The sequence below is a fragment of the Corynebacterium sp. LK26 genome, assembly GCF_014335085.1.
Lineage (GTDB): Bacteria > Actinomycetota > Actinomycetes > Mycobacteriales > Mycobacteriaceae > Corynebacterium > Corynebacterium jeikeium_D.
This window is the reverse complement of sequence record NZ_PDHB01000002.1, coordinates 1-115,343: the sequence shown is the minus strand read 5'-3', so window position 1 is coordinate 115,343 and position 115,343 is coordinate 1. Positions and strand designations below refer to the sequence as shown.

Sequence of the window (115,343 nt, the reverse complement as noted above, 5' to 3'; positions counted from 1 at the left end):
TCAGGGGAGTCGAGGAAACGCTTCTCCTGCTCAGTTAACTCAACCAGTTGGGCAGCAGTGTCAACAGTGGGGGCCATTACCGCCAACGGTTTGTCGGGTCGACGTTTGCGCATCCGTAGTTTCTCGCAGGCAGCGTCATTGGTGGCATCGCAGACCAGGTGAAAACCACCAATACCTTTGACGGCGAGCAGGGCGCCGTCGTCAAGCAGTGCGTGTGCGCGACGAAAGAGCGCGAGAACCTCCTCGCGGGAGGTGGCGGTGGTGGTGCCGCCTGCATCGTGCCAGCTCAGACGCGGGCCACAGTCGAAGCAGCTGATTGGCTGAGCGTGATAGCGGCGGTCGGTGGGGTCGGTGTACTCGCGCTCGCACGGGGTGCACATCGGAAAGGCCGCCATAGTGGTGCGCGGGCGGTCGTAGGGCAGTTCAGTGATGATGGACAGGCGCGGTCCGCAGTTGGTGCAGGAGATGAAAGGGTAGAGGTAGCGCGGGTTGGTAGGGTCGAAAAACTCACGGCGGCAGTCCGGGCACAGTGCAGTGTCGGGCGGAAGCAGTGCGCGGCCGGAGTAGCTGTGGCGAGAGGGCACGATGGTGAACTCGCGCTCATGGCCCAGTGTCGCGATGTGCTCGGCGGAGTGATTGATGATGCGGGCAAGCGCCGGCAGTTCGGTGAAAAGCTGGCTGCGGAAGGCAGCGAGGGCGTCCGACGTGCCTTCTACCTCGATGAATACGCCCTGCTCATCGTTGCCACAGAAGCCGACGAGACCCGCGCGCCGGGCGATGGTGGCGACAAAAGGGCGGAATCCGACCCCCTGGACGATACCTTCGATACGCCAGCGAATGCGTTGAATGCTCGTACCCATCCCCGCCCCGGTCGCGCCTGCCTTTTCCATGCATTCAACTTTACGTAAGCGGCTCGGGTCCGTTCGCACTGCTAGTTTGGAGATTGTGCACGAAGTAGCGTTGAGCATGCAGTTAGCGAAGGTTGTCACGAGAGCAGCCGAAGGTCGAACTGTACGCACTGTGCACCTGCGGATAGGCGCTCTACGGCAGGTTGTGCCAGAAACCCTTTCATACGCGTGGGATTTCGTCAGTCGCGATACCGGTTTGGGGGACGCGAAATTGGATATTGACTGGGTACCTGCGGTTGTCGAATGCGCGCACGGGCATCGCGAACAGGTGGGGCCACTCGACGGCCTGCTGTGCCCCACGTGTGGAAAGCCGGGACGCGTAATCTCGGGGGAAGAGTTCACAATCGTCGACATCGACGTCGACACGCACAAGTAGGAAAGACGGTTTTATCATGGGACGTTTCCACCGGCATGACGGCGATGACGCACACCACCATCACCACCATCATCATGACCACGACCATGACCACCATCACGGCCATGACCACGTTCATCTCGCCGATCCCGATGACACTAGCCACGGCGACCACTCGGGTTATGAAACCGGCGTGGAACGCGTGACCATCCTCGAGGACATCTTCAGCGAGAACGACCACCGCGCGGAGCATAATCGCGAGCTGCTTGCTGAGCATGGCGTGGAAGCCATCAACCTGATGAGCTCCCCGGGTTCAGGCAAGACTGCGCTGTTGGAGAAGACACTGGCGGCTGCGCAGGGAAAGCTGCGCGTCGGCATTATCGAGGGCGATATTGAGACGGCTCTCGATGCCGACCGCCTGGAGGGTTATGGGGCACAGATTTCGCTGCTGAACACGGGCAACGGATTCGGTGGTGAATGCCACTTGGACGCCCCGATGGTCTCCCGCGCGCTCGAGGGGCTGGATCTGTCCACGCTTGACCTGGTCATGATTGAAAATGTGGGAAACCTTGTCTGTCCGGCTGAGTTTGAGGTCGGTGAGACTCGCAAGGCAATGGTCTACTCCATCACCGAGGGGGAGGATAAGCCGGTCAAGTACCCGGTGATGTTCCGCTCTGTACAGGTGGTGGTTATCAACAAGATGGACCTTGCCCCGTACCTTGACTTCGACATGGAGCTCTTCCGCGCCAACCTGGAAAAGGTCAATCCAGGCGTGAAGGTGATTGAGGTCTCCGCTAAGACCGGGGAGGGCATCGACGAATGGCTCCGTTGGGTCAACCCTGCGCTGGTTGATTAAGCGCGCGCCGGGGCCGTCGTGAAGCAATGGGGGCGTCACGGCATGCTTGACGACGGCCCCGTTACCCCCCCTCGCTTCGCTCCACCTTAGTGGGGGATAGGTGATATCCCGCTGTAATCTGCGGCGGTTTTTCACGTTCACTACCTGTACCTGGAGCTATATTTACGCAACATTTATCTTGCATATTATTTTGTTATAACCGCAGCGCAGCACCATTATTCAGGTTGTTCTTAGGTCGCTATACTTGGCCATGTATAGGCAATGGGCCTTGGTAGTTGTAAAACCTCGAAACCAATATTCCTAATAACTAAGCAGAAGGCGCAGCGAAAAAATGATTAGTGGCGCGAATTGGCAGGAAGGGACCCTCGGCGAAAACCTCGCTAGAGCTGGTGTCTCACGGCGCAGTTTCATGAAGTTTTGTGGCACTATGGCGGCAATTTTTGCCGCCGGAACTCCGAATGTCGGTGAGGCTGCGGCGCAGTCACTGACTCCCTCGGCGGAGGAAATCGCAGATAAGCTCTCGGCTGTAAAGAAGCCGAAGGTGGCTTGGCTGCAGTTGCAGGAATGTACCGGATGTATGGAATCCGTATTGCGTTCCGGAGGCACCACTGCTGAAGATGTGGTGCTGAACCTGGTTTCGATGGACTACAACGAGCTGCTCATGGCACCGTCCGGGCATGCGGCTGAAAAGGCTTTGGACGACATGAATGCCGAGGATCACATTCTGGTGGTCAATGGCTCGATTCCGACCGGCGAGAACGGTGCGTACTGCACCATTGGCGGTAAGTCGGCAGAACAGGTGCTGCTCGAGGCCGCTGAGAAGGCCACGGCAATCCTGGCCGTTGGTGCCTGCGCAGTCTGGGGTTCTGTCCAGGCTGCTAAGCCGAATCCGACCGGTGCCAAGGGTGTCGATGAGATTATCAAGGACAAGCCGGTGATTAACGTCTCTGGTTGTCCGCCGATTGGTGAGGTGATTACGGCCACCCTGACGTACGTACTCACTTATGGCAAGACACCGGAGGTCGACGCTGAGGGGCGGCCAAAGTTTGCCTATGACCAGCGTATTCACGACTCCTGCCCGCGTCGTGCGCATTACGATGCCGGTCAGTTCGTGAAAACCTTCGACGACGAAGGCGCACGAAACGGCTGGTGCCTTTACGAGGTCGGCTGTAAGGGGCCATCCACGTTTAGCCCATGCCCAATCGTGCAGTGGAACCTTAAGTCCGGTTGGCCAATTGGTGCTGGTCACCCATGTATTGGCTGTACTGAGAAGGACTTCTTCGACCAGTTCACTCCGTTCTACGACAAGCTGCCGGGAATCCCGGGTATTGGAGTGGAGTCCAGCGTGAACACGGTCGGCGTTGGACTGCTGGCTGCCACTGCCGCAGGTGCCGCGGTCCATGGCGGACTCACACTGGTGAAGGAACTGAAGATAAGGCGCTCCAACGGCGAAGAAAAGGTGTTGGCTGCGTTTGGTGGTGTGGAAGGCCGGAAGCCACCGATGGTCGACCTTCCTTCAAACGCACCAGGCACGCAGAGCGAGACAGCATCCGATTCGAAGGACAACTAAGGGGGCATAGGACATGGCTACGGAAAAAGTTGTAATCGACCCGATTACCCGAATCGAGGGACACCTTCGCATTGAGCTGGAACGCGAGGGAGACCAGATCAAAACCGCGTGGAGTGAGACTACTCAGTTCCGCGGTATCGAAACCATTGTGAAAAACCGCGATCCTCGCGATGTCTGGGCATTCGTTGGTCGTATCTGTGGTGTGTGCACGGGTACTCACTCGGTGGCGTCCATTGCCGCTGTCGAAGATGCCATTGGCTCGACACCGCCCCCGCAGGCACGTCGTATTCGCGACCTGGTGATTGGCTCGCAGGAGATTCACGACCACGTCGTGCACTTCTACCATCTTCACGGTCTGGACTGGATTGATGTCACGAAGGCTCTCGAGGCAGATCCGAAGAAGACCGTTGAGTTCGCGCAGTCGATCGGCTCGACGTGGAAGGGCAACAACGAAGAAACCTTCGCCCGGGTCAAGGAGACCGTGCAGGGCATTGTGGACTCCGGCCAGCTGTCCATCTTCACCGGCGGCTACTGGGGACATGAGGACTACCGCTTGCCGCCTGAGGCCAACCTGATGGCAGTGTCGCACTACCTCGACGCCTTGGCTTTCCAGCGCTCTATCATCCGCATTAACACCGTCTTCGGCGGTAAGAATCCACACCCGAACTTCCTGGTCGGAGGCATGGCGTGCTCCATCGACCCGGAACGCTCTGAGACGGTCAACCAAGTCGGCATTGATCAGATCAAGTCCTGGATCGACGAGATTGTGGAGTTTGTCAATGACTGCTTCTACCCAGATGCAGTCGCCATCATGAGCGTTTACAAGGACTACTTCGACATCGGTCGCTCCTCCGACAGCTTCCTGGCGGTAGGCATGGCCGGCGCCACTTACTCCGGCGACCCGGCTAAGTCCCGTGTCCAGACCGTGCATCCAGACATCAAGCCCGGTGTCATTCTCGACGGTGACTACACCAAGCTCCACCCATTCCAGCCGGAAAAGATCGAGGAATTCATCAACTCCGCCTGGTATACGCAGGAAGCCGGCGATGATGTCGGCCTCAAGCCGTATGACGGCGAAACAACTGTGAACTACACCGGCCCGAAGCCGCCGTACGAGTGGTTGTCGGACAATGAAAAGTACACCTGGTCGAAGGCGCCGCGTTACGACGGTCGCGCTGTTCAAGTTGGCCCGGTTGCTCGTGTGCTGTTGGCATACCTGCAGAAGGAGCCGGAGACAATGCGCCTGGTCGACGAGGTCATGGATAAGCTCGACCTGCGCATTGAGCAGATGAACTCCACTGCGGGACGCACCTACGCACGTGCTGTGGAGTCTGTGACCACCGCCAATTACTTGGCAGATCACATTTTCCCGGAGTTCGTTGAGGCCCTGAAGAACGGCGACATCGATGTCTTCGACAACAGCCGTTGGGAGCCGACCACGTGGCCGGAAAAGTGCCAGGGTGTGGGCTTCCTCGAGGTCGCTCGTGGCATGCTCAGCCACTGGGTCAAAATTGAAAATGGCAAGGTGACCAACTACCAAGCCGTGGTTCCCACCACGTGGCTGGCCGGTGGCCGTGACTCGAAGGGGCAGCTTGGCCCATACGAGCACGCGCTGGCTGGCGATGGCACACATCCGCTGGTTGATCCCGAGCAGCCGCTTGAACCACTTCGCACGATTCATTCCTTCGATCCATGTATGGCCTGCGCAGTCCACATTTTGGATCCGGCTGGTCAGGAAATGTTTAAGGTGACGACGGCATGACACCCCCAGTGAGTGAAAATCCGGAACTGCGACTAAAAGATTCCAAGGGCAACCCCCTGGTTATTGCGGTTATTGACGCACACACCAGCCACTGGTTGTCGCCATCCGAGGTCATTCAGGCCGCAGCAATTGTCCCGGACGACTCCCGCGATCCTGTCGACCTTGCGCTAAAGGTCAGCTTGCGTCGTCGTCGTGACGATCTTTTCCACCTCGACGGCACGCCACTGATGAAACTGACCCCGGATTCCTACGACCCGGCGACGCCTGACCGCCGTTACTCCATTGCCAAGGTGCACGGCCTCAACATTGCGGATCAAACGGTCGATGTCGCCATCATGCGCGGTGAATTGAATGCGGTCGTTGAGGCATCCACGATGTCCCGTGAGGAAGGCGTTCTACTTCGTCGTAACGCGAACATGCATCATGGTCGCGGGCACCGCAGCATGGGCGTCGCGCTTGCGCCCATTGACAAAGACGGAAATATCATCGGAGAGTTCATCTTCGAAGGATTCGTGGCAATGGGGCTGCGGAAACTCGACGAGGCCATTGCGGAGAACAAGAAGGGCTCCGGTTCGTGGGTCGAGGTTCACCTGTGGGGATGGGCGCTGCGCGTTCAACATTGGTTGAACCTGGCGCTGATGTTGGTGATGACCTTTACTGGCTGGTACATCATGCAGCCCTATTTGACTGAGCGCACCTATGACGGCTCGGCCGCGGGATTCGCGATGGGATATGTCCGTTTCGCGCACTTCTTAGCCGGATTCCTATGGATCGCGGTGGGGCTATGGCGTGTCATTCTGCTGTTTGTTACCCACGACCGACAAACACGATGGCGTGCGCTATGGCCGATTTATAACAAGCAGGATGTTAAAGACCTCTGGCACACGATGCAGTACTACCTCTTCCTGCGCAAGGAAGGGCCGTTCTACTTCGCACACAATCCGCTGCAGCAGCTGGCGTACACCGGCATTTACGCGATGTGTTTCATCCAGATGCTCACAGGTTTGTCGCTATACGCGATGATGGACCAGTCCAACTGGTTCTTCCAGCTGTTGGCTATGCCCACGCACTGGATTGGCATCGGCTACTTCCGCCTGATTCACACAATCATCATGTACCTGATTTGGCTCTTCGCCATCATTCACGTCTACCTGGTTATCCGCTCTGATGCGGTACACAACCACGGTGGTCTGTCCTCGATGATTGGTGGCTCTGTCTGGCTACCGCGCGGCACGCAACCGGTTGACTCTCCACGCATTGGATAGGAGATCATTGGGTAACGATAAGGTGTCCGACGCAGTCACCGGTGCTGATGCTGGCACTCCGTTGGTGACGGTTCTTGGCATCGGCAACCCCGTCATGGGCGACGACGGCATTGGTCTCGAGCTGCTGAGGCGCCTTGCCCCAGAACTGGAATCTGCAGGCATGGGGCAGACAACGCAGGCCGGGGATTCTGCGCATCTGGTCTGGTCGCCCTCCAACCTCGATGATCCTGCGAACCTCGCCGGGCGAGGGGACGAATGGACGGGTGCGGTTGCCTACATCGATGGTGGCACCTGCGGTATGGAGTTGCTGCCCATCGTGCAGGAGGCCAAGAACCTATTGTTGCTCGACGCTCTCGCTGGTCCGGGGGATCCCGGTACCGTCGTCAAGCTCGTCGGTGACCAGATCCCTAGACTATTGGCGGCAAAGCTGTCCGCGCATCAGGTCGGCTTGCTGGATTTGCTCACCGCGGCGCGACTGCTGGGGCAGGAGCCTGAGCGCGTCGGTGTGGTGGGAGTGGTCTACGAGTCTGCCGACATGGTGGTGGGGCTCAGCAACACGGCACTTGGCGGCATTGAGGAGGCGACTGAGGTTGCGCGCGAGCTCATCGACAGCTGGCTTGCCGACGAGCGCGCCAGTGACGTCTAACCCTCGCCCTCAGCGCTGACCTCAATACTGGAGATTTCAAACTCGCGGCCGTGCCGCAAATCCGCAGTTGGGGTGCCGCAGACAGGGCAGGTTAGAGCATAGAATTCATCAATTTCATGCTCAGCCTCGCAGGTGGGGCAGTAGACCGTCGAGACAATGAGCTCGGCATCTAACTCGGCGCCCTCACACTGCGTCGCGGCACTGGCCACAGGCCATGCGGCGATGAGGGAATCGTAGACGACCCCGGAGCGGTCGCCCACACGCATTGACACCTTTGTCACGGTACGTCCCGGGCAGACCTCGGCAATCTTTTCCACCACGCTGGTCAACAATCCAAGCTCATGCACAGATACCATTATGGCGAAGTACTCAGCGCGAAGGAGGCGCAGGCGGACCATGTCATCCAAATCCGTTCCGGTTACCCAGCACATCCAGCTCGATGAGCTTGTTGACCCATTCGAGGCACGACTGGATGTCTATCGCGATGACAACGGCGCCATCACACAGGTGTCCTTCGACCTTTCAGGGCTGCCGCGTATCGACGGGATGCTCGTGGGCAAGCAGGCATTAGATGTGCCAGATATCACCAAGCGGCTGTGTGGCCTGTGCCCGGTTGTGCATCATCTTGCAGGTGTACGGGCGGTGGAGGACCTCTACGGGATTTCCGATATTCCCCGCACCGCACAGTTGATTCGAGAGCTGCTGGCGGCCGGGTCGACCTTGGATAATCTAGCGACCAAGTTTGTGGCCGCCGACCGCGAGGGGGCGCGGGCAATGAAGCGTGCGGGAAAAGCTCTGATGTGTGCAGCGGGGGCACCGTCGCATTTCCCAGATGTCGCCGTCCCTGGCGGTGTGCGCGCGGCAGTGGATACGACGTTAGTTACTGAGGCAGAAAGTGCTCTGGAGGCGCTGGCTGAGATGGCGGTAATCAAGGAAGTGGCGCCTCTTGTCGCCCCTGATGCTCCTGATGCTTGGACGGATACTTTTGACGGTCTCGACGTCGCAGTCGTCGATGCTGACGGTGAGCTGGCTCCGCTGGGAAATTACCTGGCAGTCGCGCGGCACGACACCGATACCGCAGCGCAGATTTTCCCGGCTGCTGATTGGCCTACACGTGTTCGGGAATCCCGTCCGGGCGATGCCGCTCCCAGACCGGTGTTTGATGCCTCGAAGGAGCTGGGCAAGGATGGCTGTGAAGGTCAGCGGGCAGATTTCTACCGGGTGGGGCCGGTCTCCAGGCAGGTTGTCGTCGATAAGCGTGGAATCAGCCCACGCGACGCCCAACGCCAGCTTCTCGCCGACACCGTGGCCTGGGCGAAGCGGGTGCTTGCCGACGGGGAGCTGCTCGGCGACCATGTGTGCAATCCGAATGCTGCGACGGCGATTGAGAATGCTGACTTTGAAGAACCTCGCAGCGGTGTCGGGATGATTGACGGGCCACGTGGGCTGTTAGTGCATCGTTATACGGCAGGAGCTGACGGCATCATTACGGATTGTCAGATTATGACACCGACTGCGCAGAATGAACCCTGGCTGACGCGTATGCTAACCGAGCAGCTGTGCGGTGGCGGGGAGACTGCGGGGGTCGAGAAGTCGATTTGGGCCGCTGATCCGTGCCTACCGTGTAGTTCGGCACCTGCGGGAGTGATGACATTCACGATGCAGGAACATGCCGGTGCACCTGCGGACAATATAACAACGGATAGCCCTGGTTCGGCGGACGCCCGACTGTAGTGGAGAGGACGAAGTAACACGATGTGTCTTGGAATTCCTGCCCGGGTTTTGGCAATCGCCGATGGTCCATTGCCGATGGCGACGGTGGATATGGCGGGGCAGAAGCGGCAATGCTCGGCAATGTACGTGCCTGAGCTGGTGGCAGGTGATTGGGTGTTCGTCCAGAACGGGTTCATCATGAACGTGCTGGACGAACAGGAGGCCAAGGAGGCCTTGGCCGCAATTGAGGAATATAACCTCATCGAACATGTCGCTGAGGTCTCCCCGAAGGGACGGGCCTAGTTCACGCAGGTCACGCCGGCGGCGTCGATAGCGGGGCGATCTTCCTGCGGAATTGCCCCGCCTTCCTGGCCGATGACATCGCCATTGGAACCATCTTCGACTTCAGGCGCGGGTTCGGCACCGTCGCCCGAATCAGCGGCCATTCCCTCTGATGTCAATCCCGGGCCTTCGTAGTCACCGGCAATTGTCACTGAGATGTGGTGTGGATCGAGGTATGGATCGTGGACAATCGGTACGCCACCGAGTGCTTCAGAGATGGCCTGCGCTGCCGGATCCTCTGGGTCAGCCGCATTGATCTGGCTGGAGGCAACGCCGGCGAACTCAGCGTTGCCGACCTCTCCCTGGGTGTAGCCCTTTTCCGTTAAGAAGCCTGAGACACCGCTGGCCAAACCTTCAATGCCTGTGGCGTTGTAAACGCTGACTGTAGTTTCAGCCGCGTTGGGGTCAGCCTTCTTTTCGTCTTCTTCCTTCGCCGGAGCTTTTTCTTCCTTGGTGCCCAGCAGGGTCTCGAAGTACTTGTGAACCTGGCCCTTATCGATTGTGACCACCGACTCGCCATAGTCACCGACACCGTCAATCGAGGTCACCGGGATAGTTTCAAACTTCACGTTGCCACCACTGAGGCCCTGCATCTGGGTGGCAAATCCGGTGACATCCCAGTTGTCGTCGAGCACCACCGAGCGCTGGACGGCGTTGCCCAGTTCAGACAGCTTCGCGGGATTAGACAGCGTGCCAGCGCCGAGCAGCTTATTGGTGAACGAGGCCATGAAGACCTGCTGGCGAGTAATTCGGTCGAGGTCACCGCGGGGCAGGCCGTGGCGCTGGCGGACGAATGAGAGCGCGTCGGCACCCTTCAACGTCTGTGAGCCCGCTGGGAAATCTGCACCCGAGAACTCGTCGTAGACAGCCTCATTCAGACATACATCGACACCGCCGATGGCGTCGGTGAGCAGGACGAAGCCGAGCAGGCCAACTTCTGCGTAGTGGTCAACGGTGATACCGCTGAGGTCGCTAATGGTTTCAATCAGAGCTCTGCGCCCGGCCTCAGTCGAGCGACGCTCAATATCTTCCGGCGAGGCCCCGCTTCCTGCGAGTTCCTCTTCCACCATTTGCTTTGTGTTGCCGTAGACACCATTAATCTTTGTGTTGCCTAGACGATTGGTGTGGACATAGGTATCGCGCGGAATGGAAATTGCCGTCGCTGAAGAACCATCGGCAGGAACACGAATCACAATAATCGTGTCTGTATTCGTGGCTTCTTCGTCGCCGGCACGCAGAAGCTCAACTTCTTCCGGAGTCAGCGGGTTGCCCTGGGCATCGGTGCGGGAGTCGGAGCCGACGAGCAGAATATCGGTTGCACCGTCCTTCTCACTGCCTAGACCGAAGTCGCCACCCGAACCCAAGTTGTCGGTGGTCCTACCAAGTGTCCACCAGCCAACTGCGGAAATAACCAGGATAATGGCTGAGAGCAGCACAAGCGCATTGCGCAGCATCGGCGGCCAAGCTTGGGCTGTACTCTCTGCAGAGGACGGTGGCGCTTGAATATCGCGTGCGTGACGCGCGCGTGGCGTGTGGCTGCTCAAACCGGGGCTCCTCTTAAACCGTTTTTCGAAAATATAATTTGTGCTGCATGTCTGCGTGGGCATTCCACACATCGTGGAGGGCAGTAAGCGGCTGCGGAAACTACATAAACCTTAACCGTCCAACCGTGTGCGGTTGCACCTCAACACAGTGTCAATCCGTATCCGGTTACACCTCAACACAGTGTCAATCGTATCTACGATAGTGATAAAGAAGAATATGTCCGAAATTTCAGTCTCGCATTTCGCCACTCCTGGACCAACCCACAGCAACTCGCGGCGTCCCATTGTCGCCATAACTGGTGCGGCGGGACAGCTGGGTACTGCGCTTCAGTGTGATCCTTTTGCCGCCGATGTTGAGGTGCGCGCTCTCACTCGGGCACAGTTGGATATCACTGATTCGGCTGCTGTGGAGGCAACGCCTCTGCTTGACGACGTCGACATCATCATTAACGCGGCAGCGGCGACCGATGTCGATGGCGCAGAATCCGATCCCGGTTCGGCGCACCTTATCAATGCACTTGGACCGAAGTACTTGGCGGCTCGGGCGAAAAAGGAAGACGCGTATCTCATTCACATCTCCACCGACTATGTCTTTGGTGATGTAGCAATCGATGAGATGACGGGGCAGCGTCGAGCGCTGCGAGTTGATGATTTCACCGCGCCTCGGACTATGTACGGACGTACCAAGTTAGTGGGGGAGAGTAATGTGCATGATTCGGGTGCGCGTTTCGCTATTTTGCGCACGGCGTGGGTCTGGTCGGGGCCCACACAGCCGGAGGCCAAGGACTTCGTTTCCACGATGATTCGTCTGGCAGAGACGGCGACTGACGACCAGGGCAACCCGGCAATTATTAAGGTCGTTGACGATCAGCACGGTAACCCCACCTTTGTTGGTGATCTCGCCGGGGCTATCTGGGAGTTGTCCGAACGTGTGTTGTCTGAACCGAGCAGCGCACCGACCGGCACCTTCCATGTCACGGGCAGCGGTGAGGCGACATGGTTCGAGGTGGCTCGCGAAGTGTTTCGGCTCACCGGTCACGATCCGCAGCGTGTGGTGGCGTGTACCAGCAGTGAGTTCCCACGTCCGGCCCCACGTCCGGCCTGGTCCGTGTTGGATGGTTCGGCATGGAGTGAGGTAGGTCTACATGCACTTCCGGAGTGGCAGGACACTTTGCGAGCAGTCCTGACCTAGGGTCTAGGTTTGTGATTGAAACCTCGAATTCCCCGCAACCCTCGCAGCTTCCGCTCGGTGTGGTCACCGTGACCTTTTCGCCCGGTGAGCACCTGAGCAAGCTGGTGGATTCGCTGGGCCCCGCCGCCAGTGCCTCCACGCGTCTGATTATGGCCGACAACGGCTCGACGGATGGTTCCGTGGAGAAGGAAGAAGCTCGGGCCAAGGAGACCGGAGCGGATGTTCAGCTTCTGCGCACCGGCGGCAACATTGGCTATGGCGCGGCCGCCAACCGTGGCATTGCGGAGCTGGGGCGGGCTCGCCGTGCTGGTGAAATCAATCCTGATTACGTCATGCTGGTCAACCCTGACGTGGTGTTTGCCCCTGGCGCAATCGATGTTCTGTTGGAATGCGCGCAGCGCAATCCCAAAGCTGGAGCGATTGGTCCGCTGATTCGCGAGGCGGATGGCAGCGTGTACCCGTCGGCACGCGCGGTTCCTAAACTTGTCAGCGGTATCGGACACGCGCTGCTTGCCGATATCTGGCCTACTAACCCTTTCTCACGTCACTACCGGGATGACACGGATATGGATCGTGAGCGATCGGCGGGATGGTTGTCGGGCGCATGCCTGCTGCTGCGGTGGGATGCGTTCGACCAGATTGATGGCTTTGATACCCGCTACTTCATGTACATGGAGGACGTGGATTTGGGTGACCGACTGGGCAAGGCCGGTTGGAGCAATGTTTTCTGTCCCCGTGCAGAGATACGTCACGCGCAGGGACATTCTGCCAGTAAGCACCCGGAAATTACCGTAAAGGCCCATCACGAGTCGGCATACCGTTTTATGTCAGATCGCCTGCCGGGGCCGGCGCTGGCACCTGTGCGACTGGCATTGCGTTTGGGGCTGTTCCTGCGTGGCAAAGTCATAATCGCGGTCAAAAAGCGTAGGAATTAATTAACTGTTGGAATGATCCATCGAAGAAAGTTACCGATTTCATGACTACCGAAGTTCGTCCGAGTGCTGGGCATGGCTCCGCCTTCCAGCCGGGAGCGGATGCTGCACAGCAGGCGGGAGCCACGTTGGCTGAACAGACTGACGCTGTCATTCTGGTTGGCGGGCAAGGTACGCGTTTGCGTCCCCTTACCGTGAATACGCCGAAGCCGATGCTGCCCACGGCAGGGCATCCATTCCTGGAGCATCTGCTTGGCCGCATTCGTGCAGCAGGTATGAAGCACGTGGTATTGGGCACCTCCTACCGAGCTGAAGTATTTGAAGAACACTTCGGCGACGGTTCGGATTTGGGTCTCGAAATTGAATACGTCTTTGAGGCTGAGCCGCTGGGTACCGGTGGCGGTATCCGAAACGTCCTAGACAAGCTGCGCTATGACACCGCAATGATTTTCAATGGCGATGTCCTCGGCGGTACCGACTTGCGCGCGGTGTTGGGCACCCACGCGGAGAAGGATGCGGACGTCACGATGCACCTCGTCCGTGTGCCGGATCCACGCGCGTTCGGCTGTGTTCCGACCGATGAGGATGGGCGCGTCCTGGAGTTCCTGGAGAAGACCCAGGATCCGCCGACCGATCAGATTAATGCCGGTATCTACGTGTTCCGCCGCGAGATTATCGAGTCGATTCCGGCTGGTCGCCCCATCAGCGTTGAGCGTGAAATCTTCCCAGCGCTGCTTGACCGCGGTATGAACGTCTACGGTCACGTTGATTACGCCTACTGGCGTGACATGGGGACTCCGGGTGACTTCGTCCGCGGCTCCTCCGATTTGGTCCGCGGTATCGCGCCGTCACCACTTCTAGAGGGTAAGCACGGCGAAGCGCTTGTCGACGAATCTGCGTCGGTCGGTGGCGGTGCTCTTCTCTACGGTGGCTCTGTTGTCGGCCGTGGGGCGGAGATTGGTGCGGGAGCTCGGATTGATCAATCGGTGATCTTCGACGGCGCACGCATCGGTGCCGGTGCTGTGATCGAGCGCTCTGTGATTGCCGATGGTGCCGATATTGGCCCGCGAACGGTCATCAGTGATGCCATTATCGGCGAGGGTGCCGTCGTTGGTGCGCGCTGTGAATTGATCAACGGTATCCGTGTGTGGCCGGGCGTCCAGATTCCAGATCACGGAGTACGTTTTTCGACGGATGTCTAGTCTGCAGCCTTCGGCGTGTCAGATTTTTGTCGGCAATATCTGATTAGAGTTGCCGAAGTGTCGCCAAAGGTGCTGGTGAGAGGCATGTGGCGAATGTGATTGAGTTCAGGTGGCAGGTTTAGAGTTCGGGGGCCATCCTTCAACCTGAACTTAATCCCCAACGCGGGGGGAGGGGCTTCAGGGGCAATGAAAAGTATTGGGGCAAATTCTCTATTCGGCTTGACCGATGGTGGGTTACACGTGTGTAATCACAAATGTGTGTTTCGCACACTAAGCCCAATTTAAAGACCCGCAGCAACAATCATCAGGAGGCCCTCGGCATGGAAAAGTCCAGCATGTTTGATGGCGGCTCTGCTGTGGATAGTGAGACGAATGCGGGTGACATCGCTGTGAATGATAGCTCCTCTGAAAACCAGCCTCGGCCGTTGACAGAGTGGGCAGATGACCTTTCGGGGTTGTTTGAAGCCGTCGATCAGGACTGGCAGGAGCAAGCTCTGTGTGCCCAGACCGATCCAGAAGCTTTCTTCCCTGAGAAGGGTGGATCCACTCGCGAAGCAAAGCGTATTTGTCGTGCTTGTGGTGTGCGAGATGAATGCCTGGAGTTTGCTCTCGAGCATGATGAGCGCTTCGGTATTTGGGGTGGCCTCTCTGAGCGTGAGCGCCGCCGTTTGAAGCGGCAGATTGGCTAGGGCAGCCGGGTCTGCATTTTATCCCTCGCTCGACCTCGCAGTTTCCCCTTGGGTAATACCCTGGGGGATTTTTCGGTGAACGAGTTTTTCCTGCTCTCTAGGGTTAATAGACGAAAATATGTCCGCTCAGCATGTCGCTGGGTGGGCCCTTTTGCCGCTTAGCCCTCAATCCGAGTTACTGACTGCGTTTATGACAAAAATCGCCCGAAAAATGGCCTGAAAGTGTCATAAACTCACACAGTTTCACATTTGCAGCCCGTATTCACGCGTGCAGCCGGTAATTTATGGGGCCTGACCAGTTACTATCTTGAGAATCACAGACACTTTTTGTCTATATACCCGGTTTCTAGGGAGCTCCTTAGGAGAAAGCTTTCTACAGGAAGTTCTCGTTGAAACTAGGGTCCACCTCAACCGGATCAATGCCCAGATATACCGCCACGAGGCGGGTCAGTACATATTGCAGCATCTGGTCCAGTTCCACTCGACCCGACACACGGCGCTCAATGGGGCGGCGGAACACTACTACGCAGGGGCGGGTGGGGTTGCCTACGCGGTCAATGCCAGCAGGGATAAGCCGTCCCAGTGGGACAGGTCCGTCAGCGACAACCTCTTCCGGGAAGTACATGTCCGGGCGCAACTGCATGCGAGGAATCGTATCGATGGCGATGTCCAGGTGCGACAGTTGTCGGGACCAGCGCTGATCCAATGGGGCATAGGCGTCAATAACCGCCTGGTCAAAAGCTTCTGAACGGCTCTTCCAACGAGGTACTTCCGGCGGCAACAGAGGTCCCCGAGGTCCGCGACCGCGTCGCAGTGAGCGTCGCAACGAGCGCGGAGTATAAGCCGATGAATTCATATTTGTTGAGCATAATCGGTCGGCCTGTCAACGTGGGTGAGGTCAACTTTCGGCCATGTCGCGGGTTTGCTGGGTAAGGCTGGGGTGCCCCAGGGGAGCGTCGGAAAGCGAAAAACGCCCGGAGTGGGAGAAAAACTATCGAAACTTAAAGTTAGGGTCTAGACTTTGATGCCGTGAGTGTTTTTAGACGTTGTTGCCGGCCCGGCTGTGGCAAACCTGCCGTAGCTACGTTGACGTATGCCTACGCGGAGTCGACGGCTGTGGTGGGTCCGCTCGCCGCCGCGTCCGAACCGCATAGCTGGGATCTCTGTGAGAAGCACGCGCGTTCCATCACCGCACCGCTGGGTTGGGAGCTCGTGCGTTACGACGTGCCGACGCCCGCCCAGGACGATGATGATTTGACCGCATTGGCGGAAGCCGTCCGTGAAGCTGGCCGCAACGCGACTGGCCTGGTGCTGCGGGATGAGGTCGACAACCGTTCTCAGACCTACAAGATTGATTCCAGCCGTCACCCGTCGACGCGGAAATCCGCGCGCGGTCACCTGCATGTAGTTCGCGATCCGGAGGATTCGGACGACTAACGGGTCGGGCGCCGTGCCCCAGCTCATGCCATCTTGCCGCGGCATTTCTTTGTGAGAGCCTCTCTGGGGCTAGTATCATTTTTCACAAAACTGATACTTACCCAGAGAGGTTTTTCGTGGGCACTTACAATCGTTCCGATTTGGATGCCGTCATCAAGGCCTATGACGTGCGCGGTGTTGTCGGTGAGGGCATCGACGCGGACCTCGTCGGAGCCATCGGCGCCGCCTTTGGGCACATCATGCGTTCAGAGGGCGCAACGCGTGTCGTAGTTGGCCACGATATGCGTGAGTCCTCGCCGGAGTTGGCGGCTAGTTTCGCCGATGGCGCGGCAGCGCAGGGGCTCAATGTCACCCTGCTCGGCCTGACCTCTACGGACGAGCTGTATTTCGCCTCCGGAGTAAGGGAATGCCCGGGCGCGATGTTCACTGCCAGCCACAACCCAGCTGAATACAACGGCATCAAGATGTGCCGTTCGCTGGCCCGCCCAATCGGGCAGGAGACAGGGCTTGCTCAGATTAAGGACCTGCTTGTCGACGGAATTCCGGAGTACACCGGCACTCCGGGCGAAATTGATCGTGAAGATGTTCTGCAGGATTACGCGGCGTTCCTCCATGGGCTGGTCGACATTCGCTCCGGCCGTCGCCTGAAGGTTGCAGTCGATGCCGGTAACGGTATGGGGGGACTGACAGTTCCGGCAGTGCTCGGAGAAGACATGGATGTTGCTGATCTCTACTTTGAGCTCGACGGCAACTTCCCGAATCACGAGGCCAATCCATTGGAGCCCGCCAACCTCGTTGACCTACAGAAGTTTACGGTGGAGCAGGGCGCAGACATCGGTATTGCCTTCGATGGCGACGCTGACCGCTGCTTCGTCGTCGACGAGAAGGGCAACCCGGTCAGCCCATCGGCCATCTGTGCGTTGGTGACCACCCGCTACCTGGAGCAGAACCCGGGTGCGGCTATCATCCATAACCTGATCACATCGCACGTCGTGCCGGAGATGATTGTGGAAAACGGCGGAACCCCGGTTCGTACCCGTGTTGGGCACTCCTTTATTAAGGCGCAAATGGCCGAGCACAGTGCTGTTTTTGGTGGCGAGCATTCAGCGCACTACTACTTCAAGGAATTCTTCAACGCAGACTCCGGCATGCTGGCTGCCATGCATGTCCTGGCCGCACTGGCCGAGCAGGATAAGCCGCTGAGTGAATTCATGGCCGAGTACAACCGCTACGAGGCCTCCGGTGAGATTAATTCCCGCCTGGGCAGCGCAGAGGAGCAGCAGGCCAAGCAGAAGGAAATCGAGGCCGCGTTTGCCGATCGCACGGAGTCCTCGGACTGGATGGATGGCCTGACCATTGAGCTGGCGGACTCCAAGGCGTGGTTCAACGTTCGGGCCTCCAATACGGAGCCGCTGCTGCGTCTGAACGTCGAGGCTCCGACGCGTGCTGAGGTCGACGCTCTTGTCGACGAAGTTCTCGGCATCATCCGCGGTTAATCAACCCCACGCGCCCGTTTTCAGGCATGCTTGGGAGTATGACCTCGTCATTCGACTCCTCCCATAACCCGCGCCAAGAGGCCCTGTTCTACCGTATGGCCACTGCCGGTGCAGGTCTCAGAGCTGCTGCCTCCGCGACTCGCGGGGGAGCGTTTGCTCAACTTCCACTGCCACGCAGTGCGGTCATCCTCGTGGGAAATCGTCGGGCGCAGCTCGCCGCCGAATCCGTGCGCGCGCTTGCCGACGACATCCGCTGCCCGGTGGTAATTGCGCATCAGTTGCCTAGTTATGTCGGTGCCCTCGACTTGGTCATAGTCTGTGACGACAACCCCGGCAGCCCACTGGGGGCAGCTCTGGCTGAAGCTGATAGGCGAGGTGCTGCCACGGTCGTGGTGGATCCCGGTGAAGGGCCACTGCGTGCCGCCGGTAGCCCCGATACGGTTGTGGTTCCGCGCCCGGCGATGGCGGAGTCCGCGTCCTTTACCGCCTATGTCGGTGCCATCTCCAGCGCGCTCACCGAATGTGGTGCCACCGCCCTGGCTCCGGCCGGGGTAGTGGAGGAAGTCGCTGATGCGGTGGACGCCGATATTGCTGCCTGTGCTCCGCAGCGAGATGAAATAGTTAACCCCGCGCGGCAGGTAGCGCAGTGGGTGGCAGGCCGCAGAATGCTTGCAGTGTCGACGACCTCGGCGCTGGCACCGGTAGCGGAACTGGCATCGTTACAGATGCTTGAGGCAGGCGTGGTCTCGGCAGCGTCGTCGATAAGCGAATTGTCTCTTAGCGTGGGCGCGTTGCTCGCTGCAGAACCCCAGGAAAGCCGCGATATTTTCTATGACCCGTTTATTGATGGTGGGGATGAAGGGGCGACAGTGCTACCGTTGGGGGCGATTGTTTTAGCTGCGCCGAACAATGTGGGCCACTACCGGGACCACTACGGCGAGGTTGGATGGGCTCGTGTGGAGTGCCCTGCGCTCGATGCGGAGACTCATCATCCATTGGTTGAAGTATGTGTTGCTGCAGCCAGAGTTGGTGCGATTGCGGCGTTTTCTGCGTAATCGCCGGGTGTCACCGAAGGCTTTTGGGCCTTCGGTGAGATTGGCGTGCTCGCGCCAGAAGTGACTATTAGAGGAGTGATACGGGCATGGAGCTGTTGGACCCCGTGCTGCAGTCGTACCCCTGGGGGTCTCGTACACATTTGGCGAGAATCACCGGTGCGGACGCTCCCACATCGAAGCCCTGGGCGGAACTGTGGTTTGGTGCGCATGCACTGGCATCGGCCACGGTGGCCGGCACGCCGCTGGATGAGCTCATTGCGCAGGATCCGGCAGCTGCGCTCGGATATGCAATTGACACCGACAACGGCAGGCTGCCGTTCCTGTTGAAGCTGCTCGCAGCCGATGAGCCGTTATCGCTGCAGGCACACCCCACCTTGGCAGAAGCTCAGGAGGGATTTGCACGCGAAAATGCGGAGGGCATTCCGGCCACTGCACATTTCCGAAATTACCGGGACAACAACCACAAGCCGGAACTTATTGTCGCCCTGACTACCTTCGACGCGTTGGCCGGATTCCGCCCGGTGGAGCGCACGAAGGAGTTGCTCGCGACGCTGGCGGTACCGGAGCTCGACCATTACATGGGACTGCTCGATGCCGCCGATGACGAGAGTGCTCTGCGGGCATTGTTTACAACGTGGTTGACGTTGCCCCAGGATGTCCTCGATGAGCTGGTCGAGGCCGTGGCTGCCAAGTGCGCGGATTACAGTGGCGATGACGAGGAGTTCTCGCGAGTAGCCGAGACCACTTGCGAACTGGCTCGAAAGTATCCGGGGGACCCGGGAGTCCTGGGGTCGATGCTGCTTAATCGCCTTCGCTTACAGCCGGGCGAAGCCATCTACCTTGGTGCTGGACAGCTGCATGCTTACCTCAATGGCATGGGCGTGGAAATCATGGCCAACTCCGACAACGTGCTGCGCGGAGGGCTGACCTCTAAGCACGTCGATGTCGTGGAGCTACTGCGCGTGCTCTCTTTCCGACCGCTGCCAGATCCGGTGCTGCAGTCGCGGCTGACCGATGATGGCTGGAATGACTATGACGCGCCGGTGCGCGAGTTTCGCCTTCGTTCGCGGGATCTGGAGCCGGGCGAACATGTTCTGCTCGACGAAGAATCCGCCACGGTTGTGTTGTCTACAGCGGGCACGGTGGCGTTGCGTCACGACGACTCCGTGGTTGAGGTTCCCAGCGGCCATGCGGCCTGGGTTCCGGCTGTCGACGCAGTCGATATTGAGCTGACTGCGCGCCAAGACGGGGCAACCGTCTTTGTCGCGACCGTCCCGCGGGTGGGTTAGTCCTCGTCGTTATCGAAGAGATTTCCCAGGAATCCGGAGTCCTTCGGCTTTTCCGGGATTGGGGAAATCTTGCTATTGCTAGCCCCATTGCCGCCAGTGGTGTCCTTCTCCGTCGAAGGGGTCTGGTCCTTCGGAGGTGTCGGCTCCTTCGGGGATGTCGGCTCCTTCGAAGGAGTCTTCTGAGGAGTCTCGGACGGAGTTGTGGTTTGCGTACCCGACTGGGACTGCGCCTGCGATGAAGGCGGCTTCGGCTCAGCTGCTGCACCACCATCGCCTTCCGGAAGACTGTCGTTCGGCTTTTCCGAGTTATCTTCCGGTAGCAGTGGCACCGGCTTGCTGGGCGTCGGCGAAGATATGTCGTCCGAGGTGGGCTCTGTGGTCTCCGTGGTCGTCGGAGGTGTCGATGTCGTCGACGTCGGAGTTGTCGCACTTGAGCTTGTGGAAGTCGGGGGGATGTACGCCTGCGGTGGCAGGTACGGATCCTCAACGATCTCGGTGCTCGATGACGTGGTCGGACGAGATACTAGACTGTCGTTCGTCTCAGTCAGCGAGGAATCTGAATTCGGTTCAGTGGTCTGCTGCAGCTCGGCATCACTAGGAACTGGAGGCAGTGGAGCAGAGGTCTCCATTTCCGACTGAGAGCCGGCGTTTTCCGGATTTGCCCCCTTGGCGGCATTGCTATCGGAGCAGCCTACGAGCGAAGCGCTCAGGGGAAGGGCTGCAAGCAGAAGAGCTCCAAAAGCCTTCTTCACCATGGTAGGTACTCCTTTCGTGTCATGCGTGAGGTCGCCCTGTAACGAAAAAGATAACAGTTGCATTACGAGGTCTGGGAACTAACTTAACATGCCCGTTATCTTCTCTCTAGGGTGAAAATTGTGTTGAAGGGATTAAATATGTCTCTCGAACTGTAAAAGTGACGAAAAGTCGGGTAGAACTTCGGTAAGGCCACATGCGGTTTTCCGGCTAGCGGTACGTGCAGGCGACAGCTTTTAGGTCGGCGGCCAGATTACCGTGGGCTCGTCGAAAAGCGCTCTTTGGAAAGCGCTCGTCGATAGACGAAAACTGGCTATTGGTTCGAAGCGCGAAAGGAGCGTGGCCACCTATCATGTCCATCTGGGATACTGAGATTTTTGGTAGCGATTCGGTCATTGAACTCTTCGATGAGGTTCAGGATCTCGACTCACAGGATCGTGTTGGTGCATTGATTGATGCTGGCCGCATTGGGGTGGATTCCGAAAATAGCGATGAGAAAGCATGCGCACTCGCGGCGGCTGTGATCATTGCAATTTGGAATGGTGCGCCATTTAGCAGCGGTGACATTGTGGAGGACTACAGCTTCATCCGGGAGGGAATCTCCGAGGCGCACGGCAGCGAGGAAGATGCGTTGGCTATCGCATCCGAGGTGTTCGATAGTCTTCTGGGGGAACTCAGTGAGTCTGACCAGGCGGCGCTGGAAAACTGCGTCGAAGCGGTAGAGTAACTCTCGCGTCCCCAGTAGTAATTCTTTAAGAAGAATCTCACGTCAAAGAATCTAGAGAAAGCGTTACATGTCCTCGAAGAACATTGATTTCAAGGTTGCAGACCTCTCCCTGGCTGAGGCCGGTCGTCACCAGATTCGTCTGGCTGAGCACGAGATGCCAGGTCTAATGGCGCTGCGCGAAGAGTACGCGGAGCAGCAGCCACTGGCCGGTGCCCGTATTTCCGGCTCCATTCACATGACGGTTCAAACCGCAGTGCTCATCGAGACGTTGACGGCGCTGGGCGCACAGGTCCGCTGGGCCTCGTGCAACATCTTCTCCACCCAGGATGAGGCCGCTGCGGCAGTCGTCGTTGGGCGAAACGGCACTCCGGAGGACCCGCAGGGTGTTCCGGTTTTCGCTTGGAAGGGCGAGACACTGGAAGAGTACTGGTGGTGCCTCGACCGCATCTTCGACTGGGGCGATGAAGATGCCAACATGATTCTGGACGACGGCGGCGACGCCACCATGGCTGTCATTAAGGGCATGGAATTCGAGGATGCTGGCCTGGTGCCGCCTGCAGAAGAGTCGGATTCGGATGAGTTTATTGCCTTCAAGGACATGCTTCGCGCCAGCCTGGAGAAGGATGCCGGCCGTTGGCACCGAATTGCAGAGTCGGTCAAGGGTGTCACAGAGGAGACCACCACTGGTGTCCACCGCCTCTACCACTTCGCAGAGCAGGGAGTGCTGCCATTCCCGGCCATGAACGTCAACGATGCGGTCACCAAGTCCAAGTTCGATAACAAGTACGGCACCCGTCACAGCCTTCTGGACGGCATCAACCGCGGTACCGACATGCTGGTTGGGGGCAAGAACGTACTGGTCTGTGGCTACGGTGACGTGGGTAAGGGGTGCGCAGAGGCACTGGCTGGCCAGGGCGCTCGCGTTCAGGTCACCGAGGCCGACCCGATTAACGCATTGCAGGCTTTGATGGACGGTTTCGACGTTGTCGCTACTGAGAGCGTCATCGCAGATGTCGACATTGTTATCACCGCCACAGGCAACAAGGACGTCATTACTTTCGAGCACATGCAGCAGATGAAGAACCACGCGCTGCTGGGCAACATCGGGCACTTCGACAACGAGATTGACATGCACAGCCTGCACCATCGCGATGATGTCCGTCGTGTGGAGATCAAGCCGCAGGTCACCGAGTATATCTTCCCGCATGCAGACGGCGAAGAGCGCTCTCTGATCGTGCTTTCCGAGGGGCGTTTGCTCAACCTGGGCAATGCCACCGGACACCCGTCCTTCGTAATGTCGACCTCCTTCGCCGACCAGACGATCGCTCAGGTTGAGCTCTACTGCAACGGCGAAAAGTACGACAACTCTGTCCACCGTCTGCCGAAGATCCTGGATGAGAAGGTCGCTCGCATTCACGTCGAGGCACTCGGTGGCGAGCTCACCCGGCTGTCCAAGGAACAGGCCGAATACATCGGCGTTGATGTCGAGGGTCCGTATAAGCCAGAGCACTACCGCTACTAGTTCTAGCCAAGGCTAGGTCGTAGCCATGTGTGCGAGGAGAAAAATTTGATTATCGCAGTCGAAGGAATCGACGGTGCTGGCAAGAACACACTTGTCACAGCCGTTACCAATCAACTCCGAAGTCAAGGGCACTCCGTTTCATCGATGACCTTTCCGGCGTACCGGCAGACAATCTTCGCTGATTTCGCCGATCAAGCTTTGCACGGTCAGCTCGGCGACACTGCGGACTCCGCTTGGGCAATGGCACTCCTGTTCGCTCTGGACCGCAAAGAACGTCGTCAAGCGATTGTTGATGCAGCGCGCGAGAACGATGTTCTGATCATCGACCGCTACGTCGCGTCCAACGCGGCCTACTCCCTGGCTCGCACGCAGGATCCGGCGATTGTCGAGTGGATTGAGAAGACCGAATTCGGAGATTTCCAGCTTCCGCTTCCCGACGTTCAGGTCTGTCTGGCCACGTCGGTGGGAGTGGCAGCCGACCGCGCACGCAATCGGGAAGCCGCTGATGTGCAGCGAACTAGGGATACCTACGAAAAAGACGCGGGTTTGCAGGAGCGCACGCTGGCAGCGTACCAGAAGTTCGCGGGGGGCTCGTGGCAGTCACCATGGTTGATGCTTACGGGGGATGATGGGGCGGACCGTCTTGTGGAATGGATTAGTGCACGCCTGCGCTAGCCACCTCAACCGGAAACTACAGAACTAGATAGCTTTACGTTTAGAATATGACGCATGAGCTCAAAAATCCTGGTTGTTGATGATGATCCGGCCATCGCCGAAATGCTCACGATGGTGATGGAGCGCGAGGGCTTCGACACAGTAGTAGTCGACGATGGCCTCGAAGCTGTCAAGGCAGCAGAGCGGGAGAATCCAGATTTGATTCTGCTGGATCTCATGTTGCCGGGCATGGGTGGTGTCGATGTCTGTCGCACTGTGCGAGAGACATCGGCGGTGCCGATCATCATGTTGACTGCGAAGACCGACACGGTCGATGTGGTCCTCGGCCTGGAATCCGGTGCGGATGACTATGTCACGAAGCCCTTTAAGCCGAAGGAGCTCGTGGCGCGTGTGCGCGCTCGGCTGCGTCGTCAAGAGGACAGCCCGAGTGAGACCCTCGAGGTCGGCGACCTGACTATCGACGTGCCCGGTCACGCCGTGTTCCGCGATGGCAAGGAGATTTCTCTGACCCCGTTGGAGTTTGACCTATTGCACACTCTTGCATCCCGTCCGAAGCAGGTCTTTTCCCGTGATGAGTTGTTGGAAAAGGTCTGGGGATATCAGCACACCTCGGATACTCGGCTCGTCAACGTTCACGTTCAGCGGCTGCGCTCGAAGATTGAACTGGATCCGGAAAACCCCCAGATTGTGCTGACCGTCCGCGGTGTCGGGTACAAGACGGGTGACTAATCAAGGCCAGTCAGCTTTAGTGGGAGCCGATTCTTGCGTCGATTAATAACGAAGCTTCGAGACTTCACCAATAGGGGAGTGACCTGGGCGGTTACGCTCTGGCGCACGTCTATCCAAGCGCGCATTCTGACCTCTGTGGTGGTACTGAGCGCGATGGTGATTGCGGTACTCGGTTTCGCGCTGGCAACTATTGTTACCCAGCGGCTTATCGACGCAAAGGTTACCGCTGCCGACGAGGAAATTGACCGTGCTCGCGCGGTGGTGGAGCAGGCGATTGAGAACTCTTCGTCCAACGAGCTGCAAGCTCTGCTCAACGTGGGGCGCGATGCCCTTGTGAACCGTGCAGCCGGTTCCGGTGCTGCACCATTGACAAGTTATGAACCACTGCTCGTGGCGCCGGTGCCGCGAGGCACGGTGTTGGCTTCATCGCCGATTAAGGCTGATGTCCCAGAACGATTGCATGAAGTAGTCCGACAAGGGCAAATTGCGTATCAGGTACGCCAAGTCACTGATAACCGCGGCGATACGTACTCGGCGTTAATTATCGGTAGCCCCACTTCTACTTCGGTTGATGGGCTCGAGCTCTATCTGGTCACCTCTATGGCCGCAGAGGAATCGACTATTAAGTTGGTTCGTGGTCTGCTCGCCGGTGCGACAGTAATCATCATGGCGCTTCTCGGCGGTATTACTTGGTTCTTCTCCAATCAGGTGACGACACCAGTGCGTTCCGCCGCCCAGATTGCTCAGCGCTTTGCCGACGGTCACTTGCGCGAACGTATGGTCGTGCAGGGTGAAGATGACATGGCGCGACTGGCCATGAGCTTTAACAAGATGGCCGAATCGCTGTCGACGCAGATTAGACAGCTGGAGGAATACGGCAGTCTGCAGCGACAGTTCACCTCCGATGTTTCGCATGAGTTGAGGACACCTCTGACCACGGTGCGTATGGCCGCCGATCTTATTGCGGACGGCGCTGAGGACCTCGATCCGGCGACTCGCCGCGCAGCTGAGCTGATGAATGAGGAGCTTGAGCGTTTTGAGATGCTTCTCAATGACCTGCTTGAGATCTCACGCCACGATGCCGGCGTTGCTGACCTGTCTGCAGAAAAGGTCGATGTCCGTCGCTGTGTGGATGCTGCCTATCAGCAGGTAACAGTCGTGGCTAAGGAGACCGGTACGCCCATCCGCTTCCACCTGCCCGATGAACCGGTAATGGCAACAGTCGACTCGCGTCGTATCGAGCGCGTGCTACGCAATCTTATGGCCAATGCTGTTGACCACAGTGAGGGCAATCCGGTGGATGTCACAGTGCGGGCGAGCGATTCCGCGGTTTCGTTTACGGTCGTTGACCACGGTGTGGGGCTAAAGCCGGAGCAGCAGGAACTGGTGTTTAACCGTTTCTGGCGTGCTGACCCCTCGCGCGTCCGACGCACCGGCGGTACCGGACTTGGCCTGGCAATCGCGCGCGAGGACGCACAATTGCACGGTGGGGAACTGGAGGCATTTGGCGTGCCGACGGTCGGTAGCTGTTTCCGTCTGACTGTGCCGCTGGAGCCCGATGCGAGCTTCGGTGAGCATCCGCTCGGACTGGAAGTTCCCCCGCTGCCTGATCAGATTCCGCATCAGCAGGAAATTGGTGCACGGGAGTTGGAATCGGAATCGAATGCATCGCAAGTCAAGAGCCAGGATCAGGGTAAGGGGCAGCCGACTAGCGATAGCGAATCCCGACAGGCACGTGAGGAGGATAGTTAAATGACGGCGCAGCAACAGTCGAAGGCTCGTCGCGTCCTGCGTAAGACAGTGGCGCTTAGCTCGGTGATCATTTTGGGCACGGCCGCAGGATGTACCACCATTCCGCGGAACACCAGCCCCCAGGTGCTGCGTCCGTTTGAGCCGCCCCAGGTTCGTATTGAAGTTCCGCAGCCACGTCCGAATGTCAATGCAGACATTGTCTTGCGCGACTTTTTCGCCGCGGCCGCGCATCCGGTTGATGATTTTCAAGCTATGCGTGCCTTCATGACCCCGGAACTTGCGGCCAGTTGGAAACCGCAGGATAGTGCCCGCATTCTCGACGGTGTCAACCTCATCGCCCAGAGGGATGAAGGAGGATCGCGACAGTCCTTCGTTGCCCGAGGTCGCAGCGTTGGTCAATTCGGTACTGATGGTGCGTATGAGCCCCAGTCCGGTGACTATGAGGAAACCGTGGAGATGAAGCTTGGTTCGGATGGGCAGTGGCGCATTTCCTCGCTGCCCGACGGTGTTGTCATGGAGCGTCAGGCATTCCTGGAAAACAATGTGCCTCGCAATATCTATTTCCTCGATCCGGCGGGTAATCATTTGGTCACAGATCGTCGTTGGCTCTATCGTGGCGTCACCGATGGCGCGACCAATCTGTTGACGAAGCTGAAGAACGGCCCATCAGCACCACTGCGGCCGGGCGTCACCACCGTGCTCAAGCCCAATGCCTCAATTGCGGTGGAAGCAGGACCTGTGTCCAACGCGGACGGTCGCAGGGTCGAAATCACCGGGTTGGGTGATGTTTCCGAGGAACTGCGTGTCATGCTCGCGGCGCAGATTATCTGGACTCTCGACTCGGCAGATTTCCGTGGTCCGTGGATCCTCATGGCCGACGGCGAACCACTAGTTGCCAGCCACGACGAGCCGTGGACGAAGGACACTGACGCAATCCAGCTCTACGACCCGAATCATCTACCGGCTGATAACGCACCGTTACGGACGGTCGACCGCAGCGGTATCTACGAGATCGCTGACGGCCACGCCACACCTGTGGGACGCGGCTGGACCGCCAGCGGCAGCACCGCGGTGTTCTCCGCGGCAGTGGGCACCAACCCCAATGGCAGCGAGCTTATTGCCGCCGTGTTCCGTTCGGCCGTGGATGGTCGTGCTGGGTCGTATGACCTCGGGGAGTCCACATTGATGCTCGGCGGAATACAAGATCAGCCGGTTCCTGTGCTGACTGGCGAGAGCCTCACCCGTCCGACATGGTCTCCAGACGCCGAGGCGGTCTGGACAGTGAAGGACGGTACAACCGTCGTACGCCTGGTTCGGCAGTCGACGTCATCTCGGATTCAGCAGGAGGAGGTTGATACCTCTGAGCTCAATCACCTTCTTGACGGCGGCGCAGGCACGGGGCGCCCGAGCGCCGGTATTTCTGAATTCCGCGTCGATTCTTCAGGCACGCAGGTAGCGATGATTATCGCTGGTGAAGTCTATATCGCCACCATCGAAAGGCATGACGATAAACCGTGGAAGTTGACGCACCCGCGTGCTCTGCCGCTCCCTGAAAACGTTTCCCCGGTGTCGCTGACGTGGTCGCCGAATCAAACGGTCACGGTGGGTGGTTACAGCGGAGACACCCCGATGTGGAGTGCCTTCCCGGACGGTGCGACTAGCTCCGTTCTGCCGAAGCTCAACCTGACACCGCCAATTCCTGTGGTTACCGCGACCTCGTCGAAGCGTTACGCATTAGATGCCACCGGTGTTATGGAGCTGATCTCCAGCGAGGGGCAGCAGCAGTTCTGGCGCCAGGTTCCGGGTGCGCGTGGTCGAATGGCTCCGGTGTCTGTGGAATAAGCGCAAATCGGGGAGGGGATTAATGGCGCAGGGGAGGTCATCGCAGGAATTTCTGCGCGCGCTTTACGACGTCACTCGCGACGCGATCGGCCTCGTGATACCGGAAACCTGTCCGGTGTGCGGCTGCTCCGGGGCGCTGTGTCGCGGTTGCAAGGACGATCTTCAGCAACCTCCAGTGCGGTTTTCACCGCGGGCTGCGTTACGCGCAGCAGCGTGGACCTGCGGTCCGTACTCGGGTGCGAGGAGACATCTCATTTTGTCGGCCAAAGAACGGGGCAGTGGTGAAGCCAGACGAATCATGGGGGCCGTGTTCGCCGCTGCGGTACGAAGGCTGGCTTCTGACGGCCATATAATGCCCCCGGAAATTACCCCCGTCATTTTGATTCCCGCGCCGACAAGATCGTCATCCCGTCGACAACGGGGTGGGGACCCGGTAACAATTGCCTGCGACTTTGCTTGCAGTCAGCTCCCCTCCAGTTCGGTATTGCCCCTGGTGCGCATTGGCGGGCGCACGCGGGATTCCGCGGAGCTGGGGGCTTCTCAACGCAGACGAAATCTTTCTGGCCACATTGTGCCGCTGACGCAATTCAAGCGCGGAATTAGCGACAAGCTGCGACAACGCTGTGCGCAGGCGACAGTAATTCTGGTTGATGATGTGGCCACTACTGGTGCCACTGCAGCGGAAACCGAGTTGGTGGCAGCGTCATTGGGGATTCGCATCGATATGGTGTTGGTGCTCGCCCGGGCGTAGACGCAGGGGTGTCGTCGGCAAGCGAAAAATAAACGAGGGGAACGTGGCATTGGTTACCCCCGGAACTGTATCCTGGGGGTGCAGAAAGACTCGTCACCGTAGACGCCGTGAGTAATCCCGCTTACGGAAGGGCGGTGGCCATACCGGGAGGTAGGTAGCAAGTGTCCACACCTGCTGACAACAACGAGGTACTCAGCCCGAACGCTCAGGTGACCATCACCGGGCGCAATGTTGAGGTTCCAGAGCACTTCGCAGATCGTGTTAAGGCGAAGCTGGCGAAGATTGAGCGCCTTGACCCGACTTTGACCTTCTTCCACGTGGAGCTCCAGCACGAGCCGAATCCGCGCCGTGCAGACCGCTCTGACCGTATTCAGATCACCGCTACTGGCAAGGGGCACCTGGCTCGTGCGGAAGCGAAGGAAGATAGCTTCTACGCGGCACTGGAGTCTGCTCTGGGCAAGATGGAGCGCTCCCTGCGTAAGGTGAAGGCTCGCCGCAAGATTAGCCGTTCTGGCCACCGTGCACCGATGTCCGTCGGCGAGGCAACTGCTTCGCTGGTTGCAGAGGCTGAGGCAGCGGCTCCGGAAAAGGCTGATCCGTACGAGGATCTGGTTGAGGACGTGACCCCGGGCCAGGTTGTGCGTACCAAGCAGCACTCCGCAACTCCGATGACGGTGGAAGATGCTTTGTCTGAGATGGAGCTCGTCGGTCACGACTTCTACCTCTTCGTTAACGAGGCAACCTCTCGTCCGTCCGTGGTCTACCGTCGTCACGCGTACGACTACGGTCTGATTGAGCTGGCAGACGAAGACGAGAAGTAAGTCTTCACCGAAAAGAGCACGCAATACCGCGCAGAGCTGTGTATTGGTAAGTAATTGCTCACATGAGCCCGTCTTCTCTTAGAAGGGAAGGCGGGTTCGTCGTATAATCAACCGTTGCACATTAAAGTTCGACGTGAATCGGCCGGAAAGGTCCCAATTTAGTGTTTTCGCTCAGCAAGTTGCTCCGCATTGGTGAAGGCCGCGCTGTCAAGAGGCTTGGCAATATTGCAGATCAGGTCATCGCCAAGGAAGACGAGTACGCAGCTCTTTCAGACGATGAACTCCGTGCCAAGACCGAGGAGTTTAAGAAGCAGCTGGCTGACGGTGCCGATGTAGACGATTTGCTGCTGGATGCTTTCGCCACGGCGCGCGAGGCATCCTGGCGCGTGCTGGGGCAGAAGCACTACCGCGTCCAGGTTATGGGCGGTGCGGCACTGCACTTCGGCAACGTTGCCGAGATGGGTACTGGTGAAGGTAAGACCCTGACCTGTGTGCTGCCCGCATACCTCAATGCGTTGGCAGGCAAGGGTGTTCATGTCGTTACGGTTAATGACTACCTGGCTAAGCGTGACGCGGAGTGGATGGGTCGAGTCCACCGCTTCCTGGGGCTTGAGACTTCCGTGATTCTCTCTGAGCTCAGTCCGGACCAGCGCCGCAAGGCCTATGCTGCCGACATCACCTACGGCACGAACAACGAGTTCGGCTTTGACTACCTGCGCGATAACATGGCGCATTCGCTCGACGATTTGGTGCAGCGTGGGCACCACTTTGCCATCGTCGATGAGGTTGACTCGATTCTGATTGACGAGGCCCGTACCCCGTTAATTATTTCCGGTCCGGCAGATGGCGATCCGCACTGGTACCTGGCGTTCTCCAAGATTGTGCCGCGTATGAAGCGCGATATTCACTACGAAGTCGATGAGCGTAAGCGCACCATCGGTATTCGTGAAGAGGGTGTTGAATTCGTTGAGGATCAGCTGGGTATTGCCAACCTGTATGCTCCGGAAAACTCTTCGCTGGTCAGTTACCTGAACAATGCCCTGAAGGCCAAGGAGCTGTTCACCCGCGACAAGGATTACATTATTCGTAATGGTGAGATCCTCATTGTCGATGAGTTCACCGGTCGTGTGCTGGCAGGCCGTCGCTATAACGAGGGCATGCACCAGGCAATTGAGGCCAAGGAAGGGGTGGAGATTAAAAACGAGAACCAGACGCTGGCAACCGTTACGCTCCAGAACTACTTCCGCCTCTACGACAAGCTGTCCGGTATGACCGGTACGGCTGAGACCGAAGCGGCTGAGCTGCACCAGATTTACAAGCTGAATGTCATGTCGATTCCGCCGAATCGCCCGAAGCAGCGTGAGGATCTGCCCGACCTGATTTACAAGACGCAGGAGGCAAAGTTTGCCGCTGTTGTCGAGGACATCCGCGAATGCCACGAAAAGGGCCAGCCAGTTCTCGTTGGTACGACGTCAGTTGAGAAGTCCGAGTACCTTTCCAAGCTCCTGCAGCGCGAAGGTATTCCTCACTCTGTGCTGAACGCTAAGCACCACGAGAAGGAAGCTGAGATTGTCGCAGTGGCGGGTCGTCTCGGAGGCGTTACCGTGGCAACTAACATGGCCGGTCGTGGTACTGACATTGTGCTGGGCGGTAACCCGGACATCATCGCTGACCTGAATCTGCGCTCTCGTGGTCTGGACCCGGTGGAAACTCCGGAAGAGTACGAAGAGGCGTGGGACGCTGAGATTGAGCGTGTTCGTCAGCAGTCGAAGGAAGAAGCTGACAAGGTACGTGAGGCCGGTGGCCTCTACGTCCTGGGTACTGAGCGTCATGAGTCACGCCGCATTGACAACCAGTTGCGTGGTCGTACCGGTCGTCAGGGTGACCCGGGTGTTACCCGCTTCTACCTGTCCATGCGCGATGATCTCATGGTTCGCTTCAACGGTCAGCGCATGGAAGCGCTGATGAACACTCTGAATGTCCCGGATGACGTTCCTATCGACTCCAAGGTTGTCTCCAACTCCATTAAGAGCGTCCAGGCTCAGGTGGAAAGCCAGAACTTCGAAATCCGTAAGAATGTTCTGAAGTATGACGAGGTTATGAACCAGCAGCGTAAGGTCATCTACGCTGAGCGCCGTCGCATCCTCGAAGGTGAGGATTTGAAGACTCAGGTCCGTGACATGCAGGACGACGTAGTCGATGCGTATGTCAACGGTGCCACCGCTGACGGTTACGTGGAGGATTGGGACCTGGACGAGCTGTGGAATGCCCTTGAGCAGCTCTATAGCCCGACGTTTACCGCGCAAGAGCTCATTGATGGCTCTGACTTCGGTACCCCGGGTGACCTCTCGGCCGATGAGCTGTCCAAGGCTCTGCACGCGGACATCTCGGCCAGCTACGACCAGCTTGAGGATGCGGTCTCCGCAATTGGCGGCGACGACCAGATGCGCAACATCGAGCGCTTCACCATCCTGAACGTCATGGACCAGAAGTGGCGCGAGCACCTCTACGAGATGGACTACCTCAAGGAGGGCATTGGCTTGCGCGCCATGGCCCAGGCTGACCCGCTGGTGGAGTACCAGCGTGAGGGCTACGACATGTTCACCGCGATGATGGACGGCATCAAGGAAGAATCGGTTCGTCAGCTGTTCCTAATCCGTAAGCAGGTTATGCCCGCAGTGGAAAACACTGAGGGACAGGAGAATCAGGCTCCAGCTCTGCCGACGGAAGCTGCTGAGCAAAATCAGCAGATGACCTACTCCGGTCCCAGCGAGGACGGCAGTGCAGAGCAGCAGCGCGTGGATCAAGAGTCTGAGGGCAACCGAGCGCAGCGTCGGAAGGCGGCTCGCAAGCGCCGTCGCTAAGCACTAAAGCACCCGAAACGCGGTCATGGTCCATGGCCGCGTTTTTGCTGTTCCGCGGCGGAAAGTGCCCGTGAACGCGCGAACGCGCGGACCGACACGGCAACTACCCAGGAACTCGACCTTCTTGCCGTCCGCGGAAGCGCTGGCGTGAAAGGATTGCAACGCGACACCCTTGAGGCTGGTGTTCTTCGACAGCGTGAGTATCGCAGCGTGAATAATCGGGTCGATATTGATGCGACGTAGATCGTTGACTCGCCTGCGACCCGCGATGATGTCGAAGACGCGGCGAGTAATCGTGCCAAGCTCCTGTCTCAGATTCTGTTCACAGTGCTGGACGACGTGCGGTGTTTGCGGCGTCTTTTTTGCAGCAGGAGCGGCCGCGACGGGCGGTAATGCCGTTATGACAGCGGCTCCGGTGGCAGCCGAGCATCCGCTGTAGGTCGGTGCCACTTTTGCGGTTTGAGAGGCGGCGGCATTAGCTGACTGGCCGAGTTGAATTGTGTGGAGAAGCGAAAAGCCCGTTGCCGGTTCAATGGATTCCCTGCCACTGGAGCGGTGCTCAGCGGCGTGCGACAGCGCGTAAGGCATCGGTGTCTGAGATTTTGGTACGTGAGACGTTGGTGCCATGGATTAATCCCCCTAAAACGCTCCATTGGCAAGTTCCCCCTTGCTGAAGACCATTGTCCTACAAGTGCTTTAAGTGTGCAGCTTGTGAAGGGGAATTCACGGCCGGCGTGGGGGGGGGGATTGGGGAGAAGGCGCAGTCGCGAAATGGGCTGAGTGTTTCGCTGTTAATGGTCCTATCGGTTTCCGTCAAGGCCGTTCTGGTCGCCTACAATTGGGCGTAACGAACAGCCAATTAACACGCTGAACTGGAAAAAAGGCAAACGTGCAGGTCATGCGATAAACTACAGGCCATGCGCGGAATGATTATCGATTACTGTGGTGTCCTCGACGGTACGGATGAAGACCAGGCACGTTGGCGTAATTTGCTGGTAGAGGCGCGTGCAAATGGTGTTGGCCTGGCAGTCCTGTCGAATGACCCAGGTGGCCCATCGGCGGATCCGATTCGCAAGCTCGAAGATGAGGGCCTGGTAGACGCAGTTGTGCTCTCTGGTGAAATTGGCCATGAGAAGCCTTCGGCAGAGGCTTTTAATGCAGCTGCTGCGGCTATTGAACTGCCGGCCCGGGACTGTGTGTTGGTGGATGATTCGATTGAGAACATCCATGCTGCCGTCTCTAACGGCATGGTGGGAGTCTTCTATCAGCAGTTCGACCGCGCAGTGGTCGAGATTGCCGGTCTACTGGGTCTCGAGGGCGAGTTCTAATGCGTGTCTATATCCCAGCGACTTTCTCTATGCTTGAGGCGCTGAAGGAGGATGAGCTCTTCCACGCCCGCGGTGGTTGGGGCTTTGCTGTCACTGAGGCGCTGCGCGATTTTTTTACTGAGGGCGATGATGAGGAGCTGGCAGACGTAGCCTTTGATGAGGCTGCGCGTGCGTCGCTCCGTCTGCTCGATGCCGCAGAAGAGAAGTTCCCGCACCGTCGAGTGGTCATTTCCGTTGATGTGGAGGCGGAGCCGCAGTCGGATATGGGAGATGCCGTGGTTAAGGTCGGCGGCCCAATTTCGCTTGCCGACGTTGCAGCGCTCCACATTGATGTGGAAGAGGCGGAAAGCAAGGTTGAGGCTGCGATTGATGCCGTCGATAAGGCAGATCTCGGTGACGAGGATGCGGAGCTCACTGTCGGCGATGCGCTGGAGATCCCGCTGGCGTGGTATGACGTAGCTGAGCTCGGCATGGTGGTCGACTTCCTGTAGTAGCGCGTGCTTGGCGTTAAAGAAGGGGACTGGGTTTAGGAACCCAGCCCCTTTTTTTGTATGGCACAAGTGTTTTCAGCGGGGGTATAAAAGGCGGGATTGTTTTGTGTGGATAAGCTCCATGTCAAAGGGGGTGTTTCGCACGAGGGTGGGGGTAATGACAATTTCGCTATTTGTGTCAAAATCATTTGTTTCTCTTGACCAATAACTTACCGCTCCGTAGTCTACGTCTAAGTAACCTACGGACACGTAATGATGAATCGGGTGGGGCATGCCTGCTGATGAACAGCGTTATTGCGTGTTCGTCCGTGACAGTCAGGAGGGCCAAAAATGGGGCTTAAGACCAAAGTTTCCCGGGTATTCAAGCATTTATCCACGCCACTTTTGCCCGATGACTACACGCATTTGCTAAATCCGCTGTGGTCAAGTCGCGAGCTGCGCGGTCAGATTGAGGCCATCAATCCCACATCTCCTACTTCAGCAGAGTTGATAATCCGTCCGGGTTGGGGGATGCCAACAGACTTCAAGCCAGGCCAGTTCATCGGACTTGGCGTAGAGGTCAAGGGGAAATACCTGTGGCGTTCCTACTCGCTGACAAATGCGCCGCGGCCTCATGACGGGCTGCTGACTATCAACATCCGTGCGCTCAACGACGGCTACGTGTCCCAACACCTCGTCGCCAATGTCAAGCCGGGTACTGTCGTCCGCCTGGCTGCCCCGGCTGGGGATTTCCATCTTCCGGAGCCGCTCCCAGCCCGCATTGCGTTTGTTACCGCAGGCTCCGGCGTCACTCCGGTGATTTCGATGCTGCGTGATCTTTCAGCTCGCAATGCCTCGGTGGAAGTCGAGCACATTCACTCCTACCGCGGCGAGACAGAAGCTGTGTTTGTCACCGAACTTCGCGAGCTGGAACAGCACAGCGCCACTAGCGCGTTGAAGTATCGCCTGCATGCCCGGAATACCGAGACGCAGCCGCGGATTGACGCTGCGGCGGTTACCGACATCATTGCTGACTTTGGAGCGCTGGCATCGTCGGCAAGCGCCTATGCCTGTGGTCCGGTTGAACTGCTGAAAAACCTTGAGCCGGAGTTTCCCGGGCTGCGGACGGAACGTTTCACCGTTGACCGCTCGGCGGCGGGGGAGGTCGGCGGCACGGTGAGTTTCGGCAGCCGAGGCGATATCGACGTAGACGGTGCAACCACCATCCTGGAGGCGGCCGAGAGCGTCGGGGTCGACCTGCCGTACGGCTGTCGGATGGGAATTTGTGCGACGTGCGTGCAGCAACTCTCCGACGGCGCAGCACGGGACATCCGCACCGGTGCGACGTTTGTGGCGGGCGAGCGGGTCCGAACGTGCGTCTGTGCGCCGGCGGGGCACGCGCGTATCGAACTGTAAGTTCGCCCCACATCTATCTCAACCTGCATTAACCAGGAGAAACTACCTAAAGGAGTTGGGACCCTTCCCATGGCAATTTCCGATATCGCATCGTATGCGCACTTGAGCGAAGAAGACGTCGCAGAGATTGGGCGTCGGTTTGCGGAAATCGAAAAGCAACACCGCGATTCGCTGGGGCAGAAGGATGCTCGCTACATCCGCACGCTCATCCGCATTCAGCGCACCCTTGAGGTGACTGGTCGAGGTCTGCTGATGGTGCCGACCGCAGGCATGGCCCTAAACAAACTAGGGATGCTGCCGAAGTCGTGGAAGAACACCGCGCACTGGGGTTTCAAATGGGCGGGTGCCTCAGCGCTGGGGCTGGCAAAGATTTTGGAAAACCTCGAAATCGGCCACAACACTATGCACGGTCAGTGGGACTGGATGAATGACCCCGAGATTCACTCGGCCACCTGGGAGTGGGACAATTCCTGCCCATCCAGCGGGTGGAAGCACTCCCACAACTTTGTCCACCACAAGTACACGAACGTGCTCGGTATGGACAACGATGTGGGATACGGCATTCTCCGGGTGACTCGTGACCGCCGTTGGAAGCCATCGACGCTGCTGCAGCCGGTGACAAACGTGGTGTTGGCCAGCCTTTTCCAATGGGCAGTGGCCTTCTATGACGTCGAGCTCGGGCGCGTGTTCGCAAACAAGAAATCCTGGGATGAAGCTCGTCCACAGCTCATGGAGGTGCTCAACAAGTCGGGGCGCCAGGTGCTCAAGGACTACGTTCTCTTCCCCGCGATGGCGGGTTCGCGTTACCGCGAAGTGGCGTTTGCGAACATGATGGCCAACCTAGCCCGTAATCTGTGGGCCTACGCTGTCATCTTCTGCGGACACTTCCCGGATGATGCCGAGACTTTCACCAAGGAGCAGTACAACACCGAGGACAAGAGCGAGTGGTATTTGCGCCAAATGCTGGGCTCGGCGAACTTCCACGGTGGGCTGGCGCTGTCGGTGCTCTCGGGAAATCTGAATTACCAGATTGAGCACCACCTCTTCCCGGACATGCCATCCAACAGGCTTGCGCAGATTTCGAAGCAGGTTAAGCAGATCTGCCGGGAATACGACCTGCCATACAACACGGGGTCGTTCCCGAAGCAGTTCTTCCAGGTCCAGCGCACGCTGCTGAAGTTGTCGCTGCCGGATCGCTTCTTAGTCGCTGACCCGGACAACGCCCCAGAGGTACGTTCGGAGGCGGCGTTCAAGAAGTATCCGCAGGTTGAAGCGGAGCTCCAGTCCAGTTCCCCGCAACGCAAGGGCTTAGCGACGGGCCTGCGAATGCTCCGCCGTCTTCGCCCAGGTGTCCGGGAAATTGTCCGGGCCTACACAGGTCGCTCGACGCACACTGCTGCGCGCGGTTAGTCCTCGACCCGCTTGCGGACCGCAGCCGCGACTGCCGGTTCGCGGTTCCATGGCATTGATTGCTTGTGGGGCAGCCGCAGCCAGGCGCGAATCATGGTCACGGTCAGCGTCGCAGTTGCACCAGCGAGGAAGAGCGCTAAGTAAGCCGAGGAATTCTGGCCGGTGAACTCCACGGTCACGATCAGTGCGAAAAGTGGTGCTGCCATGGACGCCGACAGGAAGGCCGCCGCGCCGAGAATCGCAAAGTCGCTCAGCGGAACTGAGGGCATCAATGGCTGTACGAAGCAGCCGACGATGAAACCGCTGAGCGCGCCAAGGGCAAAGCCGGGAGTCAAGAGACCACCGACGGCACCAGAACGGAAAGTAACGAGAACCGCGAAAGCTTTCGCAATCAGCAGGATGACTGCAAAACCCAGCAGCGGGCGGTCCATGAGAACTGTGGTCGCAGCGATACGGCCATTGCCCAACACTTCTGGAACCCACAGTGAAATCACACCAACCAGTGTGAATGCGAGGGGGATGGCCCAGGCAGAATGCCAGCCAGTCGGTGCTTTGTCCGACATCCGCGAGCTGAGAATGCGAAATGCGTAGCCAATGGCACCGCAGATAACACCGATGAGCAGTGCTGCCCCGAGGTTGCCCCAGCCGTCCGAGAGATTAATTGGGCTGTAGAGCGGGCTACTGCCGACCACAATGCCCGACGTCACCGTGGCAATGGCTGAACACGCCAGCACCACCATCACCGCGGTAATACTCAGCGAGCCCAGCAGAATCTCCAACGAGAAAACCGCTCCAGCCAACGGGATGTGATAAATCGCCCCCAGGCCGGCACCGGCCGCTGCTGCGACCAAAATACGGCGGTGTAGTGGATCGATGCGCAGTCGATGCGACATCTGCGAGGCCACCATTGCACCGAGCTCACGCGGGGCATTCTCGCGTCCCATGGATGCACCTGCAGCGACAGTCGCCATCTGCAAAAACACATTGACAAGAGTTGACCACACAGGCATGGGGCGGCCGTGCATGCCCGCTTCAACGCTTTCAACAGGCTTCGCCTTTGTGCGAAGAGCTGCCCAGATTGGTCCTGCAATCAGCCCCGCCAACACAATTCCGACAAAGCGCTGTAAACCAGTGGTGCCATCGGTTACGACCGCTACGTCACCCTCGTGCTGCCCGTAGACCGCGTACTCGATGCCGTGCATGATCAGCGCGAGCCCGGCAGCTCCGAGCCCCGTCGCAAGACCCACGATAAGCGTGTAGATGCACAGCCGAATCCAACTGCCGGGAGCGGGGTAGAGTCCGGAGCCCGCTTTGTCCGACTCAGCACCAGCCGCGGCTTCAGAGGGCGTCTCCACAGAATCGGTATGGCTAGTCTCTTTCAATGTCCAGCTCCCAGTCCTCGTTGTCGCTGATGGCGCTCAACAGGCGACGCACGGCCATCGCTCGACGGTGCTGAACTCCCTCCAGCTTGTCGAGGGCGCACTCTGGATCCGCGGGCGGCCCCAAATGGGTGCAACCACGTGGGCATTCATCTGTCGCTGCCTGGATATCTGGAAACGCCGCCAGCAGCGTCTCCGGTGTCACATGAGCCAGACCAAAGGAACGAATGCCCGGGGTATCAATAATCCACGACGCCGCATCGTCATCGCTTTCCGACGGCAACATCAGCGCCACCGACTGCGTGGAGGTATGGCGGCCCTTACCCACACCACTAACTTCGCCGGTCTCACGGTTGGCTTCGGGAACAATCCGGTTGACGAGGGTCGATTTCCCCACGCCGGAATGCCCAACCAAAGCTGTCACTCGTCCTGGGGCATCGATGAGTTCTGACAGAGGAGCCAAGTCATCATTAATACCGCAGACAACGACATCCACTCCGAGTGCCGAGAACTCCCCGGCAAATTCCTCTGGGTCGGCCAGATCGGATTTAGTCAGACAGAGCACGGGGCGGACACCGCCGGCGTAGGCCGCGACCAGCGCGCGTTCGACAAAACCGGTGCGAGGTTCAGGATCGGCGACTGCGCACACAATGAGCAGCAGGCTGGCATTGGCCACGACGATGCGCTCATACGGGTCATTGTCATCGGCGGTGCGACGCAAAACCGTGCTGCGCTCTGCCAGCTTGACGATGCGGGCCAGTGTGCCCGCACGGCCGCTGACATCGCCTACGACACCGACACGGTCACCGACAACGATATTGGTGCGGCCGAGCTCGCGGGCACGCATGCATGTCACTGCAACATCAGGGTTGTTATCGAGGACTACACCCCAACGACCACGATCCTTGGTCACCACCATGCCCCAGTGGGCATCGGCGTGGCGGGGGCGATCCTTCGTCCGTGGTCGCGACCCTTTACCGGGGCGGATGCGTACATCGGACTCGTCCCATTGCCGTCCACGCCTGCGTGCCGCCACTGTTATTTCCCTGCCTCGGTTCCGTTGTCCACACCATCAATTCGAGCTTCGACTGACTTTTCCAACGAACTAGGGCTGGGGGAGGCCAGTCCGAGCATCTCCAGCCAGCGCAGATCGAATCCAGGCATGGTCTTAGCAGTGGTACCGATATTTTCGACTTCCACGCCCTCCGTGCGCAGGCCAACAATGGCACCAGCGGTGGCCATTCGATGGTCGGCGTAGCTGTGCCAGAGACCACCGTGGAGCGGAACGGGGTCGATCGCAATGCCGTCGTCAAGCTCGGTCGCGCGACCGCCGAGACGGTTGATTTCCGTGGTGAGCGCGGCGAGACGGTTGGTTTCGTGACCGCGCAGGTGTGCGATACCCGTCAGCTCGGTGCGGGTAGTGGCCAAGGCGGCGATGGCCGCGACGGTGGGGGTCAGCTCGCCAACCTCGGACATGTCCATCGTGATTCCGCGCAGCTCCGACGGCTTTGGGCCCACGACGGTGAGGCTGGTGTGGCCACCTTCGTGACGGTTGAACGTCACGGTAGCGCCCATAGCGGTGAGGATCTCGCGGATGCGGTCGCCCGGCTGCGTGGTGTGCTCTGGCCAGTCGGGCACGGTGACGCTGCCACCAGTGACAGCCGCAGCGGCCAGGAAGGCGGCGGCGTTGGACAGATCAGGCTCGACCTGCCAAATACGACCCATCATTTCGGTCGGGTGAATGGTGAACGTTGTGCGTGGTCCCTCAGGTGTGTCGGCCGTGGTCTCCTCGACCTGCACACCGGCCTCGCGAAGCATGTCCAGGGTCATGTCAATGTGCGGGCGGGAAGGAATCTCACCGGTCGGGCGAAGTACCAGGCCACGGCCGTAGCGCGGTGCTGACAGCAACAGACCAGAGACGAACTGGCTCGAAGCCGAAGCGTCAATTTCCACTTCGCCGCCGATGTCCGGCAGATCTTGCTCTTGAACCGAGTCACCGAGGCGGTTGCCCTGATTCGGACCCTGCGGATTGACCGTGAAGGGAAGCCCATTGCCCGCGATGTTCACACCGAGGCTGCGCAGGGCATCCAGCACGGCCGACATCGGGCGAGCCTTGGCTTCTACGTCGCCTTCGAAGAACACCGACCCCTGCGCAAGAGCTGCGATAGGTGGCACGAAGCGCATAACCGTACCTGCGAGACCACATTCCACGACACCACCGCGAAGCATGCGTGGAGTGACGCGGAGCGTGTGGTTCGGGGCACCCGAATATGTCGAGTCGGCACTGATGTCAGTTCCCAGAGCCTGCAGTGCGCGAATCATAAGATCGGTATCGCGAGAGCGCAGAGCACCATGGATAACCGATGGTGTCGAAGATATCGCCGCGATGACAAGGGCACGGTTCGTAATCGACTTCGAGCCGGCAATCTGCACCGTGGCACTAAAAGGCTGTCGACCGGCCTCGGCACCGTCGACACTTACAGTAGGGGCGGACCAATTCTGATTTTGGGAACACACACAACCAATTATGGAACACTTTCACTCCATACCTCGACTAGAGGGGGAGTCAACGGCACAATCAGTTGGTATGTGTGGTCGTTTCGTCAATTTCACAGTCGCCGAAGAACTGCTCAGCACCACGGCTGAGATTCCCGGTTTGGCGCCCGTGCGTGCCGACGGCCCGTTGCCCACCTCCCGCTACAACATCGGACCGACCATGCCAATAGTTGCTCTTGCCCGCGAGCACCCCGGCCGCACAGGAACCATTGCTGCCACCGTGCGCTGGGGTTTAATTCCGCAGTGGGCCCGCGAAGTGCCAACAACACCTTTCTTCAATGCTCGTGCGGAAACCTGGCAGTCCAAACCGACTTTCCGGGACAGCCTGCCCTGCGCAATCCCCATGAACGGTTGGTACGAGTGGAAGAATCGCCAGCCCTACTTCGTCAGCTTCAGCGATGACGCACCGCTTTTCACCGTCGCGGGGCTGTGGGCGCGCTGGGGCGATATCGTCTCCGCCACAATTCTCACCACCGACGCCGTGGGACAGCTCGCGGATCTGCATCATCGTATGCCGCGCGTGCTTGCCGACGACGAAGTCAGTGACTGGTTGGATCTCTCGGCCTGGGCAGCAGACGGAAATGTTGGCATGACCAGCGCAGAAGTGGTGGACAAGCTGACCATCCGACCGGTCAACCGCGCCGTCGGCAATGTTGCGAATGAAGGGCCGCACCTGCTGAATGGGCCCGATGGAGCAGCACCCGGCCACAACGAGGAGCTGTTTTAAGGCCGTATCAGCGGGGAGGTTGCAGGAGTAGCCGCAGGGTTAGCGGGCGATGTCGGCGACCGTGGCGTCGCAAAGCGAAACCAGATCAGCGGGTGACAGTTCGATGTCCCACCCGCGGCGACCACCGGAGACAAACACAGTGTCGGCGAGAGTGGCTGTCTCATCAATGACTGTGGGGAGCTTGCGGCGACCGCCAAGCGGGGAGATGCCGCCGGGAACGTAGCCGGTGGCAAGTGACGCGTCATGGGGGTCGGCCATCGTTGCCTTGGAAGCCCCGACAGCCGCGGCGGCGGCCTTGAGGTTGAGCATTCCGGTGGCGGGGACGACGGCGATGGCCAGCCCAGTGAGTTTGCCGGATAGCTCGATAATGAGAGTTTTGAAGATGCGTTCGGGCTCGACACCGAGATGCTCTAGTAGCCAAGAGGCGGCCTCTTCGCCGAAGTTGTCGCTGCCGTGGGGGAATTGGTGAACGTGGAAGTCGATTCCGGCGTTCTGACAGACGGCGATTGCCGGGGTGGCGGCAGCGGATTTCTTGGCGGACTTCTTCGACATAATTTCCCATCGTTGCACACCAGTGCAGCTAAGCGACGAAATGCCTGGTGACGGGGGTCTGGCCGACTCGTGGGTGCGGATGTTTTAGGATAGGTAGCATGTCAGGTGATCAGACAGGAACATCGGCCATCCGGACTGATGAGTCGGATGAGGAGCTTGCGCAGCGCTTTGAGCGTGACGCCATGCCGCTTTTGGATCAGCTCTATGGAGCGGCGCTGCGGATGACGCGCAACCCCGCCGATGCCGAAGACCTGGTGCAGGAGACCTATATCAAGGCTTTTCAGGGCTTCCGCTCCTACAAACCGGGCACGAATCTGAAAGCGTGGCTCTACCGCATTCTGACGAATGCGTACATCAACAACTACCGCAAGGCGCAGCGTCGTCCTGCCGAGTACGCCACCGATGACATCACGGATTCACAGATCGCGGAAACCGCGTCGCACACTTCGATAGGGCTGCGCTCTGCTGAGGTTGAAGCGCTGGAAAAGCTTCCTGACGAGGAAATTCGTGACGCTTTGATGAGCCTCAAAGAGGACTACCGGATGGTGGTCTACTACGCCGATGTCGAGGGATTGCCCTACAAGGAAATCGCCGAAATCATGGGCACGCCCATCGGAACTGTGATGAGTCGGCTCCACCGTGGAAGAAAACAGCTCCGAGACGCGTTGCACAACGTAGCCGTGGAACGTGGATTCTTGAAAGAAGAGAAGGGAGATTCTCCGCGATGAGCCGAGAGTCGAGCCAAGATATGGAGCAGACGCCAGAGCGCGGGCACGCCTGTGAAGATGCTTTCTGTCAGGATGTCCACTCGCGCCTACACGCATTTTTGGATGGAGAGTGTGATTCGGAGGAACGCCGCTTTCTCGAGGAACACATTCACAAATGCCCTCAGTGCTTGGAAGAGTTCGGTTCCGAGCAAGCTATACGACGGCTGCTACGCCGGTGCTGCCAGCAACCTGCCCCTGAGGACCTCCGTCAGCGCATTACCACTCGGATTCGCGTGTCCTATACGCGGGTGGAGTACCGCAGGTAGCTGCTGGCGGCTAGGTTTTGGTGCGTCATCTTTTGGCGCGTATTCCTTTGATGCTTAATGCGATGTTGCGTAATACGGTAATGCGGTAATGCGTAATGGGAAAATCCCAGGTCACGGTGATGTGGCCTGGGATATTTTTGTGGAGCTATTTGTGGAGCTAAGGGGAATCGAACCCCTGACCTTCGCATTGCGAACGCGACGCTCTACCAACTGAGCTATAGCCCCATTGCTTTCGAGCAACCTAGCTGGAGCTGCTGTAAAAGCTCTGTTTTCAGACGTTACTCCGGTGGGGTTTGGGCTCCAAACTCGCTGGTAAGGTTCTGGCGGATGGTTAATCCGGAAAGCGAGGATGCGGTATCGACGAGGCATCGAAAAGGTGTTGAAAGTGACTAGGTTTATGACAAAAAATCGCGGGTGAATTCAATTCATGTGTCATAAACCTAGTCACTTTCAGACCTGCTACCCGTTGAGGTATCCGCTGGAGGCATAAAAAACTCCACCCCGTCCCTCGGTGCAATACCGAGTTGTGCTGGAGTGGAGTGAGATGTCTTAGCCGGTGATGGCTAAGACTGCTGCAACTAAGGGCAACTTAGCTGTTCGGACGCTTGCCGTGGTTAGCCTTGTTCTTACGGCGGTCCTTGCGCTTACGGCCACGCTTGCTCATAGCTGGGCTCTCTTTCTATCGGGTTAAACAGGTATCAACCGGTATAGATTACACGGTACGAGGGTAAGTCCTTTAATTAGACCGTGGTGCTGGTGCGAGTGCGACGGGTGCGGCCGCGGTTGCGACGGCGCTTCAGTGCGCGACGCTCATCCTCGCTCATGCCGCCCCAGACACCTGCATCCTGGCCGGTCTCAAGTGCCCAGGCCAGGCACTGAGCAGTAACGGGGCAACGGTTGCAAACGACCTTGGCCTTAGCAATCTGGGCGAGAGCCGGGCCGGAGTTACCGACCGGGAAGAACAGCTCCGGATCCTCTTCACGACAAACGGCCTTGTGACGCCAATCCATGACAAACTCCTAAAACATTACGAGCCCGGGTGAGGGCAGGGTTAAATTTCCTTGCGGGAAGGCAGCTCCGGAAATGGATTTCGTCAGACACGACAAATCGCCGTATCTCAACGAAGGTTGGGGTTCATTCCCGGTTGCCCAGGGGTATTAGGCATCTTGGGAGGGGCCACCTGTTCCATCGCCTATACGGCGTGAAAGGTAGTGGGGACTCACCAAAGAGTTTGCGCCTAAAAAGGCGAGACTTGCATGGTTACACAACCAGTGAACTGCGTGCCTGTCTCGCTGACGATTTACATGTTTTCACGACTGGGACGGTTCGTAAAGAGCAAAATGAATAAAAGTGCCAAACCTCACAGAAAAGTGAAGTTTTGGTTAAAACGCCAGGTCAAAACTAGCCCTTTGTGGGGGTAAAATTAGTTTTGGTAATTGCAGTAGTGAGGGTGTATGGCGCATTTTTGTTGGCTTGTCAGTAAACAGTTGCAGTTTAAGCCGGGTTTGCCTCGGTCTTTTGGCTAGTACTGAACAGTCGGCGTGTGCGATCCATGACCTTTTTGGTCACCACAACGAGCAAGCGCTCGTCCACGGGGCGGGTAGCGACTTTCTTGGTGAACTGGTCCTCGGTGTAATCGTCGGCACGCGCCACAAAATTGATAGCGCCTTGCTTAACACGGATGTTGAGGGACTCACACTGATTGATGTACTCGCCGTCCAACTGGAGACGAAGTGGGGCAGTAGCGGTGAGCTCGATGTGCTGGACGTTGTCGGCGCGTCGTTCGCGGGCTTCGACGTGGAAGGGGGAACGCAGTCGGGTGAAGAAACCGGCTAAATTGGCTGCGGCGACAAGTCCCGTCACTCCCCTCAGGGAAGTGAAGCCATAAAAGCCCAGGCCCCTGCGTAGGGACACAGTGGGGTTGGTGACGATGGGGAGGTCGCCGAGGAATGTCCAGGGATTGGAGTTGGACACCACGGCCATTGCGAGATCACGGCCAAACTCCGTGCCGTCGATAGTTGCGGTGATTTGTGGCGGGCTTTTGCGCAACTGATTCCATGCGGTGAAAATTGCCGGCAAATAGCGCACGGCTTTGGCGCGGGTACCGTTTTGTCGGAGCTGTTCCATGGTGGAAATGACTTCCGCATCGATGCCGATACCGGCATTGACGACGAAGCATCGCTCTGCTGCATGTCCAACACTAATAGCGCTGCGGGTTCGGGAGCGCAGCAGGCTTGCGATGTACCACGCGGCATTTACGGGGTCGCGGGGAATGCCCAACGCACCTGCCAAGACGTTGGCGCTGCCGGTGGGAATTGTCGCGATGGCAGGCAGTTCAGTGGCAGGCAGTGCGGAGAATGGGTTGGAGTCCATGAGCCCATTGACAATCTCGTTAATGGTTCCGTCGCCGCCGAGGGAAATAATGACGTCGTAATCGCGAACCGTTATTCCCGCCACCATTTCCTCAGCATGGCCGGGGTAAGCGGTGAACATGGATGTCAAGCGGATCCCCTCGACTGAGCGAAGCGCCCGCACAATGCTGGGCATGCGTCGAGCAGAGTTACTGGTCGAATTCGGATTGGAGATTAGCAACGCACGCACAGGCACCAAGAGTAGTGCATGAATAGACCTGTGATGGGTGCATTGGTCGACTTGCCTCCAGAGTGTATTCATCGGTTCTCGCCGGGCTAACATGGAGGGCGTGAGTAACCAGAAAAACAGCAGCAATGCGTCCAAATCGCGTACTACTGACCAGCTTGCGGTAACTGACGGGCCGATGGCCGCACCTCAGGTTGTCATGGTCGGTGCGTGGATCGGTGTCGCCGAATGTGCCCTCGGTCTGGGCTACGGAGTCTTCCTTCTGATTCGTGATTTGATGGGGTACCGCGACGAGGCCGCGGTCATTTCCGGTTGGGGTACCGCGCTGTGGTTCCTTCTCATTTTTGGCTCTGTTCTCGCTGGTGCGATTATGTTGCTGCGTGGCGCCCGTTGGGGGCGCGGGCCGATTATTATGCTCAACCTCTGCTTGCTCGGTGTGGCCTATTACATGTTCCGCTCGAGCGCTTTTCTGCTGGCTCTGCCGACGGCGGCAGCTTCAATTGCGGCGCTGGTCTGTATGTTTAGTCCGAAGGCAATTGACTGGGCTGCCCGCTCTTTCTAAGCTTCGATGGCGAACGCGTCGACTGACTCACCGCGCTGAACCAGTAGCGTGTCACCGACAACCGCAAGGCGCACGGGCACTTCCGGCTTGTCCGCATTTTTTGCTTGAGTGGACTTCGCAGCTGCAGGCAACGGGAGTGTGCCGATAATCTCCAGAGTCTTGGCATTCAATACCGCGACTCCGTCAGTGACTGGCATGAAAACATGCTCACCCCATGGAGCTGGGGTTCCTGTGGCCTCAGGAAACTCGAAATCCGGCGCCAGGGTGCTCGGGCGGAAGCCCAGTAAACCACGCGGCGACCACCACGTCATGTGATGGGGAAGATCCGTCGTAAAAGGCGCACGCGGGGCATCGCCGTCGGAGTTAGCTTCCGCCGGTGCTGGGCGCAGGGTAGTCTCATCCAGCGCCAATTCAGTCAGCATCGTGCCGTCCATACGAAAAACTCGGATGCGGTTGTCTGACAGTACCGCCGCCGTGTCCTGGCCAATCGATACCAGTGACATATCTGCAGTTGCCGGACCAAGGTCAATATCGCTCTTGACCTCCGGTTTCCGAGACTCCTCCGGATTTGCCGCCTGCATGACCAGGCGCCCGTGACCATCGCAGTTGTTTACGACGGCCAGCAGCTCCACGCGCGTGAGCGCACTGATAATCGAACACTCCGGATGCGGCTGCATCTTCGGTTCCGGAGACGCTGGAATCTTGCCGTACTCGACTACTCGGACCAGGTCAGAGCGCCACAGCTCCAGGAATCCAGAGTCGTAGACACCCGCGTATGAGTTCGAGCGCACGGCGGCAGGGCTGTCAGCCGCAATCGATTTACGGGTCGCGACATACTGCCCCGAGTCGGGCTTGAGTGCAACGGTCTCACCGCAGCCAGCTGCCCCACGAAAAGTCGCGAAAACTTGGCCATCACTGCCCGAGAGCGCACAAAGCGGAATATCTCGTCGATAGTGCCAGCGCTCCGTGCCGTCGTTAAGCGAGATAGCACGCACGCCCCGGTCCTCAGCAACGATGAGGGAGTTGTCCATCACCAGTGGCGCCGGGGAGATGGTGTGCGTGCTTGTGCTTGCCGACGATTCGGTGGACCACACCGGCCGGAGAGTATGTGGCATTGCCTCCGGATCGTTCGCGGCCGGGGCTTGCGCTGTGCTGCTCGTCGGTGCCGTGGATTCAGTGCGATCGACCTTACGAGCCGGAGAAGCGACCCATGTCCAACCGACGACTAGCACTACGGCGATGATGAGAACTACTGATGCGATTCGATTGCGGCGCAGTCGGGTCTCTGCAGTGGTGGGCTCAGCGTTGGCTTGTGGTGACTGCAGCACGGTTGGAATGTCCTGTCGACGAGTGGTCGTGGCGAGAGGTGAGGTGGGGAGTTGGCACGCGCAGCGGCCTAGCTGCGACGATGAGAATTGGAGTGGCCGTCCCGCTTTGAGCTTCGTCCTTGGCCGCGATTGCGATGATGAGACTGTGAGCGGTTGTTTCGCGGGCCTCTTCCGCCACGCCCGCGAGGTGGCCGGGAACCCAATACCGGGCGGGCTGGCCCGACCTTCTCATCGATCCCCTCGGGGATGTCTAGAGCTTCGGCGAGCTCGGGGGAGGTGGAAAACCACGTCGGAATCTCGGCCATGTCCAGGTCGAGAGCATCTGAAATAGCCTTCCACTTTGTGGTTTCATCCCAGCCGACGAGCGTAACGGCGACACCGCTGTGTCCCGCGCGGCCGGTGCGGCCGATGCGGTGGACATAGGTCATTTCGTCATCGGGCACCTGGTGGTTGATGACGTGGGTGACATCGTCGATATCGATACCGCGAGCCGCGACATCGGTTGCGACCAGGACGTCGACGTCGCCATTGCGGAACGCCGTCAGCGAGCGCTCACGTGCAGGCTGGCCCATATCGCCGTGGACGGCGGTGACCAGGAAGCCGCGCTCGCCGAGCTGCTCAGCAACCGAGGCGGCGCCGCGCTTCGTGCGAGCAAAAATGATGGTGCGACCACGATCGTTGGCTTGCAGGATGCGGGCAATGACCGAGACCTTATCCATCTGGTGCGATTGGAAAACAATCTGTTTAGTGGTCTCGTGGACTGTGGCCTCTTCCTCGCCTGATTCGGCGCGGATGTGCACCGGGCGATTCATAAAGGTACGTGCGAGAGTCAGAATTGGGCCCGGCATTGTTGCCGAGAAGAGCATGGTCTGACGTTCATCTGGCACCGCAGCCAGAATCTTCTCGATGTCCGGCAGGAAGCCCAAGTCGAGCATCTCATCGGCCTCGTCGAGAACCAAAATCTTTACGCCTGACAGCTCTAGATTATTGCGCTGGTAAAGATCGATGAGACGGCCGGGAGTACCGACGATGATGTCCACACCGCGGTCTAGCTGTTCAATCTGTTCCTCATAGGGGCGGCCACCGTAAATAGTGCACACACGCAGATTGGTTGAGTGCGCAGCGCGGGCCAAATCCTCGCCGACCTGCACACATAGCTCACGGGTGGGGACGATGATGATTGCGCGGGCAGTGCCATCCGGTTCTGGAATGCGGGCGTCATCAAAGACGCGGTCAATAAGGGGGACACCAAAACCAAGAGTTTTTCCCATGCCAGTACGGGCTTGGCCGATAATGTCCGTGCCGTCGAGTGCCAAGGGCAGCGTCAGTTCCTGGATTGCAAATGTGCGGGTGATTCCTTCGTCGGCGAGTGCGTCGCAGATTTCCGCGGCGACCCCCAATTCGACGAATGTCGGGGACTGGGACTCTGCCACGGCGACTCCTTTGCTGTTTGTAACCTCACGTGACACGACGGCTTAATCGGTCTCTCTAATCCTAGCCGCTTTGGGAATGGTTATGATGTCACCTATGGACATCACTATTGGATTTGCAGACAATACGCGTGAGCTGAACATTGAAAACGTCGCTGGTGGTGAGGAGGTCAAGGCTGCGATCTCCCAGAAGCTGGCTGCTGGCGAAGGTGTGATTGAGCTCAGCGACGGCGCTGGTCAGGAGTACCTGATTAATGCTGACAAGGTCGCCTACGTCCGTACCGGTAATAACGCAGACCGTAAGGTTGGCTTCTTCGCCTAATGACGCAAGAACCCTTTCTCGTACGCATTGCAAGGAGTTGGGGGTGGCGAGCCTATGCCATCCCTGTACTTGTGGTGCTCACAGTCATCATTCTCTTCGACATCTTCACTGCTGAAGATGATTCTTCAGGTTCCGGCACTGGCACTGTCGCCTCGCAGAGTGGCAATGGTCGCCCTGGTCCGGTGCCCGGTGAGGGATACGGTGATGGTTACGAGGGAGGGCAGTTGCCACCCGGTCCGGCCTTTGCCACGGAACCCTCGGGAAATTTTAAAGATGTCACCGTGGCGCATCCCCGTGTTGGGGAGGGGCGCGACAATGCGGTCAGGTATTCCGTGGAAATTGAAGACAACATTGATGTTCCTTCGATTGGTGGCGAGCGCGCCTTTGCAGAGACGGTGAACTCGATTCTGGCCGATCCACGTGGCTGGACAGCTAATCCAGATTTTTCTTTCGAGGCAGTGCCTCGCGACCAGGATCCGACGATTGTCGTGCAGCTTTCCGCGACTGGAACCGCACATCAGCTGTGCGGCAACACCTTGGGAATGGAGACCTCCTGTTACCTGTCTGGGCAGCGGGAAGGTGAGCCTGGGCGCGTGGTCGTCAGTATCGCCCGGTGGGTTCGAGGTGCCCTGCCTTTTGAGGGGGACCTGGGATTGTATCGCCAATACCTTATTAATCACGAGGTTGGTCACGGACTTGGGTACGCGGTTCACGAGCCCTGTCCGAGGGACGGCGGTATCGCGCCAATCATGATGCAGCAGACCCTGAGCGTGTCGAACGATGAACTGCACAAAATCGACAGCAGCGAGGTCTATCAGGTCGATGGTAAGACGTGTTCTGTCAACGGCTGGCCGTACCCATTTGGGGCGGACGACGATACGGCCGCACCGACTCAGAAAGCAAGGTAGTAGCAGATTATGATCGCCACTCCTCCCGACCGTGTTTTAGAGGCCTTTGGTGCCGAGGGCGAGCCGCATCGTGCCGGGCGAGCTTGGGACAATGGCTGGGTCTACGACGATTCCATTGTCCTTTCGCCGGTACATAATTCGGCGCAGGCGCTGTGGTCTGCAAAGGTTCGCAGTGCGCTAGATGTCGATGGCGTCCGAGTGGCGAAATCCGTGCGTACCAGTGACGGCCGCTTGGTCATTGCTGGGTGGCAAGCCCGTCATTTCATTCCGGGGGGATTCGCGCCACGTGCCGATGAAACCATTGTTGCCGCTGGTCGCGTGGAAGAGTCGCTTGCCAGTATTGAACGGCCACAGTTCCTCCTTGATAAAGAGCCCGATTACTTCGTCATGTGTAATCGCGCAGCTTGGGAATCTGACCCAATCGGCATCCTCGAGCAGCTTCTCGACGCGGATAGCGTCCCCCGCGCCGATTGCGCCGAGGCTCTCACAATCTCCGGTGATCTTCTCCAGTTGCGGGCAGAGATGGTTGTGCCAACGGGGCTTCTGCAGGTCTGTCACGCAGACCTCGTCGGCACGCTGCTTTACGACGGCACGGCCGCCCCGGTTCTCACCGATATCGTGCCAGCGTGGCATGTCCGTGGTTGGACAGCTGCCTTGGCGGCAGTGGATTGTCTGTCCATGATGGGGGCTGATGAGGAGCTACTGCGGCGCTTCGATCACCTGCCGGATTTCGGTCAGTTGCTCGTTCGTGCGATGTGTTATCGACTTTTTGTCCACGCTGTTAGTCCAGAATCGCAGCCGAGTGCGTATCGCGGTCTGTTCCGCGCGGCTTCGCTAGTTCGCGCGTTTGTGTCTAAGTAACGCCGGGCAGTATTTACGGGAGTTTTTGGGACGGGGGTACTTTTCTCCTTATTTCGAATGGGTGTTCGAGTATCGGTCCGGAGGTTGTGCCACAATGGTGCACATGAACGTAGATGGAATGCCGAAGGTTCGGTTCGTCCAGGAGGAACCTCCTCGTCGTCGGCAGTGGTTGGGTACTGCGGTAGAGGCGCTTTTCCCTTCCCATAATCAGGCGCTCGTGGTAGAGAACAAGCTTGTAAACCAGCCTGTTGTGCGCGTTTTAGGCGGCCCAGGGACTGGAAAGAGTTCGCTGCTGGCAGATCTCGCGGTGGACTACATGCAGGCGGGCATTCCGGCGGACAGTATTTTGGTGGTGTCACAGTCAAAAGAGGCCGCTGCGGAATTGAGGCGGGATATTGACAGGCGTTTTTCCTCTGAACTGGGGGAAGGCGGTTCGGTCGGGGCAGGCCAAGGTGGCATGGTGCGTGCCGTGCATTCACTTGCCTATGCAGTAGTACGTGATGCCGCCGTGAGTCGGGGAGAGCCTGAACCATCGTTGACCACTGGTGCACGCCAAGATGCTGTCGTGCGGCAACTTTTGGCCGGACATGCGGAAGATGGTGGTGCGTATTGGCCAGAGCGGTTGCGCCCGGCTCTCCCATTAGTCGGTTTTTCCCGTGCAGTTCGTGACTTTCTGCTGCGTGCAGCTGAGCGGGGGATTGACGCCCCGAGGCTTCAGCAGCTCGGCGTGGACTATGGCATTGAGTCGTGGTGTGCGGCTGGCAAGTTTATGGCGGAGTATCAGCAGACTATGCGGTTGGCGTGGGAGCCCAGCCTGAACGCTGCAGAGATTGTCTCTGCGGCATTGATGGAGCTGGATGCAGACGCGCAAGCACTGGCTCGGTGGGGAAAGTCGGTGGTGCTGGTCGATGATGCTGAACACCTATCCCCGGAAGCTGCGCGTCTTGTGGATCGGTTTGTGTCGCAGGCGGCGGTAGCCGTCATTACTGGTGATGAAGATCAATCGGTATTCCACTTCCGCGGTGCTAATAATGACTATCTCCGGAGGACTGGTGAGGCCGAGTGCAAGGCAATCCACTTGCAGCAGTCTTACCGCTGTAACGCTGATATCGCGGATTTAGTCAACGCAGTTTCTCAGCGCTTGCCTAAGGCTCCTGCATACCGTGGCATTGTCGGTTCAGTTGGAGCACAGGAAGCTCGTGAATCCGAAGTTGGAAACAACAGCGATACCGTCGCAGCGGAAAACTCGTACGCAGCTAAAAGTGCAGTAAAAATAGCTATTCATCCTTCTGAACGTGCACAGCGAGCCACAGTCGCGGACTACTTCCGGCGCCTTCATATTGACGAGGGAGTGGCATGGAAGGATATGGCGGTCATCGTCCGGTCCGGTGCAGGGGAGTCCTCTCTGTTCCGTGCGTTGTCGCGTGCGGGTGTGCCTGTGCAGATTGACCCAACGGACATCGTGCTAAGTCATCAGCGATTGGTGCGAGCGCTGATGGTGGCGTTGCGGGCAACTATGAACCAGCTCGATGACGTGGAGTGGGACGAGTTCCTCTCCGGCCCATTGGTCAACATGGATCCGATTGTCAAAGAGCGTCTGCTGCGCGGAATCCGAAAGGCCGACCTGTTCGGCGGGGCCGCGATGACTCAGCTCATCGGAATCTTGAAGGCAGAGGGACTCACAGCTGAACATCTGGAGCTTATTGAGTCTCTGTCGCAGCGTGAACGTCAGGCGCTGCAGGTGCCGCTGGATCTGTTGAGCGCAGCTCGTGAAGCGTTGCGCGATGGTGTGGAAGCAACTTTGTGGGCAATTTGGCAGTCCACTGGTTTGGCAGACCATCTGGTGGCGGCATCGTTGCGCGGCGGTACAGCTGGCGCATCGGCTGACCGCGATTTGGATGCTGTGATGGCACTGTTCGACTTTGCTGGTGACCGTGTGGAGCTGAATCCAAAACTGACGGTTGACGGTTTTATCGCTTCTGTGGAAGAGCAGGAGCTGCCCATCGGCGCACGTGACCGTAGCGGGGTAGAGCGCGATGCCGTGCGCATTCTCTCAGCCCATGCGGCTCTGGGCAGGCAGTGGAAAGCAGTAGCAGTTGTCGGAGTCCAGGAAGGCCAGTGGCCCAGCCTCGGTGTGACTGGCTCGGTGATGAAGCAGAACGAGTTCATCGGTCTCGTTGATCACGGAATTGAGCCGCGGGAGTACATCAATTCCATGGCGGATGCGCTGGCGGAGGAACGTCGTTTGCTGCACGTCGCGGTATCACGGGCGAGCGACAGGGTACTGCTGACCGCAGTCGATTCTCCTGACGATGTTGGAGTTCCCAGTCCGTTTATTATCGAGCTCGTTGAAAAGCTCGGTAATTCGGTGACGGAGCTGGTGAAACAGTCGGAAGCATCGTCGTCTGCGAACGGAGTCGGGGCTACGGCTAATGAAGCAAACGCCGGCAATCCGGATGTTGCAGAGGCAGAAGATGTCGCATGGGCCGGTGAAGGCCTGCCACGGGTGCTCTCTGTGGAGTCACTGCTGGCAGAACTGCGTGCAGCCGTTGTGGACGATGCGGAGACTGAGACGCGGCGTCGACAAGCTGCACGTCAACTCGCGCGATTGGCGCAGGTTGAGGTTGCTGGCGCACATCCAGACACCTGGTGGGGGCTCCGTGCACCGTCGACTTCGAAGCCGGTAAATGACAAGAAGCCGATGAGGATCAATCCCTCCAAGGTGGAAGCAACCCTGAGTTGTCCGTTGAAGGCCATGTTGGATAAATCAGCACCGACATCGGCCATGTATCTGGGCTCTCTACTGCATCAGGCGGTAGAAGCAGTCGCCAAGGGAGTGACTGTGCCTGAGGCTCAGTCTGAGATCCGGCGTGTTTTTGGGGACCTGTCCGATGATCCGGAGTGGCGTAAGCGTACTGAGGAAGAGACCTGGTTGACCGGGCTGGAGGATTGGCAGCGGTGGATTGAGACTAAGAAAGATATCGGAACCGAGGTCCCAGTAAATGTCAACATCAACGATGACATCGTGATTGTCGGACGAATCGACCGGTTGATTGAAGACGCTGATGGTGCAGTTCAAATCGTCGATATTAAAACCGGTAAGACAGCGCCCTCCGGTAAAGAAGTAGAAGGACACGCACAGCTAGCTACATATCAACTAGCGCTGTCGAAGGGGAAGCTCGTTGAAAGCGGAGATGGGCTCGCTGTGGACAACGGCGAAGGCATTGAACAATCTGGGGCATACCTGGTATTTCCGCGAAAGTCACACAATAAGACCATTATCACTAGCCGCGAACAGTCAAAGCTCACGGAAGACAAGTTGGCTGACTGGGAGCGTCGCGTAGAGCAGGTAGCACGTGCGACGTCTGGCCCGCGTGCCTTGGCGCTCGCTGGTGATCATTGCAAGTTCTGCACGCTTTCGAAGGCGTGCCCGGCAGCAGAAGGGAATCGGTAGTCATGTCGGAGGAACGAACCATCATTGATCCCGTCACCCTGTCGGAGATGATGGGGCAGGACTTTCCGCCCACCCCGCAACAAGCGGCGGTAATCGGTGCACCGATGGAACCAATGCTTGTTGTCGCCGGTGCCGGTGCTGGTAAAACAGCGACAATGGCTGCCCGTGTTGTGTGGTTGGTCGCCAACGGCTTTATCCGCCCAGAAGAAGTTCTAGGTTTGACCTTCACCAGGAAGGCAGCGCGCGAGCTCGGCGTCCGTATCCGCCAACAGCTGAATGCGCTTGCTTCCTCCGCTGCATTTCGTGCACAAGCTTCACCAGAGGTATTAGCAAGCCTCGAGGTCATTGCCCCAACCACGCTTACTTACGATGCTTATGCCTCTGAAGTCGTGAGCAATTATGGTCTTTTGCTGCCGACGGAGCCGGGGGTCACCATTATGGATGGCGCGACGCAGTGGCAGTTGGCCTGGGAAACAGCTCGCAATGTGACCGAAATTGATGTCGATATTGCGCCATCAACGCTGGCCAGTCGCATTATTGAGCTGGGGTCGAACATCGACTCAAACTTATCTACCCCGCAGGCGATTCGCGAGGAAACCGAAGCGTTCATCAGCAATATTGAGCAGACCCCGCAGAAGGGTAAACGCGAGGGACTAATTGGCGATCTACAGGGCATCGTCGATAAGCAGCGGGAGAGATTAGAGATTTTGCCGCTGGTAGAGCAGGTTCGAGCTCGGTGCAATGAAGAAAATGTCGCCACCTTCGGTATGCAGATGGCTCGGGCGGCCCGGCTAGCCACCGACTTCGCGGAAGTCGGGGAGGAGGAGCGGCGTCGCTTTAAGATCATCATGCTCGACGAGTACCAGGACACGTCGCACACACAGCGGCTGTTCCTGCGTGCGCTGTTCTCCGGTGGTTGTGTCACCGCTGTCGGCGATCCGATGCAGGCAATTTATGGCTGGCGAGGAGCAACGGCCGAAAACCTTGTGCAGTTTGTCAATGATTTTCCGCGGTCGGATGGGCAGCCAGCGGAGAAAAAGCAACTGACCATTTCTTGGCGAAACCCGCAGTCAGTGCTGCAGCTTGCTAACGCAGTCTCCGACCGTGCTTTTGCGGGGCAGGCTCGTACGGTAGAGGCACTGGATGCAGGGCCAAAAGCAGGCCAGGGCGAGGTGCAGCTTGCTTTCACTGCAACCGGTGAGGAAGAAGTTGCATACATCGCAGATTGCATGGAGACGCAATTACGCGAATGTGAAGCAGCTGGCAACAAGCTCGATGCCGCCATCCTGGTTCGGACAAATGCTGAATCGGCTGTCTATTTAGATGCACTGTCTGAGCGGGGTGTGCCTGCAATCATTGTAGGACTCGCTGGATTACTGCACTTGCCCGAGGTCATGGATATCACCTCGGTGATGAAGATATTGGTCGACCCCAGTTCAGACCAGGATGCTCTGCGTCTGCTACTCAGCCCACAGTTCAATTTGGGTGCCGCAGACGTGGAGGCACTTCGCACTCGTGTAGATCAGCTGGCAATCGCAGGAAAGGACGAGTTGGCCCGCAAGAAGGGCAACGTCGAAGAAACTTCAGACTCCTCACCGCTTTCCCAGCTCGCTCGCCAGTATGACAAGCTCGTGGAAGATGCCGAAGCAGCATCGTCCGCGGTGGGGCTGGGGCACGCCATCGCCGACCCGGATATTCGTTTTTACGACGGCACCCCGCTGGCGCGCGGCAGTGTGGAAAAAAATGGGCGGTTGGTCTGCAGCGAGTCACTGAACTACACAGATGAAGCAATGGTGCGCATCGCACAGTTGGGTGCAAGCCTACGAAAACTACGCCGGTTCTCGCTGAATAAGCCTCTGCCGGAACTGGTCGAGGACATCGCTACTGAGTTTGGAATTCGCGTAGAAGCAGCGGCTGGACAGTACGGTTCCGCTACCGCGATAACCAGGCCGACAACCGCACATCTGGATAGGTTTGTCGATATCGCTGCGACGTATTCTCAAAATATCTCGGACGATGTGACAGGGTTTTTGAACTATCTGGAATTCGCTGTCGAACACGATGATGGCTTGGAACGGGCACCTATGAACATGCCGGAAAACTGTGTCCAAATCATGACTATGCACAAGTCAAAGGGCTTGGAGTGGGAAACGGTTGCTGTTCCGGGCATCACCACTAGCAAGTTCGACAGAGTTGATTTGTCATCGTGGCTGACCAATTCAGTTCAGCTTCCTCCTGGCGCAATTACTCAAGTGGATCCGCTAACGGCTAGTGCAGAAACAACAGAGGATGCAACGCAGCTTGCAGCAGGCGATTGGGCTCCTGTCGCTGATTCTGTCGACAGCAACGCCCCCGAACTGGACATATCAGGCACCGATAACCAGACCGACCTCAACAAGGTGATCAAAGCCTACAAGGAAGAGCTGCGAGAAGTGGAGAGGGAAGAAAAACAGCGCCTCTTCTACGTTGCCATGACTCGCTCCGCGAAAAAGCTCATTGTCACTGCAAGCAGGCGGCCTAATCCGAGCTTGAAGAAACCCACCGACGTGTCGGCGGACTTCGCAGCCATCGCCACTCAATTCAGTGACTATGTGGTGTCGTGGACAGATGGGGAGGACCCTGAGGTAGAGGACGCTGAAGTCGATTTGGACTGCGACACTGCGGTTGATGGGGTGGTCTGGCCCGTCGATACCCTGGGCAACCGCCGAGATAGTGTGCAGCGAGCAGCCGAAAGCGTCATGCGCTACATGGGCGAAGACCAGGATGAGCGCCCCATTGCAGGTGACCTGTCTGAGGTATGGGAAACGGAAACGACCATTCTCGTGGATGAAATCCTTCGAGCTAAGGCCGCGGAGATTCATCTACCAATGCCGACAAGCATGTCCACTAGCGAATACCAAGCGATGATTGCGGATCCGGTCGCGTTTGCTCGTCGGAAAGCACGCCCGGTGCCGTTTAAGCCAAACCGATTCGCGCGCCGAGGTACGGCATTCCACGCTTGGTTGGAGAATCGCTTCGGTGCACACAGTCTGCTGGACGATGAGGATCTCTTCGGGGATCAACTGGATGACTTCCTCGGCACAGAACAAGTCGCGTCCGAACGCGAACTGGAGAAATTGAAGGCGAATTTCGAGGCATCTGTGTGGGCTGACCGCACGCCAACGCATGTAGAGGTGCCGTTTGAAATTGCCATCGGGCAGAGGCGGGTCGTCGGCCGAATCGACGCGGTGTTTAACGACAACGGGAAGTGGAGCGTCATTGACTGGAAGACAGGCCAGATGCCGCGCGGAAAGGAAAGGGAAGTAGCGGCGCTACAGCTGGCGATTTACCGCCTGGCGTGGTCGGATAGGCTGCGCGAGATGGGAATGGAAACTGCCCCCGAAGACATTGAAGCCGGGTTCTTCTACGTTTCGGCAGGACGGACGCTAATACCAGATGAAGCGCTACTGCCAAGCAGGATAGAGTTAGACAGGAAAATGCGCGAGCTGATTGGATAATCATCTACGTATGTAACTGCCGCGTGGCCGTGGCCAGTTATCCAGGTGAAAGCAGCAGTTTGTATGCGCTATTTTTCACCGGGAGGAGTTTTCATGAAAGGCAGGCGAGGAGCGGTTGCGTAATCCAATTCGGAAATCTTCGGGATACGAAACCGGGCTCAATGATCTTCCCGGGCATGCACTGCTGGGAGTCATTGGCCTGCCTGAGTCCGCGCCGAAGAATCCTTGGCGGCTAATCATACGTCGTTTGAACTACGCCGTATTTTTGCTGCTGATTGCATCCGTCGTGGTCTACTACGACCGCAACGGATATACGGAGCCTCTCACCTTCATCGATGCGGTGTATTACTCGGCTGTCAGCCTGTCGACGACGGGTTACGGTGACATCACGCCGGTGACACAGAGGGCTCGATTACTCAATATTTTGATCATTACGCCACTGCGCGTGGCCTTCCTTGCTCTCTTGGTCGGTACTACTCTGACCGTTTTGACCCAAGAATCTCGGAAAACCCTGCAAATTCAGCGCTGGAGGAGACAGTTGCGCAACCACACCGTCGTTATCGGATACGGCACCAAGGGTCGTTCTGCCATTGCAGCTCTTCTCGCGGACGGCGTAGATCCGGCAGAAATCGTTGTTATTGATACGGACAAGGAAGCACTCGATCACGCTTCGAATCAAGGCTTGGCGACGGTGCATGGGTCGGCTACCAAATCCGATGTGCTGAAGTTAGCTGGTATTCAGCGTGCCCGCTCTATAGTCGTTGCACCGAACAAAGATGACACAGCGGTGCTGGTCACGTTGTCGGTCCGTGAGTTGGCGCCGGGTGCCTCAATTGTGGCCTCGGTGCGTGAATCAGAAAACCGCCACTTGTTGACGCAGTCAGGTGCAGACCAAGTGGTTATTTCTTCTGAAACCGCCGGCCGAATGCTGGGGCTGGCCACGGTGACTCCTTCGGTGGTTGAGATGATGGAAGACCTCCTGAGCCCGGATGAAGGATTCTCTGTTGCAGAGAGGCTGGTCACCGAAGAGGAAATCGGTGCCAGCCCACGGCACCTCGCGGATATTGCACTCGGCGTGGTGCGCTCGGGTGAGCTGTACCGAATTGATTCACCGGAGTGTGAGTCGGTGGAGCCAGGCGACCGGCTGCTGTACGTCCGCCGTGTCTACAGCAATGACGAATAGCACTCGACCAGTTTAAAAATGGGGTCTAACAACTTTTGACTTACTCAGAGGCGGATGTGAACAAGCCGGATTATCTAGCTGGGCTGGATCCAGACCAGCGCGAGGCAGCAACGGCTCCGATGGGGCCGGTGTGCATTCTTGCTGGAGCCGGTACAGGTAAGACCCGAACAATTACTCATCGCATCAAGTACCTCATTGACCAGGGGTTTGTGCAGCCGCAGAAGGTATTAGCGGTGACATTTACCTCGCGTGCAGCAGGGGAGATGCGCGACCGCCTGGCAAAGATGGGAACGCCTGGAGTCCAGGCGCGTACTTTCCACTCGGCAGCTCTTCGCCAGCTGCGCTACTTCTGGCCCCAAGTCGCCGGTGATATGCCCTGGCAGCTGTTGGATGACAAGAAATTCCGTGTCGTCGCCCAAGCAGTACGCCGGGTGGGCCTGGACACCTCCAAGGAAACGATCCGCGATGTCATGGGCGAGATTGAGTGGGCGAAGGCCACTCTGGCCGGTGCGGATCAGTACCAGGCCGCGCTGCGGGAGCATGGGCGCACGGCACCTCTGTCTGCGGAAAAAATTGTCGATTGCTATCACGCTTACGAGGACATAAAAACCACTCCTGACGGGCTATTGCTTGACTTCGACGACCTGCTCATCCACACCGCCGGTGCGATGGAGAATTCCCGTGCAGTGGCGGAGGAATTCCGCAACCAGTATCGGTGCTTCGTCGTCGATGAGTACCAGGATGTCACCCCGTTACAGCAGCGAGTTCTCAACGCCTGGCTGGGAGACCGTGACAACCTCACAGTTGTCGGGGACGCCAACCAGACGATCTACTCCTTCACAGGGGCGACTCCGCAGTACCTAATGAACTTCTCTCGGGACTACCCGGAAGCCACAGTTGTCCGCCTGCAGCGGGACTACCGATCGACCCCACAGGTCGTCGAGCTGGCCAACAATGTCATCGGCCGTGCGCAGGGGCGTATCGCCGGCTCGCGGCTGAAGCTGATTGGGCAGCGTGAAGACGGCCCGGAGCCGACTTTTAACCAGTACGACGATGAGCCGATGGAAGCTCGCGCGACCGCGCGCAGCATCAAGCGACTTATCGACGTGGGTACGCCGGCATCGGAGATTGCCGTTTTGTACCGCATCAACGCACAGTCCGCAGTTTTTGAGCAGGCTTTGTCCGAGGTAGGAGTCGCCTACCAGGTTCGTGGCGGGGACGGTTTCTACCAGCGTCCCGAGATCCGCGATGCCATCGCTGCACTTGTGCGAGTTTCCCGTTCCTCACGGACTGTTCCGACATTGCAGGGCACGAATCTATTGGATTTGGTCAAGCAGGTTTTCGCGGGTCTTGGCATGACTGACCAAGAGCCGGAAGGCGCTGGTGCCAGGGAACGTTGGCAGTCACTACGCGCCCTATTTGACCTGTGTAAAGACATCGTTCATGCCAACACCGAGGTCAATATCCAGGCGCTCCTCGGCCAATTGCACACCCGGCAGCAGGCCAAACATCCACCGACGCTGGATGGCGTGACGCTGGCTAGCCTGCATGCAGCCAAGGGGCTGGAGTGGGATGCGGTGTTCCTCGTTGGGCTTACCGACGGTTCGCTGCCTATCCAACATGCGCTGAATAAATTCGACCGTTCTCCTGCGCAGGGGGCGGAAGCCATCGAAGAAGAGCGCCGTCTGTTCTATGTCGGCATTACTCGAGCCCGCGAACATCTGGAGCTATCTTGGTCATTGTCGCGGACAGAAGGCGGCCGCAGGTCACGTCGCCGCACACGATTCCTCGATGAACTCGACATTGATGTCTCTGACTACTCGGCTGAGGCACAGCGAAGCTCAAGGAGCTCTAGTTCCCGCAGTAAGCGTCAGCAGTCCAAACAGTGCAAGGGCTGTACTAAGCCATTGCACACCGATGCCGAGCGGATCTCAGGGCGTTGTGAAGAGTGCCCAGTCAGTGCGGATCCTGCACTACTGGAAGCATTGCGTGCATGGCGCTTGGAAATGTCGAGGGAAATGACGGTCCCCGCATTCGTGATCTTCTCCGATGCGACCCTTCTGGCCATCGGTGAGCAGCAGCCGACTACGCCGGAGGAACTTCTGCAGATTCCCGGAATTGGAGAAGCGAAGCTCAATCATTTCGGCGAAGGCATCTTGGGAATCGTCAATTCTTTCGTGAATTCCTAGTCAGATTCTGCTCAAGGCACTTCGAATTACATGAACTGCATATGCGAGTTGCCATGACCACACACTGGGCACTGCGGGTGGGGAGCAACAGTAGTGCGGGTGATATCGAGGCTTTCCAGATCTATGCGCACCTCCGTTGCACATAGATCTGAGAGATCCGGCCGCCGCAGCTGCCCAACCAACAGTGGCACCGCTGTGTTCAGCCATTCCGGTGCGGCCACGGGCGTAAAAGTGCGAAGCTGTAGCGCAATCAGTGCCCGGACGGGGTCGTGGTCTCGTCGATAAGCTTCGAAACACATCGAGCAGGGCCCTTGACCTGGTTGAACAAGCGGCCCAAGAATCAGTGCCCCATCGCGGAAATGCGTGTGCAGATGCTCAATTCCACGATGAAACAGAGCGCGAACCAAGGGCATGCTCGGTACTTCCATGCCCGTGACCACCGCGAGCCCGATCTCTTCCGGTGTGGATTGAGATATTTTTAGCGTCGCATTGCGAGTGGGCGACATTGCCGTCGTCCAACTACCACAACCCGTGCGACGAAGCTCCTTTAAAAGTCCGGTGCGCAAGCTGTCCCGACCGATCAGCGTAATCCTCCGCCGTGTCGGTGGTTTTTGGACCAGCGCGGCTCGGTGAAGGTCGGAGATAAGTGCGGTAATGAACTGCGGTGACAGTTTGTCGTGACTGTCAGTAAAGGCCTCGCTTAAGGTGCTACCTCTATGAGCTGCAAGAAGCGCCGAGAAGACAGGCCCCGGCGGGGTGCCGTCGGAAAGCGGCAGAATCATGCTGCGCTCCGGTTCCACGCCGAACTGAATCCGCGCGCCTGGGCGCATGACAATCGGTACCTCCGGCCGCAGCGCGTAGTCCGTGGCAGGCGCGGCAAGTGTTTGTGCAGCGGGTGCGTGCGAACCTATTACGCCAGCCGTACCATCCCGCCCCCGAGACGTATCCCTGTATTCCCCCATAAAAATATCTTTTACCCCGGGGCCAGCTTTTACGCAATCGCAGCGCAGAGCATATACGCTTAAAAAGCATGAGCACCAAGCGACCTGAGTACGGCCCGGATGTTGAGGTTCGGCGCTCGAAGCGCCGCCGCCGTACTGTGTCCGCCCGCGCGGAGGGAAACCGGATCATTGTCATGGTTCCGGACGATCTCAGCGCCGCTGCGGAAAAACAGCAGGTCAATGAAATTGTTGCGCGAGTGCGGAAGAAAGTTGGCAGCAACCTGGATAATTCCGAGCTGGAGCGCCGCGCACGGCTGCTCTCTCGTACGGTGCTGGAAGATCGCCCGCGGTTCGAGTCAATCAAATGGGTCAAGAACATGTCGCGCAGGTGGGCATCCGTCACCGGCGGTGTCGATAGTCCTGGGCGCATTCGCATTTCGCACAGGCTTGCCGACGTCCCGGGGTACGTCCTCGACGATGTCATTGTGCACGAACTGGTGCACACTTTCGTCGACGGTGGTCATACCGAAGAGTTCTGGTATTGGGCGGCAAAAGCCCCGTACCACGAACGGGCACGGGGCTATTTAGAGGCGTATCAACGCTGGGGAACCCAGAGCTAACTCGCTACTTATCGTCGTCGGCGTCACTGTCGTTGCCCTCAGCCGCGCGCTTTTCGGCCTCTTTGCGCAGCTGCTCTTCAAGCTCTGCGATCGGGTCGAAGTCATCGTTTTCCGAGCCGCCAAGGACCGAATCAATAAAGGCCGCGGGTTCATCCAAATCCTCTGCCACGGGCAGGAAGTCCGGGTGATCCCAGACCTTGTCGCGTCGCTCGATGCCCACAGCGGTGGTCAGACGGTGCCACAAGTTGGTTGCCTCACGCACCTTGGGGGATCCGAGGTCAATGCCGGTGGCTTTCTCCAGCGCCTGTTCAGCACCTTCGGTGGCGCGGCGACGACGCCAGGCTTCATCCAGCTGTGCGGCACCCGATAGACGCTCACCGAGGGCATCGGTGACAACCATGTCCACCCATCCCTCGACCAGTGCTAGCAGCGTCTGGAAACGAGTACGAGCATTCTCGTTACGAGAACGAATCTTCGGGCTCAGATCCATATTCTGCAGCTCGCTCATAGCCTCCTGCATACGCTGCGGATCCTGCATGTTCTCAATATCCAGACCGCGGGCGGCCTCTTCAATCGCCGAGTAATCGATGACGATGCCGGCAGCGTATTCCTCGACAGAGGAAATCATGCGTTCAGCCAGCCATGGCACGCGGTCGAAGAGACGTTGGTGGGCAGCTTCGCGGGCAGTGGCGTAGATAAACAGATCGCGCGCTGGAACCTCGAGTTCCTCCGCGAGAGCGACGAGATGCGTTGGCAGCAGTACCGCCGCACCAGTGGTGTGTAGCGGCAGCCCGAGGTCAGAACCAGTCAGGCTCGTCTGTGCCAACTCCGCCAGCGCATTTCCTAGCTGAGTACCGAAACTCATCGAGTTCATCTGGCGCATGATGCCCAGCATCGGCCCCATCATCTCGCGAGCTTCCTCTGGAACACCCTCGAGGGAGGCATCACTCATGCGGCTGGCGACGGGATCGACAAGGCGAGTCCATGTCGACTTGGTGTTCTCCAACCACTGCAGGCTATTCCACGCTTCTACGCGGTTGACACCAGCCGGCAGGGAGGTGACGTCATCTAGCCACAGTTCGGCCAGGCGCAGGGAATCAGTCAGCGCCTCGCGGGCCGAGTCCTTCACCGGAGCCGGGTTACCAAGACGGGTCCGCGCAACGCGCTCGGCCGCGTCGTAGTTGACAGGGCCAGAGTTAGACTCCTGGAATCGCTGCCCCATGCCGGAGAACATCTCGCCGAACTGGTTGAGAATATCGCCCAAGTTCGGCTGGTCCCCCTTGCCGGAGGCGCCGCTGCCGGGCTGCCCGGGGCCGCCGAAACCGAAGCCACCGGCGCCGCCCATGCCACCGAAGGGAAACCCGAAGAAACCGAAAGGACCGCCCTGGCCGCCCTGACCGCCCTGACCGGAGTCATTGTTGCCAGCGTCGTCGCGATCGTCATCATTGTCGTTCGGACCAAAGCCAAATCCGTTAGAACTCATGCTCCCACCGTACCGGGCAATGACCCGCGTGAGTACTTAAAAGCACCACTTTATTGGCAACTTCGCGCCCAGCGAACAGACACGGACAAGATTCATCAGGTGTCCAGTAGGCAGATAGCGAGAATGTAGGGTGTTATTTGTGAATCGTCGTACCCAAACTCTTGTTGCGGGCGCTGTGCCCATCGCCGCGTTGGCAACTGTGCTCTCGCTGCCAACGCTGACAGTGCCCTATGCCGCGCAGGGGCCTGGCCCGGTCTTCGATGTTCTCAGCGATGTCGAGGGCAAGAGCATTATCTCGGTCAGTGGCAGTGCTGCGGACTCCGAACTCTCTAAGGGCACGCTGGATATGACAACCGTCGCAGTCAGACATAACCTGACATTGCCGCAGGTCATTGGCCTGTGGTTCGATCGTGACAACGATATCGTCCCCATTGAGGCGGTCTTCCCTCCGGGCCAGAGTCAGGACGAGGTGGAAGAGGAGAACAAGGCTGCATTCACCGAGTCAGAGGCCAACGCCACCTCCGCTGCGCTGGCACATCTCGGGTTGCCGATGGAAGTCACCGTCGCCTACACAGTGCCGGATAGTCCCGTCGATGGGCGACTGCATGAAGACGATGTGATTCTCGCCGTGGATGGGGTGGCCGTAAGCAAGCCTGAGCAAGTCAAGGCGATTATTGCCGGACGCAACCCGGGCGATACTGTCACGTTGAGGGTCAAGTCTGCGACCGTCGACAAGCAGAAGACTGCTAAGGGCGAGGACTCTGACCCCGAGAAAGCCGTCGATATTTCTGTGACACTGGCGGAAAATCCGCATCAGAAGAATGCCGCGCTGCTCGGCGTTGGGATGGGGGCGCAATCCGCGGACGACACCAAGGTTGAGTACCAGCTCAGCGGCATTGGAGGTCCGTCTGCGGGGCTCATGATGACGCTCGGAGTGATTGACAAGCTGAGTCCAGGCGATTTGACCGAGGGGCAGCACCTCGCTGGCACCGGCACTATTGACGCTGCCGGCAACGTGGGCGAAATCGGTGGCATTACACACAAAATCTCGGCCGCCCGAGATGAGGGCGCCGAGATGTTCTTCGTGCCGGAAGGCAATTGCGCAGAGGCTGTGACTGCCGACCGAGGCGATATGAAGTTGGTAAAGGTCTCTGTGCTTGACGACGCGCTTGCGGCAATCGAAAAGCCGGAGACCGCGCAGACCTGCTCGTAGTTTTTGTCGTAGTCCCTACGAGCAGCTGCTAGTTTCAGCTAGTTCTTGCTGAAGGCCTCGAAGTTTTGCTGAGACTGCCATTTATCAATCTCTGCCGCCGTTGCGCGCAACTGCGGGTCAAATTTGAGGTAGGCCTTTGTCTCGCGCGCAATGAGCCCGGACAGGACAATCAGACCGATGAGGTTCGGTAGCGCCATCAGGCCGTTGAGAGCCGAGGCGACGGACCAGACGGTTTCCAGATGAGTAACAGCGCCGACGAAGACTACGCAGGTGAAGACCGCACGGTAGAGACCGGTGCCGCGGCGACCGACCAGGGACTCGAATGCGCGCTCACCGTAGTAGGACCAGCCCAGCATGGTGGAGAATGCGAAGAAGACAACCGACAGCGTGACGATTGTGCCACCCCAGTGGCCAGGTAGACCGCGGGAGAATGCCTCAGCAGTCAGAGCGCCAGTGTCGACGTTGCCATCCTGCCAAACACCGGTGCTGATGATAACCAGGCCGGTGAAGGACACGACGATGATGGTGTCAATGAAGGTCTGAGTCATGGAGACCAGACCCTGACGAACCGGGTGAGTGGTCGATGCGGCGGCAGCGGCGATAGCACCGGAACCCAGGCCCGACTCGTTGGAGAACAGGCCGCGGGCAACACCCATCTGCAGGGCGAGAATGAGCGTGGAGCCTGCGAACCCACCAACGGCCGCGGTGCCGGTGAAAGCATCGGTGAAGATGAGCTTGAAGGTCTCGGGCAGCGCCGAGACATTGGCGACGAGCACCCACACGGCCGCACCGATGTAGAGCACAATCATCATCGGCACAAAGCCGGCGGTGATGCGGCCAATCGACTTAATGCCACCCATCAGCGCCGCACCTACCAGGATGAACATGATCATGCCGGAGAGCGTCGGATCGATGTCGAAGCTGTTTTCCAGGTTCGAGGCCACGGCATTGCCCTGGGTCAGGTTGCCGATACCAAACGCTGCCAGCGCAGCAAAGACGGCGAAGAGAATACCGAGCGTCTTACCAAAACCATTCGGGATGGCCTTGCGCAGGTAGTACTGCGGGCCACCGGACTGTTCGCCAGCTGCATCGACCTGACGGTACTTCACACCCAGGAATGCCTCGGAGTACTTCGATGCCATACCAAGCAGGCCGGTCACCCACATCCAGAACAGCGCACCGGGTCCACCCAGGCCGATCGCGGTAGCGACACCGACAATGTTGCCGACACCGACTGTTGCCGCGAGAGCCGTCGCAAGCGCCTGGTAGTTGGTGATATCTCCCTCGGCGTCTTCGTCGTTACGGTCGATGAGTCCGAGGCGCAGTGCCGGGCCGAGTTTGACCAGGTGAATTGCACCCAGGCGAATGGTCAAAATGATTCCGGTGCCGATCAGCGCGGGGATCAGGAGATACGGACTCCAAATAAAACTATCCGCCGCTGAGGCAAAATCGCTGAAGCTTTCCATGCTGTGGAACTTTACTGGTAGAAAGCCTAAATTCGATCATTAATTTCTCAGAAAATGATTATTGTGCTACTAATTCGCCACAAGTGGGGGTAAACACATTCCGACGAAAGCAAAAACTATTCCGCCAATCAGTGTGAGAGCAAGGTACCCACATGCCCTCCAAAAGTGTTGGTTCTTAAGGCGTACGATCTCTCCGGCGAGTGTGGACCACGTCGACAGGCCGCCGGCGAAGCCAATCATTACCGTCGCATAGGCCAGAGCAGGCGTCATGCCATTGCTTATCGACGTTCCCCGCGACCACACCACAGCAGCGACACCGGCGACGAAGCAGGCAATCATATTCGCGGTCCACGTTCCGGGTAGTTTGGAATCAGCCCACTTCACCGCAAGTTCGGCCAGCGCATAGCGCAGCGCTCCACCTACTGCCGCGCCAACTGCGATAGCGAGGATGGCAGAGAGTGCCGAGGAAAAAGAGCCGAGGAGATCGCCGGTCATTCCGCGACCTCCCGTGCGCACTTGGTGCCCAACCAGTAGGCGAGAGGGCAGCACAGCAGATGAATAAGTCCGACGCTCACAATCAGTACGACTGACGTGTCCGCTTGCACCAACAAGAGAATGACAAATGCGGAGAAAGTGGTGAAACCGCCACAAAAGCCAGTACCGCAGAAAGCGGAAAGCCGAGGATTAGCAAACGCGATACTGCTGACCAGGCCGAAGAGAAAGCAGCCCAACAAGTTGATGGCAGTGGTCGAAACTGCGCTAGTTCCCGAGCTCACAATCGCATCGATTGCCGCGCCGAGCAGAAAGCGACTTACCGCGCCAATAGCGGCACCGCCGGCGACAACCAGGGCCATGAGAACCTGCGCCCGTCCTGCTGATGGCAGTTTCGCAACGACAGATTCCTCATTCACGGTGAAAACGCTAGCACAGTGGCGAAAGGGGAGGTAGGCGCCGACAATTCGGAATCTTTCACCAGGAGGTGTTCCCGTCGGCACGCGACAATCTACCTACTGCACCCTATTGCAGGGGCGAGTTTGCCTTACCGAGTGGTTCTTGCCATGCGCGCTGACCCTAAAACGGGGACACTGGGGAAGAGGAAGCGCATTTAAGTCCGGTTTCCCCATTCCGGCCGGCTCGTCGGCGGTGAAATCGGTGGTTGCGCAGTTCGCCGATTCAGCAGGAGGATACCCACAATGGCTCATGAGCGCGCCGGGCAATTGGCCCAGCCATCCGACCTTATCGATGTCGCGGAACTGGTCACTGCTTACTACACAAAGCACCCGGACCCGAATAACCCCGACCAGAAGGTCGTCTTCGGTACTTCCGGTCACCGCGGTTCCTCCCTCGACGGCGCTTTCAACGAAGACCACATTCACGCCACTACTCAGGCAATCGTGGATTACCGCAAGGGCCAGGGCATTGAAGGTCCGCTCTACGTCGGTCGCGATACCCACGGCCTGTCCGAGCCGGCAATGATTTCCGCCCTCGAGGTGCTCACGGCCAACGGCATCACCGTGATGGTTGACGCTCAGGATCGCTACACGCCGACTCCGGCAGTCAGCCACGCGATTCTGACGTACAACCGCGACGTGGAGGGAGGTCCGACGGGGAGTAGCGCCGCGCGTGCCGACGGCATCGTGATTACCCCTTCCCACAATCCGCCACGGGATGGTGGTTTTAAGTACAACCCGCCGACCGGTGGTCCGGCGGACGCGGATGCGACGGACTGGATTGCAGCTCGTGCTAATGAATACTTGGCTAAGGGCCTGGATGGGGTTAAGCGCCAGCTGGTGGATAAGGCCGGAGACCTCGTCGTAAAGCACGACTACCTCAACGCATACGTGTCGGACCTGCCGAATGTTGTCAACCTCGACGCCATCCGTGATGCCGGCGTGCGTATCGGCGCCGACCCAATGGGTGGTGCGTCGGTGGATTACTGGGGCGCAATTGGCGATGCGCATAACCTAAACCTGACCGTGGTCAATCCGCTGGTTGATGCGACCTGGCGTTTTATGACGCTGGATACAGACGGCAAGATTCGTATGGACTGCTCCTCGCCGAATGCGATGGCGTCCCTGATTGGTAACCGCGATAAGTTCGACATCTCCACCGGCAATGACGCGGACTCCGATCGCCACGGAATTGTGACACCGGACGCGGGTTTGATGAACCCGAACCACTACCTGGCCGTTGCCATTGACTACCTCTTCGCGCACCGTCCGGGCTGGTCGCAGGAGACCGCGGTCGGTAAGACGCTGGTGTCTTCGTCGATGATTGACCGCGTCGTTGCCAATTTGGGCCGCAAGCTCGTGGAAGTTCCAGTCGGCTTCAAGTGGTTCGTCCCGGGTCTGCTCGGCGGCACCATCGGCTTCGGCGGTGAAGAATCCGCTGGTGCATCGTTCCTGCGTCACGACGGCACTGTGTGGTCTACCGATAAGGACGGCATCATCCTGGACCTCCTGGCCAGCGAGATCAAGGCTGTGACCGAGAAGACTCCATCGCAGCTCTACGCAGAACTCGCCGATAAGTACGGTGCCCCGGCTTACGCCCGCACCGATGCGGACGCAACCCGTGAGCAGAAGGCAATCCTGAAGAAGCTCTCGCCGGAGCAGGTCAAGGCCGACACCCTGGCAGGGGAGACCATTACAGCCAAACTGACTGAAGCACCGGGCAACGGCGCTGCGATTGGTGGCCTCAAGGTGGTTACGGAGAACGCTTGGTTCGCGGCGCGTCCGTCGGGCACTGAAGATAAGTACAAGATCTACGCGGAGTCCTTCAAAGGCGCGGATCACCTGGCACAGGTTCAGGCTGAGGCGCAGGACGTGGTCTCGGCAGTCCTGAACGGGTAATCGGTAACCATTGGGCTAGCTGTAAACAGTTAGCCTGTACTAACATTTCTGTGTATGAAGAATTTCGTAGGCGTGGTGGCACGATTCGGCCTGGCTGCAGTTTGGTTGTACTCGGGTCTTATCAAACTGCTGAACCCGCTGGAATCGCGTCAGGCAGTTCAAGCTTATGAGCTGCTGCCGAGCGATTTGGTGCCGATGGTAGCGGTTGCGCTGCCCGCTTTCGAAGTCATCCTTGGACTCCTGCTGGTATTGGGGCTTTTCCTGCGCCCGGTAGCGGTGTTGTCTGGCGCGCTCTTGCTGGTGTTTATCGGCGGCATTATCTCGGCGTGGGCGCGCGGCCTGCAGATTGACTGCGGTTGCTTTGGTGGCGGTGGCTACGACGAGAACGCTGACGCGGTTTCATATCTAAAGTCAATCGCCCGAGACATCGGTTTTCTGGCCTTGGCTGTATTTGTGTACGTGTGGCCGTGGAAGAAGTTTGCCATTTACGCCTAGTCCGCTGGCTAGAGGGGAAGCCTAGGGGATAGGCCAGGGGAATGGGGCAAGGTGATGGGGCCTAGCGATGCGGCCTAACAACCATTTCCGTTTTCTCAGGCGCAATTGTGTCATTGGCAAGAAAACACCGCTATCGTAAGCGGTGTGAGTCAGAAGATTAAGAATCCAAATGAAAAGGGCAGTGGCTTCGTCGTCGGCCTGATTGCTCTTCTTGCTGTCGTTGCAGTTGTTATTGGTGGCGTTATCTACATCGGCCGGTCGCAGCCGATTGAGGGACTGCCAGATGAGGACGTCGACTTCTCCGTCGCACTCGACGGCGATGTCATCCGACTGAGCAAGGACGGCGCCGAAGGGGCTAAAACAGCCACGATTTTTGAGGACTACTCGTGCCACTACTGTGCTCAGATGAGCGAAGAGGGCCACGATGATGAGCTCAAGGCGCTAAACGACGGCAAGCTTGTCGCTGAATACCGCACGCTGAACTTCCTGGATGGTCAGGAGAAGGAGCAGCGTGACGGTCACTCCACTCGCGTCTTCGCGGTTGCCCGCAAGATTGCTGAGACCGGTGATGCTCGCGCATATTGGAACTTCCGCACGATGATGATGGCTGACCAGCAGAACTCTGTCACGTGGAGCGATGATGAGTTGGCTGACCGTCTGGAGCAGCTCGGTGTTGCTGACGAAATTGTCAGCGAAGTCCGTTCCGGCATCGACACCACCGAGGCTAAGGCAAGCGCAAATGCCAACTTCGATGACCTTGAGAAGCGCTTGGGCAAGGTTTCCTCACCGCACGTCTTTGTCGATGGCAAGGATATTCTGGAGAACATTTCCGGTGATGGCGGACTGGGGCAGTGGGTCAAGGTGGCCCTGCGCTAGGTTCCGTGCACGCTCACACGATTCATCTTCAGTTCATGTTCGGCAGATCCACTCTGGGGCACTCGGCGAATACGTAAAAGAGTGTTCTACATGCGGATTTGGTGATACATGACAGTGCCATGTAGCCTTTGAGGAGTCCACAGCGGAGGGTGAAAGCCACTTCGATGTTGATTCTGGGGCTATGGCGCAGCTGGTAGCGCACCACACTGGCAGTGTGGGGGTCACGGGTTCGAGTCCCGTTAGCTCCACCAGTAGAAAAACCCTCGGTCGTTATGACCGGGGGTTTTCTTGTATCTGCCCCTGGGTAGTGTGCTCGCCGTTTACCTCAATGATTGGTAATCCGTATGGCTGTAGCAACTTTGTCTGAACGGTGGAATACTGGGGGTATGGCACACAACGACTCCGTTATTCAGAAACTGTCCACCGAAGAATCCCTTGAGCTGCTGGCTACGCAGACTTTTGGGCGACTGGTTGTTCGTCGTAAAGACGATATGGATCTTTTCCCACTGAACTACGTCGTTCATGAGGGGAACATTTACTTCCGCACTGCCGAGGGGTCGAAGCTCTTTACTGTTTCTCTGAACCACGATGTTCTTTTTGAGGCCGACTTTGTTGACAAGGATGCTCAGAAGGCCTGGTCGGTCATCGTTAAGGGGGACGCAGAGGTTCTCACCTCCCGCGCTGATATTAACGCTGCAGATGAGCTGCCGCTGAAGCCCTGGCTGCCGACGTTGAAGTACAACTACGTGCGCATTACCCCGAACAATGTTTCGGGTCGCCATTTCCACCTCGGGGAGGAGCCGAATCGCTACGAAGCGTAGCGGCGGCATACGGCGCTTTTGCTTGACGACGGTGGGGGCTCCGTCGTGAAGCAGAGATAGCAGCGTGCAAAGGCAGCTTTTAGTGACTGAGCACCGCCGTTAGCTGTTTTTTTAAAAATTGTTGGGTTAAATTACCCAAAAGCGCCCTAAGTGAGATTCAACGCGTTACAGTCGCAAATGTGACGTGCACCATAGAATCGACCGATGGGGTGCCAGCGCAGCCCGATGTGCGCAGGCAGTCCCCACGTATGCAGAAGATCGTAGATGAAGCGCGCGCGATGCTGCGCGAATCGGGCTGGAGTGCTATCAGCATGCGCCGCCTAGCGGCGCGGCTCGATGTGAAGGCGCCATCGCTGTACAAGCACATCAGCGGCAAAGAAGAGCTCCTTCAGCTGCTGCTGACCGAGAGCCTCGAGAATCTGGGCAAGCGTATTCATGCTGCCATTGATGAGGAATGCACTTCGGCGTCTCTGCTGCAGGCGTACCGCCAGGCAGTTCTCGACGATCCGCATGGTTACCGGCTGATGAGTCGCACTAATTTCGTGAATGTCGTCTCGCCTTCGTCGTTGGATGCCTGGATTCGTGATGCATTCATTAAGGTTGCCGGCGATGAGCCTAAGGGATTGGCCATGTGGGCGTTCGCCCACGGTTTGGTGACCGCCGAGCTCGTCCAGGATGGTTCACCTGCGCTGGAACCCAGCGCTGAAGCCGGTGCGGCAGACAGCTTGGCCGCAGTTGGGGCTATTTGGGACGCTGGCGCGGAGGCCTTCTCTTAAGGGGTTTGCTGCTCTGTCCGGGACGCTGGATCGGTGGCCCGGGGCAGTAGCCTAGCGCCACCAGGAATCGGCCGGTCCGGGAGGGACGGCTCGCTTGTGCCGGGAAATGGAGTAGAGATACTCGATTCGCGCGGCATCCTCATCTGAGACGGCCTTGCCTTCGAGGTAGTCGTCGATGGCGGTATAGGTCACCCCGAGTGCAACTTCGTCGGGAAGCGCAGGGCGATCTTCTTCCAGGTCGGCCGTCGGCACCTTCTCCCACGTACTGGCTGGTGCGCCGAGGTGACGGAGTAAGGCCGCGCCCTGGCGCTTGCTCAGCCCCTGCAGCGGAACGAGGTCGCAGGCGCCGTCGCCGTGCTTGGTGTAGAAGCCGGTGACAGCCTCCGCGGCGTGATCTGTGCCGATGACCAAAGCGCCGTCAACACCCGCCACTGCGTACTGGGCAATCATGCGCATGCGGGCCTTAATATTTCCCTTGTTGAAGTCGCTGATAGCGCTGCCGGCCAGGGCATCGGTGACCTGGGCGGTCATCGCGGCGGTGGCCGGTTCGATATCGATAGTTAGCCTTTGGTCAGGTTGAATGAATTGCAGTGCCACCTGTGCGTCGTCCTCATCGGCCTGCACGCCGTGGGGGAGGCGAATGGCAATGAAGGTGGCGTCCTCGCCGCCGTCGCGAAGCTTTTCGACGGCCAACTGCGCTAGACGTCCGGCTAGCGTGGAATCTTGACCGCCGGAAATTCCGAGCACGAATCCCTTGGCGTGCGCGGCGCGGAAATAATCGCAGAGAAAATCGACTCGGCGGCTGATTTCCTCGGCGGCATTGATGGTGGGCTGGACGTGGAGGTCGTTAATAATCTCCGACTGGAGGGGGTGTGGGAAATCCTGTGTGCCTACTGGTGTCATGAGCCTCACTCTACCGCTAGTTCAGGACGGGAAAAGGGATGATTTTCCTGCCAGAAGAGTGCCAAAACTCTCATCTTTATCGAGTAAGTGCTGTTCGGATAGGGGGTCTTTGGCCGGACGGTGGCAAGATTTCCAGCGTGAGTACAACCGAACAGAATAAGACTGGACCGAACCGGGAAACCACCACAACTCGGTCGATAGCCGTGGCTATCATCGCCGCTCTGGGCGGCCTCCTCTTTGGTTACGACACCGGTGTCATCTCGGGCGCGCTGCTGTATATCCAGCGCTCTTTTGAGCTGACTCCAGGACAGGAGTCCACTGTCACCGCCATGCTCTTGGTCGGTGCGGCTATCGGTGCGTTCCTGGGCGGTCGCGTAGCGGACTCCCTGGGGCGCCGTGGCACCATCCTGCTCGGAGCGGTCGGCTTCATCATCGGCAGTATCTGGTGTGCTTTCGCTACTAGTGCGTTTTCGCTGGGTGCTGCGCGTACTTTGCTCGGCGTCTGTATCGGTGGTGTTTCCATCGTCGTACCGATGTACATCTCCGAAATGGCACCACCGCATGTGCGTGGACGCCTGGTCAGCCTGAACTCGCTGATGATCGTGATTGGTCAGCTGGTGGCGTTCCTCACCAACTCCGCCCTAGCCTCCTCCGGTAACTGGCGACTCATGCTTGGACTCGGCGCTGTCCCCGGCATCGTGCTGCTCATCGGCATGCTGGTTCTGCCGGACACTCCGGCCTACCTCGTCCGTCGAGGACAGGAGGGCAAGGCGCTGGCCGTGCTGCGTCAGATGCAGGGAGATGAGGCGACCCTGGCTGAGGTTGCCGTTGATGAGGCGTCGTCAAGCGCCGATCAGCGTGCAGCCGAGCGCCTTGCCGTGAAAACCCCGTGGGTGCGACGCACCGTCATTATTGCGATGCTCATTGGTGTGACGCAACAGGTCACGGGCGCGAACGCGATTATGTATTTCGCGCCGACGATGATGAACAAGGTTGGCTTGTCGACGGAAAGCTCTGTCTATACCTCCATCATCATCGGTATCGCCTCGGTGATTTCGTGTGCAATTGGTATGAGCATCATTGACCGCGTTGGTCGTCGGCGAATGCTGATTATCGGTTTGGTGGGCTGTGCAAGCTCGCTGCTCGTGCTGGCGCCCGTCTATGGTTTGTCGAGTAACTCTTCGACGGGTGCCATGATGTCGCTTCTGCTGATGACCGTATTTATCGTGTTTCAGCAGGCGGCTGTGTCGGTGGCGACCTGGCTCCTGATTTCCGAGATCATCCCGACAGAGGCTCGTGGCCTGGGTATGGGGCTGGCAGGGCTCGCGCTATGGGTTGCGAATTGGTTTGTGGCGCAGGCTTTTCTTCCGATGGTGGATGCTGTCGGTGGTGCGTGGTCGTTCTTCTTCTTTGCCATTACGGGCGCAATTGCGCTGGTATTCACCATCAAGGCGGTGCCGGAGACCTCAGGTAAGACGCTTGCCGAGGTCCGCGAGTACATGATTGCCGCTGCCAAGTAGAGAAGTGGAAGCAGTTGCAACGTGGGGAGTCGCGATCTTGGGGTTGCCCGTCAAAGAACATGTTTCCCCCGGATTTTTGGAGTTATTCCGCTTATTAGGTAGTATGGCAACTCGTGTCGTAACGCATCCTCTTTGATATTTCTTCGGATTATCAGGAAGGGTGCGTTGCCAGGCAGTCACTGGGGTGATTGTCCGGGGAGAGTGCAGTGTGCACATTCCCGTTTCGGAGCCGAGTAGAAAGGAGCGCCCGAATGAAGGTCCGCAAGTCCCTTCGGTCGCTGAAGAACAAGCCGGGCGCTCAGGTCGTGCGCCGTCGTGGCAAGGTCTACGTGATCAACAAGAAGGAGCCGCGCTTCAAGGCCCGTCAGGGCTAAGCCTTATTTAGGCTAGCGCGAAGCAAATAGCTTCCTCATTTATTGCCAAAACCGCAATCTGAAGTCGCAGTTTTACTGTGGCCAAAGGTTGCGGTTTTTGGTTTTTGGAGGAGGTAGGTTCAGGCGGTGACTGCGTTTATGGCTGGCGGCGGTGGGGCGATGGAAGTTACTGACTACGTTTATGACAGAAATGGCTCGAAAAATGGCTTGAAAGTGTCATAAACTTACACAGTTTCACATGTGCAGCCCGTGTTCATATGTGCAGCCCGCGATTTTTGAGATCGCTGCGGAATCCGAAGTTGGGTAGGGGATGGACAAAGGCAGGGCGGGGACACTGCGGCGCCTGGAATCGGTGCGGTCGGCTGCGGGGCGTCATGCAGTAATTGGTTTAACCAAAATCCACCGATAGTTGTTTTTCTACGATTTTCTAGAATTTTTAGCGTGAAATTACAAGGTTGTGGTGCGTCTGTGTACAACATCTTGTGCGCCAGAGATCTCCGAACAGGGAATACCATGGTTGTGAGTACTACATCTAGTATGACTAGAGTTTTCTAGGCACCAAGTGTAGTGTTTTCGATGTCGAGCCAAGGAGAGCTAAAAGGACCTGTCTGCCACCCGTACTCGGTTTCTCATGAACCCTGGGAGCTTTCGGTCATTCAACCAATCCGCTGATTCCTCGGCCGCTTCCGTTGTTTGTACGAAGTCGATCCGATTCATTGGTCTTACCCAAAGCCAGAAAGTTTGTGAGAGTCATGGTTACCGTTTACAGCAAGCCTGCATGTGTCCAGTGCCGCGCTACCACTCGTGCCCTCGATAAGGCTGGAATTGCCTACGATATCGTCGACATCACCATGGACGATGAGGCTCGGGACTACGTCATGGCTCTCGGTCATCTCCAGGCGCCGGTCGTTGACACTGGCACTGAGACCTGGTCGGGTTTCCGTCCGGATCGCATCAAGGCTCTCCAGGCAGCGTAAGAATCACACACCTCTCCGCAGATTTCGTTGACCACCCGGGAAGCGAAGATTGCGGGGGTTTTGCGATGTAAAGGGTGAAGCTCTCATGCGGGTGGTGTATTTCTCCTCGGCGACGGGGAATACACACAAGTTTGTTGAAAAGCTAGGTATCAAAAATGCCCGCATTCCCATCCGTCGTAATGAGCCGGAGCTTATCGTCGATGAGCCCTATGTCCTCATTTGTCCGACTTATGGTGGTGGCGTTTCCATCAGCGGTGGTAACTCAAGGCCAGTTCCTCCGCAGGTCATCAAATTTCTTAATAATGAGCACAACCGCTCTTTCATCCGAGGTGTGATTGCTGCCGGCAATCTCAACTTCGGTGAGGACTTCTGTAAAGCAGGGGATGTCATCTCCTACAAGTGCAAGGTTCCATATCTATATCGCTTCGAGCTGATGGGAACCGACCACGATGTGCGGCGAGTCCGAGAAGGGCTAGAGGAATTCTTCCACGGTAGAGCCAGCGCCTAAGTTGGCAAGCCTCAGTGTCGAGGGAAGGGGCACTGAGGACAACCGAATGGATACGCTCGCGGAAGCCGTCGTAAAGCGGTGTGCGAGGAAAATAGCTAGATTGGATTGCTCTGGGCAGTGTTGGAACAGACCCTGTGCAGGCAAATGAATATTAAAGGAGTCAACGTGTCGGAAATGGGCAAGCAGGTCGCGGAGCCGGTGGGTGAGGACAAGCTGGATTACCACGCGCTCAATGCGCTGCTGAATCTGTACGGTGAAGACGGCAAGATTCAGTTCGATAAAGACCGCATGGCTGCGCGGCAGTTCTTCTTGCAGCATGTCAATCAGAACACTGTGTTCTTCCACAACTTGCGGGAGAAGCTCGATTATCTGGTAGAGAACCATTACTACGAGGCCGAGGTTCTGGAGAAGTACGAATTTGAGGACGTCAAGGCGCTGTTTAAGCAGGCCTACGCCCACAAGTTCCGTTTTCAGACTTTCCTGGGTGCTTACAAGTACTACACCTCGTACACACTGAAGACCTTCGACGGCAAGCGTTACTTGGAGCGCTACGAAGACCGTGTCTGCATGGTTGCTCTCACGCTTGCCGACGGCGACTTGGGGCTCGCGCAGCACCTGGTTGATGAGATCATCACCGGACGTTTCCAGCCTGCTACTCCTACATTCCTCAACTCCGGTAAGGCCCAGCGCGGCGAGCCGGTGAGCTGCTTCCTGCTGCGTATCGAGGACAACATGGAGTCCATTGGTCGCGCCATTAACTCCTCGCTGCAGCTGTCCAAGCGCGGCGGTGGTGTGGCGCTGCTGCTGAGCAACCTGCGTGAACAGGGTGCTCCGATTAAGCACATCGAGAATCAGTCTTCCGGTGTCATCCCGGTTATGAAGCTGCTGGAGGACTCCTTCTCCTACGCTAACCAGCTGGGTGCTCGTCAGGGTGCTGGCGCTGTCTACCTGCACGCGCACCACCCGGACATCATGCGCTTCTTGGATACCAAGCGTGAGAACGCGGACGAGAAGATTCGCATCAAGTCGCTGTCGCTTGGCGTTGTCATTCCGGACATCACGTTTGAGCTGGCCAAGCGTAACGACGACATGTACCTCTTCAGCCCGTACGATGTCGAGCGTGTCTACGGTAAGCCGTTCGCGGACATTAATATCACTGAGAACTACGCGGATATGGTCGAGGACCCGCGTATTCGTAAGCAGAAGATCAACGCGCGTCAGTTCTTCCAGACCATCGCTGAGATTCAGTTTGAGTCCGGCTACCCGTACATCATGTTCGAGGACACGGTTAACCGCGCGAACCCGATTGAGGGCCGCATTAACATGTCGAACCTCTGCTCGGAGATTCTGCAGGTCAACACCCCGTCGACCTACAATGCGGACCTGTCCTACGAGCACGTGGGTGAGGACATTTCCTGTAACCTCGGTTCGCTGAATATTGCGATGACCATGGACTCGCCGGACTTTGGTCGCACTGTCGAGACTGCCATCCGTGGCCTGACTGCGGTCAGTGAGCAGACTTCTATTGACTCGGTGCCATCGATTCGCAAGGGCAACGACGGATCTCACGCCATCGGCCTGGGGCAGATGAACCTGCACGGCTACCTTGGCCGCGAGAAGATTATGTACGGCTCGGAAGAGGGCCTGGACTTCACCAACGCCTACTTCGCAGCAGTGCTCTACGCAGTCCTGCGCGCATCCAACAAGATTGCTCGCGAGCGCGGTCAGAAGTTCGTCAACTTTGAGAACTCTGACTACGCCAGCGGCAAGTACTTCGATAACTTCGATCCGGCAGAGTTCCAGCCGAAGACTCAGCACGTCAAGGAGATCTTCGAGAACTCCACCGCGCACATTCCGGACGCTGAGGACTGGGCGCAACTGAAGGCCGACGTCATGGAGTACGGCCTGTTCAACCGTAACCTGCAGGCAGTGCCGCCGACCGGTTCGATTTCCTACATCAACAACTCGACCTCGTCGATTCACCCGATTGCATCTCAGATTGAGATTCGCAAGGAGGGCAAGATCGGTCGCGTATACTATCCGGCTCCGCACTTGGACAATGACAACCGTGAGTACTTCCAGGACGCCTACGAAATCGGCTACGAGAAGATCATTGACACTTACGCGGTCGCTACCAAGTATGTTGACCAGGGACTGTCGCTGACCTTGTTCTTCAAGGACACGGTGAGCACTCGTGACCTCAACCGTGCGCAGATTTACGCATGGCGCAAGGGTATTAAGACTCTGTACTACATCCGCCTGCGTCAGGTTGCGCTGGAGGGTACTGAGGTCGAGGGTTGCGTATCCTGCATGCTTTAAGCAAGCGTGCTTGAGGGCTAGGCATCTAGTGCTTCAGTTGTAGCGCATTGAAGGCGCGAGAATTTCCCCGAGTTTTGCCGGGAGATTCTCGCGCCTTTTTCGTCACTCCACCCAATTGGGAACAAATGTAAATATCACTATTGACGGTTGTAATCCAGGTAATTAACCTGGGCAGTGGTACACCAATGTTCGCATAATTTTCACCCACGGCTAGTGGGGGAAGGGGCTGGAAGCCATGTCCGATACCACTGGTAAGAGCACTCCACACATCAACCCAAAGGGTGCGCCGATTGCAGAAACCATTTTGTTGCCAGGTGACCCGCTGCGTGCCAAGTTCATTGCGGAGACCTATTTGGACGATGTCGTTCAGTTCAACAAAGTTCGCAACATGTTGGGCTTTACCGGCACCTACCAGGGGCAGGAAGTGTCCGTCATGGGATCCGGTATGGGCATTCCGTCTATCTCGCTGTACTCCTGGGAACTTATCCATGTTTTCGGCTGCAAGAAGCTGATTCGCGTCGGTTCCTGCGGCGCGTTGCAGCCGGAGCTGGACCTGTATGACGTGGTTATCGGCCAGACGGCATCGACGGACTCCAATTTTCTATCGCAGTACAACTTGCCGGGAACGTTCGCCCCGTCCGCATCTTTCCGTCTGATTGAAGATGTTCGCGATCGTGCCCGCGAGCAGGGCATCACTACACACGTCGGCAACATCTTGTCCAGCGATATTTTCTACAACTTCCAGGATGATGTGAACGACCGTTGGGCACGCATGGGTGTGCTGGCGGTGGAGATGGAATCTGCTGGCCTTTATGCCACCGCCGCCGAGGCCGGTGTGGAGGCCATGGGAATCTTCACTGTGTCGGACAACATCGTCACCGGTGGAAAGACCACTCCGGAAGAACGTGAGAAGGCCTTCACGACGATGATGGAGCTGGCATTGCCGCTGGCTCGACTCTAGTGTCCTGGTCCGCAATCAATTGGCTTGAAGTGTGAAATAGGTACAGTGCGATGAGCAATCCCGCCAGCAATACCAGCTTGAACGTGAATCCCCGTGAAAGCGCAGCGTCCAAGGCTGCCGCGCCAAACCCTAAGGCCGCAGTCCCGGTCTTGCTGTTTTCCTTTGTATTCTGTTTGGTCTTGGACAATGGCTTTAAGTTCATGACCAAGCCGATTGCGGAATCTCTGGACCTCAGTGTCTCCACGGCCAGTCTGCAGGCGACACTCGCCGGTATCTTGATTGGCATTGGAGCGGTGGTGTACGCCGCATTGGCGGACAGCATCAGTATCCGCAAATTGATGATTGTCGGTATCGGCTTCGTCGCCGTGGGCTCTCTACTGGGTTATTTCTTCCAGGGAGTATGGCCAATCGTGCTTACTGCCCGCATTATTCAAACTGCCGGCCTGGCGGCGGCTGAGACACTCTACGTCATCTATGTCACCAAGTACCTAAGCCCAGAAGATCAGAAAACCTACCTCGGCTTTTCCACCGCGGCCTTCCAAGCCGCGCTGCTGATTGGAACGTTGACCTCGGGAATCGTGGCTACCTACATTTCCTGGCCGGCTATGTTCCTGATTTCGCTCATTCTGATAGTTGCCATTCCGTTCCTGATCAAGACAGTTCCGGAGGAGCAGCAGCAGAAGAGTCACCTGGATATCTTTGGCCTGTTCCTCATCGCGGTCATCGCCACTGCGGTGATGCTGTTCATGCAGCAGTTCCAATGGTGGTGGCTGGTTGCCGCTGCGCTGGGCGTCGCGCTCTTTGTCTGGCACATCCGGACACATGACAACGCCGTGGTCAGCCCGTCGTTCTTTACCAATGCTCGCTACGTTTGCGCGCTGATTGTTGTGCTCGTGGTTTACATGGTCCAGTTGGGGTATTCGGCCATTCTGTTGCCGTATATGGTCGACGAGCTCTATGGCATCAACCTCGACGGTGCTGCCTATATCCTCGCGCCGGGCTACCTCTGCGCTGTCATCGTCGGTGTAATGTCTGGCAAGGTTGCCAAGTTCCTGCCCTCGAAGCAGGCCATTGTCGCGGCTATCAGCATCATCATCGTGGCGTTGCTCATCCCCGCAGTGCTGCCGGGGGCCGGTGTTGCCACGGTTATCGTCTCCATGATTCTGTTCCCATCAGGGTTCGCGCTCATGTATGCGCCGTTGGTCGCGACCGCACTGCAGAACATTCCTGCCGCCAAGTCCGGTGTTGCAATCGGTTTCTACAATCTGACGATCAACATTGCCGTACCGGTTGGCATCGCGTTAACGGCCATGCTTGTTGATTCTCGACCGGCCTTCTTCAGCACCCTCTCCATCGCGCAGTCTGAAGCAGAAGGGGTCTCCGCTACCATCGCTTGGTTGCTCGCGCTCATGGCTGTCGTAGGTTTGCTGGTGTACGTCATCTCCGACCGCATCATCAACGACACGGCGGAAAACCGAGAGAAGGTTCACGCCTAGGTTCGCGCAACATCTTGCGCTTGGTGCTTGACGACGGACATTGCGTCGTCAAGCACCTTGTTCTTTGTGTGACGTGGGGTTAGGGGAGGGGCACCGGGAACAAGACTCGGCAAGTGGGGCGATTTCTTCTAGGCCGCGTGCTTAATAATGCGGGTGTGGGTAAGCTGCTAAGGGTAGTGGCTCCTTTCATCGGGAGCCTGACGTTTTGTAGTGGGACAAGGCTGGAATAGCCACCGCTGCAGCCGCTGTTTGAACTCGTAAAGAGTGAAGGACGTTCCTTATATATAAGGTGTGTTCGGAAAACGGCAATATCAATGAAAAAGGGAGAGGTTTCCACGTGAGTTTCGATGATTGCCCACCCTCGACTCCGGCCCACCGTGAGAAGAATCCAGAGTCGCGTGCATGCCCAGTTGCGGCTATTGACTGGAACACGATTCCTGATGACAAGGATCTCGAGGTTTGGGATCGTCTGACCGGTAACTTCTGGTTGCCGGAAAAGGTGCCGCTGTCGAATGACATCAAGAGCTGGAATACGCTCAACGCACTGGAGCAGCGCACCACGATGCGCGTGTTCACTGGTCTGACCATGCTGGACACCATCCAGGGCACGGTTGGTGCAGTATCGCTCATCCCGGATGCGCTGACTCCGCACGAGGAAGCTGTGTACACCAATATCGCCTTCATGGAATCGGTGCACGCAAAGAGCTACTCGTCGATTTTCCAGACGCTGGCGTCGACTCCTGAAATTCAGGATGCGTTCCGTTGGGGCGAGGAGAACGAGTACCTGCAGAAGAAGGCCAAGATTATCCTCGACTACTACGAGGGCGATAATCCGCAGAAGAAGAAGGTCGCTTCCACTTTGCTGGAGTCCTTCCTGTTCTACTCGGGCTTCTACCTGCCGATGTACTGGTCCAGCCACGCCAAGCTGACTAACACCGCGGACATTATTCGCCTAATCATTCGTGATGAGGCAGTTCACGGTTACTACATCGGTTACAAGTACCAGCGCAACCTGGAGCGTCTGACCCAGGCCGAACGTGACGAGCTGAAGGATTACACCTTCGACCTCATGTTTGATCTCTACGACAACGAGATTCAGTACACCGAAGAGATGTACGACGAACTCGGTTGGACCGAGGATGTCAAGCGTTTCCTGCGTTACAACGGCAACAAGGCTCTAAACAACTTGGGCTACGAGGGTATGTTCCCGGCCGACGAGACTCGCGTTTCGCCGTCGATCCTGTCGGCCCTGTCGCCGAATGCTGACGAAAACCACGACTTCTTCTCGGGTTCCGGCTCTTCCTACGTCATGGGTAAGGCTGAAGTAACCGAGGATGAGGACTGGGACTTCTAAAAGCACAGGTGTAGGGAACATTCCGCATCGAGCCTCACTCTGGTGACAGCACACACACGGGGGTAGTAGTCCTAGCCTCGACGGTTCCTGCTAAATAGGCGTTAGCCCAGGTTAAGACAATTCTCAGGAAACTAATAGTGTGCTTAGCTGAGTGGGGAAGTGAGCCGGAAAATCCCTTAGCCTTAACTTTTTCCAAGGTTCAGACTAGAATCTGGCACATAGCGGTAGGTGGGTTCGCCGTCGCGTACTCGCCTGCACTATTCTCACAAGGACAAAACTTAAAATCCCTGTAGTGAGTTACAGGAAATCTTCGCGTAGTAAGGAGGAAGAATGACTGCAGTAGCGCCTCGTCCAGATCATGGCGTTGTAGCGCCGGAACGGCCGCAGCCGTTCGGACATGAGCGTAAGGGCAGCTGGGCGTGGGAAATGCTGACCACGACCGACCACAAGAAGCTGGGCATCATGTACATCATTATGTCCTTCTCGTTCTTCTTTGTCGGCGGTCTGATGGCTCTGCTTATCCGTGCTGAGCTCTTCGCCCCAGGACTTCAGTTCCTTTCTAACGAGCAGTTCAACCAGATGTTCACCATGCACGGCACGGTGATGCTGCTTCTGTTCGGTACCCCGATTGTTTGGGGTTTTGCTAACTACATTCTGCCACTTCAGATTGGTGCTCCGGACGTGGCTTTCCCGCGTCTGAACGCTTTCGGCTTCTGGCTGACCACCATTGGTGGCATTCTGATGCTGTCGGGCTTCCTGACCCCGGGTGGTGCTGCTGACTTCGGTTGGACCATGTACTCCCCGCTGTCTGACCCGATTCACTCTCCGGGTGTCGGTTCTGACCTGTGGATTGTCGGTGTCGGTGTTGGTGGTGTCGGTACCATCGCTTCCGCCATTAACATGACCACCACTGTCCTGTGCCTCCGTGCACCAGGCATGACCATGTTCCGTATGCCAATCTTCACCTGGAACATCCTGGTTACCTCGATCCTGGCTCTGCTGATCTTCCCGATTCTGACTGCAGCTGCTCTTGGTGTTTTGTACGACCGTAAGCTGGGCGGTCACATTTACGACCCGGCAAACGGTGGCGCAATGCTGTGGCAGCACCTGTTCTGGTTCTTCGGTCACCCAGAGGTCTACGTCCTGCTGTTGCCGTTCGTGGGCATCATCACCGAGGTCGTTCCGGTCTTTTCCCGTAAGCCGCTGTTCGGCTACGCAGGTATGGTCTTCGCAACCCTGTCTATTGCAGGTCTGTCCATGGCTGTGTGGGCACACCACATGTTCGTGACCGGTGGCGTTCTGCTTCCGTTCTTCTCGTTCATGACCTTCCTGATTTCGGTCCCGACCGGTGTTAAGTTCATCAACTGGATGGGCACCATGTGGCGTGGCCACATGACCTTCGAGGCTCCGATGACTTTCGCTCTCGGCTTCATCGTGACCTTCCTGTTCGGTGGTTTGACCGGTATTATGCTGGCTTCCCCACCGCTGGACTTCCACGTCTCTGATACTTACTTCGTCGTGGCGCACTTCCACTACACCCTGTTCGGTACCCTGGTCTTCGCTTCCTACTCGGGCGTTTACTTCTGGTTCCCGAAGATGACTGGTCGTATGCTCGACGAGAAGCTGGCAAAGGTTCACTTCTGGCTGACCTTCATCGGCTTCAACCTGACCTTCCTGGTCCAGCACTGGCTGGGTAACGAGGGTATGCCGCGTCGTTACGCCGACTACCTCGAGACTGACGGTTTCACCACCCTGAACATGATCTCCACCGTTGGTGCGTTCATCCTGGGTCTGTCTGTTATCCCGTTTGTCTGGAACGTCTTCAAGTCCTGGCGCTACGGTGAGGTCGTCACTGTTGATGACCCGTGGGGTTACGGTAACTCCCTCGAGTGGGCTACTTCTTGCCCGCCGCCGCGCCACAACTTCACCTCGATGCCGCGCATCCGCTCGGAGCGCCCGGCGTTCGAGCTGCACTACCCGCACATGGTTGAGCGTCAGCGCGCAGAGGCCCACGTTGGTCGTCAGCTCTAAGAGCTAGTGGCTACATGGCTGATGCAACTCTGAGTTAATAACTACGCGAAGCTAAGGCCCCATCACGGTTCTCCGTGATGGGGCCTTAGTCTTGTCTTTGAGAGTCTTTCCTAGGGAAGAGGCAGTAAGAGAGCGCAGGGAGAGCAGGGGGGGGCAGGGAGCGCCAGAAGGGCAAGAGAGCAGGGCGATGGCTAGCGCCTGTCACTGGCCACCCACTGAAGTGCGGAATCCCACTATGCGATGAGCACTCTGCCGGGGCTTCATGCGATACTGGATTGGTGAATGAACAGGTAATTATCTCTCCCAGTCAGTCTGTAGATACCGATGCTCTATCGGTTTCGTTGGCACCGGGACTAGCTCCGGTGCTTATTACCGCTGTTGGCCGAGACCGCCCGGGTGTCTCCGCAGCTTTCTTCCGCGTGCTCGCGGCCCACGGAGTTCAAATTTTGGATGTGGAACAGTCGGTGTTCCGCTCTAATCTGAGCCTCGGTGCGCTTGTTGGTGTCACAGAAGAAAAGGTCGGTGTTCTCCGTGAGGGACTCATTGAAACACTGAAGCCTCACGGCATGACTGTCAGTTTCCAGCTGGATGCCCCGATTGAGCGCAGCGATGGCTCCACCCACGCACTTGTCGTGTTGGGCAATCCGGTCAACGCTGAGGATATTTCCCGTATCGGCCGCACTCTTGCTGATTACGGTGCAAACATCGATTCCATTCGCGGTATTGCTGACTACCCAGTCACTGGCCTGGAATTGCTGGTCTCTATTCCGGACCCGAAGCCGGGTGCGGGCATTCCGCTGCGTAAGGCACTGGCCGAGCTTGCACAGGACCAGGACATTGACATCGCAATTGAACGCGCTGGTTTGCAACGCCGCTCCAAGCGCTTGATTTGTTTCGATGTGGACTCGACCTTGATTACCGGTGAGGTCATTGAGATGCTGGCCGCCCATGCTGGTCGCGAGGCGGAGGTTGCAGCGGTTACAGAGCGCGCTATGCGCGGTGAGCTGGACTTCGCCGAGTCACTGCATGAGCGAGTTAAGGCTCTGGCTGGCCTGCCGGTCAGTGTCCTAGAGGAAGTCACTAACTCCATCGAGCTGACTCCAGGCGCCCGCACCACGATCCGCACGCTGAAGCGCCTCGGTTACAAGTGTGGTGCTGTCTCCGGTGGCTTTATCCAGATCTTGGAGCCGCTGGCAAAGGATCTCGGTCTGGACTTTTACAAGGCGAATACCCTCGAGGTCGAGGACGGAAAGCTGACTGGACGCGTGGTCGGCGATGTCGTCGATAGGCAGGAGAAGGCCCGCAGCCTCAAGACGTTCGCCGCAGAGTCGGGGCTTCAGATGCATCAGACCGTTGCGGTCGGCGATGGGGCCAATGACATCGATATGTTGTCGGTCGCAGGCCTTGGTATTGCTTTCAATGCCAAGCCGGCGCTGAAGGAAATCGCTGACACGTCCGTCAACGTTCCATTCATGGACTCGATTCTGTTCATGCTGGGCATTTCCCGCGATGAAATCGACGATGCCGACCGCGAAGATGGCACCTTCCGCCGCGTGCCGTTGGAGCAGTAGTGCAACGCGAGGATCACAAGGATCCAGCTGTCACGGACGCATCATCGGTACCGGAGTGGTTCCGTATCGCCCATAATCTCCTGCCGCAACCTGATAGGGAAGACCACGGCGAGGATGTGCCGTGGGCAATGGCTATTGTGCTTGAGGTTCCGAAGAAGGAACGCCCCTCGCGCACTGCGCTGCTCCGCGCTGCCGCGATGGCTGTTGTTGCTTGTTGCCTGGACGAACGCGCAGGCGATGACACTTCTGCCTATCAACAAGGTCTGGCGTCTTGGTACGGTGCGCGCATCCGCAAGCTCACACGTCGCGCTCGCAATATCGGCTGGCAACGCGCTCAGCTTGCACCGGGTGTCACCGTGGACGTCGACGGCGCGCAAGCTCGCGCACTAGTGCCAACTCCTGTCGACGAAACCTACCCGGAGATTGCCAAACTACAAATTTCCGGCACCGATTTGCCTTACGACGACCCGGAGAACACATCTCCCGGCGCCCCGGGCGACCATGAGAGCGCTGACACCTTTGCTCCGCCAGTGATTTGGGTGGACAAAAACCTGAATATGTCCGTAGGAAAGGTGGCCGCGCAAGTTGGACACGGCTCAATGCTCTATGCGGCCAGTCTGTCGGTCGAGGACGCTTGGGCGTGGGCGCAAAGTGGTTATGCGTTAGATGTGAAAGAAGTACCGCGGGAGCAGTGGCCAGCGCCAGAGCTCCGCGCGGTTGAGGTTCAGGATGCCGGGTTTACCGAGATTGCTCCCGGTTCAGTCACCGTGGCGGTGACCCCTGGGGCAGTAACTCACGACTGAGCGCGTGCTGCCTCCATGGCCTTGAGATCCTTGCGCAGAATCTTGCCCGTCGCCGACTTCGGGATTTCATCCATGAACTCGACTGCTCGCACCTTCTTGTACGGTGCGACGCGGTCGGCGACGTAGTCCATAATCTCGTCTTCAGTCACCTGCTCGCCCGCCTTGATGACGACGTAAGCCTTAGGAATCTCCTCGCCGTCGGAGCGAACGACACCACTGCAGGCGGCATCGGCAATATCCGGGTGGCTGAGCAGCACGGACTCGAGCTCGGCCGGCGGAACCTGGTAGCCCTTGTACTTAATCAGTTCCTTGAAGCGGTCGACGATGTACACATTCCCGTGTTCGTCGAGTTCCGCAACGTCGCCGGTACGCAGCCAACCGTCGACAAGCGTCTCTGCCGTCGCCTTCGGGTTGTTGAGGTAGCCCTTCATCACCTGTGGACCATGAATCCATAGCTCACCTGCCTCCGAGCGCCCCTCGGCGGGAACCGGGATTTCCTCAAAGCTGTCGGAGTCGAGGTTGACAATCTTGTACTGAGTGTTGGGGACTGCGCGACCGATCGAGTCCAGCGGACTATCGTGGCCGATGCGGATGTGGGCTGCTGGCGAGGACTCGGTCATGCCGAAGCCCTGTGCGACCACGCAGTCAAGGCGCTTTTCCACCTGTTCCGCGAGGTCAAGTTGGAGAGAAGCGGCACCCGAGAAGATTGTCTCCAGGCTGGACAAGTCAAAGGAATCGACAGCTGGGTGCTTGGCCAGGCCCACAGCTACAGGTGGTGCGATGAACGCGAACTTCACCTTGTGCTCGGCGATGATGGACAGGAAATCGACGAGGTCGAACTTGCCCATGGTGTACTGCGTCGTGCGGCGCCACAGGCACAGATTCAGCAGCGCAGTCAGGCCGTAGATGTGGAAAAACGGCAGGATAGTGACAGCCGGGGTGTCCTCGGTCAGCGCGTTGACTGTAGCTCCACCCGCCTGAGCGACGTTGGCCACCAAGTTGCGGTGAGTGAGCTGGACGCCCTTCGGTACACCGGTGGTTCCCGAGGAAAACGGAATCACGGCAACGTCATCGGGTGATACGTCGACGTCCGGGGCGCCGTGCCCCTCGGCAAGCAGCTCGCCCATGCCGTGGAGACCCGTCAGGCCGATAATCATCTCTTCCGGCAGACCAGCAGCCTCAGCGCCGTGGGCGCCAGCCCAACCGATTGAGGAGGTCGTTAGCATCATCTTCGCGTCAGACATCCGGAGTTGGTTTTCAATGTCCTCCGCAGTTGCCAGCGATGCGACCGTCGTGCAGACAGCCCCCGCGCGTAGGACACCGTGAAGAGCGACCGCGAAGGTTGTCGAGTTGGGGCAGTGGAGAGCCACAACGTCGCCCTTCTTAATCCCACGTGCTGCCAGCGCACCCGCAAACTTCTCAATGCTGGCCTTCAGATCACCGAAGGTGACCTCGGAGCCTGAGTCAACGATTGCAAGCTTGTCCTGGTGACGTGGCTCAATTTCTCCGAAGAGGAACTCAAAGAGTGAGGTCTCCGGGATGTCGATGTCGGGGAGGTTGCTGGAAAGGGGCATGCAGGAAATCGCCTTTCTAATCTCGTGCACGGCTGCCAAGTGTCCTGCTTCATTAGCTCGGGCACTGTAGCAGTGCTGTGTTTCACATCACAATAATGTATTGGATAGAAAAGCGTGGGATTTTTTCCAGAAACTATGCCTAATCCAGCGTCACCTCGTGAGCCCAGACAGCCCCCTCTGAATCAGCTTTGGGTCAGCCGCTGCAACGCTCCAGCCGCAATATCCAGGTTGGTCGTCCGCCAGAAGTCAGGCATCGACGCGGCAATCCAGGAACCATAGCGTGCAGTAGCCAACCGTGAATCCAGTACCGCAACAACCCCGCGGTCATCGACTTGGCGTAGCAGACGACCAGAACCCTGCGCCATCAGCAGCGCTGCATGTGTCGCTGAGACCTCCATAAAACCGTTTCGGCCAGCGGCATTAGCCGCATCGGAGCGCGCGGACAAAAGCGGGTCGTCGGGGCGGGGGAACGGGATGCGATCGATGATGACACACGATAGCGATGGGCCAGGAACATCGACGCCTTGCCACAGCGTCAGCGTGCCAAACAAGCATGTCTGCGGATTAGCTGCGAAGCGATCAACCAGAGCACCGATAGAGTCATCGCCTTGGCACAGCACGTCGTAAGGCAGGCGCTTGCGCATTTCCTCCGCCGCTGCCTCGGCGCCTCGGCGAGAAGAAAACAGCCCGAGCGTTCGCCCACCAGCGGCGCGGATGAGGCGCTCCATGATCGCGAACTGCTCCGGTGTGGCGCCGTCGCGTCCAGGTCGTGGCAGGTCGCGTGCGACGTAGAGGATGCCAGATTTCTGCGGGTCAAAGGGCGTGCCGACGTCCAAGCCATCCCACCCACCGGAGGGAAGCCCCCAAGCGGCGGCCATGGCATCGAACTTGCCGCCAAGAGCAAGTGTTGCTGAGGTCAAAACGACGGTGGATTCGCCGAAGAGGCGTTCGCGAAGCAGTGCTGCGATGGACAGGGGAGCGACATAAACTGTCTTGTTCTCGCCAAGCCATACGACATCGTCGCTACTGAACTCTAGAATTCGCACGACTGTGTCGTGCATATTCTCCACGGCAGCGCGGACGGTCTGGCGCTCAGTGTTGTCAGAGTCAGAACTCGAACCACCGGAGCCCGACCCGCCAGAGCTGCCTGAACTAGAGGTGCCTAGCGTGGTCTGTAGTTGCCACAGGCTATCGCGGAGCGAAGCTAGCGCCGCTCCAAGCTCACCGGGAATTTCTTCGAGTGCGCCGCTGTAGGCGTCGGCAAGCAATGCGACGGTCTCGCCGAGTAGATCCGTGGCATCGGTGACATCATCCACCTGCTCTGCGGCTCCGAATTTGCGGGCGCGCCGGGCCATCATGGTGATACCGGCAGGGGAGAGCTCGTCGGTGGCAACAGAGGTGATTCGACCGTCGAGCTCGTGAGCCTCGTCAATGACAACGCAGTCGTGCTGCGGCAAAATCATGGCGTCGGAGAGCGCATCGATGGCCAACAGTGCGTGATTGGTGACAACGATGTCAACGTTGGAGGCCTCGCGGCGGGCTTGTTCGGCGAAACACTCCTCGCCGAAAGGGCAGGAAATGGCACCGACGCATTCGCGAGCCGTGACGGAGACCTGCCGCCAGGCTTCGTTGGAAACGCCCTTGTCCAGGCTGTCGCGGTCGCCGGTGTCGGTGTCATTGGCCCACTCGCGTAGCCGCATGACCTCGGCAGCGGTTCGGCTGAGCTGCGCTTCGCTGAGGAGGGCAGTGGGGCCAACGGCGTCACCTGAGCTGGCCTGCTCGGATTCATCACCGTCCATGACGGGATCTTTGATGACATTTCCGACCTTGGACTTGCACAGGTAGTTCGAGCGGCCCTTGAGGATTGCGAAGGTTGGCGTGCGGGACAAGTGTGGCTCTAGCGAACTGACTAGCCGCGGCAAGTCGCGTTCGACCAGCTGGCGTTGCAGCGCAATGGTCGCCGTGGAAACGATTACAGACTCGTCGGACTCCATTGCTTGCACAATGGCAGGCACCAGGTAGGCCAGCGACTTACCCGTACCGGTGCCTGCCTGTACCGCTAGGTGCCGCTCGCGCGCAAAGGCGGAGGCCACCGACCGGGACATTTTGACCTGATTCGGTCGAGTCGTTCCGCCGAGTCCCTTCACTGCCGCATCGAGAAGAGCTTCGATGCTATCCGCGTTATGGACGCTGGCTCTCGGTGAAGCTAGCTCGTCAACATCGTCAAAGTCCTCAAAGTCGTCCGATAGCTCAGCAAAATCTGCGTGCCCGATACTGTCCGACACAGTTCCCCCGCCGCCTAAACGCCGTGAAAACGGACGGACAGTACCGGCTCGTCACGGGAAAGTGCAAGTCCCTCCCACGGGAGGCTGACCAGCGCTTTAACCAAGTGATCGCGGGACTCCTCCAAGGTCGGTAGACCATCGACGACCTCGCCATCGCGCATCATCGGAATGGTCAGATCGCGGTAGTGCAGGTTGCCCACATCCGGGATTTCTGAGCCGAGCGGGAAAGCGATTTCCTCCACGGCGGTACCGGAACGACGGCAGGTACGAATAGCCGCCTTCACGCCACCGTGGCTTCGCTTGTCCAACGAGCGCTTGGCGACGGGCACCCCATCAACTTCGACCATCTTGTAGACCAGGCCCGCAGTCGGTGCGCCGGAGCCAGTGACTACAGAGGTGCCCACGCCGTAGACATCGACCGGCTCTGCCCTCAGCGCCGCAATGGCGAACTCGTCGAGGTCAGAGGACACTACGATGTTGGTGTTGTGCGCCCCCAGCGAGTCGAGCTGCTGACGCACCTGGCGAGCGAGAACTCCGAGGTCGCCGGAGTCAATACGTACACCGCCGAGTTCCGGACCCGCGACCTCAATAGCCGTATTGACGCCCTCGGTGATGTCGTAGGTATCCACCAACAAAGTGGTGTCGGTTCCCAGTGTGTCAATCTGAGCCTTGAAGGCCGCAGCCTCGTTCGTCGTGCCATCTGGGTTGGTGTGCAACAGAGTCCACGCGTGCGCAGCGGTACCGGAGGCTGGGATGTTGTACCGTGCCGCTGCCTCCAAGTTGGAGGTGGCGCTAAAACCTGCCAGGTAAGCGGCGCGGGCAGCAGTCACAGCTGCTTCTTCATGAGTGCGACGCGAACCCATTTCAATAATCGGGCGCCCACCGGCAGCCGTGACCATTCGGGTTGCTGCCGAGGCGATGGCGGAGTCCGCATTGAGAATGGAGAGAATAACAGTCTCCAAAATGACGCACTCGGCGAAAGTGCCTCGCACCGTCAAAATGGGCGAGGCGGGGAAGTAGAGCTCTCCCTCGCGGTAGCCGTCGACTTGGCCACTGAAGGAATAGTTACGCAGGTAATCCAGCGTCCTGTCATCGAGGAAGTCCAGCGAAGCCAGCTGTTCCTCGGTGAAGCGGAAGTTGCGGATAGCATCCAACACACGCGCTGTACCAGCGACAACGCCATAGCGACGCTCATTCGGCAGGCGACGGCCAAACACCTCGAAGGCGACCTGGCGCTCGCCGGATCCGTCGGCAAGCGATGCCTGCAGCATCGTCAGCTCGTACTTATCGGTGAGAAGGGCGGTGGAGGAATGCTTATCAATCACGGTCAACAGTCTAGTCGGCTGAAGCGGGCCGGGGCAGTCGGTTCCGGCGAGCGCGCGCCACTCCGTACTATCCTGGTGCCTATGAGCATGCCAGCAGCAACACCGATGCCCACTATGGATGCCGATGTCGTGACGGAATCGAACCGACCCTGGCAGTGCATTGTGTGGGATGACCAGGTTAATTCGATGAGTTATGTCACCTACGTGTTTCAGATGCTCTTCGGCATGGACCGAAAGAAGGCGCACGCGCTGATGATGACGGTTCACACGGAGGGCAAGGCAATCGTGTCTTCCGGTGAGCGTGACAAGGTGGAGGCCGATGTGAAGAAGCTCCACAAGGCAGGCTTGTGGGCAACAATGGAGCAGGCTGACTAAGCCGATATTCGACAGCGGGAGAGAATTTACATGCGTCCTTGGAAGCGCAAGCGATCCCTTCTCGGCGGTGGCGTCAAGTACGTCACGGCTTTTGAAGGCACGGAGCGGGATTTGCTGCTGAATCTGGCTGCTACTGTGGCGGACTCGCTGATGGAGCGAGCCCGGTCGGCACCGAAGGATGAGCTCGCGGAAATGACGGGAATGCCTGTCGGACACTCCGAGGCCCCATCCGATCCGAAGCTTGCGCGCCTGTTGCCGGACTTCACCAAGCCGGGTGAGGAGAGCGTGGAGGGGGAAAACGCCCTCATGCGCCAGCTGCATGAATCGGAGATTGTAGAGAGCAAGCTCCATTCCCTGCGTGCGATTATCGACGCCCTGGAGCCCGCCGAGTCGGGGCAGGTATCCATTTCCGAAAGTGATGCCCATGCCTGGGTGGCGGGTATCAATGACCTACGTATTTACCTGCATGTTTCCATGGAGAACCTCAATGGCTCCATCGAACAGATTGAGCAGACCGACGCGATGTACCAGTGGCTGTCCTACAACCAAGAGTCACTGTTGGACCAGCTCATGGGTGAGTAGCGAATCCGAGCAAAACCCCGAAAAGATGCAGTAATCAACTGAGGTTAGCTGCCATGAACTGTGGTGAAAGGTGCCGTGGTCGACAATGAATTCTGAGATCTTCGCAATCAGCCCCACCGACATTCGACACCAAGCCAGCAGTGCTGCGCTGGGCGCGAGCATCGACATCGGCGCAGGCTGTCTCGACTCCATCGACGGCATCTCTATCGGCCATGCTTCTGAGGGGGATACCGGAGTCACCGTCATCGCCGCTCCAGGCGGTGCTGTCGGCGCTGTCGATGTCCGCGGCGGCGGTCCGGGCACCCGCGAGACCGACCTGCTCGCACCGGAGAATACCGTCGAACGCGCCCACGCTGTCGTTTTGGCTGGCGGCTCCGCGTACGGCCTCGCAGCTGCCGACGGAGTTATGCGCGAACTGCGCGACCGCGGCATTGGCTTTGAGGTCACCCCAACTCGTCCGGATATCCTCGTGCCCATCGTTCCCGGTGCTGTCATCTTCGACTTGCTGTTGGGGGAGCCGACGCTGCCCACCGCTGAACTAGGGCGCGAGGCGTTGTCGCACGCGCTTGACGACGTCCCGGAGGACACTCCCTCCGGGACAGTAGGTGCCGGTGTCGGTGCTATGGCCGGGGCAATCAAGGGTGGTTTTGGACAAGCCCGTGTGACCTCCGCCGATGGTAAGTACTTTGTGGCTGCCGCAATGGTGGTGAACTCCTTTGGTGCGGTCATTGACCCGGAGGGACACCTTTACGGAATGCCCGCGGCTGCCGGTGCCAGCAAGGAGGCATTGGCCCGGCTGGACCAGGTTTTCGTCGGTAGAACCAAAATTCTCGCCGATGCGGCTGGCGACGGGGAGTCGTCGGCAAACACGCGAAACACAACGATTGGCACGTTGATAACCAATGCGCCGGTGACAACTGCGCAGTTGAAGCGGTTGGCGATGTGCGGTCATGACGGGTTGGCGCGAGCGATTCGGCCGGCTCATGCGCCGATGGACGGTGACACGCTGTTTGCCCTCAGCTCGGCCGAGGCGGCGGATAGCGGAAACGCTGAACCCGTGGGCTCGGATGTGGTGGCCCTGTTGGCTGCGATGGCGGCCGATGCGGTGCAGATGGCTATTGTCGATGCCGTGATGAGTGCAACGGGACGCGCGGAAGTAGCCGCGCTGTCAGAGATGCTGGACAAGTAGTGAAGGAAGTTCGCCAATGAATCCGCAATGGAGCTCGGGACAACAGCAGAATTACCAGAACTATGCGCAGTACCCGATGGGCGGTCCCGTGCAGACGCGGCGGAATAATCAGATTGTTCCACAGGATCGCGACGGCGGGCTCGGGGCGGCCATCAGTACGGCTATTGGGTACCTGGCACTTATCTGGACGGTCTTTCTTGTCAACGAATTCATCTTTGGTGGGGCGCTGAACAACTTCGGTGTGCGCCCACGCGAAACCTCGACGCTGTGGGGAATTTTGACCGCACCGCTGCTGCACGCAGATTACGGGCACATTGTGGCGAACTCTCTGCCCGGGGCGTTGTTCGCCGGTTTGATTGCAATGTCGTCGAAGCGGCTATTTTGGCAGGTCACACTCTTGATTACGGTCGTTGGTGGCGGTCTGACCTGGCTGGTCGGCGGTGTAAATACCGTCCACATCGGTGCGTCCGGCCTGATTTACGGCTGGCTGGCGTTTTTGGTCGTACGCGGTTTCGTGAATCGTCGGGTGATGCAGATTATTTTGGGCGTGATTCTGGCATCGATGTATTCGGGTCTTATCTGGGGAGTGCTGCCAACACAGATGGCTGTTAGTTGGCAGATGCACCTCTTCGGTGGGCTTGCGGGCATCTGGGCTGCGGTGATGTTTAAGCGCGGTCGTGCACGTGGCTAAGAGTGCACGTCGCTAAGAGCCCGAGGTACGTGGCATCAGCTCCTGACGAAATCGGCCTAGAATAGGAGCTTCGGTGTTTGACCAACGATATGAGGAGTCCAGATAGCGGTGGGAGCAGGAGCAGAAACTCAGGCAGTCAATCAGCTGAGAGCGCAGGATAGCGGCTTCCCCGACCGAACAGCGCCGATTGGCATCTTTGACTCCGGCGTCGGTGGGCTGACAGTGGCACGTGCCATCATGGATCAGCTGCCGCACGAGTCGATTATGTACATCGGCGATACTGCCAACGGCCCTTACGGCCCGTTGCGCATCGCCGAGGTTCGTCAGCACGCGGAAGCGATTGCCGATGAACTGGTTGCACGCGGCTGCAAGATGATTGTCATTGCCTGCAACACGGCTTCGGCCGCATTTTTGCGTGATGCCCGCGAGCGCTACCCAGTCCCAGTAGTCGAGGTCATTCTGCCCGCTGTGCGCCGTGCGGTCTCGACTACCAGGAATGGAAAAGTCGGCGTAATCGGTACCGCCGCCACGATTCGCTCCCGTGCCTACCAAGATCTCTTTGATGCAGTGCCTGGCGTGGATGTCTCTGCGGTCGACTGCCCGCGATTCGTGGACTTTGTCGAGCGAGGAATCACCTCTGGTCGCCAGATTCTGGGACTTGCGGAGGGCTACCTCGCGCCATTGCAGGCCGATGGTGTAGACACCCTCGTTCTGGGCTGCACCCATTATCCGCTGCTGTCTGGTGTGATTCAGCTGGCTATGGGGGAGGACGTCGCCCTAGTGTCGTCGGCGGAGGAGACGTCGAAGGATGTTCTGCGCATCCTCACAAAGACCGACATGCTCGCTGACCCGGAGAGTAATCCGAACCCTGTGCGCACATTCGAATCCACTGGAGATCCGCAAGTTTTTGCATCCCTGGCAAAGCGCTTCCTTGGGCCGGGTATTAGCCAGGTCACTATGCATTCCCAAATGTGACCTTTCTTATTAAATCCAGACACTCCATTGGTTTTTTGCTCGTTTTTGATCAATTACATGGCAAGCTTGAAGTATGCGATTGAAGGTTCTGGGATGTACAGGCAGCATGGGTGGCCCATCGGCGCCAGCATCTGGCTACCTCATTGAGCTGGATAACGGTCGAACCTTTGTCATTGATTTGGGTCCCGGTGTCCTCGCCGAATTGCAGAAGATCTCTGATCCTGCAGCTTGTGATTTGTTACTAACTCATGTGCACCCAGACCACACTGCAGACATTCCAGGGCTGCTCGTCTGGCGTCGCTTCCACCCGACAGCCCCGGCGAGTTCCCGGAATCTCCTGGTTGGCCCCGGAGACATTCACGACCGGATAGGCACCATGTGCAAAGCACTGGGAAGTGAAGAAGATGCCAACCTGGAAGACACTTTTGACCAGGTTGTGAGTAACCCAGGTGAGCCACTGTTAGTCGGTGGGGGCGAAGCGGACGGAGGCGCCGTCGTCACGCCGTATAACATGGTCCACCCGGTGCCAGCTGTTGGATATCGCATTGAAGCAGATGGTCTGACCATTGCGTACACCGGAGATACTGCGTGGACCGATGAACTGGTGGAGCTGGCGCGGGATGCGGATATCTTCATTTGTGAAGCCACATGGTGCAGCAACGAAGAGGGCACCCCACCGGATATGCACCTGACGGGCTACGAGGCCGGAAAGGCAGCGACGCTGGCGGGGGTTAAGAAGTTGGTGCTGACTCACATTCCGCCATACGCCGACGGTGAAGAAGCACTACGTGCTGCGAAGAGTACCTTTGCCGGTGACGTTGAATTGGCCTACCTGGGCATGGAGCTAGGCGGCTAGTCTCAGCGACTATCGGGTTTCCGTACAGCTGTCGCACCGCTTTCGCGCCGGGCGGTAGGGTAGTTGGCATGACTACAGCTAATTCCGATTTTCGCCGTGCCGATGGACGCGCGGTTGATGAAATGCGCAAGGTGACCATCACTCGTGGCTTCACCGACAATCCGGCCGGTTCTGTGCTGGTTACTTTCGGTAATACGCGTGTAATGTGCACCGCTTCCGTCGAACAGTCGGTGCCACGATTCAAGCGTGACTCCGGCGAGGGCTGGTTGACCGCTGAGTACTCCATGCTGCCGGCCTCTACCCACGAGCGCATGCCCCGCGAGTCAATGCGCGGCAAGGTCAAGGGTCGCACTCACGAGATTTCCCGTCTGATCGGTCGCTCCTTGCGAGCTGCTATCGACTTGAAGGAACTCGGTGAGAACACCATCAACATCGACTGTGATGTTCTGCAGGCGGATGGTGGTACTCGAACCGCTTCCATCACCGGTGCGTACGTCGCGCTGGCTGATGCCCTGACCTACCTGCATGCAGTGGGCGCTGTTCCGGGCACCCCGCTGAAGGCACCAGTCGCAGCTGTTTCGGTTGGCATTATTGACGGCCGTGTCTGTCTAGATCTGCCTTACGAGGAGGACTCCCGCGCTGAGGTCGACCTCAACGTGGTGATGACCGCAGAGGGCAAGTTCGTCGAAATCCAGGGCACTGGCGAGGAAGGCACCTTCGACCGCGATCAGCTGAATGACATGCTCGACTCGGCGGAAAAGGGCCTGCGTGAGCTCGTTGCCCTGCAGCAGGAAGTTCTGCGTGCGCCGTACCCGGGTGAGCTGCCGTGAAGCTCCTCGTCGCTACCCGAAATTCTAAAAAACTAGTCGAGCTCGACCGCATCCTGCGTGCGGCGGGTATTGATTCGGTGGAACTTCTTTCGCTTAGCGACGTCCCGGAGTACCCAGAGCGCCCCGAAACCGGTCGCACTTTTGCGGACAACGCCTACATCAAGGCTTTCGATGGTGCGAAACACACCGGCTACGCGTGTTTGGCAGACGATTCGGGGCTCAGCGTCGATGAGCTAAACGGCATGCCGGGTGTGCTCTCGGCGCGCTGGTCGGGCACTCACGGCGACGATGTCGCTAACTACGAGCTGCTGCTCGCCCAGATGGGGGACTGCCCAGATGAGCGTCGTACGGCGTCCTTCCGTACCGCCTGCGCGTTGGTCGTCCCCGGTGCCAAGGAGGTGCCGTCCGCGCTTGCCGACGGCGGTTTCCCAGCGGTCCTCGATGAAGCCGGTAATCTGCTGCTGGTTGTAGAGGGCCGCTGGCCTGGCGCCATTCTGCGCGAGCCTGTTGGGGACAATGGGTTCGGCTACGATCCGGTGTTCGCGCCCGCAGTTGGGGAGGGCAACGAAGCTGAGGGGGCCTTGTCTGCGGCACAAATGAGCGCCGAAGACAAGGACGCTTTTAGCCACAGGGGGCGTGCACTGCGTGCCTTGACTCCGGCGCTGAAAATTCTGGCTGAGGTTGAGGCTAAGGGGTAGCCCTGGGGCGAGCCCTCGGGCTGCCGAGAGCCCGCTACTTCAGCTGGAAAGCGGTCTCGACTTCCTCACGGCGCTTCTTCTCGACAAAGAAGGAGAGGAACGGGACCACGCCACCGAGCGCGGTGATGATCCACTTTGCTGGTTCCCAGCGGGCTTTGGTGCCCAGGTTTACGGTGGCAATGAGGAATGCCATGTAGCCGAAGCCGTGAATCTGGGCGGTGTAGAAGAACCACCGCGGCGCGTCGGCGGAGTTGTCGAGGATGAGGTACTTGTAAATCATCTCGGCACACAGCAAGAGCAGCATCACACCCGTGAAATAGGCGGTGACGGAGAAGTACGTCAGTGCCTTCCTTACGCGCTCTTGACGATCTGGATTGATGTTGGTCACTAAAAGTCCTTTTCTCGAATAAGCAGTTATCGCCTAGGCGTTGGTGCCAGAATCCGTCGATTGTGTCTCATCCACACGCTGCACCTTTCGCGAGCCATCCGGGTTGGTCGGCAGGAATTCGTCTGGAATTTCCGTCATGACATCGTCTTTAGCCTCAAATGCGGCCTCGCTATTGCCGCTCAGGCGTTCGCGTTCGTACTCCATGTACTTGCGGTAGGCCCAAATAAAGAACAGGCCGAAAGCTGGCCACTGCAGTGCGTAGCCCAGGTTTTGGAATGAGCTGGTTGTGTTCCACCTGCTGAGCTGCCAGTAGGCGAGTACAAGAGTGGCGCCGACTGCAAGAGCCAAGAAGATTAGTTGCACCACGCGGGTACGAGTGGGAATCTTCGCTGGCTTGTCAGTGGTATTGGGATGCTGTGAAGTGGACACATAACCACCATAGCTAGTCCGTGACCTGCCAAGCTAGCGCGCTCGCTGGATAAGGCAGGGGATGGGACATTAGGAATTCAGCTAGGACATTAGGAAATCTGCGGCAAACCCGTTAAAGTGTGTACAGTCCAAATGAGCTGTGAAAGTTCGTTGCGCCTGTAGGTGGCTTATCAGTAGTCCATGCTTACGGGGACTGTACGTAACTGTCACGGATTCGCGACGGGCGCCTGTGGCGGAATTGGCAGACGCGCTGGATTTAGGTTCCAGTGCCTTAGGGCGTGGGAGTTCAAGTCTCCCCAGGCGCACACATAAATACCCCGTGACTATGCAGGTCACGGGGTATCTTCGTTCTCCACCCCGTCAGATTTTCCGCCCTCATTAGGCCGCGTGCCCAAAATCTGGCCCATTTCCCGCCCGAAGCTATTCCAAGGTCGCTAATCTCCCGTGCACGGTGTAGAACCATGACTATGAAAATTGTTGTCTGCGTCGTTTATCCCCGCTACCCAGATAACACTGAACCTCTCGGCGGGTTCGTCGAGTCTGAAGAAACCGCCCTCGCGATTGACAACTGGTGGCGCGCACAACCCGGCGACATGATTGGCACCTGGGAAGACTTCGAAGTCGAGGTTGAAAGCCGCGACCAGCTCCTCTACGGAGTGTTTAGTGGTACCCCCACTCTTGAAATCACCGATAGCAATTTCTGGGACCCCATCTGTCACGGGGTGTACACCGACCGCAAGGTGGCTGAACACGCGGCAAAACCCAAGACAATGTGGGAGGCCAACAACTGCCCGCCAAAGTTCGTGCTCCCCTTCCGTCTGGGCTGGAAATTTGACCGGTATTTCCCCGATGGAAAACCCTGGCCGCCAGACCAGTTGTAGACCTGCGACAGTCCTGCCTCTTTTAGCGGGAACGCAAGACGGGGCAGTCGCACAGCGCGCGTGAGTGCCATTCTGGGAAACCTTTGTTCGCTCATTCCACTGCGTAGGGCAATCGAATCTGTCGATACAATGACGCTGATCGAATCGTATCTTGAATCGTAAGGTGGAAGCAGGGAGGCAACATGAGCATCTCGATGCATCTGGATGAGTACATGGCGCGTCGTGGCATAGTTCCCGACGACACTGTGGTCAACGATGATCCCTGCGCAATCTTCGACGGCAAGGTCGAGCGCGATGGTAAGTCGCAGCAGGATCTTGAAGAGTCAGAGCGGCGCTTAGAAGAAGCGGAGTCCACAATTCTGGATATGCTAGGCGATTAATCGAGGAAAGATTGAGCGTTCTCGGCGCCCATTGACACGCATTCCGGGTGTGATGTTCATCACCGATTGGGCATAAATTGGCTCGGTCTTCCGCGTTTTATTTTCCACCGCCGGCGCTGCCAGGGTGGTGAAGCGCAAGCAACTTTTCGACAGGGGAACACTGTTTCCTACCTGCGAAGTTCTTGCGCTTTCGAAGCGTTGTACTCGCTGATTTCGCAGCCGTGTTCAGCCTCTCGTTTTGGGGCTGCAAATTATCTTCGCGTTGATGGCGCCGCGAAACTGCGCGAGAAAAACATGATGGATTCCTCATGATTTATGGCATAGTGTCCTGGCAAGGATTTGGAAACAAAAGATGTTTTCATTTCGTACTCCACAAGACAAGGACCTCAGCCACGTGAAATACGAAAAACTCGCCACTTTGCAGACCAACGTCGTAACTGCTCCAGACCTGGGCACTTTTGCAGTCACTTTCGCCGGTCAATCGCAACCATGGCTGGACACTCTCTCCAGCGTCATGGCCAGTGGCAACTCAAAGAAACTACGGGAAGTTTTCACTCGCGCTGAGGAACTGCTCACACCGCTTGACGACGATCTCATCGGCCAGCTTCCCGCAGGTTTCGACCCCTTTGGCTGGGCAATCTCACTCGTTACAGACGAGCCATTTACCGGAGATACAACCAACCCTGCGGTCAGCGTCCCGGGCATCGTCTTGGCACAGTTGGGCATTGTCGAGTTGCTGGAAAAGCAGGGAATTAATATCACCGAAGCGGTAGCGGTAACCGGTCATTCGCAAGGTGTTCTTGCCGCTGAGATTGTCGCTCGCCCAGAGAAGGCAGCAGAGCTTCTGGCGCTAGCTCGCCTCATCGGTGTGGCGTGTGCGCGCGGAAGCCGAGTAGCCGGATTTGGGCACGCGCCGATGATGAGTATCTCTGGCCTGACGGTCGAGGAGTTGGAGCCTTTCCTCCCCCAGGGCTGTGTCATCGGTCTGAAGAATACGCAGACTACCAGCGTAGTTATCGGCAAGCAGGATGAACTAGACCAGCTGGCAGAGCAGCTCACAACGCAGCAGCCGAAGGGTCGGAAAGTCGAATGTACAGTTCTGCCAGTTAGTGGCGCATTCCATCACCCAGCGCTGGTACCTGCTGTGGCATGGGTAGTGGAGCGAGCTGAGCGCATTGGGCTAGATGCGGAAACGGCGGACCGGCTTGCGCGTGCAATCTTGGTTGACCCCAGTGACTGGAGCGCCGAGGTACGGGGGCTCATCGACCAAGGAGCAACCACCATTTTGGATCTGGGGCCGAACACAGGCGTCGTCAAGCTGACAGAACGCAACGCTGAAGGCTATGGCGTGGCGGTGATTCCTGCGGCGACAGCTGCGGGGAGGGGCGTCCTGTCTGAGAGCGACATTGAGCACCCGACATCGTGGCTGGAGTTTGCGCCGCGTCTGGTCACTGGAGACAAGCCCCGTGTCGAGACGAAGTTCACCAAGTTGACCGGGCGCTCGCCAATTCTGCTCGGCGGTATGACCCCGACAACCGTTGACCCTGAAATTGTGGCGGCTGCTGCGAATGCGGGGTTCTGGGCGGAGCTGGCCGGTGGCGGCCAAGTCACGCCGGAAATCTTCGAGGCTAATGTGGCGCGACTCTCCGATCTGCTCGAGGAGGGCCGCAGTGCACAGTTCAACACCATGTTTTTGGATCCGTACCTGTGGGGTTTGCACATTGGAAGCCGCCGTTTGCTCCCGCGCGCAGTGGCAGCGGGGCGACCGATTGATGGCGTCACCATCTCCGCGGGAATCCCCGAGGTGGACGAGGCAGTTGAGCTAGTAAAGCAGCTGCGTGAGGGCGGGATTCCGCATATCTCCTTCAAACCGGGCACAATCGCTCAAATCGAGTCGGTGCTCGAAATTGCAGACACCTTGGCGCAGCAGGGCACGCCGTATCCAATCATCATGCAGGTTGAAGGTGGGCGTGCCGGTGGCCACCACTCCTGGGAAGATCTCGATGACCTGCTAATTAACACCTACGCAAAGATCCGCAAGCGAGATGTGGTGCTTGCTGTTGGCGGCGGTATCGGCAAGCCAGAGCAGGCCCGTGATTATCTGATGGGCACGTGGTCGACACGGTGCGGATTGGCGCCGATGCCGGTAGATGCTGTCATCATCGGCACAGCTGCGATGGCAGCAAAGGAGTCGACCGCCTCCGAGTCCGTGAAACAAATGTTGGTCGACACCGTCGGCACTGACAACTGGATTCCCGCTGGTAGCGCCATGGATGGCATGGCGTCGGGGCGCAGCCAGTTGGGTGCTGATATCCACGAAATTGATAACGCCGCAGCACGCGCAGGCAGATTGCTTGACGAAGTCGCAGGTGACCTCACTAAGGTGACTGAACGACGCGCAGAGATCATCGAGGCAATTAACGCCACCGCGAAGCCGTACTTCGGAGATGTCAGCACCATGACGTATGCCGAGGTGCTGAACCGCTATCTCGAACTGTGTGCGCCCGAAGGGACGTTCCTCGATCCAACGTGGTCGACGCGCTTCGTCGCACTCGTCGACCGCGTAGAGGCACGACTGAATGCAGTCGACGCGGGCACGTTTGACGCGCTTGCCGACGGCGACAGCTTGCGCACCCAGCCGCAGAACGAAATCTCGCGACTGTCCGGCCTGCTGGATCTGGATACCCAGCTCCACCCAGCAGATGTCACCTTCTTTATCTCTGAGCTCTGCCGCACACCTGGCAAACCTGTGCCATTCGTTCCGGTTATCGATGATGAGGTTCGTCGCTGGTGGCGATCGGACTCCCTATGGCAGGCGCATGACTCTCGCTACGATGCGGATCAAGTCTGCATCATCCCAGGGCCGCAGGCTGTTTCGGGCATTACCCGCGCGAATGAGCCAGTAGCGGAAATTCTGGGTCGGTTTGAAAAAGCTACTGCACAGGCATTGACGGATACCGGCTACCTGCCGGAGGCACCTGTTGACGCCCTCAGCCGGATGCTCGCAGCACCTGTGATTTGGTGGGCTGGTCGACAGCAGCCGAATCCGGCGCTGGCACTTGGCGCGGAACATGAGTGGGTATGTGTATCTGACGCAAGTGATGTCTCTCGTTCACAACGCCTGGAGCACCCAGGTACTGGTGCCATTTTGGAGACCATTGGAGCTGATGGCAGCAATGATGAGGGCGGGGAGGAGCTCGTCTGGGCACAGCTGACCGTTCCGCTGCCCGATGCTGCGGGGGAGAATACGCAACTGCGAATTCGCCTGTGCCAGAGTGCAGCGGTGGGCGCAGTGCCCGTCGTCAAGCATGAGGATGCGGCAGCCGCGATGCGGGAGCTGACGCGAATCGCGGCTGGCGGTGAGCTTGCAAACATCGTCGATGGGGTCGCGGAGTGGGAATCCGTGTGGGATCCGATGGCGATGGCTGACTACGATGCGGTCACTATTGCAGCTGCCGGCGATGAGTCACAGGCGACGGTGCCGGACGCGTTGGTCGGGCATGCTTGGCCAGCGATTTTTGCGGCAGTCGCGCAGGCGCGTACTGAGACCGGCATTGATGTTGTTGAGGGCATGCTCGCGCTTGTTCACCTTGAGCATCACATTCGTATGATTGGAGCTCTGCCGCAGGAAACCACAACGTTGCGGATTAGTGCGCGTGTCGACGAGGCCGTTGATACGGACTTAGGGCGACTAGTTGTGGTGCGCGCGGAGGTTCGTGATGGCGATACGCTGCTCGCCACCTTGAGTGAACGCTTTGCCATTCGTGGCCGAAACGGCGGCGAGACAGCGCGGACCAATACTGTGCCATTTCCAACGGTCACGGATACGCCACGGAGTTTCCGCGGTGCCTTGACCGTGGAAGCGCCTAAGGCGATGGAGCCATTTAGCTGTGTCACGGGCGATCGCAATCCTATCCACGTCGATTCCCGGGCAGCAGCGCTAGCTGGTCTACCAGGGGTTATTGTCCATGGAATGTGGCTGTCGGCGATGGCCGAGCATGCGGCTGTTGCCACGTCGGATGCCGGCATTGGCAATCGGGTGATTGAGTTCACTGCGACTATGCTGAGTCCGGTTCTACCTGGTCAGGAAGTGAAATTCTCTGTCGAACGCCGTGGTTTTGATGACCGTCCAGGCGCCGGTGAAGTCCGTGAAGTCACGGCCACAGTAGAGGGCGAGCTGGTACTGACTGCCACTGCTGTAATTGCCGCACCGACGACTGCATATGTCTTCCCTGGCCAGGGGATTCAATCACAGGGGATGGGGCTGTCTGCCCGGACTCGCAGCGTAGCGGCCCGCCGCGTGTGGGACCAGGCGGATGCGATGACCCGAGAGAAGCTTGGCTTTTCCGTACTGGCTATTGTTCGGGACAACCCGGTAGAGGTGGTTGTGGATGGTGTGCGCTATTTCCACCCAGAAGGTGTCCTGAATCTGACTCAGTTCACCCAGGTTGCGATGGCGACGTTGGGGCTGGCGCAGGTTGCGGAGCTCCGTGAAGCAGGGCTGCTGGATGAAACAGCTCACTTTGCGGGACACTCTGTCGGTGAGTACAACGCGCTGGCGGCTTTCGCTGGTGCGCTTGACGCAGATGCCGTGTTGGAGGTTGTCTACCGCCGCGGTTTGACCATGCATGAACTGGTCGAACGTGATGAGCAGGGGAGGTCCAACTATGGTTTGTGCGCCCTGCGTCCGGACAAGATCGGCGTACGCGAGGACGAGGTCACTGAGTTTGTTAATCGGTTGTCGCAGGAAACCGGTGAGTTCCTCGAAGTCGTAAATCTCAACCTGGCAGGCAAGCAGTACGCCGTCGCCGGCACCGTCGCGGGCCTTGCGGCACTGGCTGAACAGTGCGAGCGCCGCAGCTCGGACGGCAAGGGATACGTGCGTATCCCAGGTATTGATGTGCCATTCCACTCCAGTGTCCTACGCGACGGTGTGGATTCCTTCCGTAAACACCTGGAGCGGCTGCTGCCAGCGGAAATCGCTCCAGAACGCCTGGTGGGACGCTATATCCCGAATCTCACCGCGACCTCTTTTGAGCTGACCGAGAAGTTCGTCCGCCAGATGGCTGCAGTCGTCGACTCAGACATTCTGGAAAACATCCTTGCCGACTTTGATACTGCTGCTGAAAACCCGGCGCGCCTGGCCCGCATGTTGCTGGTCGAGTTGCTGGCCTGGCAATTCTGCTCACCGGTGAGGTGGGTCGAAACTCAGGATCTGTTGCTTGAGGATCTCGGTGTCAGCCGCATTATTGAAGTCGGTGTAGGTACAGCGCCCACACTGGCAAACCTGGCTGCCCGTACCTGCCAGTTGCCCCGCCACCGAAGCCGTGACATTCGAGTGCTCAATCTCGAGCGTGATGCTGATGCAGCGTTTATGCGCGACCAAATTCAGCCGGAAAAGACTGAGCCCGAGTCGGAGGTGACACCAGAGCAGGACGCGGCGCAGACCCTATCTGGAGCAGCAGGAGCATCGGGAGAAGCAGGATCAGCGGCGCCGGCGGTATCCGCAGACCAATCCGCGGCGACCGAACAGGCAACCACGATCACGAGTGCTGCCACTCCGGCTGCCGAAGTTGCTGATATCGCAGTCAGCCCGGCAGAAGCGCTGGAAGTTCTTATTTGCCAATGGACGAAGGTGCGCCCCGACCAGCTCGGCGCCGCCGACTCCATTGAGACTCTGGTCGATGGAGTCTCATCTCGACGCAATCAACTGCTGCTCGATCTCGGAGTGGAATTCGACCTCGGTTCAATCGAAGGGGCCGCAGATGCGGAACTGGCTGATCTAAAGGACAAGATTGATAGCTTGGCCAGTGGGTATTCGGCATTCGGTCCGATTCTCTCCGAAGCCATTGCCGACGGTATTCGCCGGATTACCGGTCCTGCCGGTGCAGGCGCGAATTACATCGATGACTATGTGGTCGATGAATGCCAGCTCGGCAAGGGGTGGGCAACCGCAGTTAGCGCCGAGATGATGCTCGGTACTCGCGAGGGCGCATCCCTGCGCGGCGGTGATCTTGCGCATCTGGCACCGGCCGCCCCAACCAGTACTGCTGAACTCAACCAGCTGATCGATGAAGCAATCCTCGCGGTCGCCTCGCAGCGAGGTGTATCTGTCGCTAAGCCGTCGGCAAGCGACAGTAGTGCTGGGATGGTCGACTCGGCTGCACTCACTGAGTTTGCAGATAAACTGACTGGTCAACGAGGAATTCTTGCCACCGCTGCACGCACGATTCTGGAGCAACTCGGCCACGAGATTACCGGTGCCATTGACTTCGATGCCGAAGACGCCGACAGCAACCTGGTAAATCTCGTCACTGCTGAACTCGGTGCGGACTGGCCGAAGCTGGTCACCCCGACGTTTACGCCCACCAAGGCAGTGCTGCTCGACGACCGCTGGGCCACCTCCCGCGATGACCTAGCACGCCTCTGGGCAGCCGCTGATGAAGACGTGGCTGACACCGCGCCGGGCAGTATCCACGAAACCGCAGTCGAGCAGGCACAGTGGTGGGCTGCCAAGGCAGACGCGGCAGGGCGAACACAGTTGGCGAGTATCTACCGACAGCTGGCGGATGAGTCCATCACGAATGTGGACGAACTATCGATGAATGCCGACATCGCAGTTGTTACCGGTGCATCGCCAAATTCGATTGGCTCCGCTGTGACTGCACAGTTGCTGTCTCAGGGAGCAACCGTTGTTGTCACTACCTCACGCCTGGGACATGAGCGCCTGAGCTTCTACAAGCAGCTCTACCGCATGCATGCGCAGGGCGAGGCGAAGCTGTGGGTGGTACCGGCGAACCTGTCCAGCTTCCAGGACCTGGATTCCCTTATCGACTGGATCGGAACCGAGCAGACTACGACGATTGGTGCGGAAGTGGTTGTGACCAAGCCTGCACTGTCACCGACGTTGCTATTCCCGTTCGCGGCGCCTACGGTTTCGGGTTCGCTTGCCGACGCCGGTCCTGCGTCCGAGACCCAAATGCGTCTGCTTCTGTGGTCGGTGGAACGACTCATCGCAGGGATGTCAGCACTTGGCGGGGACAATAATCTGGACCATCGTTTGCATGTGGTGCTGCCGGGTTCACCGAACCGTGGTCGCTTCGGCGGTGATGGTGCCTATGGTGAAGCCAAGGCCGCACTCGATGCAGTGGTGGCGCGCTGGAATGTGGAGGACGCTTGGCGCACCCGCACCACTCTGGCTCATGCACAGATTGGTTGGGTTCGAGGCACCAACCTGATGGGTGGAAACGACCCATTGGTTGCTGCAGTGGAAGCAAAGGGAGTACGCACCTTCTCCACCGAAGAAATGGCAGCTGAACTCATTGAGCTCGCGAGCTCGGAGGCTCGGAAGAAGGCACAAACCCGCCCGATTCAGGCCGATCTCACCGGCGGATTGGGTGACGTCGACCTCAACATTGCGCAAATGGCGCAGGAGGCTGCACAGGCGGCTGCCCCAGCAGCTCAAAACTCTGAGATCTCTAGCGGGGCGAGCTCGCAGGAGCCGTCGTCAAGCCGTGTTTTGAGCGGCCTGCCAAGCCCTCGCCGACCAATTGCGCAGACAACACCGACCTTTGGTGACATCGCAGCGGCTCTGGAGGACATGGTGGTCATCGTGGGCGCCGGTGAGCTTGGGCCGTACGGTTCTTCCCGGACGCGCTTTGAGGCTGAAGTCGATGATATTTCTGCAGCAGGAATTGTGGAATTAGCCTGGTCAATGGGGTTGATTTCCTATGAGGGTGGCTGGCGCGACGCCGACGGGCAACCGTTGGCAGAAAGCGACATTGCTTCGCGTTACCGCGATGAAGTGCTGGCGCGAGTTGGTGTGCGTCGTTACGCCGATGATGGCGATTTGGTTGATAATACGATGACTGAGCTGACCACGGTCTACCTGGATCGTGCGTTGAGCTTTGCTGTGCGTGACCGCGCGGCAGCGGAGACTTTTGTCAGTTCCAACCCGGACAACACCACTGCGAGCTTCGATGCCGAGACAGGGCAGTGGCTTGTGACACGAGCCGCTGGCACACCAGTGCAGGTTCCGCGCCGAATGGCGATGAGCCGCTATGTTGGCGGTCAAATTCCGCAGGGCTTTGACCCGGCACGATACGGTATTCCGGCAGACATGATGGACAATCTGGACCGCGTGAGCTTGTGGAACATTGTCTGTACTGTCGATGCCTTCTTGTCATCGGGCTTCAGCCCAGCGCAACTGCTGGAAGCGGTCAACCCGGCGCGAGTGTCGTCGACCCAGGGCACAGGTATTGGTGCGATGGAGTCGCTGCGCAGTCTCTACATCGACGGCCTGCTGGGGCAACCGCGAGCCAATGACGTCCTGCAGGAGGCATTGCCAAATGTTATTGCCGCCCACGTTATGCAGTCTTATGTCGGTGGCTACGGGCAGATGATTCACCCTGTCGCAGCCTGTGCGACGGCAGCGGTGTCGGTGGAGGAGGGCGTCGACAAGATTGCCCTGGGTAAGGCAGATTTCGTTGTCGCAGGTGGCTTCGATGACCTATCCACAGAGGGAATTACAGGTTTCGGCGACATGGCCGCCACAGCTGACTCCGCCACCATGGAAGACAAAGGCATCGACCATGAGTACTTCTCCAGGCCGAACGATCGTCGACGCGGAGGCTTTGTGGAATCGCAAGGCGGTGGCACGGTGCTGTTGGCTCGCGGAGACATCGCTCGTGACATGGGGCTCCCCGTGCTCGGTGTCGTCGCATACGCCCAGTCCTTCGCCGACGGCGCGCACACGTCCATTCCGGCGCCGGGTTTGGGTGCGCTAGCGGCCGCTCAGGGCGGCGAGAAGTCTCGATTGGCTCGCGCACTTGCAGTACTCGATGTCACTGCGGATCAGGTCGCGGTGTTGTCCAAGCACGACACCTCGACCAATGCCAACGACCCAAATGAGTCCGAACTGCATGAACGCATTGCAGATGAACTCGGTCGCGAGCGCTCTAACCCGCTGTTGGTGGTCTCTCAGAAATCGCTGACGGGACACGCTAAGGGTGGTGCTGCAGCGTTCCAGATCATTGGTCTGACCCAGGTGTTGCGCAGCGGCATTGTGCCAGGTAATCGATCGCTGGACTGCGTCGATCCCGCATTGGCTGAGCATTCGCGTCTGGTATGGCCAACGAAGGCAGTCAATTTCGGCAATACGTTGCCGCTGAAGGCTGGCTTTGTTACCTCGCTCGGGTTCGGACATGTCTCGGCACTGGTGGCAGTCGTGCATCCGGAAGCTTTCTACCAAGCGATAGTGCAGCACGATGGCGCTGAGGCTGCGGAGCGTTGGCGGTCCGCGGCGTACAACCGCGAAGCGGCTGGTCTGCGTCGCATTGATGAGGCTATTTACGGTGGAGAAGCCCTCTACGAGCGTCCACGCGAGCGAAACCTGGCGGACGGTGGTCGGTTCGGTTCACCCGCTGCATTGGAAAAGGCAGTTCTGCTTTCCGACGGCGCCCGTCTGATCGATGGTGTCCTCCAGCCATGATTGGCGTAGACCTCGTCTATATTCCGGGCTTCGAAGAGCAGCTGAATATGCCAGGAAGTCAGTTCGCGCAGGCTGTTTTCACACCTGCGGAGCTACTGGTAGCTAGGCGCCGCGGAGCAGTCGGCGGCGCGCTGGCGCGTCACTTAGCGGGCCGCTGGGCTGCGAAGGAAGCCTTCATCAAGGCCTGGTCGCAGACCCTCTTCGGCAGCCAACCGCCGATTGCGCGCGATCAGCTGGACTGGCGGGAAATAGAGGTGCAGCCGGATGCCTACGGTCGCGTGAGCATCAGTCTCCACGGTGCTGTGAGCCGCCATTTCCACGATCAGGAGTGGCAGCTGGGGCCGTCGTTAAGCATCTCGCACGACGGCGACTACGCAATCGCCGTCGTACGCCTGGACTAGTCCGGCACCGCGCTAATCGACGGACTTCTGACGGCGACCGACCAGGATGCCGGCACCGAAGATTAGCGCGCCCAGGATTGCGCCGGTTCCGGCGACTGCGGCGGTTTGGAGCGGGGAGTTGGTCGCGGCCTGCTGAGTCTGCACATCAACTTCGTCGAGGCCATTGCCGGAAGCGTTGGACTTTGCGGAAACCTTGCCAGATGCCTTGGAGGAGCCGCTGGCCTTGGACTCTCCGGTCTTGGAGGCACCGGTCTTCACAGCTTCTTCGCGTTCCTTGGCGGAGCCGCCGACGCTGAGGTCCGTGGCCGTGTCCTGGCTGCGGTCGGAGGAACCGTGAGCAGCAAAGGTGTAGAGCGCGCAGTCATTTTCGACGCAGTTGGCGGCCGAGGTGACGGCCTCGACATTGAGCGTTGTAGAGAAGCTGCCGTCGGAGGACATCTGGGAGGTGCGCACAAACTCAGCGGCGGAGAAAGCATCAGCGTTGGTGGTGGAGAACTTGTTCTTCTCAGCCACTGCGACGTAGATGCCGTTGCCGCTGGTCTTGAATCCGCTGCCGGAGACAGTAATTGCGGTGCTGCCCGATGGGTTCAGTTCCGTGGTGGACAGGCTTACCGACGGGGTGCCGGTCGAGGAGCTGCTGCCGTTGGAGCTGCTGGAGCCACTGGAAGCGCTGGTGCTACTCGTTCCACTAGACCCTGTGCTGCCACTGGTGCCGGAGCTTGCGCTGCCTGCGGACTGTGAGGAGCCACCGCCGGAGGGCAGGGTAGCGTCCTGCTTGGCAGCTCCGCCGGCAAACGATACCGCGGTCGCCGTGTCCTGGCTGCGGTCGGAAGAACCGTGAGCAGCAATGGTGTAGACCGAGCAAGCGTTCTGCATGCAGTCTGCCGTGCCGAACTTCGCGCTGACCGGAAGATCCACGCTGAAGCTGCCGTCGGACTTCAAGTTGCCGCGAGAGGTAGACACAAACTGGGTATCCGGGCCGAAGGAATCGGCGTTGGTCACATCCATCTGGTCATTTTGCGCGATACCGACGTAGATGCCCGGTCCAGAGGTCTTGAATCCCTTGCCTTCAACTCGAATGGTGTCGCCGCTCGGGTTCAAGTCTGAGGTCTTGGACAGGCTCACCGATGCGTTACCCCGTGACTGCGACGGTGACTGCGAGCCCGACTGTGACTGGGAGCCCGAACCAGTGCTCTGGCCACCGCTCGGTGCCGCGCTGGTGGAACCCTGTGATTGAGCAGCCTGGGAAGTAGCACCCGCCTTGAAGGTGATGGGGACCCACTGGTCATTGCTGCGGTCAGAAAGATTAGGGAACGCAGTAAAGGAGGCTACGTAGCACTGGGTGGAGGTGCAGTCGACATCGCCAAAGCTGGTCGCGACCTTCATCTCCTGCGTAAAACTTCCGTCAGCGCCGACTGTCACCTTGGCCGCTTCGCCGTAGGTCGAAGGGTAGCCCGACTTTGGCTTCTCGATTGTCTGGGCCAGGTAAATATTTGCGTTAGCGGGGTAGCCGACTCCCTTGATGGTCACGGTGGCGCCGTCGGACAGATCGGTGGCAGGGGTCACAGAGAGCTGGCGCTCAGACTGATCGGTGCTGCCGCCGAGAAGGTCGCCGATGCCGGGGAGCGAACCGCCGAGCTGTCCAATCGATGGCAGTGACTGTGCCGATGCGGGGACTGCGGGTAAAAATCCCGTACTCACTACGATTGCCGAAGCTAGAACAATAGAGCGGGGAAGCAGGCTCCGTCGGAAAGCGCCCTGCGTCGTGGACATGTGAACCTCTGATTCTGTTTGGGAGTTCCGGCGCAGGCGCGGCGAAAAACAGGGAACCCCACCGCGCTGACCAGAGTAAAGCGTAAACTAAGGCAAGCCTACCCTCCGCGTATTGATAAGGGCAATAAATGCCCCTGCCGAGGTGGGCGAGGGGCGCTCTCTAGTCTGCGGCCTCCGCGACGCTCATGAGATAAGAGATTGTCATGCGTTTGATTTCCTGCACCGTCAGCTCGTAATGAGCTTCCCGCTCAGCATCGCTTCCCGGATGGTCCACCGCATAATTCAGCAGGGCGTACGTGGCGTTAATCATGAGGTCGGAGATGAAGTTCAGTTCCGCATCGCTTGACGACGGCACCAGCGGGCGCAGCACCTTTGAAATCTCGTTGACCAGGCGTGACTTCGTATCTTCTGCAGTTGCGCGTGTGGCGGGCGTTGATTGAACAGCCAGCCATACGGCTCTTCTGGAAACGTCCTCGCGCCAGAGCTTTGCCAGGTGATCGATGAACTCCGAGAGAAACTCCGGCCATTTCAAGGTGGGGACTGTTTCTCCGAAACGTGAGACTTCCTCGATGACGGCCTCAGTGTCCTGACGGTCGAGCTCGCAGATCATCACATACTTGTTTGCGAAGAATTGGTAGAGCGTGCCAATGGGGATATCTGCGATGCGAGCGACTTCGTCGAAAGTGAAAGACTCAAACCCGTGCTCGATGAGCACTGTGCGTGCCGAGCTGAGCATGCGTGCGTACCGCTCTCGGCTGCGTTGCTGAGCCGGAGTGCGACGGGGACGAAGAATATTCGGTGCGTCCTGGGATTGAGTCACTACTACGAAACCGTCTAATCGGGATGATGTGGGAGGAGAGTTTGGGGCCAGGGTCAGAGTAGGCCTTGCGGCTAGTTAGCTTTCGGAAGCCTGTGATTCCACACCCAAGTCACGCAGTACGCGCTGGACGTGCCCCTTGGCGCGAACGTTGTACCAGGCCTTTTCAATTTCTCCAGCGGCATTGACCAGGAAAGTCGAGCGGATGACGCCCTGGACAATCTTGCCGTAGTTCTTCTTCTCGCCGAAAGCGCCGAACGCGGTCATGGTTTCCTTGTCCGGATCGGACAGAAGGGTGAAGTTTAAGCCGTGGTCCTCGCGGAACTTTGCGAGTTTCGCCGGCTTGTCCGGAGAAATACCTACGACTGGAATGCCGGCATCGTTCAGGGCAGCGGATTCATCGCGGAAGTCGCATGCCTCAGTGGTGCAACCTGGGGTGTTGGCCCGCGGGTAGAAGTAAATCAGCACGGGCTTGCCCGCGTAGTCCGACAGAGAAACCTGCTCTTCGGCGTCGTTGAACAGAGTAAACGCTGGGGCAGGATCGCCAGCTTCCAGACGGATGTTGTTCTGGCCGTATTCTTTGTCGCTGGAGGAAGAAGTAGTCATGGCTTCATCGTATCGACTCTGGAGCGGTGCGTGTCGACTCTGAAGCAATGCGTTGAGTTTTTCCCCGTGCTCGCCCACGTTGCTGTAGTGGAAGTGTTAGTCTTTTAGGCGAACAATCACTTTAGATATTCAACTTTTTAGGGAGTTTACGTGGCTCGCAGCATTGAAGATATCCAGCGCGATATTGAGCGTAACCGTAACCAGCTCGCCCGTACTCTGGATGAGCTAACCGTGCGAACGAATCCGAAGAACGTTGCGGATGACGCAAAGACCCGTGTTTTCGATGCTCTGAATGAGCCGAAGGTGCAGGCAGCACTGGGCGTCGTTGCCGCACTTGTTGTTGGTGGCATCGCAATGGGCATTCGTCGCAACCGCAATCGCAGCAAGGAAATTGACCGCATTCGCGAGATGATTGAGACTGCTGCTAAATAGTTTTTCGGTAATTAGCGCACGCGCTTCGGGTGGTTGCCTGGGGTCGTGCGCTTTTGCGTATCTAACCCTTGTTTGAGTCAGGCGTGGGGTGCGAGCGAGGGGTGCAAGTTGGCACCT

General features: G+C 58.3%; 100 protein-coding genes and 3 tRNA genes (1 of these 103 running past the window's edge). 73 read left to right on the top strand and 30 right to left on the bottom strand.

The genetic code is table 11. The annotated features are described in order from the left end of the window. Positions 1–890: the 5' end (the start) of a carbamoyltransferase HypF gene (locus tag CRD13_RS04050; protein WP_222866639.1), read on the bottom strand. It extends 1,519 nt beyond the left edge of the window; only the first 890 of its 2,409 coding nucleotides appear in the window; it begins with the start codon at positions 888–890; the stop codon falls past the left edge of the window. On the opposite strand from CRD13_RS04050, the gene CRD13_RS04045 reads away from it, so the two are divergent. The 6 genes from CRD13_RS04045 (at position 847) to CRD13_RS04020 (ending at position 7,362) form a co-directional block, all read left to right on the top strand. Further along, the gene (locus CRD13_RS04045; RefSeq protein WP_318155792.1) at positions 847–1,284 is read left to right on the top strand and encodes a hydrogenase maturation nickel metallochaperone HypA; all 438 of its coding nucleotides are present in this window, start codon (positions 847–849) and stop codon (positions 1,282–1,284) included. The genes CRD13_RS04050 and CRD13_RS04045 overlap by 44 nt on opposite strands. 16 nt (positions 1,285–1,300) lie before the next feature. Then, a complete protein-coding gene (hypB, locus tag CRD13_RS04040; protein ID WP_049193294.1) occupies positions 1,301–2,119 on the top strand; it encodes a hydrogenase nickel incorporation protein HypB in 819 nt (272 codons plus the stop codon). Positions 2,120–2,450: 331 nt separating this feature from the next. Beyond that, positions 2,451–3,689 carry a hydrogenase small subunit gene (locus CRD13_RS04035; RefSeq protein WP_016422185.1) on the top strand — a complete coding sequence of 413 codons (1,239 nt, stop codon included), beginning with the start codon at positions 2,451–2,453 and terminating at the stop codon, positions 3,687–3,689. Positions 3,690–3,702: 13 nt separating this feature from the next. After that, positions 3,703–5,451 carry a nickel-dependent hydrogenase large subunit gene (locus CRD13_RS04030; protein ID WP_049193295.1) on the top strand — a complete coding sequence of 583 codons (1,749 nt, stop codon included), beginning with the start codon at positions 3,703–3,705 and terminating at the stop codon, positions 5,449–5,451. Next, positions 5,448–6,716, top strand: coding sequence for a Ni/Fe-hydrogenase, b-type cytochrome subunit (gene cybH, locus CRD13_RS04025; protein WP_016422187.1), 1,269 nt, complete (start codon positions 5,448–5,450; stop codon positions 6,714–6,716). Before CRD13_RS04030 ends, cybH begins: the two co-directional genes overlap by 4 nt. Positions 6,717–6,777: 61 nt before the next feature. After that, positions 6,778–7,362 carry a hydrogenase maturation protease gene (locus CRD13_RS04020; RefSeq protein ID WP_042389177.1) on the top strand — a complete coding sequence of 195 codons (585 nt, stop codon included), beginning with the start codon at positions 6,778–6,780 and terminating at the stop codon, positions 7,360–7,362. Here CRD13_RS04020 and CRD13_RS04015 read toward each other — a convergent pair. Then, a complete protein-coding gene (locus tag CRD13_RS04015) occupies positions 7,359–7,718 on the bottom strand; it encodes a hydrogenase maturation nickel metallochaperone HypA (protein ID WP_172954599.1) in 360 nt (119 codons plus the stop codon). The two genes, CRD13_RS04020 and CRD13_RS04015, sit on opposite strands and share 4 nt — an antisense overlap. A 40-nt stretch (positions 7,719–7,758) precedes the next feature. Here CRD13_RS04015 and CRD13_RS04010 point away from each other — a divergent pair, with 40 nt between their 5' ends. Continuing rightward, on the top strand, positions 7,759–9,096 hold the full coding sequence (locus CRD13_RS04010; RefSeq protein ID WP_187401319.1) for a nickel-dependent hydrogenase large subunit: 1,338 nt from the start codon (positions 7,759–7,761) through the stop codon (positions 9,094–9,096). Positions 9,097–9,117: 21 nt separating this feature from the next. Then, entirely contained in the window at positions 9,118–9,378 is a 261-nt protein-coding gene (locus CRD13_RS04005; protein WP_016422191.1) for a HypC/HybG/HupF family hydrogenase formation chaperone, read from the top strand. Here the strand turns inward: CRD13_RS04005 and CRD13_RS04000 are convergent. Further along, positions 9,375–10,961, bottom strand: a complete 1,587-nt coding sequence (locus CRD13_RS04000) for an LCP family protein (RefSeq protein ID WP_048731647.1) — start codon at positions 10,959–10,961, stop codon at positions 9,375–9,377. The two genes, CRD13_RS04005 and CRD13_RS04000, sit on opposite strands and share 4 nt — an antisense overlap. A 217-nt stretch (positions 10,962–11,178) precedes the next feature. Between CRD13_RS04000 and rfbD the strand changes: the two genes are divergently transcribed. The 4 genes from rfbD (at position 11,179) to CRD13_RS03980 (ending at position 14,976) form a co-directional block, all read left to right on the top strand. After that, a complete protein-coding gene (gene rfbD / locus CRD13_RS03995) occupies positions 11,179–12,153 on the top strand; it encodes a dTDP-4-dehydrorhamnose reductase (RefSeq protein WP_016422193.1) in 975 nt (324 codons plus the stop codon). An 11-nt stretch (positions 12,154–12,164) separates the two neighbouring features. Further along, complete coding sequence (locus CRD13_RS03990) at positions 12,165–13,088, top strand: glycosyltransferase family 2 protein (protein WP_069359449.1); 924 nt, start codon at positions 12,165–12,167, stop codon at positions 13,086–13,088. A gap of 41 nt (positions 13,089–13,129) precedes the next feature. After that, positions 13,130–14,287 (top strand): sugar phosphate nucleotidyltransferase, encoded by a 1,158-nt coding sequence (locus tag CRD13_RS03985; protein WP_048731655.1) that lies wholly within the window; start codon positions 13,130–13,132, stop codon positions 14,285–14,287. A gap of 320 nt (positions 14,288–14,607) precedes the next feature. After that, entirely contained in the window at positions 14,608–14,976 is a 369-nt protein-coding gene (locus CRD13_RS03980; RefSeq protein WP_005510060.1) for a WhiB family transcriptional regulator, read from the top strand. A gap of 373 nt (positions 14,977–15,349) precedes the next feature. Here the strand turns inward: CRD13_RS03980 and CRD13_RS03975 are convergent, their stop codons facing one another. Beyond that, a complete protein-coding gene (locus tag CRD13_RS03975; protein ID WP_187401318.1) occupies positions 15,350–15,832 on the bottom strand; it encodes a metallopeptidase family protein in 483 nt (160 codons plus the stop codon). Positions 15,833–16,005: 173 nt separating this feature from the next. Here CRD13_RS03975 and CRD13_RS03970 point away from each other — a divergent pair, with 173 nt between their 5' ends. The 4 genes from CRD13_RS03970 (at position 16,006) to manA (ending at position 20,253) form a co-directional block, all read left to right on the top strand. Next, entirely contained in the window at positions 16,006–16,413 is a 408-nt protein-coding gene (locus tag CRD13_RS03970) for a DUF3499 domain-containing protein (RefSeq protein WP_187401317.1), read from the top strand. Between the two features lie 116 nt (positions 16,414–16,529). Then, positions 16,530–17,909, top strand: coding sequence for a phosphomannomutase/phosphoglucomutase (locus CRD13_RS03965; protein WP_083295704.1), 1,380 nt, complete (start codon positions 16,530–16,532; stop codon positions 17,907–17,909). A gap of 38 nt (positions 17,910–17,947) precedes the next feature. Continuing rightward, the gene (locus tag CRD13_RS03960; RefSeq protein WP_187401316.1) at positions 17,948–18,964 is read left to right on the top strand and encodes a hypothetical protein; all 1,017 of its coding nucleotides are present in this window, start codon (positions 17,948–17,950) and stop codon (positions 18,962–18,964) included. 86 nt (positions 18,965–19,050) lie between these two features. Continuing rightward, positions 19,051–20,253: a mannose-6-phosphate isomerase, class I gene (gene manA / locus CRD13_RS03955; protein ID WP_049172794.1), complete on the top strand. Its 1,203-nt coding sequence runs from the start codon at positions 19,051–19,053 to the stop codon at positions 20,251–20,253. Here the strand turns inward: manA and CRD13_RS03950 are convergent. Next, positions 20,250–21,008: a hypothetical protein gene (locus tag CRD13_RS03950; protein WP_070439503.1), complete on the bottom strand. Its 759-nt coding sequence runs from the start codon at positions 21,006–21,008 to the stop codon at positions 20,250–20,252. The genes manA and CRD13_RS03950 overlap by 4 nt on opposite strands. A gap of 350 nt (positions 21,009–21,358) precedes the next feature. Between CRD13_RS03950 and CRD13_RS03945 the strand changes: the two genes are divergently transcribed. From CRD13_RS03945 to secA, 9 genes are all read left to right on the top strand, one after another. Then, positions 21,359–21,733 carry a DUF4259 domain-containing protein gene (locus tag CRD13_RS03945; protein ID WP_070855893.1) on the top strand — a complete coding sequence of 125 codons (375 nt, stop codon included), beginning with the start codon at positions 21,359–21,361 and terminating at the stop codon, positions 21,731–21,733. Between the two features lie 67 nt (positions 21,734–21,800). Then, positions 21,801–23,255 carry an adenosylhomocysteinase gene (gene ahcY / locus CRD13_RS03940; protein WP_070767619.1) on the top strand — a complete coding sequence of 485 codons (1,455 nt, stop codon included), beginning with the start codon at positions 21,801–21,803 and terminating at the stop codon, positions 23,253–23,255. A 45-nt stretch (positions 23,256–23,300) separates the two neighbouring features. After that, complete coding sequence (locus tag CRD13_RS03935) at positions 23,301–23,930, top strand: dTMP kinase (protein WP_070855894.1); 630 nt, start codon at positions 23,301–23,303, stop codon at positions 23,928–23,930. Between the two features lie 54 nt (positions 23,931–23,984). Next, the gene (mtrA, locus tag CRD13_RS03930; RefSeq protein ID WP_048731669.1) at positions 23,985–24,659 is read left to right on the top strand and encodes an MtrAB system response regulator MtrA; all 675 of its coding nucleotides are present in this window, start codon (positions 23,985–23,987) and stop codon (positions 24,657–24,659) included. A 78-nt stretch (positions 24,660–24,737) separates the two neighbouring features. Further along, a complete protein-coding gene (mtrB, locus tag CRD13_RS03925; protein ID WP_370549581.1) occupies positions 24,738–26,411 on the top strand; it encodes an MtrAB system histidine kinase MtrB in 1,674 nt (557 codons plus the stop codon). Further along, positions 26,412–28,253 (top strand): LpqB family beta-propeller domain-containing protein, encoded by a 1,842-nt coding sequence (locus CRD13_RS03920; RefSeq protein ID WP_187401314.1) that lies wholly within the window; start codon positions 26,412–26,414, stop codon positions 28,251–28,253. A gap of 493 nt (positions 28,254–28,746) precedes the next feature. Beyond that, complete coding sequence (locus tag CRD13_RS03915) at positions 28,747–29,004, top strand: hypothetical protein (RefSeq protein ID WP_141737802.1); 258 nt, start codon at positions 28,747–28,749, stop codon at positions 29,002–29,004. 161 nt (positions 29,005–29,165) lie between these two features. Next, positions 29,166–29,825 (top strand): ribosome hibernation-promoting factor, HPF/YfiA family, encoded by a 660-nt coding sequence (gene hpf, locus CRD13_RS03910; protein WP_016422210.1) that lies wholly within the window; start codon positions 29,166–29,168, stop codon positions 29,823–29,825. 161 nt (positions 29,826–29,986) lie between these two features. Continuing rightward, positions 29,987–32,689 carry a preprotein translocase subunit SecA gene (gene secA / locus CRD13_RS03905; RefSeq protein ID WP_070545755.1) on the top strand — a complete coding sequence of 901 codons (2,703 nt, stop codon included), beginning with the start codon at positions 29,987–29,989 and terminating at the stop codon, positions 32,687–32,689. A 3-nt stretch (positions 32,690–32,692) separates the two neighbouring features. Here the strand turns inward: secA and CRD13_RS03900 are convergent, their stop codons facing one another. Then, positions 32,693–33,316: a hypothetical protein gene (locus CRD13_RS03900; protein ID WP_070549738.1), complete on the bottom strand. Its 624-nt coding sequence runs from the start codon at positions 33,314–33,316 to the stop codon at positions 32,693–32,695. A 290-nt stretch (positions 33,317–33,606) separates the two neighbouring features. On the opposite strand from CRD13_RS03900, the gene CRD13_RS03895 reads away from it, so the two are divergent. From CRD13_RS03895 to CRD13_RS03880, 4 genes are all read left to right on the top strand, one after another. Beyond that, positions 33,607–34,017: an HAD-IA family hydrolase gene (locus CRD13_RS03895; protein WP_038627918.1), complete on the top strand. Its 411-nt coding sequence runs from the start codon at positions 33,607–33,609 to the stop codon at positions 34,015–34,017. After that, a complete protein-coding gene (locus CRD13_RS03890; protein ID WP_049172814.1) occupies positions 34,017–34,508 on the top strand; it encodes a hypothetical protein in 492 nt (163 codons plus the stop codon). Before CRD13_RS03895 ends, CRD13_RS03890 begins: the two co-directional genes overlap by 1 nt. A 330-nt stretch (positions 34,509–34,838) precedes the next feature. Continuing rightward, positions 34,839–35,903, top strand: coding sequence for a flavin reductase family protein (locus CRD13_RS03885; protein WP_070603443.1), 1,065 nt, complete (start codon positions 34,839–34,841; stop codon positions 35,901–35,903). A gap of 69 nt (positions 35,904–35,972) precedes the next feature. Continuing rightward, complete coding sequence (locus CRD13_RS03880) at positions 35,973–37,313, top strand: acyl-CoA desaturase (RefSeq protein WP_187401313.1); 1,341 nt, start codon at positions 35,973–35,975, stop codon at positions 37,311–37,313. On the opposite strand, the gene CRD13_RS03875 is transcribed toward CRD13_RS03880, so the two are convergent. Genes CRD13_RS03875 through aroA form a run of 3 tightly spaced genes read right to left on the bottom strand, consistent with a single transcriptional unit; the run spans position 37,310 to position 41,209 of the window. Continuing rightward, positions 37,310–38,695, bottom strand: a complete 1,386-nt coding sequence (locus CRD13_RS03875) for a chloride channel protein (RefSeq protein WP_187401312.1) — start codon at positions 38,693–38,695, stop codon at positions 37,310–37,312. The genes CRD13_RS03880 and CRD13_RS03875 overlap by 4 nt on opposite strands. Further along, complete coding sequence (gene rsgA / locus CRD13_RS03870) at positions 38,682–39,728, bottom strand: ribosome small subunit-dependent GTPase A (RefSeq protein ID WP_049172822.1); 1,047 nt, start codon at positions 39,726–39,728, stop codon at positions 38,682–38,684. The genes CRD13_RS03875 and rsgA overlap by 14 nt, the downstream gene beginning before the upstream one ends. Positions 39,729–39,730: 2 nt before the next feature. After that, positions 39,731–41,209, bottom strand: coding sequence for a 3-phosphoshikimate 1-carboxyvinyltransferase (gene aroA, locus CRD13_RS03865; RefSeq protein ID WP_080971514.1), 1,479 nt, complete (start codon positions 41,207–41,209; stop codon positions 39,731–39,733). Between the two features lie 70 nt (positions 41,210–41,279). Between aroA and CRD13_RS03860 the strand changes: the two genes are divergently transcribed. Then, positions 41,280–41,975: an SOS response-associated peptidase gene (locus CRD13_RS03860; RefSeq protein WP_049172825.1), complete on the top strand. Its 696-nt coding sequence runs from the start codon at positions 41,280–41,282 to the stop codon at positions 41,973–41,975. Positions 41,976–42,014: 39 nt separating this feature from the next. Here the strand turns inward: CRD13_RS03860 and ybaK are convergent, their stop codons facing one another. Beyond that, positions 42,015–42,527, bottom strand: coding sequence for a Cys-tRNA(Pro) deacylase (ybaK, locus tag CRD13_RS03855; RefSeq protein WP_070604410.1), 513 nt, complete (start codon positions 42,525–42,527; stop codon positions 42,015–42,017). A 98-nt stretch (positions 42,528–42,625) separates the two neighbouring features. Between ybaK and CRD13_RS03850 the strand changes: the two genes are divergently transcribed. Both CRD13_RS03850 and rsrA read left to right on the top strand, forming a co-directional pair. After that, positions 42,626–43,255, top strand: a complete 630-nt coding sequence (locus tag CRD13_RS03850; protein ID WP_016422221.1) for a sigma-70 family RNA polymerase sigma factor — start codon at positions 42,626–42,628, stop codon at positions 43,253–43,255. Next, complete coding sequence (rsrA, locus tag CRD13_RS11135) at positions 43,252–43,560, top strand: mycothiol system anti-sigma-R factor (RefSeq protein ID WP_016422222.1); 309 nt, start codon at positions 43,252–43,254, stop codon at positions 43,558–43,560. Before CRD13_RS03850 ends, rsrA begins: the two co-directional genes overlap by 4 nt. 152 nt (positions 43,561–43,712) lie before the next feature. On the opposite strand, the gene CRD13_RS03840 is transcribed toward rsrA, so the two are convergent. The 4 genes from CRD13_RS03840 to CRD13_RS03830 all read right to left on the bottom strand — a co-directional run bounded on the left by CRD13_RS03840 (position 43,713) and on the right by CRD13_RS03830 (position 46,161). Further along, a tRNA-Ala gene (locus CRD13_RS03840) sits at positions 43,713–43,785 on the bottom strand. Positions 43,786–44,149: 364 nt separating this feature from the next. Then, on the bottom strand, positions 44,150–44,224 hold the full coding sequence (locus CRD13_RS11130; protein WP_014300525.1) for a 50S ribosomal protein bL37: 75 nt from the start codon (positions 44,222–44,224) through the stop codon (positions 44,150–44,152). A gap of 76 nt (positions 44,225–44,300) precedes the next feature. Then, the gene (locus tag CRD13_RS03835; RefSeq protein WP_016422223.1) at positions 44,301–44,570 is read right to left on the bottom strand and encodes a WhiB family transcriptional regulator; all 270 of its coding nucleotides are present in this window, start codon (positions 44,568–44,570) and stop codon (positions 44,301–44,303) included. Positions 44,571–45,054: 484 nt separating this feature from the next. Continuing rightward, a complete protein-coding gene (locus CRD13_RS03830; protein ID WP_370549577.1) occupies positions 45,055–46,161 on the bottom strand; it encodes a diacylglycerol kinase family protein in 1,107 nt (368 codons plus the stop codon). A 100-nt stretch (positions 46,162–46,261) separates the two neighbouring features. Here CRD13_RS03830 and CRD13_RS03825 point away from each other — a divergent pair, with 100 nt between their 5' ends. Then, positions 46,262–46,720, top strand: coding sequence for a hypothetical protein (locus tag CRD13_RS03825; protein ID WP_236658477.1), 459 nt, complete (start codon positions 46,262–46,264; stop codon positions 46,718–46,720). Here CRD13_RS03825 and CRD13_RS03820 read toward each other — a convergent pair. Further along, positions 46,717–48,048 (bottom strand): PQQ-binding-like beta-propeller repeat protein, encoded by a 1,332-nt coding sequence (locus tag CRD13_RS03820; protein ID WP_187401310.1) that lies wholly within the window; start codon positions 48,046–48,048, stop codon positions 46,717–46,719. The genes CRD13_RS03825 and CRD13_RS03820 overlap by 4 nt on opposite strands. Positions 48,049–48,116: 68 nt before the next feature. Then, entirely contained in the window at positions 48,117–49,481 is a 1,365-nt protein-coding gene (locus CRD13_RS03815; RefSeq protein WP_049172835.1) for a DEAD/DEAH box helicase, read from the bottom strand. 94 nt (positions 49,482–49,575) lie between these two features. Between CRD13_RS03815 and CRD13_RS03810 the strand changes: the two genes are divergently transcribed. From CRD13_RS03810 to CRD13_RS03780, 7 genes are all read left to right on the top strand, one after another. Beyond that, positions 49,576–49,800 carry a DUF3107 domain-containing protein gene (locus CRD13_RS03810; RefSeq protein WP_042388469.1) on the top strand — a complete coding sequence of 75 codons (225 nt, stop codon included), beginning with the start codon at positions 49,576–49,578 and terminating at the stop codon, positions 49,798–49,800. Next, positions 49,800–50,708 (top strand): DUF3152 domain-containing protein, encoded by a 909-nt coding sequence (locus tag CRD13_RS03805; protein ID WP_049172838.1) that lies wholly within the window; start codon positions 49,800–49,802, stop codon positions 50,706–50,708. Before CRD13_RS03810 ends, CRD13_RS03805 begins: the two co-directional genes overlap by 1 nt. A gap of 9 nt (positions 50,709–50,717) precedes the next feature. Further along, complete coding sequence (locus tag CRD13_RS03800) at positions 50,718–51,569, top strand: TIGR02569 family protein (RefSeq protein ID WP_070595969.1); 852 nt, start codon at positions 50,718–50,720, stop codon at positions 51,567–51,569. Between the two features lie 103 nt (positions 51,570–51,672). Continuing rightward, positions 51,673–55,023, top strand: a complete 3,351-nt coding sequence (locus CRD13_RS03795; RefSeq protein WP_232250854.1) for an ATP-dependent DNA helicase — start codon at positions 51,673–51,675, stop codon at positions 55,021–55,023. 2 nt (positions 55,024–55,025) lie between these two features. Then, complete coding sequence (locus tag CRD13_RS03790; RefSeq protein ID WP_187401309.1) at positions 55,026–58,520, top strand: ATP-dependent DNA helicase; 3,495 nt, start codon at positions 55,026–55,028, stop codon at positions 58,518–58,520. 115 nt (positions 58,521–58,635) lie between these two features. Continuing rightward, positions 58,636–59,703, top strand: coding sequence for a TrkA family potassium uptake protein (locus tag CRD13_RS03785; RefSeq protein ID WP_016422233.1), 1,068 nt, complete (start codon positions 58,636–58,638; stop codon positions 59,701–59,703). Positions 59,704–59,822: 119 nt separating this feature from the next. Further along, positions 59,823–61,892 carry an ATP-dependent DNA helicase UvrD2 gene (locus CRD13_RS03780; protein ID WP_255467789.1) on the top strand — a complete coding sequence of 690 codons (2,070 nt, stop codon included), beginning with the start codon at positions 59,823–59,825 and terminating at the stop codon, positions 61,890–61,892. Positions 61,893–61,918: 26 nt separating this feature from the next. On the opposite strand, the gene CRD13_RS03775 is transcribed toward CRD13_RS03780, so the two are convergent. Beyond that, entirely contained in the window at positions 61,919–62,854 is a 936-nt protein-coding gene (locus CRD13_RS03775; RefSeq protein WP_255467777.1) for a TOMM precursor leader peptide-binding protein, read from the bottom strand. A gap of 68 nt (positions 62,855–62,922) precedes the next feature. On the opposite strand from CRD13_RS03775, the gene CRD13_RS03770 reads away from it, so the two are divergent. After that, on the top strand, positions 62,923–63,453 hold the full coding sequence (locus CRD13_RS03770; protein WP_016422236.1) for a YgjP-like metallopeptidase domain-containing protein: 531 nt from the start codon (positions 62,923–62,925) through the stop codon (positions 63,451–63,453). Between the two features lie 4 nt (positions 63,454–63,457). Here CRD13_RS03770 and CRD13_RS03765 read toward each other — a convergent pair whose 3' ends face one another. Further along, the gene (locus CRD13_RS03765) at positions 63,458–64,936 is read right to left on the bottom strand and encodes a zinc-dependent metalloprotease (RefSeq protein WP_069359468.1); all 1,479 of its coding nucleotides are present in this window, start codon (positions 64,934–64,936) and stop codon (positions 63,458–63,460) included. Between the two features lie 139 nt (positions 64,937–65,075). Between CRD13_RS03765 and CRD13_RS03760 the strand changes: the two genes are divergently transcribed. Then, entirely contained in the window at positions 65,076–66,149 is a 1,074-nt protein-coding gene (locus tag CRD13_RS03760; protein WP_048733327.1) for a PDZ domain-containing protein, read from the top strand. Positions 66,150–66,187: 38 nt separating this feature from the next. Here the strand turns inward: CRD13_RS03760 and CRD13_RS03755 are convergent, their stop codons facing one another. The 3 genes from CRD13_RS03755 to CRD13_RS03745 form a co-directional block, all read right to left on the bottom strand. Continuing rightward, positions 66,188–67,615 carry a sodium:alanine symporter family protein gene (locus CRD13_RS03755; protein ID WP_048733326.1) on the bottom strand — a complete coding sequence of 476 codons (1,428 nt, stop codon included), beginning with the start codon at positions 67,613–67,615 and terminating at the stop codon, positions 66,188–66,190. A 69-nt stretch (positions 67,616–67,684) separates the two neighbouring features. Further along, a complete protein-coding gene (locus CRD13_RS03750; RefSeq protein WP_049172850.1) occupies positions 67,685–68,110 on the bottom strand; it encodes a CrcB family protein in 426 nt (141 codons plus the stop codon). Further along, positions 68,107–68,526, bottom strand: a complete 420-nt coding sequence (locus CRD13_RS03745) for a CrcB family protein (protein ID WP_224784093.1) — start codon at positions 68,524–68,526, stop codon at positions 68,107–68,109. Before CRD13_RS03745 ends, CRD13_RS03750 begins: the two co-directional genes overlap by 4 nt. Before the next feature lie 282 nt (positions 68,527–68,808). Between CRD13_RS03745 and pgm the strand changes: the two genes are divergently transcribed. From pgm to CRD13_RS03715, 6 genes are all read left to right on the top strand, one after another. Beyond that, positions 68,809–70,464, top strand: a complete 1,656-nt coding sequence (gene pgm / locus CRD13_RS03740) for a phosphoglucomutase (alpha-D-glucose-1,6-bisphosphate-dependent) (RefSeq protein ID WP_048733320.1) — start codon at positions 68,809–68,811, stop codon at positions 70,462–70,464. 54 nt (positions 70,465–70,518) lie between these two features. Then, complete coding sequence (locus tag CRD13_RS03735; RefSeq protein WP_048733317.1) at positions 70,519–70,959, top strand: MauE/DoxX family redox-associated membrane protein; 441 nt, start codon at positions 70,519–70,521, stop codon at positions 70,957–70,959. Positions 70,960–71,103: 144 nt separating this feature from the next. Then, positions 71,104–71,835 carry a thioredoxin domain-containing protein gene (locus CRD13_RS03730; RefSeq protein ID WP_070429782.1) on the top strand — a complete coding sequence of 244 codons (732 nt, stop codon included), beginning with the start codon at positions 71,104–71,106 and terminating at the stop codon, positions 71,833–71,835. A gap of 175 nt (positions 71,836–72,010) precedes the next feature. Further along, a tRNA-Ala gene (locus CRD13_RS03725) sits at positions 72,011–72,086 on the top strand. Positions 72,087–72,221: 135 nt separating this feature from the next. Further along, positions 72,222–72,656: a pyridoxamine 5'-phosphate oxidase family protein gene (locus tag CRD13_RS03720; protein WP_070549916.1), complete on the top strand. Its 435-nt coding sequence runs from the start codon at positions 72,222–72,224 to the stop codon at positions 72,654–72,656. 179 nt (positions 72,657–72,835) lie between these two features. Then, positions 72,836–73,432, top strand: coding sequence for a TetR/AcrR family transcriptional regulator (locus tag CRD13_RS03715; protein ID WP_224784081.1), 597 nt, complete (start codon positions 72,836–72,838; stop codon positions 73,430–73,432). Between the two features lie 51 nt (positions 73,433–73,483). On the opposite strand, the gene nadE is transcribed toward CRD13_RS03715, so the two are convergent. After that, positions 73,484–74,335: an ammonia-dependent NAD(+) synthetase gene (gene nadE / locus CRD13_RS03710; protein ID WP_070545790.1), complete on the bottom strand. Its 852-nt coding sequence runs from the start codon at positions 74,333–74,335 to the stop codon at positions 73,484–73,486. A 38-nt stretch (positions 74,336–74,373) separates the two neighbouring features. Between nadE and CRD13_RS03705 the strand changes: the two genes are divergently transcribed. The 11 genes from CRD13_RS03705 (at position 74,374) to CRD13_RS03655 (ending at position 88,249) form a co-directional block, all read left to right on the top strand. After that, positions 74,374–75,855 (top strand): sugar porter family MFS transporter, encoded by a 1,482-nt coding sequence (locus CRD13_RS03705; protein WP_141744329.1) that lies wholly within the window; start codon positions 74,374–74,376, stop codon positions 75,853–75,855. A 251-nt stretch (positions 75,856–76,106) separates the two neighbouring features. Beyond that, positions 76,107–76,229, top strand: a complete 123-nt coding sequence (gene ykgO, locus CRD13_RS03700; protein ID WP_005511141.1) for a type B 50S ribosomal protein L36 — start codon at positions 76,107–76,109, stop codon at positions 76,227–76,229. A 752-nt stretch (positions 76,230–76,981) separates the two neighbouring features. After that, positions 76,982–77,206 carry a glutaredoxin-like protein NrdH gene (gene nrdH / locus CRD13_RS03695; RefSeq protein WP_005511161.1) on the top strand — a complete coding sequence of 75 codons (225 nt, stop codon included), beginning with the start codon at positions 76,982–76,984 and terminating at the stop codon, positions 77,204–77,206. Between the two features lie 85 nt (positions 77,207–77,291). Continuing rightward, positions 77,292–77,714, top strand: coding sequence for a class Ib ribonucleoside-diphosphate reductase assembly flavoprotein NrdI (gene nrdI / locus CRD13_RS03690; protein ID WP_187401308.1), 423 nt, complete (start codon positions 77,292–77,294; stop codon positions 77,712–77,714). A gap of 174 nt (positions 77,715–77,888) precedes the next feature. Next, on the top strand, positions 77,889–80,033 hold the full coding sequence (gene nrdE / locus CRD13_RS03685; protein ID WP_187400023.1) for a class 1b ribonucleoside-diphosphate reductase subunit alpha: 2,145 nt from the start codon (positions 77,889–77,891) through the stop codon (positions 80,031–80,033). A gap of 235 nt (positions 80,034–80,268) precedes the next feature. Next, positions 80,269–80,994 carry a purine-nucleoside phosphorylase gene (gene deoD / locus CRD13_RS03680; RefSeq protein WP_016422251.1) on the top strand — a complete coding sequence of 242 codons (726 nt, stop codon included), beginning with the start codon at positions 80,269–80,271 and terminating at the stop codon, positions 80,992–80,994. A gap of 50 nt (positions 80,995–81,044) precedes the next feature. Continuing rightward, complete coding sequence (locus tag CRD13_RS03675) at positions 81,045–82,490, top strand: MFS transporter (RefSeq protein ID WP_016422252.1); 1,446 nt, start codon at positions 81,045–81,047, stop codon at positions 82,488–82,490. Positions 82,491–82,827: 337 nt separating this feature from the next. Continuing rightward, entirely contained in the window at positions 82,828–83,844 is a 1,017-nt protein-coding gene (gene nrdF, locus CRD13_RS03670) for a class 1b ribonucleoside-diphosphate reductase subunit beta (protein ID WP_016422253.1), read from the top strand. Positions 83,845–84,174: 330 nt separating this feature from the next. Then, the gene (gene ctaD, locus CRD13_RS03665) at positions 84,175–85,875 is read left to right on the top strand and encodes a cytochrome c oxidase subunit I (RefSeq protein ID WP_005511131.1); all 1,701 of its coding nucleotides are present in this window, start codon (positions 84,175–84,177) and stop codon (positions 85,873–85,875) included. Positions 85,876–86,153: 278 nt separating this feature from the next. Continuing rightward, positions 86,154–87,446, top strand: coding sequence for a phosphoserine phosphatase SerB (serB, locus tag CRD13_RS03660; protein ID WP_049193346.1), 1,293 nt, complete (start codon positions 86,154–86,156; stop codon positions 87,444–87,446). Continuing rightward, positions 87,446–88,249 carry an aminoacyl-tRNA hydrolase gene (locus CRD13_RS03655; protein ID WP_048732996.1) on the top strand — a complete coding sequence of 268 codons (804 nt, stop codon included), beginning with the start codon at positions 87,446–87,448 and terminating at the stop codon, positions 88,247–88,249. The genes serB and CRD13_RS03655 overlap by 1 nt, the downstream gene beginning before the upstream one ends. Here the strand turns inward: CRD13_RS03655 and CRD13_RS03650 are convergent. The 3 genes from CRD13_RS03650 to CRD13_RS03640 form a co-directional block, all read right to left on the bottom strand. Beyond that, complete coding sequence (locus tag CRD13_RS03650; RefSeq protein ID WP_069359083.1) at positions 88,240–89,823, bottom strand: AMP-binding protein; 1,584 nt, start codon at positions 89,821–89,823, stop codon at positions 88,240–88,242. The two genes, CRD13_RS03655 and CRD13_RS03650, sit on opposite strands and share 10 nt — an antisense overlap. 182 nt (positions 89,824–90,005) lie before the next feature. Beyond that, the gene (locus tag CRD13_RS03645; RefSeq protein WP_172954634.1) at positions 90,006–91,994 is read right to left on the bottom strand and encodes an ATP-dependent DNA helicase; all 1,989 of its coding nucleotides are present in this window, start codon (positions 91,992–91,994) and stop codon (positions 90,006–90,008) included. A gap of 128 nt (positions 91,995–92,122) precedes the next feature. Next, positions 92,123–93,433 (bottom strand): nicotinate phosphoribosyltransferase, encoded by a 1,311-nt coding sequence (locus tag CRD13_RS03640; protein WP_016422259.1) that lies wholly within the window; start codon positions 93,431–93,433, stop codon positions 92,123–92,125. 81 nt (positions 93,434–93,514) lie between these two features. Here CRD13_RS03640 and clpS point away from each other — a divergent pair, with 81 nt between their 5' ends. From clpS to CRD13_RS03600, 8 genes are all read left to right on the top strand, one after another. Then, positions 93,515–93,808, top strand: a complete 294-nt coding sequence (clpS, locus tag CRD13_RS03635; RefSeq protein WP_005511165.1) for an ATP-dependent Clp protease adapter ClpS — start codon at positions 93,515–93,517, stop codon at positions 93,806–93,808. Positions 93,809–93,838: 30 nt separating this feature from the next. Then, positions 93,839–94,390: a DUF2017 domain-containing protein gene (locus CRD13_RS03630; protein ID WP_005511188.1), complete on the top strand. Its 552-nt coding sequence runs from the start codon at positions 93,839–93,841 to the stop codon at positions 94,388–94,390. 85 nt (positions 94,391–94,475) lie between these two features. Then, on the top strand, positions 94,476–95,579 hold the full coding sequence (locus CRD13_RS03625) for a P1 family peptidase (protein ID WP_049172868.1): 1,104 nt from the start codon (positions 94,476–94,478) through the stop codon (positions 95,577–95,579). A gap of 16 nt (positions 95,580–95,595) precedes the next feature. Then, on the top strand, positions 95,596–96,270 hold the full coding sequence (locus CRD13_RS03620; protein ID WP_016422263.1) for a rhomboid family intramembrane serine protease: 675 nt from the start codon (positions 95,596–95,598) through the stop codon (positions 96,268–96,270). A 108-nt stretch (positions 96,271–96,378) separates the two neighbouring features. After that, complete coding sequence (gene murI, locus CRD13_RS03615) at positions 96,379–97,245, top strand: glutamate racemase (protein WP_370545756.1); 867 nt, start codon at positions 96,379–96,381, stop codon at positions 97,243–97,245. A 73-nt stretch (positions 97,246–97,318) separates the two neighbouring features. Continuing rightward, a complete protein-coding gene (locus CRD13_RS03610) occupies positions 97,319–98,101 on the top strand; it encodes an MBL fold metallo-hydrolase (protein ID WP_070549691.1) in 783 nt (260 codons plus the stop codon). Between the two features lie 68 nt (positions 98,102–98,169). Continuing rightward, a complete protein-coding gene (gene rph, locus CRD13_RS03605) occupies positions 98,170–98,931 on the top strand; it encodes a ribonuclease PH (protein ID WP_016422266.1) in 762 nt (253 codons plus the stop codon). After that, complete coding sequence (locus CRD13_RS03600) at positions 98,928–99,629, top strand: non-canonical purine NTP pyrophosphatase (RefSeq protein WP_049172870.1); 702 nt, start codon at positions 98,928–98,930, stop codon at positions 99,627–99,629. Before rph ends, CRD13_RS03600 begins: the two co-directional genes overlap by 4 nt. 34 nt (positions 99,630–99,663) lie before the next feature. On the opposite strand, the gene CRD13_RS03595 is transcribed toward CRD13_RS03600, so the two are convergent. Next, entirely contained in the window at positions 99,664–100,017 is a 354-nt protein-coding gene (locus CRD13_RS03595) for a DUF3817 domain-containing protein (protein ID WP_005511118.1), read from the bottom strand. A gap of 33 nt (positions 100,018–100,050) precedes the next feature. After that, positions 100,051–100,446 (bottom strand): hypothetical protein, encoded by a 396-nt coding sequence (locus tag CRD13_RS03590; RefSeq protein WP_049172873.1) that lies wholly within the window; start codon positions 100,444–100,446, stop codon positions 100,051–100,053. A 223-nt stretch (positions 100,447–100,669) separates the two neighbouring features. On the opposite strand from CRD13_RS03590, the gene CRD13_RS03585 reads away from it, so the two are divergent. The 5 genes from CRD13_RS03585 to CRD13_RS03565 all read left to right on the top strand — a co-directional run bounded on the left by CRD13_RS03585 (position 100,670) and on the right by CRD13_RS03565 (position 111,598). Then, a tRNA-Leu gene (locus tag CRD13_RS03585) sits at positions 100,670–100,751 on the top strand. A 162-nt stretch (positions 100,752–100,913) separates the two neighbouring features. Then, the gene (locus CRD13_RS03580; RefSeq protein WP_224783804.1) at positions 100,914–101,327 is read left to right on the top strand and encodes a hypothetical protein; all 414 of its coding nucleotides are present in this window, start codon (positions 100,914–100,916) and stop codon (positions 101,325–101,327) included. Between the two features lie 182 nt (positions 101,328–101,509). Then, positions 101,510–101,707: a hypothetical protein gene (locus CRD13_RS03575; protein WP_016422270.1), complete on the top strand. Its 198-nt coding sequence runs from the start codon at positions 101,510–101,512 to the stop codon at positions 101,705–101,707. A 394-nt stretch (positions 101,708–102,101) separates the two neighbouring features. Then, positions 102,102–111,197 (top strand): type I polyketide synthase, encoded by a 9,096-nt coding sequence (locus CRD13_RS03570; protein ID WP_187401307.1) that lies wholly within the window; start codon positions 102,102–102,104, stop codon positions 111,195–111,197. Continuing rightward, positions 111,194–111,598 (top strand): holo-ACP synthase, encoded by a 405-nt coding sequence (locus CRD13_RS03565; RefSeq protein ID WP_016422272.1) that lies wholly within the window; start codon positions 111,194–111,196, stop codon positions 111,596–111,598. Before CRD13_RS03570 ends, CRD13_RS03565 begins: the two co-directional genes overlap by 4 nt. Positions 111,599–111,610: 12 nt before the next feature. Here CRD13_RS03565 and CRD13_RS03560 read toward each other — a convergent pair whose 3' ends face one another. The 3 genes from CRD13_RS03560 to bcp all read right to left on the bottom strand — a co-directional run bounded on the left by CRD13_RS03560 (position 111,611) and on the right by bcp (position 114,794). Then, a complete protein-coding gene (locus CRD13_RS03560; protein ID WP_070549690.1) occupies positions 111,611–113,371 on the bottom strand; it encodes a neocarzinostatin apoprotein domain-containing protein in 1,761 nt (586 codons plus the stop codon). Positions 113,372–113,531: 160 nt separating this feature from the next. Next, entirely contained in the window at positions 113,532–114,191 is a 660-nt protein-coding gene (locus CRD13_RS03555) for a TetR/AcrR family transcriptional regulator (RefSeq protein WP_070429773.1), read from the bottom strand. A 75-nt stretch (positions 114,192–114,266) separates the two neighbouring features. Further along, positions 114,267–114,794, bottom strand: coding sequence for a thioredoxin-dependent thiol peroxidase (gene bcp, locus CRD13_RS03550; RefSeq protein ID WP_187401306.1), 528 nt, complete (start codon positions 114,792–114,794; stop codon positions 114,267–114,269). Between the two features lie 150 nt (positions 114,795–114,944). Between bcp and CRD13_RS03545 the strand changes: the two genes are divergently transcribed. Further along, positions 114,945–115,226: a DUF3618 domain-containing protein gene (locus CRD13_RS03545; RefSeq protein ID WP_038628049.1), complete on the top strand. Its 282-nt coding sequence runs from the start codon at positions 114,945–114,947 to the stop codon at positions 115,224–115,226. The last annotated feature ends 117 nt before the right edge of the window (positions 115,227–115,343 follow it).

Excerpts from the sequence above, each read along its gene's own strand:
- CRD13_RS03900 (WP_070549738.1), bottom strand. The coding sequence starts at position 33,316 with ATGGCACCAACGTCTCACGTACCAAAATCTCAGACACCGATGCCTTAC.
- CRD13_RS03985 (WP_048731655.1), top strand. The coding sequence starts at position 13,130 with ATGACTACCGAAGTTCGTCCGAGTGCTGGGCATGGCTCCGCCTTCCAG.
- CRD13_RS03780 (WP_255467789.1), top strand. The coding sequence starts at position 59,823 with ATGGGGCCGGTGTGCATTCTTGCTGGAGCCGGTACAGGTAAGACCCGA.
- CRD13_RS03775 (WP_255467777.1), bottom strand. The coding sequence starts at position 62,854 with ATGGGGGAATACAGGGATACGTCTCGGGGGCGGGATGGTACGGCTGGC.
- ahcY (WP_070767619.1), top strand. The coding sequence starts at position 21,801 with ATGTCCTCGAAGAACATTGATTTCAAGGTTGCAGACCTCTCCCTGGCT.
- CRD13_RS03755 (WP_048733326.1), bottom strand. The coding sequence starts at position 67,615 with ATGGAAAGCTTCAGCGATTTTGCCTCAGCGGCGGATAGTTTTATTTGG.
- CRD13_RS04030 (WP_049193295.1), top strand. The coding sequence starts at position 3,703 with ATGGCTACGGAAAAAGTTGTAATCGACCCGATTACCCGAATCGAGGGA.
- CRD13_RS03580 (WP_224783804.1), top strand. The coding sequence starts at position 100,914 with ATGAAAATTGTTGTCTGCGTCGTTTATCCCCGCTACCCAGATAACACT.
- CRD13_RS03975 (WP_187401318.1), bottom strand. The coding sequence starts at position 15,832 with ATGAATTCATCGGCTTATACTCCGCGCTCGTTGCGACGCTCACTGCGA.
- cybH (WP_016422187.1), top strand. The coding sequence starts at position 5,448 with ATGACACCCCCAGTGAGTGAAAATCCGGAACTGCGACTAAAAGATTCC.
- CRD13_RS04045 (WP_318155792.1), top strand. The coding sequence starts at position 847 with ATGCTCGTACCCATCCCCGCCCCGGTCGCGCCTGCCTTTTCCATGCAT.
- ykgO (WP_005511141.1), top strand. The coding sequence starts at position 76,107 with ATGAAGGTCCGCAAGTCCCTTCGGTCGCTGAAGAACAAGCCGGGCGCT.
- CRD13_RS03860 (WP_049172825.1), top strand. The coding sequence starts at position 41,280 with ATGTGTGGTCGTTTCGTCAATTTCACAGTCGCCGAAGAACTGCTCAGC.
- CRD13_RS03770 (WP_016422236.1), top strand. The coding sequence starts at position 62,923 with ATGAGCACCAAGCGACCTGAGTACGGCCCGGATGTTGAGGTTCGGCGC.
- hypB (WP_049193294.1), top strand. The coding sequence starts at position 1,301 with ATGGGACGTTTCCACCGGCATGACGGCGATGACGCACACCACCATCAC.
- CRD13_RS03620 (WP_016422263.1), top strand. The coding sequence starts at position 95,596 with ATGAATCCGCAATGGAGCTCGGGACAACAGCAGAATTACCAGAACTAT.
- rsrA (WP_016422222.1), top strand. The coding sequence starts at position 43,252 with ATGAGCCGAGAGTCGAGCCAAGATATGGAGCAGACGCCAGAGCGCGGG.
- CRD13_RS03565 (WP_016422272.1), top strand. The coding sequence starts at position 111,194 with ATGATTGGCGTAGACCTCGTCTATATTCCGGGCTTCGAAGAGCAGCTG.
- ctaD (WP_005511131.1), top strand. The coding sequence starts at position 84,175 with ATGACTGCAGTAGCGCCTCGTCCAGATCATGGCGTTGTAGCGCCGGAA.
- CRD13_RS03885 (WP_070603443.1), top strand. The coding sequence starts at position 34,839 with ATGGGGCTTAAGACCAAAGTTTCCCGGGTATTCAAGCATTTATCCACG.
- CRD13_RS04005 (WP_016422191.1), top strand. The coding sequence starts at position 9,118 with ATGTGTCTTGGAATTCCTGCCCGGGTTTTGGCAATCGCCGATGGTCCA.
- CRD13_RS03675 (WP_016422252.1), top strand. The coding sequence starts at position 81,045 with ATGAGCAATCCCGCCAGCAATACCAGCTTGAACGTGAATCCCCGTGAA.
- nrdH (WP_005511161.1), top strand. The coding sequence starts at position 76,982 with ATGGTTACCGTTTACAGCAAGCCTGCATGTGTCCAGTGCCGCGCTACC.
- CRD13_RS03795 (WP_232250854.1), top strand. The coding sequence starts at position 51,673 with ATGAACGTAGATGGAATGCCGAAGGTTCGGTTCGTCCAGGAGGAACCT.
- nrdE (WP_187400023.1), top strand. The coding sequence starts at position 77,889 with ATGGGCAAGCAGGTCGCGGAGCCGGTGGGTGAGGACAAGCTGGATTAC.
- CRD13_RS03800 (WP_070595969.1), top strand. The coding sequence starts at position 50,718 with ATGATCGCCACTCCTCCCGACCGTGTTTTAGAGGCCTTTGGTGCCGAG.
- CRD13_RS04015 (WP_172954599.1), bottom strand. The coding sequence starts at position 7,718 with ATGGTATCTGTGCATGAGCTTGGATTGTTGACCAGCGTGGTGGAAAAG.
- CRD13_RS03835 (WP_016422223.1), bottom strand. The coding sequence starts at position 44,570 with ATGGATTGGCGTCACAAGGCCGTTTGTCGTGAAGAGGATCCGGAGCTG.
- bcp (WP_187401306.1), bottom strand. The coding sequence starts at position 114,794 with ATGACTACTTCTTCCTCCAGCGACAAAGAATACGGCCAGAACAACATC.
- CRD13_RS03890 (WP_049172814.1), top strand. The coding sequence starts at position 34,017 with ATGCGTGTCTATATCCCAGCGACTTTCTCTATGCTTGAGGCGCTGAAG.
- clpS (WP_005511165.1), top strand. The coding sequence starts at position 93,515 with ATGAGCATGCCAGCAGCAACACCGATGCCCACTATGGATGCCGATGTC.
- CRD13_RS03980 (WP_005510060.1), top strand. The coding sequence starts at position 14,608 with ATGGAAAAGTCCAGCATGTTTGATGGCGGCTCTGCTGTGGATAGTGAG.
- rph (WP_016422266.1), top strand. The coding sequence starts at position 98,170 with ATGACTACAGCTAATTCCGATTTTCGCCGTGCCGATGGACGCGCGGTT.
- nadE (WP_070545790.1), bottom strand. The coding sequence starts at position 74,335 with ATGACACCAGTAGGCACACAGGATTTCCCACACCCCCTCCAGTCGGAG.
- CRD13_RS03720 (WP_070549916.1), top strand. The coding sequence starts at position 72,222 with ATGGCACACAACGACTCCGTTATTCAGAAACTGTCCACCGAAGAATCC.
- CRD13_RS03920 (WP_187401314.1), top strand. The coding sequence starts at position 26,412 with ATGACGGCGCAGCAACAGTCGAAGGCTCGTCGCGTCCTGCGTAAGACA.
- CRD13_RS03950 (WP_070439503.1), bottom strand. The coding sequence starts at position 21,008 with ATGGTGAAGAAGGCTTTTGGAGCTCTTCTGCTTGCAGCCCTTCCCCTG.
- CRD13_RS03625 (WP_049172868.1), top strand. The coding sequence starts at position 94,476 with ATGAATTCTGAGATCTTCGCAATCAGCCCCACCGACATTCGACACCAA.
- CRD13_RS04010 (WP_187401319.1), top strand. The coding sequence starts at position 7,759 with ATGTCATCCAAATCCGTTCCGGTTACCCAGCACATCCAGCTCGATGAG.
- manA (WP_049172794.1), top strand. The coding sequence starts at position 19,051 with ATGGAGCTGTTGGACCCCGTGCTGCAGTCGTACCCCTGGGGGTCTCGT.
- CRD13_RS04035 (WP_016422185.1), top strand. The coding sequence starts at position 2,451 with ATGATTAGTGGCGCGAATTGGCAGGAAGGGACCCTCGGCGAAAACCTC.
- CRD13_RS03960 (WP_187401316.1), top strand. The coding sequence starts at position 17,948 with ATGACCTCGTCATTCGACTCCTCCCATAACCCGCGCCAAGAGGCCCTG.
- CRD13_RS03630 (WP_005511188.1), top strand. The coding sequence starts at position 93,839 with ATGCGTCCTTGGAAGCGCAAGCGATCCCTTCTCGGCGGTGGCGTCAAG.
- CRD13_RS03810 (WP_042388469.1), top strand. The coding sequence starts at position 49,576 with ATGGACATCACTATTGGATTTGCAGACAATACGCGTGAGCTGAACATT.
- CRD13_RS03765 (WP_069359468.1), bottom strand. The coding sequence starts at position 64,936 with ATGAGTTCTAACGGATTTGGCTTTGGTCCGAACGACAATGATGACGAT.
- CRD13_RS03945 (WP_070855893.1), top strand. The coding sequence starts at position 21,359 with ATGTCCATCTGGGATACTGAGATTTTTGGTAGCGATTCGGTCATTGAA.
- CRD13_RS03705 (WP_141744329.1), top strand. The coding sequence starts at position 74,374 with ATGATTTTCCTGCCAGAAGAGTGCCAAAACTCTCATCTTTATCGAGTA.
- deoD (WP_016422251.1), top strand. The coding sequence starts at position 80,269 with ATGTCCGATACCACTGGTAAGAGCACTCCACACATCAACCCAAAGGGT.
- nrdI (WP_187401308.1), top strand. The coding sequence starts at position 77,292 with ATGCGGGTGGTGTATTTCTCCTCGGCGACGGGGAATACACACAAGTTT.
- pgm (WP_048733320.1), top strand. The coding sequence starts at position 68,809 with ATGGCTCATGAGCGCGCCGGGCAATTGGCCCAGCCATCCGACCTTATC.
- CRD13_RS03895 (WP_038627918.1), top strand. The coding sequence starts at position 33,607 with ATGCGCGGAATGATTATCGATTACTGTGGTGTCCTCGACGGTACGGAT.
- CRD13_RS03575 (WP_016422270.1), top strand. The coding sequence starts at position 101,510 with ATGAGCATCTCGATGCATCTGGATGAGTACATGGCGCGTCGTGGCATA.
- CRD13_RS03790 (WP_187401309.1), top strand. The coding sequence starts at position 55,026 with ATGTCGGAGGAACGAACCATCATTGATCCCGTCACCCTGTCGGAGATG.
- CRD13_RS03850 (WP_016422221.1), top strand. The coding sequence starts at position 42,626 with ATGTCAGGTGATCAGACAGGAACATCGGCCATCCGGACTGATGAGTCG.
- CRD13_RS03610 (WP_070549691.1), top strand. The coding sequence starts at position 97,319 with ATGCGATTGAAGGTTCTGGGATGTACAGGCAGCATGGGTGGCCCATCG.
- CRD13_RS03750 (WP_049172850.1), bottom strand. The coding sequence starts at position 68,110 with ATGACCGGCGATCTCCTCGGCTCTTTTTCCTCGGCACTCTCTGCCATC.
- CRD13_RS03650 (WP_069359083.1), bottom strand. The coding sequence starts at position 89,823 with ATGCCCCTTTCCAGCAACCTCCCCGACATCGACATCCCGGAGACCTCA.
- CRD13_RS03880 (WP_187401313.1), top strand. The coding sequence starts at position 35,973 with ATGGCAATTTCCGATATCGCATCGTATGCGCACTTGAGCGAAGAAGAC.
- CRD13_RS03805 (WP_049172838.1), top strand. The coding sequence starts at position 49,800 with ATGACGCAAGAACCCTTTCTCGTACGCATTGCAAGGAGTTGGGGGTGG.
- CRD13_RS03735 (WP_048733317.1), top strand. The coding sequence starts at position 70,519 with ATGAAGAATTTCGTAGGCGTGGTGGCACGATTCGGCCTGGCTGCAGTT.
- CRD13_RS03560 (WP_070549690.1), bottom strand. The coding sequence starts at position 113,371 with ATGTCCACGACGCAGGGCGCTTTCCGACGGAGCCTGCTTCCCCGCTCT.
- mtrA (WP_048731669.1), top strand. The coding sequence starts at position 23,985 with ATGAGCTCAAAAATCCTGGTTGTTGATGATGATCCGGCCATCGCCGAA.
- ybaK (WP_070604410.1), bottom strand. The coding sequence starts at position 42,527 with ATGTCGAAGAAGTCCGCCAAGAAATCCGCTGCCGCCACCCCGGCAATC.
- rfbD (WP_016422193.1), top strand. The coding sequence starts at position 11,179 with ATGTCCGAAATTTCAGTCTCGCATTTCGCCACTCCTGGACCAACCCAC.